Origin of the sequence: Butyricimonas muris (assembly GCF_046365375.1) — a bacterium.
GTDB classification, from domain to species: Bacteria; Bacteroidota; Bacteroidia; order Bacteroidales; family Marinifilaceae; genus Butyricimonas; species Butyricimonas muris.
Genome location: NZ_JBKEIT010000005.1, coordinates 173,015 through 288,357 on the forward strand (window position 1 = coordinate 173,015; position 115,343 = coordinate 288,357).

Genomic DNA, 115,343 nt, shown 5'->3' on the forward strand with positions numbered 1-115,343 from the left:
ACTCATTGGCCAAAAACGACTTCCGATCCCTCCTGCCATAATTACCAAATGGTTATTATCACTTTGCATTAAAGACATATTTGAAATATTTATTAGAACCACACCTGCTTTCATCATCTATATTACAATTAAACACATACTTACCAATAACATCCACCTTCAACGAGATGCAATTGCTTGGGTCTATCTTCTTGATCGGGAGAAACAAAATACGGATTAATGTATTTTCTTGTCATTTCCATCTCTTCATAACGTTTTCCTTTTATCCCGAATAAAAATTGGGTTATTCCACCCATTCCAATTGCTTTTTTACCTAAAGATTTAACGTAAGCAGCCAAAGGAAAAGCATATGCACCACATCCTATTATTGCAATATCAAAGTGTACTTTGTCAATTTCGGATTTCATATATTCAAGAGCTTGGAACCAATCTTCATATTCCACTTTATTGCGTGCAATTGATTGCACAGCTTTTATTGTCTGCAATGATTTAAATTTCGGTAAAACAAGAGGGTTATCAAACAATTTTTCACGATGATCTCTATATTGCCTCTCTATGGTTTGTGCAAAAGGATGGATTACAAGAATATTTTTACCTACTAATGCTTGAGTCCAAGGATTTTCTTTACAATAAAAATCATCTAAAGTTTCTTTACTTATAATTTTCTTGTTCTTAAATTCATTTCTAAAAAAAATTTCCTCAAAACGCCATGAAACTAGTATATCCAATTCTTTCATGGCAGACGTATATACATCATAAAATCTTTTCAGATTTTTATTCGTAACAGGGAAAAAACCAGCATTATCCCTCATATGAGTACAAGTTCGTGATTTAAATAAGATCAATAACGGATTTAATTTTTCATAACATAATGCTTGAAACTCTACAGAGCCTATTCTTGAAATCATACACGGCTTATTTGAATTTAAAACATTCATTATTAAAGAGGTTGCATCTTTTTCATTTAGTGGAGCCGGAGTCCCTATTTTATAAATACTATTAAAAAAACTCCAAATTAATTTATGTGCCATATATACAATTTTAGTTCAAATGAAAAACCATTCTTTATTTAAAAAGTTGAATCAGTTCATTCGCAATAATTCTTGAATTAAACTCCTTCTTTACTTTTCCCAGTGCTCTTTCCCTCTGCCTTCTTCTATATTCATGATCTCCCATATATCTAATTATTTCTTCAGCCGTCATTATCGGGTTCCCTTGCTCAATTAAAGTTCCACTTTCGGAATCAACCAATTCTTTTGTACCACCACAATCTGATGCAATAACAGGAATCCCATTCGCCATAGCCTCCATAATAGACACAGGAATCCCTTCGTATACACCATCCCGACAAATCGAATTTTGAACGTATAGATCAATATCTCCATTTTGATAACTCGAAATAATCGAAGCATTATCGATGCTACCTGCAAAAACTGCATACTTCTCTATATTCAACCTGATTGACATCTCCATTAAACTTTCCTTTAACGGACCATCTCCATAAAAAAACCATTGAAAATGATCCTTTCCTCGATCAATTAGCTCCTTTATTGCTTGTAAAGAAATATCTATTCCTTTCCAAGAGTTTAACCCTCCAACCGTACAAATTCTAAAAATCCCCCGGTTACATTCTATCTGTTTATTACCCAAAGTTTCACAATCCACACCAATATGTACAACCTTCAATTTATCTGAAAAACGATAACTAGTAAAACAATCAAGAGTGTTTTGCACCTCAGTAGAAATAGCCCGAACAAATTTAACAGATGCCAATTGCGTTGAAATCGACTTGTATTTATCATCTATCTTCCACGAACTATGAAAAGTAATACTCCAAGGAACATGAAGCTCTGTAGACAAAATATAAGCAACAACAGACACCGAGGTCGATGAAAATGCATGAATATGGGATATCTCCTTACCTCTTAATCGCCTTGCAACAAAATATGATTTTGGGGTAACGACCAAGGCTTTAACCAACCAAGTAAATGAATCCGCATAACCCACAATCCATTTAAGAGTTTTAAAAACTGATACAGGAGTAGAAAAACATCTACCTAAAAAATAGCATATTGCTTTCGGGTCCAATAAAGAGACAGCTAAAATATCATTTAATATCTTGTGAGCATCCCGATATACAATTTGCTTTCCTTTTAAACTACGAGGTACAACTACCACTTCCACTCCAGCTTCCTTTAACGATATAATTTCTCTTATACCCCACACTTCTCCCTTGCCATAGGGACAAGCGGAAGTAACATATATTACCTTATTTTGCATATTTCTTTACTTTCAAAAAAAACTTAGAATTAGTCGCTAACACCAATAAAAAAATGGCAGGAATTAAAAACATCCACGAAGATTGGATAAATGCACATGACTGTCCTCTAGTAGCACCAATGATCAGTGAAGCAACAAAACTGAGCATGATCCTATTAAAAAATAGATTATTCGAATTATAAAAAAAAGACCATAATAATATTCCAAGATTCAGAATAAAAGCATTATATATAAAACCCAACATTCCCCATGCGTTATATCCTTCAACAAATAAATGGTAAGCCCAACCCACCCCCCTCTCCTGAGTACCATTCACTATAGCAACAATTTTTTCCGTTAGATAAGGATAATTCATTTTAACCAAGGAATTCGCAAAATTAGACTTCATTGTTTCCCAAAAATCAACATACTCATATCTCATCGAAACAAATAAGGTGTGAGAAGGGGCGTAATAATCTTGCATTAATATTTTCTCATAAAAGCTTTGATCATTTTCTTGTTCTCCGGATTTAACAAGAGAAGTTATACTGACTGTTTCTTGTGCACGAATATTTAATAAAGCACTCAAAGCAATAACAAGACAAACACTTAATCCCAAAAACCGTAAAATTTTCTTTTTACGATACTTTAAAGAATAAAAAAACGGAAACAACTCAAAAAACAAAATAGACATAAAGAAAGATACAATTGCACTTCTAACACCGGCTGCAAATGTAACTTGTAGAAAAAATATAAAATCTACGATAAATAGCAATTTAAAAACCAAACTCGTTTTGCTCTTACTTCGAAGTAATGCATATAAAATAAATGTACAGATAGTATGTATTCTAAAGCCTATTACAAACCAAACATTTCCCATTGGAGAAGCACCTCCCCATCCAAACAAACTCCTATTCTGTACAAAATAGACATACAAAATAATTAATAATAATACATTTATACTTAAAAAACTTGCATTTCGATGACATCCTTCCCGAATAACATACGATATTGAAGATAACTTTTTAGGAAGTAAAAAACAATAGACAAAATAAGTACCAACAAAAGATAAAAATATAAATAACCAATACTTATAAAAAAGTTCAATTCCAAAATAAGCTCGCATCAACATCGACAATTCAGGAAAATAAACATACCCTATTTGCGCAAAAATGCTATATAAATAGAGAAAAAAGAAAAAAAATGCTTGTACATCATCTCCCTTTCTAAACATTTTTACAATACAATAGAAGACAAATACCGACAATAGAACGATCAAATAAATAGGCGGAATCATGCAGCAATAATTATTTCGATTTTCTCCTCCATAAAGAACGACAACTATTCTCTATTAATTTTCCTTCATCCAATTCGAATATATATCTTGAAAGAAAATAAACAATAGTAACATACCCTATCCCGGCAAACGATAATAAAGCAAACAACTGTGATTTACTACCCGTTCCCGTAAAAAAACAACATAAAACGCTATATATGAACCCTATTGAAATACAAGACACGAGTATATATTTCATTAAATCAAAATAAAATCTTTTTCCCAAGAAATGAAATTTGATGTCGGATAAAAAATAAATGACTGCTATAAAAAAAATTACAAATGAAACCGCATAAGCAATACCTAATCCAACTAAAGAAAAGTACTCCCGTAACAACAATGCCAGAGAAATAAATAAAACGACAATCCCCCCCCCAATAATTGCGGTTTTCCCATATTCTTTCTTGGCATAAAGGACATTTCGAAGTAAATTTAAGCCAGAAACACAAACTGCCATCACAATAAAAAACGGGAACACTCTGGACATGAATTCAACAGACTCTTTGCCGAACTCCCCCCGTTGCAAAAGAAGTGTTAATAACGGGACTCTCAAAACGATCAAAAACACAGCAATAACAACAGATATATATAAAACCATTTTGAGAGATCCTTCGATTTTCTTTAGAATATCTCTTTTCGCCTCTATGTTTTCACTAATCAATTCAGAAGATACATCAGGAAAAGAAACAACAGCAATTCCCATACTAGTTGCGATGGAAAAAAAACCGGCAAAACTTGCTGAATATCCTAAATATGCAATACTTCCCGCCGCTAAATCTGCAGCGAACGAATAACACAAAGGACCTATAATGGTAAATGGCAACAAAGAAACTAAGACCAAGAATGCTCTAATCAATAAAGGCTTATATTTCTTTACCTCCCTATTTATCACCCACGTCGAAAGAGATATCCATTTAGTTTGCGAAGCAAATAATAACCATTGAAAAAATAAAGCTAACATATACCCTATAGCTATACTTTTTACTCCCGCAATCTGATGAAATAAAACAACCGACAAAATCATAAAAGATTGCGGTAAAACAGCCGTGAACGCAACTAGATAAAACCTTCTTTGAAAATTCAGTATGGCCGCCATATAACTTGAATTAAGCGAACAAAAAGCCCCTCCCCATAATAAACAACAGATAGTCTTTGCATAAGAATTTAATTCCATAGGCAAGTTCGGTATTATTGATTGGATACTTATCAAAGACGAGCTACAACCTAAAACAGAAAATACAACCGAGAAAAACAGTACGAATCTACCTATATCTCTTATATTAAGCATCAATTCATCTGCTCCACGAACAGATGAGAAATAAGGCAAAAAAACAGAAGTGAATATTACCGGTGCAATCCCAATAATTACAGATGGTATGGCAAGCAATAAAAAATAAATATCCATATCAATCCCTGCCCCGAAATAACTGGCATAACTTATTTGTGCCACAAATCCGAGTATACTGCTTAATAATAAAAAAAAAGTAACAACAATAGCTTGTCTTAACATTTAGAAACGATCTTAGATATCCCCGAAAAATGATAAAATTTATTAATCTGAAAAAAAAGAGCCACATAGATATCCATCTTCAGAACCTCCCCCCAAGTAAAAACACCGATAGATTTATCATTAACTTCATATCCGGCTTTCATCAACTTCAATTTTGTTTTAGGGAGCCATTTTCCTTTCACGATACCATGTTCGTACTTTACAATTGTTTTTCTCCCATTGATGGAGTAAAAATCATATCTGGAATTTCTATCATTACCTTCTTTCTCAAACTGCCATGCATTTTCTCCGGGACGCAATAACGAGAGTAATACTTCTCGTTTTATCAAATTCATGAACAATGCATTTCTGTATCTTGTTGTTTGATGTAATTTAATAATACTATCGTTGTAACAAATCCCTTTATCAAATGGGTTTTTCCGTAAAGTAAGTGATACTAAATCCTGTTCGATGGCTATTCTAAATAAATTTTCAAAGGCCGTAACATCCAAATAGGTCAAAAACGAATCATCATATATAAAAAACACTCTTTTTTCTGATAACTTTTCCAAGCCCCGGATCAAAGAATCAGACCATGAAATATCTTCACCGACAAGCAAGTCCGAAACTCGAGGGTCTTCGGACGGTTGTTTGTTATTCAGTAAATAAATCTTATATGGACAATTCTGCCATACATTCATGAAATAATCAACACAGGGTTTCCATGTAACTTTATATTTATCACAAGACAATATAACAATAGCTATTTCATTCATAAATCCCATTATCTTGAATAAAACGATTTTATCGTTTTGGCTACTTTTTCGATCTGTTCATCCGCTAATTGAGCTGCAGAAGGAAGCCAAAGCCCTTTCTTTCCTACCAAATTTGCCACGGGATATTCTCCTTGAGTTTGATAAGCCAATTGTTTATTAACCGGAGGATACATTGTCCTAGTGCCGATATTATTCTCCTTCAAAAATTGAACCAAACGATCTCTATCCTCTGCAAGAACATCAATAAACCAAGGCGTTGTATATTCTAGGTCCTGTTCAAAAAAAGAAACCTGCTCCACATCCGCCAATAAGGTTTTATATTGTTTAAAAATTTCTTTTTTCCTTTCTACTCTCCATGGCAATTTTTTCATTTGCTCATTTCCAATAACAGCCTGCAACTCGGTAAATTTGAAATTATATCCAATAGAGTCATGCACATCATTTCCCCCTCCGCTTCGTCCAAAATCTTTTAATCTTTTAATACGATAAGCCATCTCATCATTATTCGTAATAATCGCACCTCCTTGTCCGGTAGAAATTATTTTAGGTGCAGAAAACGAAAAACTCCCTGCTAAAGCCACTGTTCCTTGATGCCTGCCGTCTGGATAACGAGAACCCAGAGATTGTGCGGCATCTTCCAAGAATACTAGATTATGCTTTTCACATAATAATTTAAACGCCTCTATTCCTTGTTGAGGATATCTACCATTCGCATTTACAAAAAGAATCGCTTTTGTTCTTGATGTGATGGCTTTTTCCGCACATCGAATATCCATACATAGAGTTTCCGGTTCTACATCAACAAAAATAGGAATTGCACCAAACATTTTTACAGAATTCGGAGTAGCAATCATCGTGTAGTTGGGAACAATCACTTCATCCCCGGCTTGAATTCCCGCGGCTAAAGCCATTAATGTTAAACTAACAGTTCCATTATTTACGACAAAACAATACTTTGCACCCGTATAGTCAGCAATTCTTTTTTCAAACTCAGCCGTTCTTTTAAATTCCGTGATCCATCCGCCTTCTTTCATATACAAGTCTAAGGCTTCTCTTTCTTCCATCCCGAACCATGGCTCCATCTGAGGGATAAACACACTTGTTTCCATATTATTGTTCTTCCTTAAATTTTTTATATGCTTGTTCTAATTCCAGAATCTGTGTTTTATTCCTTTGACGTAATAATTTCGCAGGCACGCCACCATACAACCCGTATTCCTCCAGACTTTTGTTAACTAACGACAATGCTCCGACACAAGCACCTTCTGCCAATATAACATTAGGCAGAACTACCGCATTACATGCTATAATACAATGTTTATTCAATATTATTTTACCGACAGTAACGTCACCTTTAAATTGAACAGGCAAAGTTGGCGTACCTATTCCCCCTATATAATCATCCGTCCCTGCAACCAAAACAACACCTTGAGCCAAACCGGAAAAATCTTTCATTTCTACATAAGCAGACTTTCCCCCAATAATTTTACAACCGGCACCAATATGTACATTCGAATGAATCTTTAGCGGAGTTGAAATATAAGTAAAATCATCAATAACCACGTCATCGCCGATTTCAACCAATTCAGGATACCGAATCCTAACTGTCTTTCCAATAATTACATTCTTCCCGCAGGATTTCAACTCATTTAAATCAAAAAATATATTGTCCATCTCCCTAAAATTTAGTTTTATCTGTAGTGACATCCACGAACGGACCATTCTTCGCTTCTATAATCTTCGTGTTGTCTTCTAATATTTCATATCCATGACCACCATAAGCAAAAACAGCCAAATCCCCTTGATTCAACACGAAACTTTGAAGATAATTATGCTCTTCATCATATAGCAAAACTTTCATCGAACCAGACTTTACGTAAGTCATTTCCTGTGTCCGCATAGCAGAACGCTCAAAATCATTATGCACATGAGAAGCCAACTTTTTACCTTTATTATACCACCATGACCCCACTTGAATATACAATTCACTGGGGGTTATGAAATTTAATCCTTCCACCCAATCTTCATCCCGATAAATGATTGATAATAGCTGATCTTTATGTTTTATCGTTTCCATAATATTTTTTATTTATCTCTTTCAGAAAGAATCGGTGAGAAAGAAGGCCATTCAATTCCAATCTCCGCATCATTCCATTTCACGGAAAACTGCTCTTCCGCATCAAAATATTCTCCCGGATAAGCTAATTTATAATGATACACAGCCGCCTCACTATTTACATAGAAAGCATTTCCGATCCCTGGAGGTAGTAAAACCGAAATCTGGTTATCTGCATTGATAACAAATTTCTCCCATTTATTGTAGGTTGGAGAATCGTTTCTTCGGTCTACAACAACTTGTACGATCTCACCATACACACACGTAACCAACTTCCAAGATTTTGTATCACCATGTATACCTCTTAATACATTGTGATAGGAAGTAGAAAATTTATCGTGTTTAAAATACAAATCTCCGGGGATATATTGTTCTATCACATCTTTATAAAAGGTAGTATAAAGCGACCCTCTATTGTCTATATTTTTCGATACTTTAAATAACATAACTCCTTTGATTAAAGAAGACTCCACTATTTCAAAATCTTTTATTTTCTTACTCATCGTGTTATTTATATTAATTCATATCCACCATAATTGTCATACTCCAAATCATATTTAACCATACTCTCGACGAGCTGATCAAACGATATTAAAGGTTGCCATCCTAAAACTTTTCTAGATTTTGAAGGATCCCCCCACAAAAATTCAACCTCGGCAGGTCTGAAATACCTTGGGTCCACTTCAACAAGCACCTTACCTGTCTTTCGATTCATTCCCTTCTCTTGAATACCTTCACCTTCCCAACAAATTTCTATATCAATCATACGAAAGGCCTTCTCAACAAACTCCCGAACTGTATGAGTTTCTCCTGTTGCAATAACGTAATCATCAGGCGTATTTTGTTGAAGAATCAACCACATGGCATGTACATAATCCTTCGCATGTCCCCAATCCCTCTTGGCATCCAAGTTTCCGAGAACGAGTTTTTCCTGTTCTCCTTTAAAGATTTTAGCTACAGCTTTTGTTATTTTCTTTGTAACAAAAGTTTCTCCTCTTCTAGGGGATTCATGATTAAACAAAATACCATTAGATGCAAATAATTTATGCGCTTCCCGATAATTCACACAAACCCAATAAGCATACAATTTGGCTGCCCCATAAGGAGATTTGGGATAAAAAGGTGTTTTTTCACTTTGAGGGGCTGTTTCCGGCAATCCACCAAACAGTTCAGATGTAGATGCCTGATAAAATTTCGTCTTTACATTTACATCTCTTATCGCATCCAGTAATCTTATTGTTCCAATAGCATCTACTTCTCCAGTGTACTCAGGAACTTCAAAAGACACAGCTACATGAGACTGTGCCCCCAAATTATAGACTTCATCCGGTTTTATATGGGAAATAAGCCGATGAAGATTACTTGAATCCGCTAAATCACCGAAATACGTGTGAAAATTTGGATTATGCCATACCTCCTCTTTCAATCTTTGTGATGTAAATACAGAGGACCTTCTGATTATCCCATGGACATCATACCCTTTTTCAAGTAAAAACTCCGCAAGATAAGATCCGTCCTGTCCGGTTATTCCCGTAATGAATGCTGTTTTCATATAAATGTATATAATTATTTAGAACGATGTAATACAATTGCACGTTCTATGAATTCTTTAAAATTCATTTTTAATTTCTTTCCTAATCGTTTAGGTGCTTAGTCTCAAATGAGAAATATATTTAGTACATACTTTATTATTATAATGATACATACTTAACCACAGCTTTTCCATCAATAACTATTATATCATTCACGAAACATTGTGTAGAAAGAATAATAATTGATTTTTCTTGCTTTATATCTATAATTCTGACTTTTGAAGTAACTTCCTCATTATGATATACAGGTTTCAAAAACTTCAATTCCTGACTTAAATATATTGAACCCGGACCAGGTAATTTAGTTGCAATAACAGCACTTATTAAAGAAGACGATAAAAATCCGTGGACAATTAATCCTCGGAATATTCCATTTTTTGCATAATCTATATCCAAATGAATCGGATTTCGATCTAAACTCAATTCTGAAAATTTAACGACCTCTTCAAAAGGAAAAGCTTTTGATATCGTTGCTTCTTGTCCTATATAAAAATCATTAAACCCCATGATTTCTCTTATTTATACACATTCAACTACAAATTCAACATATTTGCCCTGCATACTTTATTAGAGCACATAATATCAAAATAAAATACTTCCAAAGTGAGATCATTTTCATTGAAGGTGTTTTCCTGTATAGATAAGAAAATTTCTTCTTCAAAAATATCCCAATCACACCCTCTCAATCGTCCCTCCCGTGTAATTATATTTTCATAAAACTCCATTGCATAATGCCATTCCCATCTTTCTTGTATATCTCTATCTTTTTCATGTATACCTATTAGTCTCCACTCGTCCATGATTTTATCTGCCCACTCTGCACACCTCTCCTCTCCCATGAAATAATAACAACTACACAGCATCCGACACATCTCCGACGTCCGACAAGTTAAAATAATCTTATCACTCCCTTCTGAAAATAGTATCCCATAAGCCGCATCTAAGGCTATATCCAAAAAATCGATATCGGAATACGTCAAATATGTTTCCATCAAATCCGCAACATGCCCAACCCGTTCCTCCAATATAATGGAAGGATCTTTAACCAAGTCAGCCAATTCCCCCGCGATCTCCCGTATTCGCTCGTGAATCATCCACTGGCTACCATACACTTCTTCCAGCCAAGGATTTACCCTTACCATTGAATAAACCGATAAATACCCGTGCAATAAACCGGACAATGCAGACGAAGGGAATTCCTCGATTGGAATATCCGATAATTTTTTGTACAAATCATTAAGATTCATCGCCACAATCGCTATTTAATTTTTTCTAAGAAAGAACCGGGGATATATGACGTGGCAATAGAAACCACGCCTTCCAGTTTCACGATCACTCGTTTATGTCCTTTAATCCGAATTAATTCGCCCTCAAGACCGCTCAACGGGCCTTTGATTACTCGTACTCGGTCACCACGCTTCAATTCTTTATTGATTACCTCAACTGTACTATCCGAGAAATCGAGCAGAAACATGAAATCCCGCATTTGTTTATCGGGAACAACCAATAAATGACGAGTTGCCAAATCTTTTAAATATACAACATTTATACCTTGCTCGTTCACTAAGGAATAAGCGGTCACTTTATCGGTTTTGATAAAAATCAAATGAGGAATAAGTAGCACTCGCACATGCTTTTTCCCAGAAGGAGTTTCTCGTACTTCGTCCCGCATGGCCAAATAGTTCTCCACTCCCATCCCGTCTAATCGTTTCTTGATTGTCATCTCCTGGTTGATTTTGGTGTACGCCGCAAACCAGTACAACTTTCTTTCTACACTTGACATGCTTAAAGTTTATCGTCTTCGAATATTTCTCGTGATTGGTTACAAAAAGAAAATAGGAAAAACGTCTGGACACACTTCGTGCATTGACCTTTTTACATTAGGAATTTACGTTTTTACCATATGCCCCACTTATCATCCTTAAACAGGTACAACTTGTGAGAACTGTCTTTTCTCGGGGAAACCGATCCTTTCAATTATTTGTCACAAATGAACACACGCCAATTTGTTTCAAAAATTGCAATCAATCCGAAAAACTATCCGATTAATGCGTTGCAAATATACCAAATTTTCGGATTACGCAAATTCAAGAGCAATTATTTTTCTTTTTATAGAATCGCTCTAAAATATATTTCAACTATAAAAAAGGAGCAGTCCAAAAAGTAATCTTTGGGACTGCTCCTTTCTAACGATATCGAAATCTAGTATAATTCTTGGAATAATTCAAAGAATGCCTGCGGATGCAAACAAGCGGGACATACTTTCGGGGCTGTTGGTCCCTCGTGGATATAACCGCATTTGCGACAATACCATCTCACGGTTTGCGGACGTTCGAATACCAAATTTTCTTGCAGATTGGATAACAATTTACGGTATCTTGTCTCGTGATTTTTTTCGGCCTCGATGATCATTCTGTACATCACGGAGATATCCTTGAATCCTTCCTCTTCCGCGACTTTGGCAAATTCGGGATACAAGTGATGCCATTCGTCATATTCTCCCTCGGCAGCTTCAATCAAATTAGAAGCCGTGTCGGCAATAATACCCGCGGGATAAGCCGCCGTAATCTCTAACATACCACCTTCCAAACGACTGAAGAAGCGTTTAGCATGAGTTTCTTCCTGCAATGCCGTCTCGTAGAAAATACCGGCGATCTGTTCGTAACCTTCTTTCTTGGCTACTTCGGAGAAAAACGTGTAACGATTTTTTGCCTGTGACTCCCCGGCAAATGATTTCAATAAATTGGCTTCCGTCATGGAACCTTTAACATTTTTTGCCATAGCTTTTTCCTTTTCTATACGAAAAGAAAAAGTTGCAAGTTACAGGTTGACAGGTTGCAAGTTCAAATATAGTTTGTTTCTAAATAACCCGCAACCCGCCAATTTGCAACATATCACCGGAAAGGTAGTTCCCGGTGGTATAAATACCATTCACATTTACGCATTTTCATCCTTTAGTTCTCGTTCATTAAAATATAATTTTGTAACCATAGAAATTTATGGAGAATAAATTTTCACACAACAATTAGATATGTCTGAGATATTAAACAAATTACGTGAAGATATTCACTTCATCGAGGGGATGAACAGCTGTATGAATTGCGGGGTATGCACCGCCATTTGTCCGGCAGCGGAATTCTATAATTACGATCCCCGGGTGATCGTGGAAACCGTACAAAGAGGAAACGAGGAAGAGATTGAGGAATTACTGAAAGGAGAAACTATCTGGTATTGCGGGGAATGTATGTCATGCAAAACACGTTGTCCTCGTTGTAATACTCCCGGACTGATTATCATGGCGTTGCGTAAGGCTTCGCAGGAACTGGGCTATTTCGTTTACTCTGAAAAAGGACGCCAGCAATACGCTTTAAAGCACGTGATCGGGGAATCCATCCTGGCTAGGGGCTACTGCGTGACACCCGACCTCGTGAAGCCGGAGATGCATCCGGAACAGGGTCCGGTGTGGGAATGGATTTACGAACATCTGGACGACGTGTACGAACGCATGCACTCGAATTATCGCAAACCGGGAGCGGGCGCCCTTCGGGAAGTAGATAATGAAAGCATGGAAGAGTTAAGAAAGATTTTCGACGTTACCGGCGGTACGGACTTTCTGAACAATATAGACCAATGTTCTCAACGCGAGGCAAACAAAGAAAAGGTTGATTTGGAAGAAGCCTATTTCTTGAAAACATACATGGAGAACACGGGAGAACATCAATAATGCAATTGAAAATTGAAAATGCAAAATTGAAAATGAATCCCCAATTTAAAATCTAAAATTTAAAATCTAAAATTGGAAGATGAATTTAGAGGGAAAACAACAGATATGGAATGATTATCAGAAAGAGATCGCGGATGATCATTATTTCTACGCGAGGAGTTGTATCCGGCAGACGTTCTTCCCGGGTTCGGAATGGGCGTATTTGGACATCATGAAGAACAGACTGGGTAAAGATATCATTGACGACCCGCGCCACACGACATGTACCGGGATCGGGTATCATTCCGATATTGTTCCGGCGGAAACAATCATGACCGTTGTGGCACGCCACTTCGCACTGATGACAGAGGCGGGATACGAGAACATGACCCCCTCGTGCATTACCTCTTTCGGGATATATACAGAGATTCTGGAAACGTGGGAACACCATCCGGAAATTGAAGAAAAGATCCGCGAATACTTGTGGAAAGCCACGAAACGGGAATTCAAGAAACCGAAAAATCTGGCACACACCTCGGATATCGTCTACAAATTCAGAAACGAAATTGCCGCACAGTCTAAATATAAACTGGTGGACGTCCACACGGGAAGACCGCTAAGAGGAGTCGACCACATCGGGTGCCACTACTCCAAAATGTTCCCCACGAAAGGGATCGGGGGAGCTGAATTTCCCGCCGTACTTTCCGGGTTAATCTACGCGTGGGGCGGCGACGTGATTGATTACCCGGAAAGAAGACACTGTTGCGGGTTCGGTTTCCGCCAATACCTTGTTATGGCAAACCGGGGATACTCGGTAGCGAACTCGAAAAAGAAATTCGAATCCATGCAACCGTATCAACCCGACTTTATCGTGAACAATTGTCCGGGATGCGCCATGTTTATGGATAAATGGCAATACACTATCAGTGAAATGGAAGGAACCACCTACGGGCAGGACGGGTACGGCATTCCCGTGCTGACCTACGAGGAACTTGCCGCGTTGGTATTGGGTTACGATCCGTGGGAAATCGGCTTGCAGATGCACCAAGTATCCGTGGAACCCTTGTTAGACAAGATGGGAATCCCTTACGATCCGGACGCGAAATACAAAAACGTGCGAGGTGAAAACATAGGCACCCCGAAATGTCCCACGTACTTGAGAGTTGCAAATTTATAATGTTAAACCGCGAAATTGAAAAAAGAACCATGAAGTCATTCATTTTCAATTTTCAATTTTCAATTTTCAATTTTCAATTGAATACATGGCAAAAGTCATCATCATCGGTGGAGGTCCGGCAGGCTGCGAGGCAGCACACCAATTGGCAAATCAAGGTGTCGAAGTAGAGTTGGTCGAGAAAAACAACGAAACAGGTGGCAACTTGAATAATTGGTATCAATTGTTCCCTGACCGCAAATACGCTAAAGATTTAAACACGATACTAAAAGGACACTTGGAACACCCGAATATCCGGCTTCATCTCGGGATGGAACCGACCAATATCGAGAAAGATAAAAACGGGAAATTCAATGTTCCCTTGTCAGACGGAAGCCTCTTGGAAGGTGACTCGCTTTTGGTCGCTACCGGATTCAAGATATTCGATGCCCGGCGGAAAGAAGAGTATGGATACGGGATATACGAGAACGTCATCACTTCCGTGGAATTGGAAAACATGTTCTACAATCACGCCATCACGATGGCTGACGGACACACCCCGAAACGGGTTGGAATCATCCATTGCGTGGGTTCCCGTGACGAAAAGGTATGCAATTACCACTGTTCCAAACTCTGCTGTATCACGGGAGTGAAACAAGCTATCGAAATACGGGAGTTGTTACCTGAAGCAGAAATCCTCTGTTTCTACATGGACATGCGTATGTTCGGTCCGGGATACGAGGAAATGTACCGCGATGCCCAAGAGAAACACAACATCAAGTTTATCCGCGGGCGATTGTCCGAGGCCGCCGAGAATATGCAAAAACAACTGCAAATCAAGGTAGAAGATACACTTGTCGGAAAACCGTTACGGATGGCGTTGGACATGATGATATTGTTGGTCGGCATGGAATCCTCGGAAGGCACCCGTCAGACCGCAGAAAAATTAGGTTTGAATCTAGCTCCAAACGGATTTATCCAGTCACAAGACCCGCACTACCGGAATAACTTCACCAACATGGAAGGCGTGTTCGTGGCAGGATGCGGAAGTGCCCCGATGAACCTGACCGATACGCTGGCAGATGCCCGCTCTGCCGCAAGTTCAATAACACAATACTTAAATAATTTATGATTTAGAATTAAAAACGCAAAAAGCGTCAGCCCGTGCGGTTGGAATCTTAAATCTAAAATCTAAAATCTAAAATTTAAAAAGTATGATAAATTTCTGGGGATATAGCATATCGGAAACGAGGAGTATCAATTACGACAGAAACGACAAGGCGATGACAGAATACATTGCCAAGACCGTCCCGAGCAGCAAACTCTGCATCGGTTGCGGGGGATGTACTGCCGGTTGCACTGCCGGGAATCTCACGGACTTCAACATCCGTAAAGTGCAGATGCTCATGAAACGGGGTGAAACGAAAGACGCCAAAGAGCAACTGCAAAAATGTATGCTGTGCGGGAAGTGTATGCTGGTATGTCCAAGAGGCGTGGAAACCCGAAAAATGATACTGGAAATGCTGAATTTCATAAGAAATAACCATAAACTAGAAGATTGAAGCTATGTACTACGACCATTTTGTCCTACCTTTCACGATTGGGCTTATAACGCTACTGGTCTACTTGTGTATCAAATACTACAAGTGGATCAAGAGTTTCCCCAAGGAGGAACGCAAGAAAATCCGTAAAGGGTTATTCTCCTTGCAAACGATTCGTTCCGGGTGGGAAATATTCCGGGAGAGTTTATTACATCACAATATATTCAAAACCAACCCGATGTTAGGTTACATGCACATGACCTTCGCTTTCGGTTGGTTTCTGCTGATAGTTGTCGGGAAAATCGAGTCCATGATATACCATACCAGTGCATTTAATCCCCCCTATTTTGCTATCTTTTTCCGGTATTTCCACCCGGCTAATGAAACCTTCCCTTACAGCGAAACTTTTGCATTCTTGATGGATTTAATCCTGCTATTCTTGTTAATCGGCATAGGATTAGCTGTTACCAAGCGATTCTATTCCCGCCTTTTCGGGATGAAGAAAACAACCAAACAGAGAGCGTACGACTTATTGATACTGACCGTACTCTGGTTGATTTTCCCGGTACGATTTCTGGCAGAAAGTTTCACGAGCGGTTTGAATGGCGGGGGAAGTTTTCTCACGTATAACGCGGGAAACTTCTTTAGCGGTTTCCTCCCGTTGGAACACCTATCCTATCCGGCATGGTGGGTTTATTCATCCCTTCTCGGGTTATTTTTCTTGTTATTACCCTTTTCGCGTTATATGCACATTCCCACGGAAATGGTATATATTTTCTTGAAGAACTGGGGAGTAAAACAAGGTAGAGAATACAACGGGTTCAGTGAAATACAAGTCAACTCCTGCTCCCGTTGCGGAATCTGTATCAACACGTGTCAATTGAACAGCTCATGTGGTATTAATGACACGCAACCGGTCTATTTCTTACGCCGTATTCGTAATCACGAACCACTCTCTCAACAAGCCGAAGATTGCTTGATGTGCGGTCGTTGCGAAGAATCATGCCCCGTGGGTATCAATTTGAACGCCATTCGGCAAAGCCAACGCCCGGATACCATTCGTGTGACGAAAGACACGTACACTTACGTGCCACAACCGCAAGTACAACCGGCGAAAGTAGCTTACTTTGCCGGTTGTATGAGTCACCTCACTCCCGGAATTATCAAATCCATGCAGCAGATATTCGCGAAAGCTAATGTCGATTACTCGTTTATTGACGAAAAAGCCGGAGTCTGTTGCGGACGTCCGTTAGCTCTTTCTGGAAATTGGCAAGCGGCTCAAGTTGTTATGGACAAAAATCAGGAAATGATTGAGGCGTCAAACGCCGATATACTTGTCACCTCCTGCCCGATATGCTACAAAACCTTCAAAGAGGATTATACCCTGAAGGCAAAAGTGATGCATCACACGGAATACATCGAAATGCTACTTCGGGACGGACAACTAAAGGTCAACAACATGGATCTGAAAACCGTGTTCCACAATCCTTGCGAATTGGGACGAGGAAGCCGGATCGTGAGTGCCCCGGAGAACGTGTTGAATCAAGTAAGTTACAAGATAACAACCGTGTACGACGGCAAAAAATCACTTTGTTGTGGTGGTAGTCTGGCAAACACGGCTATTGATTCCAAACAAAAAACAAAAATCAGCGGGGACACGGTAAAAGCTTACGCCGCTTATCATCCGGACGTAATCGTAACGGCATGCCCGCTATGCAAGAAAACATTAAGCAAAACTTCAACCGAGATTCCGGTTCGAGATATAGCGGAACTGGTCGCAGAAGCATGAAAAAAGCCGCAATTGCGGCTTTTTTTATACTCTAATCATCAAGTTCAACCCTCACTCCTTCAATCTGTTCAACATTCAAATCACTCTCGTTACTATTCGATGAGATATCATAATGCGGAAGAGGATTTTTCTGTAACTCGATATTCTGTTCCCGGTGTACAAACACATCCATTGCCAGATAAAGAGCGTTACGCATTCCTTGCTCATCACCTATATTCTGTCCCACGATATCATAACCGGGCTCCGTCAAGGAGGTAGAACAAATCACGGGAAGTCCGGCTACATAACAAGCGGCACTTTCTTCATCTATTGCCTTAAACGCTGCCACTCCTTGATCGTAATACATCGCGAGAACGGCATCAAACTTCTCGTACATCTTCTCGGAGAAGAACCTATCGGCAGAGAATGGGCCTATTGCCATGATTCCCTCTTGCCGAGCCTGCTCGATAGCCGGCACGATAACATCTACCTCTTCATCACCATTCTGTCCGCAATTCACTTGAGGATTCAAACCCAACACGGCAATTTTAGGTTTTGATATCGTGAAATCAATTCTCAATGTATCATCCAACAACATCAATTTTTTCAAGATATTCTTCCGTGTAATCTGGTGGGGTACATCACGTAATTTTGAATATTCCGTCACGAATCCCATTTTCATCTTCTCGCTCACGAAAAGTGACATGGTCTCGGAAGTATTATAACGTTTTGACAAATATTCTGCCAAAGAATTTGCCTCTTCCTTTAAAAAGCTTTCCGGTCCTTGAGGAGCCAACGTCAACACGTCAATCTCGTTACGCTCCAACTGATCCAGAGCGTATTTTAAAGCAATCATCGAGGCTTGATCTGAATCAGGAGTCTCCTTACCTAAATCCACTTTCACGTTGTCATCCACACAATTGATAATATTAGATCTTTTCCCGTTCGCCTCTCTAGGTTCCCGAATCGTGTTCAAATTAAAATTCTCCACGTTTAATACCTTCCGGTAGTAGGCTGCCACTTTGGGCGACCCGTATAGAATAGGGACACACAACTCACAAATCCGGTTCTCCGCCAACAGTTTTATGATCAATTCATAAGATATTCCGTTTACATCTCCATGCGTGATACCTACATTTAATCTATTTTCCATATTATACAATATTTCATTCGCACAAAGATAAGAAAATAAGTCAAAAGTCCATAAGCACAAACTTTTCTCGTCAAATTAGATGACAACATCCGCAAAAGTTGTTTCTATTAATGTAATTGCTCCTTCTTTCATAAGGGTACAATCAATAATCCATACACACTTCTCCTTCCAAAATTTTTCGCGAAATAGCTCTATTTCCGTCTTATTTTTCATCTTCGCATGCCATTCATTCAAATCGATAACACTTACTTTAGATAAAAATATTTTAGGTAATGTACAAATTACTTGCGTGGGGATAGGTATTATCTTTTCTTTTTGACTATTACTACACATTCTTTCCTCCTTAAAATTAGAATGGTTGAATACGAAATGATAATCATTCACTTCTATGTAATAAGAAATCATGGGAGTGTTCATTTGTATTGTATCGAACCATGCAACACGATAAATTCCCTTTTCTTTTGTTTTAGGGGCTATAAGAAGAAAAATATCATTTACATCTGGAGATTTCACATTATCTCTCGTTTCCTTAACATATTCCCATAAACAAATTGGAATTTGGCACGAATCATTACATATTGAATCTTGCACAGGAGATCCAAAGAAAATCGTAATAAAAGTAAGTAACTTAATCATAGTTTCTATTTCATTATGTTATAATCCTTTTTAATCCATTCTATTAGCTTTTTCTCGCTTTCATGTAATGCTTTATACATATCAGAATCCTCTAATCCTATATAAACAAAGTATTTAGCCAAATATTCATCACATCCAAAAACTTCCTGTATCCATCGATGATACAATGGATCTTCTAGCATTTGTTTATGTTCATCCTCATTTGTACCTTTTTTGGCCAGTACTAAATGATACCATTCATGTAATGCAATTAGACAATATCCATTCCAACTATATTTGCGAATTTCTTCTTTCTTTACAAATATTCTTACCAAAGAGTTTTGTCTATAAACAACTACCGGAAATTCTTGTACCATTAAACTTTCATATATCTTGATCTGAAAAGTTACTTCTAAATTAAATTTTATTTGTATGCCTTCAAATGCCATTTCGAATGAATCTCGAAAATTACCTCCAGCTGGAGCCAATATATTGGCACGCCCTTGTAAGGGAGCCACTTTTTGCTCACTTTCATATTCAATATTATCAGGAATACTTGTACATTTCCAAATTAAATTAATTGATAAAATGAACATCATTATCGGTACACATTGTTTCATAATACCAGTCAATTTACATCTTCCATTTCCGTTATTACTGTCCTCTCACAAAATTAAAGAAAAAATAATATAAATCAAAATCTATTTTCAACTTAGAGTTGAAGGGAATTATATAAAAAACGAAAGGGGCTTAACGCCCCTTTCTATCTATTCTCTATCTCTTCTTTCCGGTCTCGGACCTCTGTCATGGCGAGGACCTCTATCCTGTCTTGGGCCGCGGTCTTGACGATCTCCGCGATCCTGACGATCACCACGGGGACGATCGTTTTGTTGCTCCATCCCTTCGGGTTTCGGAAGCAACACTTTCCGGGAAAGTTTGAACTTACCGGTTTTAGGATCTATATCGATCAATTTCACGCGAACTTTATCACCTTCTTTCAAGGCATCTTCCACTTTTTCAATACGTTTGTGATCGATTTCAGAAACGTGCAGCAATCCGTCTTTACCGGGCATAAATTCAACGAAAGCACCGAATGCAGTGATCGTTTTCACGACACCTTCATAAACTTCCCCGATCTCCGGCTTGCTAGCGATAGCTTTGATACGGGCAACCGCGATCTCGATAGCCTCGGCGTTGCTGGCAGAAATATCCACGATACCTTGATTACCCACTTCTTCGATAACGATAACGGCACCAGATTTCTCTTGAATATCTTGAATAATCTTTCCACCGGGACCAATGATAGCACCGATCTGGTCTTTATCCACCGTGAGAGTCACCATACGCGGAGCATGCGGTTTCAACTCCGGACGAGGCTCAGGTAAGGTTTCTTTGATAATATTCATGATATGCAAACGTCCCTGTTTTGCCTGCTCCAAAGCTTTCTCCAGAATCTCGTAAGGAAGTCCGTCAACCTTGATATCCATCTGGGTAGCGGTGATTCCATCCACGGTTCCGGTTACCTTGAAGTCCATATCCCCCAAGTGATCCTCGTCACCCAAGATATCCGACAACACGGCATATTTTTCATTATCGGTAATCAATCCCATCGCGATACCCGTTACCGGTTTCTTGATTGGAATACCGGCATCCATCAATGCCAATGTCCCGGCACACACGGTAGCCATGGAAGACGAACCGTTAGATTCCAAAATATCCGAAACGATACGCACGGAGTAAGGATAACCATCCGGCAACATACGCTTCAACGCGCGGTGAGCCAAATTTCCATGACCTATTTCACGACGTCCCACACCGCGGGAAGGCTTTGCCTCACCTGTAGAGAACGGCGGGAAATTATAGTGCAACAAGAATTTTTCTTTTCCTTGTTCCGTGGCTTCATCAATAATCTTTTCATCGAGTTTGGTTCCCAGAGTAACGGTAGCCAATGCCTGTGTTTCACCGCGGGTAAAGACAGACGATCCGTGAGGTCCGGGTAGAGGACCTGCCTCACACCAGATAGGGCGAATCTGATCGGTAGTACGACCGTCCAGACGCAAACCCTCGTCCAAAATCATTCTACGTACAGCTTCTTTCTCCACGTCATGATAATAACGACCGACAAGCATCTTCTTCGCCTCTCTCTCCTCTTCCGGAAGAGATTCCAAATACTCATCTTTCACCTGAGTGAACAATCTCTCGCGCAAATGTTTATCCGCGTTGCACTGGCGGGCCATAGCGTAAGCCTTGTCATAGCATTTAGCCCAAATATCTTTACGAAGTTCCTCGTCATTCACTTCATGACTGTAAACCCGCTTCTCTTTACCGACAGCTGCTGCCAATTCCTCTTGCACCCGACAATGATCTTTTATAGCCTCGTGAGCGAAGATAATAGCCTCCAGCATCTCTTTCTCGGACACCTCGTTCATCTCACCCTCCACCATCATGATATTCTCGTAAGTAGCGGCAACCATAATATCCAAATCAGCCGTCGCCAATTGGCTTCTGGTCGGGTTGATCACCAACTCGCCATCCACACGAGCTACACGAACTTCGGAAATCGGTCCGTGGAAAGGAATATCACTCACGGCGATAGCGGCAGATGCAGCCAACCCTGCCAAACAATCCGGCATCGTCTCGGCATCGCCCGAATACAATGTTACCTGCACGAAAGTCTCGGCATGGTAATCATCCGGGAACAAGGGACGCAACGCGCGGTCTATCAAACGGGATACCAGAATCTCGTAATCGGAAGTTCTTCCCTCCCTGCGAGTGAATCCCCCGGGGAAACGTCCCAAAGAAGCGAACTTTTCTTTATAATCCACGGACAAAGGCATAAAGTCCACGTCCGGACCTGCATCCTGTGCAGAAACAACCGTAGCCAGAAGCATCGTATTGCCCATCTTCAACATAACAGCCCCATCGGCTTGTTTGGCGAGCTTTCCGGTCTCTAGCGTAATTACCCTACCATCTTTCAGGGTAATGCTTTTTTCAATTACATTCATAGAAATAATAATACTGTTAAAATATAAAACATTTTAACGGAATTCTTTAAGATAAAAGGAGGAGGAGGGGAGGATTTTAATAAAAAGACGATCCGGGCAATCCGGATCGTCCGGTATGTAATTACTTACGTAAATTCAATGCTTTCACGATAGCACGATATCTCTCGATATCTTTCTTCTTCATGTAATCAAGCAACGCTCTACGTTTTCCAACCAGTTTAATCAAAGATCTTTGAGTAGCGAAATCTTTGTGGTTTTTCTTTAAATGCTCGGTCAAATGAGCGATACGGTAGGAAAATAAAGCTACTTGTGACTCAACAGAGCCGGTATCTTTATTAGACTTCCCGTACTGTGAAAAAAGTTCTTCTTTCTTTTCTGATGTCAAATACATGATGTTCAGTTCTTTAAATTTAAAAATTATTTTAACGCCGCAAAGATATACTTTATTCCGACATCAAACAATCTTTTCCATCCCTTTTTGTATTTTTGTACTCAAAATTACAACGACATGATCAGAAAAGGGAAAACACTAATATACTTCATCATGCTATTCATTCCGGCTCTCGCGTTCGGGCAGAAAGCCAAGATTGCGTTCGAGAAAAACACGATCGATGCGGGTCTGGTACAGGAAACCGGAGGGAAAATCACGTATAACTTCAAATTCGTGAACAAGGGCAAAGCACCGTTACTAATAAAATACGTGGAAACGACTTGTGGATGTACTGTTCCAAAATGGAACCGCCGTCCGATCCTGCCACAGGACAGCGGAACCATCTCCGTGGTCTTCAACCCGAAAGACCGCCCCGGTACCTTCTCCAAGAAAATTATCGTGTACACCAATGGCACCCCGCCCAATCTTGTCTTAAAATTAAACGGAGAAGTCGTGGGCAAACCCGCGGACATAGATAAAGAATATCCCTTCACAGCGGGAGAGTTACGCGTCAACACGGATACCATCTCCATAAACCAATTAAAAACAAAACAACAAATCGTGAATATGATCAATACCGGCAAAAAAAATATATCCATTACATCCATCGTCAAACCCGACTACCTAGAAGTAGATTACACCCCCTTCACCATGGAGAAAGGAATGATCGGCAACCTCATCATCCGCTACACCGGAAACGAGAACACCGCGTTCTCTCCCGCCGATCGACTTGTAATCCAAACCAGTCAAGGCGAGAGCTTCAACTTCTCCCTTGTTTATTAATCATTTTCAATTTTGCATTTTCAATTTTCAATTAGTATGGTTTATCCTGAAAATTTCGAGACAAAAATAAAATTCGACAAAATAAGACAACTTATCAGCAACAACAGCCTGAGTGACATGGGACGTGAGCTGGTAGACAATATCACGTTTTCATCCAACGCGGACTGGATTCGCACCTCACTCTCCGAAACAGCGGAATTTACACGCATCTGTCAGGAAGAAGAGAATTTCCCGGTATCTTATTATCACGATGCCCGTCCTTTTCTCGCTCGCGTAAGAGTCGAAGGGCTATTTCTGGAAGTAAACGAACTGGTAATACTAAAAAACTCGCTGGAATCATTGAACGCCATTACCCGTTTTTTCAACAACAAACAGGAACAATACCCTTCACTGGTCGCTCGTGCCGGGGACATACGTGTATTCCCGTATATATTGCAGCGTCTGGATTCCATCGTTTCCAAATTCGGCACGATAAAAGACTCCGCCTCCCCCGCTCTCGCGAATATCCGGCATAGTATCACCAAAAAACAATCCGGAATATCCCGCCGCATGCAAGCCTTATTGCAGAAAGCACAGGAAGAGGGCTGGGCGGACAAAGACACGAACATATCCATCCGTGACGGCAGAATGGTTATTCCCGTTCCCGCCGCCTACAAACGAAAAATAAACGGTATCGTGCATGACGAATCGACAACCGGAAAAACATCATATATCGAACCCACGGAAATCATCGAAACCAACAACGAGATCCGGGAGTTGCAATTAGAAGAAAAACGGGAAATCACCCGTATCCTCCGCCAGTTCGCGGATGACATACGTCCCTATATCGACGACTTGATCCCGGCATACGATTTCATGGCTTTCGTGGACTTCGTTCGCTCGAAAGCTCTTTTCGCCATTCGGGTAAACGCTATCGTACCCGTCTTCGAGAATCGTCCCGAGATGTTATGGTACAAGGCAAAACATCCCCTGTTATACCTTAGTTTAAAAGCCAACGGCAAGGAAGTCATACCTCTGGATATCGAGATCAACGAGGAACAACGTATCGTCCTAATCTCCGGCCCTAACGCCGGGGGTAAATCCGTTTGCTTGCAAACCGCCGGACTCTTGCAGTACATGTTCCAATGCGGCATTCCCGTACCCGTGGAAGAATCGAGTAAATTCGGGATATTCCGCAAGATACTTATTGACATGGGTGACGAACAATCACTCGAAAACGATTTGAGTACATATAGTTCCCATCTGGTGAACATGAAAAATTTCGTGCGTTACGCGTCAGACGATACATTAATCCTAATCGACGAGTTCGGAACGGGCACGGAACCCATGCTGGGAGGAGCCATTGCAGAAGCAATACTGAACGCTTTGAACCAGAACCAAGTGAAAGGAGTTATCACTACCCACTATACTAACTTGAAGCACTTTGCCTCCTCTGCCCCGGGCATCGTGAACGGTGCCATGTTATACGATTCCCACCGGATGCTTCCCTTGTTCCAATTGGAAATCGGCAAACCGGGTTCCTCTTTCGCGTTCGAGATAGCCAAGAAAATAGGGCTCCCGAAGGAGATTCTCGACGATGCCGCCGGCAAAATCGGGGAAGACAGGGTCAACTTCGACAAGCACTTGAAAGAAATCCTACGGGACAAACGGTACTGGGAAGAAAAACGGAAACGCATTCACGACAACGAAAAACGCCTTGAAGAAGTGCTGGAACGTTACAAGAAAGAACTGGATGATGCTTCCAAATTAAGAAAAGAGATCATCAAGGAAGCGCAGGAAAAAGCAAAGGAAATCATATCCGGTGCAAACAGCACGATAGAGAGAACCATCCGGGAAATCAAGGAAAGCCAAGCAGAAAAAGAGCAAACGAAATTGGCAAAGGCAGCCTTTGAAGAAGAAAAACAACGCCTACTCGCGGAAGAACAAGGCGAAGAAGAACGTCTTCAAAAGAAGATCGAGAAACTGAAGAACCGGGAAAAGAAACGTCAAGAACGGGGAAAACAACCGCAAACCGCCACGCCGGAACAAGAAACCCGAAAAACACTCGCGCTCAATAAAGGAGATCTCGTGCAACTTGACAATAAAGCTATCGGCGAAATTATCGAAATCAATGATAAAAGCGCCGTGATTGCCCTAGGCGGACTGATGACAACCGTGAAAACGGAACGTCTAACAAAAGTATCCAACAGCGTGGCAAAAAAAATAGCACAAAGCAAGCCGCGGCAAAGCACCTCGTCCTATCTGGAAAACATCAGCCAGAAACGCATGGACTTCAAGCCGGAAATTGACGTCCGCGGGTTGCGGGGGGACGAGGCTCTCATGAAAGTAGCCGAATTTATAGACTCGGCTGTCATGCTGAACATGAAAGACTTGCGTATCCTGCACGGGACGGGTACCGGTGCCCTTCGGCAGATTATCAGGGATTACTTGAGAACGAATCCCGTCGTCGGTCATTGCGGGGACGCACATGTGCAAATGGGAGGCTCAGGAATCACGGTTGTCAAACTGGATATCTGAAAAACACGCCAAACTAAAATAGTGGACACGAGAGAACCAAATTTCTCTCGTGTTTAAGTCAAAATAAGTTAAATAATAAATATATTTGACATACGCAACTTATACTTGATTAATACCAACTCCTATTCAATTCCCATTCAACTCCCATTCATCCCCTATTACAAAGGCAAAATAATAGAATTTAAATTGAATTTAAATAAAATTTAATAATAGCAAAATACATGGTATAACTATAGTCTATTCTAGCCCGATAACTGAATTGGACAGAAATTCACCTCGAACAAGGAAGAAAAACTGTAAAAATTTTTTGACAAGAGTTTATCTTGCATTTTTGAAATAAGCATATACCAATATACAGTATTATCATGACCAATAATAATAAAGTTATTGATCATACCGTGAACACGGGAATTCTACATGAAAAATCAACGACTTAAATCTTTCTTTTTTTCAAACATTTTTTGCATGATTCGGTCATATTCCATATCATCCAATTCCACTTCCAACATGACTTTCCGTTTGGAAGAAGTCGTTTGTAACTCATTCACACGGTCTGCACCAATAACTTTATTCTCCTCTCCTAAACACTCCGAAAATACGCGAAACAGATCGACATTCAACACCATGCAAATTTGATACAACAGATGTGTATCAATTGATTGACGCTTGAAAAGATTGTACACAACTGTCCTCTCCTTATTAATCATCCGAGCGAATTGACTGATACTCAAACCACTCTTCTCAAATTCTTGCCTTATTATCTCTCCTATATCTAATTTCATGGAATAAAAATACGAGAATTATACAGACAAAAGAACCGCCATATGTATTATATAATCACAAAAATGTTGCACAATTCTTGCATAAGTAAATTTTATACCATACTTTTGTAAAGTTAATACAACAATTCACTTGTTATTGTATAAATAAACCTATAGAATTATTCAATGTTTAATAAAAAAAGTGTTATGAGAAAAATTGGTTTACTAGTTGTTTTAATAACTATGGTAATGTTCTCTTGCGTGGACGACAAAGAATCTGCAACAGTTGAACAAATGCGTACGGCAAAAACTGCATGGTTGCAAGCTCAAGCCGAAATGATAAAAGCACAAGGCGAAGCCCAAAAGATTTTAGCCGAAACAGAGAAATTAAAAGCGGAAAATGACGCCAAAAACGAGGCTGCACGTATCGAAATAGAGAAATTGAAAGCCCAAGCTGAAGCCGCGAAGACCGAAGCCGAGGCTGAACAAATCCGTGCAGAAATCGAGAGAATCAACCAAGAAGTGGAGCAAGCTCGTTTGGAATTCGAATACCAACAACGGTTGAACGAACTGGAATACCAAGTAGCCGAGGCAAAAGCCGCCTACAAATTACAAGAATTCCAAAACAAATTAAACCAAGCTATCATCGATGGCAAATTAAACTCGGGACTTATTGAAGTGTACAATCAATACACTTCAGCATTAAATAAGTTGCGCGGTGCAGAACTTAAAGTTTCCCAAAAACAACAGGAAATTGCCACGAAAGAGAAAACGATTAACAGCGGTTATGATGGCTACGTGAAAGGGCTGCAAACAGAAATTGCCACAGCACAAAAAAATATCGAGGAGGCTAAAGCAGCACTGGAAACATGGATGGAAAACAACACAGATGTGACTAAAGACGAAGCATCTAAAAAAGTTGAAGAATTAAACGCCCAAAAAGAAGCGTTGGATAAAAAATACAGCGATTTAACCTTAAAATTAATCGACTTACAAGCCGACTAAAGCAAATTGCTTGCAGCGCTAGATGCAGCTAAAAAAAATCAAAGCAACGCTAACAATGCAAAAAACAAAGCTGGAGAAGAGCTAGAAAAGGCAACCCAAGCGTACGAGGATGCTGAAAATGGTCTAAATTCAGCTAAACAAGATATCATCAACGAGTTCCCGGAATTTGAATACGGGGTTACTACCAATATCGAGAAAAAACAAGCAGAGTTAGAAAAAGCAACCGCCGAAACGGCAAAAACATTAGCAGAAGCAAAGGTTGCTTTAGAAAAAGCAAAGACCAGTATTCCGGAATTATTCGCCACCAAAGAAAATGCTGAAAAAGCTGTTGAACCTATTCAAAAGGAAGCAGAAAGATTGACAAAAGAATTAGCTGAAGCAACGGAGGAAAAAGCTGTTTGCGAGGGGAAACAAGCTGCATTGAAAGAAAAAATGGAAACAGAAAAAGGCGTGTATGACAACCATCTCGCCGAAGTAAAACGGCTAACCGAGCTTTTAAAAGACGAGTCATTAAGTGCCGATGAAATCGCCGGATACCAAAGAGAGTTAAAAATCGCAGAGGAACTGGCAGCTGAAACAAAAATAACTTACGATGCCGCTAAAAAAGCGCACGACGACAACGAAGCCGCACTCAAAGAAGCAAAAGATAGCATCGAAGAGTTAAATAAAGAAATCGAGAAAAATGCAAAAACTTTAGCTGAAGCAGTGGTTGCAATGGAAAAAGCCGAAAAGACTTACAACGACACGATGGAAGCCGTGAAAGAGGGCGGTGAATTGCAAAACAAGATCGCAATAGCGGAAAGTAACGCTAATAACGCAGAAGAAGCTGAAGCTAATTTCAAAGAGAGACTAGAGGCTGCCAACAAAACTCTTACCGATTTCTTAGCTGATAAAGAAAAAGCAGAGAAAGCTTTTGCCACTGCCGAAGAAACTTTGGAAGCATCCGTAAAAGCTGTTGAAGATGCAGAAAAAGCAATAGAAGATTCTGAATACTCGGCTATCAAGAAAGAAAGAGAGAACATCGAGAGTGAAAAAGCTGTTTACGATGCCTTAATCACTGAATACGAGGAGTTAATCAATGATGGTTCTCTGACAGAGTACAAGGAAAGTATCGAAGCTAAAATCAAAGAGTGTAACGAAAATATCGCCACATACACTGAAACCATTGAGGAAAATCAAGCCCTAATCAAAGAATTCGAAGCAGCAGAAGAGGCTGAGAAAGACGAAATCGTTAATAATGGTCATGAAACCTTGAGGAATGAAATTGCAATACTTGAACAAGAAATCAAGAACCTGCAAGAAATCATCGTATATAACCAAGCAGAAGTTGACCGTTTGAAAGGAGTTATCGACTCTTTGGAAGAAGCCGAATAAAAATACTGACGAACACATCATCGGGCGTTAATCGCCCGATGAAAACAAACACTATTCTAATATGTTAAAAAGAGTATTGACAATTGCCATCATCATGACGGGTTCGGTTCTGCTGGCGAATGCACAAGAGAAGCAAGAAGATGTCACCCCGAAGAAAGGAGACAAGGCAGTTTCCTTGAACTTGGGCGTGGGTTCTTTTGTCGGCATGGAAGCCCCGGCTCCGAATCTAAGCAGCTACAATATCTCTGCACCTCAAACCAGCTGGTTTGACAAACAGCTATCCTTGAACTTCGAGTTCAAATGGATGTTTGCAGAGAAATGGGCATTGAAAGCGATGGGAGGATTCTCGTTCAAAAACAACCCCGAGTACAAAGCCGTTCCCGGCAGTAGCACCGAGGGAAAATTTGAAGAAGGGGACGTCCCGGATTACAAATTCGTAACCTCGAAAGATAATTTGAAATATTCCGTGGTACTCGGGGCTGAACGTTACGTGAAAACCAAATACAATAAGTTATTTTTCCGCTACGGGGGTGAGTTCGGGTTTTCCTACGGACGCCAAACGGCAAAAGCCGACGACGAATCTTACTTGGGTAAATCCGTCGGGGAAGCATTCGGCTACCGGGTAGCCGGGGTGACCGGCTTCGATTATTTCGTTTCGAAAGCATTTTTCATTTCAATCGAAATACGCCCGTTGGCATACGACTACACGGTGTACAATATTCGCCCGCAAGTCGGATTAAAACTTCTATCTTCAGACAGACACGGTATCGACTTTTTGTCTAACCCAATGTTGAAAATCGGATTCCGATTCTAACAAATTATATTGCAACCAGAACGTACGGGAGTCTTTCCCGGGAGTAGCAGAGGATGTTTTGACACATCCTCGCTCTTTTATATAAAATATAGCTGACAAAAGATTTTTTACCGGGAAAAGAGTAATATTAATCTGACACGATACAGGCGGCAGAGTCACCATTTCGCAAACGAAATTCCCCAAAGCGATTATGTAGAATATTATTTGTATTTCTAAATTAAATGTTATAATTTTGCGTCGTACGAGTGTTTAGCCTAGTTTTGAAAATATCATGTATCGGATTCCTTTCGAAAAGCCAAGTAGAAAGAGGTATTCATACATTTAAAATATTTGAAAATGCAACCAGCTCGGAGAGGCCGGACAACTCTTCGAGATATTGAAAGGGATACCGAGTGTATCCCTTTCTCCTTTTTTCTCCCGCCGTGCATAATTATTTTCAGCTTTTGCATAATTATAGTGGTGATTTATAAGGTTTATCATTCATTATATCGTATTTTTGTCATGTAATCAAAAAAACCAATTTATGTCTAAGATTGTTGAGGTAAATGTTCAATCCGAAATCGGAAAACTGAATGGAGTTATCCTCCATACACCAGGCGAGGAGGTAGAAAACATGACTCCTGAAAACGCTGAGAGAGCGCTCTACAGCGATATTTTAAATCTATCAATTGCACGAAAAGAATACAAACAGCTCAGTGAAGTCTTGGGTAAGATCACGAAAACTTATCAAGTAAGAGACTTGCTGACGAACATTTTAAAGGACGATGCCATCAAGTTGGAAGTGCTCAACCGCATCGAAAAAATAGAACCTTTTATCGCGGAAGAAACACCCAAAGGTTCGATCAAGGATAAATTATTGGATGAAGATGCAGAAGATTTAGCCCGTTTACTCATCGAAGGGGTGGAAATGAAACGGGACACGTTGACCAAATTCCTGAATAAAGATTGGTATGACCTGCGTCCGTTGCATAATTTCTTCTTCACTCGCGATGCATCCATGAGCATGTACAACGAGGTACTCATCGGCCGCATGGCAAATGCAGTACGTGATCGTGAAGCCGTGATTATGCAGTCTATTTTTGATTTCACCCCCGGGTTCAAAACACGCACCCTTAATTTGAACACGACAAACGACCCCACCCGCAAATTAACAATCGAGGGAGGTGACGTTCTGATCGCTCGTGACGATATTTTAGTAATCGGTAACGGGGCACGTACCACCACTCGCGGTATCGATGCACTGATGTATAACTTCATCAACCGGAACGAAGATAAAGTACAACATATTCTGGTACAGGAATTACCCCATTCTCCGGAATCATTCATCCACTTGGATATGGTATTTACCTTCTTGGATAAAGACAAATGTATGGTTTACGAGCCCCTGATTATGAGCCCGGGCAACTACCAGACCGTGCATATCAAGATTCAACACGGCAAATTAATCAGTATCCGCAGGGAGAAAACCTTGTTACATGCGTTGAAAAAACTGGGAATGGACTTGGAGCCCGTGTATTGTGGCGGCGAGGACGAAACTTGGAACATGGAAAGAGAACAATGGCACAGTGGTGCAAACTTCTTCTGCGTGGCACCGGGTAAAGTCATCGGTTACGCTCGTAACAATTATACCGTGGAAGCCATGAGCAACGCCGGGTTCGAGATTATCCGCGCTTGTGACGTGATTAGCAATAAAGTAGATTTAAAGAACTACAACAAATACATGCTTACCATTGAAGGTTCGGAACTTCCCCGCGGAGGAGGAGGTGCCAGATGCATGACCATGCCGATCAACCGGGATGAAGTAGAGTGGTAAAGAAATGAAAAAAGCCTCCGTTCGGAGGCTTTTTTCATTTCTCCCCGATATATAAACTGGCGATTCCGAACGTCAACCGTTGCTGAGAAACATTAGCATAACCGGAACGACGCATGATTTCCAAGAACTTCTCTCCTTGAGGGAAAGCGAATACCGAAGCCGGCAAATACTCGTAAGCCTTCCGGTTACCGGAAATAATCCCTCCCACGAAAGGCAGTATATTTCTGAAATAAAAATTGTATAGCTGTTTCATAGGAAATCTTTCAGGCGTGGAAAATTCTAAAATAACCACCTTTCCCCCGGGACGCAACACCCGGCACATTTCCGTCAACCCCTGCTCCAAGTGCTCGAAGTTACGTACGCCGAAAGCCACTGTCACGGCATCAAAAGTATTATTCCCGAACGAAAGATTCTCACTATCCCCGTACTGGAAATCGAGTTGGTCTACCAGTCCCTTGTTTTTCGCTTTCTCACGGGCAACAACCAACATATTCTCGGATATATCCGCCCCAACCACACGCTTCACGCCATGCTTCAATGCCTCGATAGAAAAATCACCCGTACCGCAAGCGATATCCAACACCAGCTCTTTCCGCCCGGCTCCTACCACTTTCATCGCTTTTCTCCGCCAACGTTTATCAATCCCCATAGATAACAAGTGGTTCAACAAATCATACTTGGGCGCAATCCCGTTGAACATCTCCTGTACCTTTTCTTTCTTTGCCATTATTTTTTCATTTATTTCAACGGCGAAAATAATCAATTTTTAGCTTCTAAAACAATAACCGCCTGTATAACTCAAAACAAAACATGTATAAAGTACACACGAAAAAATCGTGAGAACCCTTTGCAGAGAGTCCTCACGACACGAAATATAAACTCAAATCAAAACCTCCGAAAGTATAGTTATTTGCTCGATGTACCGCTTTCCAGAATACTGACAATCGAGAACAGGGAAAAGCATATCGCTCCCAAACCGATCAGTACACGCGAAGGTACAAAGAAAGCGTTATCCAGTGACGCCTCTTCAAAAAGGAAGGCTCCCAAGAAAAGAGCAAACAAAGCTGTCATGACCGGAATCAAAGGTATCCGGTTCGCCAATTTACATTCTTGACGCCACACCTTTGCCAATAAAAGAACCTTACTGGAAATACTGAAACAAACCAGCCCGAGGCCAATCAAGATAAAACCGGTAGTATTCACGGGAGCCGCTGCAGCCAACAACTCTACAATTCCCCCTACAATACAGATAGTCCCCATGAAAAATACCAGTCTAGGCCAATTTTTTCTATCTTTTTCCCCGTAATCATTCCTGATCTGACGGGAAATACTTGCAACCAAACCAATCAGACTCGTGCATATACAAGCCAAGCCCGCCATGACACTCCCGGCAACCAGATGGTCGCCCTCGGAAGCCCCGGACAACAAAACAATAGCCCATACCCATGCCACCAAAGCCAGCACGATAGTGATTCCAATCAGCGTGGATTCCGTCGTCGCTGAAAAACCTGCCGGGTTAATTTTATCGCTCGTCCCGTGGGAATTTCCCGGAATCAATGTAAATTTAGTCGATGAAGTCGCCGCCGTCGAGATACAACCGGCAATTAATGCCACCCCGCAAATCACGTGCCCCGGCACGAACATATTCTGCGGTTCCGCTATGTTCAACAAAGTGATCCCCAAAATCATAGTACCCAAAGCAAACAAATACCCCATGGCAGGCAACAAATACTTCGCCACAGGATTATACGTGTGGATCAACTGACGAATGATCGTGGCAGCCGTGGCATAAAGGGCTAAACAAAGAACTCCTAATGAAAACACGACCGGCCCTGCCACCCAACGAGCTTCATCATTCCCGTAACCGAAAATATACCCCCCGAAAAAGAAGCAAATCAACGCCATCAATAAGGGAATTAAACGAAACAAAACACTAATACCGTAATTCATAAGCAATTCATTTTAATACCTATGCATATACGGCGATTAACATATTCGGTTAACCCGTTTCTTTGAAAATTATATTAAAAAACCTAATCATTCAGTACCTTCCACAACATATCTTTCAACTCCGTGATGCCGCTTCCCGTGACGGAAGAAATAAAAACGTAAGGAATATCCGGCAAGTCCTGTTCTATTTCCGCCATGAGTTCCCGGTCTATGAAATCGGACTTCGTGATTGCCAGCAATCTTCTTTTATCCAACAATTCCGGATTAAATTGCTTCAACTCGTTCAGCAATATCCGGTACTCCTCGTGAATGTCCTTACTATCACACGGCACCATAAATAATAATACCGAATTTCGCTCGATATGACGCAAGAATCGCAATCCCAATCCTTTACCAAGGTGAGCCCCCTCAATGATACCGGGGATATCCGCCATAACAAAAGAACGATTATCCCGGTAATTCACGATTCCCAAGTTCGGTACCAACGTTGTAAAAGGATAATTGGCAATCTCCGGTTTCGCTGCCGACACCACGGACAACAAGGTCGATTTTCCGGCATTCGGGAATCCCACCAATCCCACGTCGGCAAGTACTTTCAACTCCATAATCACGGTACGCTCCACGCGCGGTTCCCCGGGTTGCGCATAACGAGGTGTCTGATTCGTGGCAGAACGGAAATTCCAGTTTCCAAGACCACCTCGTCCTCCGCGAACGGCAATAGCCGTTTCACCGTCCCGGGTAATCTCACAAACCGTTTCACCCGTGTCCGCATCCCGAGCCACTGTCCCGAGAGGCACGTCCACGATTACATCTTCCCCGTCCGCCCCTGTACACAAATTACCGCTTCCACTCTCCCCGTCGCCCGCGAACACGTGACGTTGGAATTTCAAGTGAATCAATGTCCAATAATTACGATTCCCACGCAAAATCACGTGACCGCCGCGTCCTCCATTTCCCCCGTCAGGCCCGCCTTTAGCGGAACGCTTATCCCGGTGCAAATGCATGGAGCCCGGTCCCCCGGCTCCGCTACGACAGAAAATTTTCACGTAATCGACAAAGTTCGTTGATGCCATCCTTTTTTATTTTAGATTTATGATTTATGATTTTAGATTCCAAATTAAAAATGACATCATTCACTCGTCATTTTCAATTTTCAATTTTCAACTTTCAATTGTATACAAGTCCGGTAGATTCCGTCCCACCCCATCGTAATCCAAGCCTCGCCCGACCACAAAGTCGTTTCCCAAGGCAATGCACGTGTAATCAAGAGTCAAGTCATACCTCAAAGCCCCCGGCTTATAAAACATAGCCGCAATCTTCACTTGTTTCGGGTTCCTCTCCTCCAACATACGCTTTAAGTATACCATAGACTCTCCCGAATCTACCATATCTTCCAAAACCACGACAGTACGTCCGGCAATATCTTCTTTCAAACCTATCAAGTTCTGCACGTTTCCGGAAGAAGCAAGCCCGTCATACGAGGCAATCTTCACGAAACTGATTTCTGTCCCTTCCACCGTGATTTTCTTCAGCAAATCGGACACGAACATAAAAGCCCCGTTCAGAACACCAATAAACAAGGGAGATTCCCCTGCCAAATCCTTATTCATTTGTCGGGCAACCCGGTCTATCGCCTGTTCAATCTCCTCTGCCCCGAGCAATAACCGGAAATCCCGGTCATGCAGCCTGATTGTTTTCATATCACAAATATTTCTCCCGAATGACTGTTTTCCGTCTTCGGACTCGTTTTTTTATTTAACTTTGCGCAAAAGTACAACTTTGAATTTAAAATCCGGTAAAAATATGGATCCAAAAGTAAGTATTATCATGGGTAGCACTTCTGATCTACCCGTTATGGAAAAAGCCGCGAAAGTATTGAATGACTTTTGCATACCTTTCGAAATCAATGCTCTTTCCGCTCACCGCACGCCGGCAGAAGTGGAAGCCTTCGCCAAAGGCGCTCGCGAACGGGGCATCGAAGTTATCATCGCCGGAGCCGGAATGGCAGCACACCTGCCGGGTGTTATCGCCGCCATGACTCCCGTCCCCGTTATCGGAGTACCCATCAATGCCTCCCTCGACGGTATGGACGCCCTCTTGGCTATCGCCCAAATGCCCCCGGGCATCCCTGTCGCCACCACAGCCATCAACGGAGCCATGAACGCCGGAATATTGGCAGCACAGATTCTTGCCGTGGGTGACAATGCATTAAAAGCGAAAATCGTTGATTTCAAAGAATCCTTGAAAAAGAAAATCGTTGACGCCAACAATGAACTGGCAAAAGTAAAATACGATTACAAGACGAATTAAGGAGGTGTGTTTTACACACCTCTAGTCTATAAAAGACGAACCTTCGGTTCATAAATACTCTTGACTTTATGACATGATGGACTTTATAGACCTTACAGACCAGAGGATGTGTTTTGCCACATCCTCTTATTAATCGTACTTGATAAAATTCACATTTTCCCCATTTTTATAAGTTATAACTTATAAATTTCATATCTTTGGATATGCGGCTCCAAAGTCGTCTTTCATACCAATAACCTAAACTTCCAAAGATGTGTAGAGCAGTACTTTTCTGTATATTTCTATTCATGCTCCCTGCCATTCTTCACTCGCAGGAAATCACGGATATAGAGAAATTATTGCAAGACAATGACGTGGAAGCTTCCGAAGCTTATTATGAAGATATCGTGGCAACCCTTTTGAATCTGTCCACAAACCCTATAAATATTAATTCCGCATCTTTCGATAGCCTGAAAATGCTCTTTTTCCTGTCAGATGCACAGATTGACAATTTACTGGAATTTCGGGAAAAGCATGGTGCTTTCATGCACCCGAACGAGATTCTATTGGTTACAGGTATCGGCACTAGAGATTTAGAAAACATCAAACCCTTTATCCGCATCGGGGATTACACTCCCGGTACACCCCGCCTTCCCCGATTGCACCACGAGATACTGGCTCGCGTCAAAACCACACGCCCGAAACAAGCCGGTTACAAGCGATACAGCCGAGATGCATTCATTTATGAAAAAGATTACCTCTCCAAAAAAAGAAACCGTTTCCAAGGTCCGCCCGTAAGCACCTTGTTAAAATACAAAGTTACCGCCGGAAACCGCTGGCAAGGGGGTATCACCCTCGAAAACGACGCGGGAGAGAATTATTTCACGAAAAACCAGAAAACCGGATTCGACTTTCTCTCCGCCCACCTCTGCTACACGCCCGGTAATACCATTCAAAAAATATGCGTCGGAGATTATAAAATACAATGGGGACAAGGATTAATCGCGTGGGGCGGATTCTCTACCGGCAAATCATCCGCTTCGCTGAGTAACGAAAAATCAGGAAACGGCATCATGCCCTACTTCTCCACCGACGAGAATCGCTTTCTCCGGGGTGGCGCCATCAGCTTACAACCTTTTCGGGATATGACAACAGAAATATTCATCTCCTACAAAAAGACCGACGGCAACCTCCTCGACACGGATACATTGACCACGGAAGCCTTACGCACAGCCACACTCTATCAAACAGGTTATCACCGCAACGCACTGGAATCAGAGAAGAAACACACGCTGAAAGAATTTACAACCGGACTCTCCGCCCGCTTGAATCACCGCTACTTTCGAACGGGAATACAAATTCTATATTACAATTTCACCCCCGCTCTCGCCATCGGGCAATCCACTTACCAACAATACAACGACCGGGGACGCCATCGCACCCTCATCAGCATCGACTATAAAACAGGAGCCCGCCACTGCTTTCTATTCGGGGAAATCGCCCGCGGCAACAATGGCTCATGGGCAACCATCAACGGATTGCGTTACACGGGTTTCCGCCCCGCGGCACTAAGCGTCATTTATCGCCGATACGATAAAGACTTCCGCTCCCATTATAACAGCGGATTCGCCGAATACTCGAATACCTCCAACGAAGAAGGCATATACGCGGGACTGGAATGTACACCTTTCCGCGACTTGAAACTTAACGCGTACTACGACCATTTTCGTTTCTTCGCGCCCCGTTATCAAGCAACACTCCCCGGTTCCGGAAACGAGGTCTCGGGTGAAGTCACCTACTCCCGTCCCCGCTGGGAATGTAGCCTGCGTTTCAAACACGAGGGGAAACCGGAAGACTACAAAGCAGAAAAAATCATCTCCGTCACTCGCGTAAAACAAGAATACAGACTCCAATTCTCCTACATCCCCAGTGAATGCCTGAAACTACAAAGCCGTGCCACCTATGTCCGCTACGCGAAACAAGAGAAAAAAGAGTCCGGTTTTCTCGTTTATCAAGACATTGCCTATACTTCCCGCGAAGAAAACGTTAAAGCCCAGTTTCGTTTGGCATACTTTGATACAGACAGCTACAATGCCCGCGTATACGCCTACGAACATAACGTACTTTACGGGTATTCTTTCCCGGCATACCAAGAACGGGGCGTACGTTCCTACTTGAATCTGAATTGGAAACCCGTCCGCCGCATCACGCTATACCTCAAAGCCGGCGTAATCTATTATCCGGACAAAACGATTATCAGCTCCTCTTTGACACAAGTGGACGACAACAAATTATTCGATTTTACTTTCCAAGTTCGAGTCAGAATATAACAAACCGGACTCACACCCCTGTATGTCTTCCCCTCAACACCCGTTCCACATCTTCCAACCCGTACCCCTTGGCAATCAACAACACAATATAGTGATACATTAAATCCGCCGCCTCGTTCAAGAACAATTCTTCGTTATCATCCTTCGCTTCTATCACCAGTTCAACGGCTTCCTCTCCCACTTTTTGAGCGACCTTGTTAATACCCTTGCCTATCAATCTTGCCGTGTACGATACCTCCGGGGAATCATTTTTACGTTTTCGCAAATATTGTTGCAAATAATGCAGAAAATCACTCTCCCGGTTGACCTCGCCCCAACACGTATCGCTCCCCGTGTGACAAGTAGGTCCGGCAGGTATCGCTTTCACCAACAACGAGTCATTATCACAATCAGCGAGTATCTCTTTTACATTCAGGAAATTACCACTTTCCTCCCCCTTCGTCCACAAGCGTTGACGGGAACGACTGAAAAAACACACTTTACCCGAATCCAACGTTTTCGCGACAGACTCCGCGTTCATATACCCTTGCATCAATACCACCCGGGTTTCGGCATCTTGCACGATTGCCGGAATCAACCCGTTCACATCAAATTTCAATTTTTCCAATGCTATCATCTCTCTTTTTATTTTTAACGTACAACAATTCCTTTCTCTTTCAAATAACACTTCAACTCCGGTATCCCGACCTGTCCGAAATGGAATACCCCTGCCGCCAGCACGGCATCCGCCTGTCCGCGAACAAACGCGTCATAAAAATCCTCCATACACCCCGCTCCCCCGGATGCGATAACCGGAACCCGCACCATTTCACCCAGTCGAGCCACGGCATCGCAAGCAAAACCTTGATGTGTCCCGTCATGGTCCATCGACGTGAACAAAATCTCACCCGCACCCCTCTCCTCTGCCTCCCGTGCCCACGAGAAAAGCTCCCGTTCCGTCGCCAAACGACCGCCATGACTATATACCTGCCAACCATTCGCCCCTTGTTTCGCATCAATCGCCACCACCACACACTGTCGCCCGAATGCCTCCGACAACCGATTAATTAAACCGGGCTCAGTCAACACACTCGAATTTACAGACACCTTATCCGCACCTTTCCGCAACAACACCTCGACATCTTTTTCCGATGATATTCCTCCCCCCACCGTAAAAGGAATATTCACCGCACGAGCCACTCGTTCCACCCATTCCGCCATCGTCTTCCTCTTGTCACAACTCGCCGTTATATCCAGAAATACCAACTCATCCGCCCCCTCTTTCGAATAACGCTCAGCCAGTTCCACGATGTCCCCCGCGTCCCGTAAATTCTCGAAATTCACCCCTTTTACTGTCCTCCCGTCTTTTACATCCAGACAGGGAATTATTCTCTTTGCTAAAAACATACCAATTTATGATTTACGATTTAAGATTTATGATTTAAGATTCACGATTTATGATTTTTCCCACGAACTAATAATCGTAAATCGTAATTCATAAATCATAAATTAATTAAATTTTCCCTTCATACAACGCTTTCCCCACTATGACCTCTGTCACTCCCACACCTGCCAACGCCTTCACGTCTTCTTTTGAACTCACTCCCCCGGAAGCAATCACCGTCAATTCCGGGAAACGGGTCACCAACTCTCGGTATAAAGGCAATGCCACACCCGCCAACATCCCGTCCCGCTCTATATCCGTGCACATCAAATATTTCAACATGGGACGGTACCATTCTACCAATTCAAATACCGTTGTTTCCGTTCCGCATTTCCACCCGTTGATATACACCTGCTCCCCGCGGACATCCGCACCTACAATCACCCGCTCCCGCCCGTACCGTTCCAACCACAGCGTAGTTTTCCGTCTATCTTGTTGTGCCATACTCCCCAAGCAAACAAATGAAGCCCCGGCATCAAACACCCGGCAAATATCATCCTCCCCTTTTATCCCACCACTAAAATCCACCCGTAAACGTGTATGCTTACATATTCTTTCCAGCACATCGACATTCACGACACGAGAAGCCGCCGCCCCGTCCAAATCCACGAGATGCAACCTCTCCATTCCCGCCGCTTCAAAACGTCGTACAGCCTCCAACGGGTCATCGTAATAAACCTTACTCCTGTCATAATCTCCCTGCATCAAGCGCACACACTTCCCCCCGATAATATCTATCGCCGGAATAATCGTTATCTCCTTTTCCATATCACTCACCATTTTAAAAAGTTCTCAAGTATTCGTGCCCCCGTTTCAGCAGACTTCTCCGGATGAAATTGACATCCCCAGAAATTATCCTTTCGGATAGCGGCACTAAATTCCCGCTGATAATCACACGCTGCAATCGTATTTTCACACACGGGTACATAATAGGAATGCACGAAATAAACCCTCTCACCCTCGTTCACTCCCGCAAACAACGGACTCCCCAACTCCCGAATCCCGTTCCATCCCATGTGCGGCACCTTGCTCTCGCACCCGAATTTCCGCACCCGTACAGGAAAAATACCCAACCCGTCCGTGTTCCCCTCGTCCGAAGCCTCACACATCAATTGCATCCCCAAACATATCCCCAGCACCGGTACCCGTAATGACGATATTACCGTATCCAGTCCGCTCTCTTTTAACTGGCGCATCGCGGCAGCAGCCTGCCCCACCCCCGGGAATATGACCTTATCCGCCGCCCGTATCACTTCCGCATCGGCACTACACGCCACCTCATATCCCAACCGCCGCACCGCCGTTTCCACCGAGAATAAATTTCCCGCACCGTATTCTATGATAACAACCTTTCCCATTTATGATTTATGATTTAAGATTTACGATTTATGATTAAAATATTAGTTCATGAAAAATTGAGAAATTCCTCAATCAAAAATCTTCAATCATAAATCATCAATTAATCAGTCTATTAAACTCTTCGTCGACGGCAACTCTCCCCCGTCCTTCTGTTCCACCGCCACACGCAAGCAACGCCCGAAAGCCTTAAAAATAGCCTCAATCATGTGATGTGTATTCTCTCCCTTCGCCGTCACATGCAGATTACACTTTGCCGTCTGGCAAAAAGAAGCGAAAAAATGTTTGGTCATCTCTGTCGGGAAATCCCCCACGTACTCCCGGGTAAACACCGCGTTCCATTCCAACCAACCCCGTCCCCCGAAATCAAGCAACACCTCCGCTTTCGCCTCATCCATGGGTAAAGCAAAACCGTACCGCCCAATCCCCTTCTTACTCCCCAACGCCTCGGCAAAACAACTCCCCAGCACGATAGCCGTATCCTCTATCGTGTGATGTTCATCGACCTGCAAATCCCCCTTCACGGCAACAACCAAATCAATTCCCCCGTGGCGTGCAACCTGTTCCAACATATGGTCGAAAAAAGCCAATCCCGTCCGTACATCCCCTTCTCCCGAACCATTCAGGTCAAGCGCAACCTTCACATCCGTTTCCGCGGTCTTTCTTTCTTTTACTGCCCGGCGACTGCCTTTTTTCAAAAAACGGACAATCCTTCCCCAAGAACCAGTACACAAAGCCACGGGTAACCCCTCCGGAACCTCCTCGCCCAAATAAATTCCCCGTATTCCCATGTTTTTCGCCAACTGCATATCCGTCACCCTATCCCCTATCACGTAAGAATACTCTCGCTCCAACCCATCACCCAAATACTTCTCCACCATACCAATTCCCGGTTTTCGACGAGGGGAGCCCTCTTCCGGCATACTCTCGTCAATAAGAATCTCGTCAAACACCACGCCTTCACCCGCCAACGTCCGTAACATAAACTCATGAGGCGGCAAAAAAGCCTCCATCGGGAAACGCTCCGTCCCCAAGCCATCTTGGTTACTCACCATAACCAACCGATAATCCGTATCCCTCGCCAACTCCCGCAAAGCCCCGATAACTCCCGGCACAAATTCCAATTTCGCCATACTATCCACTTGAAAATCACCGGACGGTTCTTTGATAATCGTTCCATCCCTATCTATAAACAAAATCTTCTTCATAAACCACGTCATCTAAAATCCTTTAATACCCGAATCAATAAATCATTCTCCTCCCTCGTCCCTATCGTGACGCGCAAACCACCCTCCAACCGGGGCGGAATATGCCGTACCCGGACAACCAGCCCGTGAGCCAACAAATAATCATACACTTCCCGATAACGAGGCGTACACGCAAGCAAGAAATTCGCCTCCGAATCATACACCCGTTCAAAACACGCCATACCCCGCAATGCCACCAACACACGCTCCCTCTCCCGTTTGATTTCCTCGACTCTCTCACGGAACAAATCCACGTTCTTCAACGCCTCCAACGCCATCCGTTGCGTCACCGAACCGATATTATAAGGCGGCTTTACCTTATTCAAATACTTCACCAATCCCGGTTCCGCCATACATATCCCCACACGCAATCCCGCCAGTCCCCACGCTTTCGACAACGTCTGCAATACCACGACATTCGGACACTCCCCCCGTAAACTTGTTGCCGACGGCACATCCGCGAAGTCGATATACGCCTCATCGACCACGACCAACCCTTCAAACCGCAACGCAACCCGCCGAATCTCATCCAAGGGAATGACATTCCCCACCGGATTATTCGGGGTACAAAAGAAAATAATCTTTGTCCGCTCATCCACCCGCTCAAAGATACGCTCCCATTCCGGCATAAAATCATCGTCCAGCACCAAGTTCCGCACCTCCGTGCCATTCACCCGGGCGCTCACCTCGTACATCGAATACCCCGGAGAAAACACGATTATATTATCCCGCCCCGGTACACAAACCGTCCGTATCAACATGTCAATCAACTCGTCACTCCCGTTCCCCAACACCAAGCGTGACACATCCACCCCCTTCAACCGGGCAACCTGCTGTTTCAGTTCCCGCTGATACGGGTCCGGATAGCGGTTATATCCCGACGCGAACGGATTCTCATTCGCGTCCAACAACACCGCCCCCGCTCCCTCGAACTCCCCGCGGGCACAAGAATACGCCTCCAGTTCCCGTATATTCTCTCTTACCAAATTCTCAAACTCCATTTTCATGTTTGTTTATAAAGTTTATAATGTTCGTAAAGTTTATAAAGTATTCCGGCAGCCTCGCTGCCGAGAACAAAGTCCCCGTACAGCCCATAAACCTCATAAATCTTATGAACTTTATGAACCTTATGAACTTTATAAACCTTACAAACTTTCAACTCGAACCCTTACCGCATTCCCGTGCGCCGTCAAATTCTCGTTATCAGCCATAATCTCTATCGTCTTCCCCAGATAAGCCAATCCCTCCGGGCGAATCTCTTGAAAACTAATCTTCTTCATAAAAGAATCTACCCCGACACCACTATACGCCCGTGCATACCCGTTCGTCGGCAACGTGTGATTCGTCCCCGAAGCATAATCCCCCGCGCTCTCCGTCGAATAATTTCCCAAGAAAACAGAACCGGCATTCCGTATCCGCGGAACCCACGCCATGTAATCCTCCACGCACAACATCAAGTGTTCCGGGGCATAAAGATTCGCCATCTCCACGCACTCCTCCCGACTATTCAACACCACGTACTTCGAACATTTCAACGCCATTTCCGCTATCGATTTGCGAGGCAATCTATCCAATTGCTCCCGCAACTCTCTTTCCACCTCTTCCACCAACCTCTCCACGCAAGTAACAAGCACCACCTGACTATCCGGACCGTGTTCCGCCTGTGATAACAAATCTGCCGCCACAAAACGAGGACAGGCAGTTCCATCCGCCACAATCATCAATTCCGACGGACCAGCCGGCATATCAATCGCCACCCCGTAACGCCCGACCATTTGTTTAGCCGCCGTCACGAAACGATTGCCCGGTCCGAAAATCTTATCTACCCGGGGTATCGTCCCCGTCCCCAACGTCAAAGCGGCAATCGCCTGAATCCCCCCAACTTTATATACCCGACTCACGCCACAAAGTTTCGCCGTCCACAAAATCACCGGATTCACCCGTCCATCCTGTCCCGGAGGCGTACAAATCACAACCTCCCGACATCCGGCAATACGTGCGGGTATAGCCAACATCAACACGGTCGAAAACAACGGCGCACTTCCTCCCGGCACATACAACCCCACGCGTTCAATCGCTCTCGCCTCCTGCCAACAACGGAAACCATTCGCGTTCACGTATTCATTAATACCCGGTAGCTGCACCTCGTGAAACCGTTCTATATTCTCCTTCGCCACACCGATAGCCTCTTTCAAATCCACGGCAACCTCCCGGTCAGCAGCTTCAAACTCTTCGTTCGTTACCTCAAAATCAGCCATCTTCACCCTATCGAAATACCACGTGTACTTCTTCAACGCCTCATCCCCATCACGAGCCACCTCATCAAACACCGCCCGACACACCTTTTCCAAATCCTCTCCCTTATTTACCGGACGTTCCAATACCTTCGCCCAATCTTCTCTTTTCGGATATAATATCTTATTCATAACCTTATTACATTAATTTTACTCAATCATTTTTTCAATCGGCACCACCAGTATCCCCTCTGCTCCCGCAGCACGCAAAGCTCCTATCGACTCCCAAAACCGATTCTCGTTCACTACCGAATGAAGCGAGTACCATCCTTTCATCCTCAACGGCATCACGGTCGGACTTTTCACCCCCGGCAACACCCTGCAAATCTCTTCCAACTTATCCTCCGGAGCGTTCAACAAAATATACTTATTACATTTCGCCGCCAACACCGCTTTAATCCGAAACATCAATTGCTCCAACAACATCCGTTTCTCCTCATCCAAATTCGGGTTCGCCACCAAAACAGCAGTAGACTTGAATAACGTGTAAACCTCCGTCAACCCGTTTTTGAAAAGCGTACTCCCCGAACTCACGATATCACAAATCGCATCCGCCAACCCAATCCCCGGCGCAATCTCTACCGACCCTGTAATCACGTGAGCCTCTGCCTGTATGTTATTCTGCTGTAAAAAATCATTCAATGTATTCGGGTACGATGTCGCAATCTTCTTCCCCTGCAACCACTCCAACCCCGTAAACTCCTCCGACTTCGGAATCGCTATCGACACCCGACACCCGGAAAAGCCCAAATCCAACAACTTCAATACATTCGCCCGTTTCTCTATTATCGTGTTCTCCCCGATAATCGCCACGTCAACCACCCCATCCTCCACGTAATGAGGGATATCCGAATTTCGTAAATAAAGCACCTCCAACGGGAAATTAGAGGCCTGTGCCATTAACTGCTCTTTCCCGTTATTAATGGAAATGCCACACTCTTTCAACAATTCGAGGGAATCCTCGTTCAAACGTCCTGACTTCTGAATCGCGACTTTCAATTTTACCATCTTTATTCGATTTTATCGTCGCACTGAATCTGGAAAGGCTATTTATGATATCGAAAAAAACAAAACGAGCCCGCCTGATTCAGGCGAGCTCGTTTATACTTTCTTTATCTCTAATTACAGCACAACAGCATCATCTCACCTGAAAACAGTGATGGCAATGATGATGCATATGATGTAACGTACTATTCATATTTTTGTCTTTTTCGTGCTGCAAATATAAGAACTAAAAATTATTCCGCAAATTTCTGCATGAATTTTTCAACTGACTGAGGCAATACCATTGCTGCTGGTGCAGGAGCTTCTTCTACATAAGGAACTAGATGCAAACCGATTTCGGTTTCATTGCTATTCTCAATAAGATCTACTATCATTGTCACCATTGAAGTCGCAAGTTCTTTGTATTCTCCTAACTGTTCCCCAAAACTTTCCAATAAAGAAGGTAGCATTTTCACGACAGGTAGCATCATTTCTTTATTTACATATATATCAACACCATCATCTGTCTTTCTCATCAACAAAGGTAATCCCTCATTTGCAGCAGCAGCCAATTGAAGCAAAGGATTCACCGATTCTGCACGCCCAACATTAGATTGCTTAGGAGAAGTTGCATCAGCAATAATTCCATTAATATTTAAAGCAATGTACAATTTATTATCAACAACATTATATAATGCCATTCCTTCAGGCGAATCTCCATAGATAGGAGTTCCACTAGTTAACAATTCATCTATATTTGTCACATATCGAGCAATAATATTACCATCATCCTTTAACGTCAACTGCGGCAACATCACCGGAAGTAACTGTCCTATATTACCAATAAATTCTTTAAAATCGTCTATCGGCATCGGACTTCCTAAAAAATCAACGGACTCTTGATCCGTATCCAAATTAAAAACTAAAGAAGTAACACTCCATTTAGCCGTCATTGAAGATTTCATCTTCGCTATCAAATTCAAACTCAACTTATCTCCGCTAATAGTTCCATCAAGAGTTACTTCTCGATTTGTATTAGTATTATTACCCGTAATCTTATCCCCTGCACGAGTGACTGCAAACACTGTTTCAGCCTCTCCCGGCAATGCTTTTTTCACTGTTAAAACAGAACCATCCAAAACAGCCTCTTTACCCGAAAGAACAAAATCACCAAGAGAAAGAGATAAATTTTCTCCGTTGTAAGTTACTGCTTTCTTATCATCATCGTCATCACTACAAGCAGTAAATAATGCCATCCCTAAAATCAACAACCATAAAAACCGATTTTTCATACTTCATTAAATATTAATTAGACATCTTTTTATAATCAAACGTGCTATCAACAAACCTTCGTTTATTACGCCACGTAGCTATTTACCCAGCAAAAAACGTGCAATTTTAATCAGAAGTTACAAGTGATTTGCAATTTTAACACTTCAAGATTCACAGATGTTTAATTATCACCTCTTTAAAAATTTAAAAATTCAACAAATTATAGCCATATAGTGCCATACTTCTTTTTGATTTTACTTGAAAAATATTTATTCATACGCTATTAATAAACGAAGGTTTATTGATATTACACAAATTTGATTATAAAAAGATGTCTAATTAATATTTAATGAAGTATGAAAAACAAACTTTTAATGCTATTAGCTTTAAGTATCGCATTCTTTTCCGGTTGTAAAGACGATGATGATCCGGTGCCACCCACAATAGATAAAGTTATCGGTCAATATTCCGGGGAAAAACTAAAAGCTACTATTGACGGTGTTGCTGCGACAGAAAATGCCTCTGTACAAATCATTCAAAATGAAAACAATACCACCTCTTTTAAATTAATAAATATAGTTCCCGGTTTCCCCGAATTTGAAATTCCCAATGTTACTTTTGAAGCCCTCAGCCGTTCTTACTACAGTCAGTTATCAGGCTCTATAACAGATAATGTCAGTGGTTACGCGGTTCAAGCACAAGCAAACGTAGAGGATGATATCATGGAAATCAACATCACAATTAAAGAAATTGAAGGAGAACCGACAAGTGCCGAAACTTTCTATAATAAAACATTCAAAGGAGAGATGGCTATCAGTCTAGGCATGGAGCCTATAACCATGACTCAACGCGTATACGTGAGCAAGCCCTCCAAGAATGCCCCAAATTGTCTTAGCTTGAAAATTGAAAATTTCTCTTTCCAAGGCATCAATTTAGGAACAATCCAATTGGATACGATTCCATTTGTTAAAAGAGGAGATGTATACGGTTTCACCGCAAAAGACAGAGAAATTTCTGATCTGGAAATCCCCGGAGTAACAGGAGTAAAACTAACCGCACGCGGAGCCATTATTGAAAACCATCTCATGAAATTGAATCTCGTTGTCGATGCAACACCACTAACTGTCAACGTTACTTTCACGGGTGACACGGTTACTGAAAGTACAGATACGAAAATTCAACTAACTGTTAAAGGAGATGCAGTGGCAAGTCAACCAGATAATTCGAAAACAGCTTCCATTTATATTTTCAAAATCTGGGAAACGGCTACTGCCAGTCAATTAATGTTAACCCCGGAAATCAAACTTCCCAAAGGAGCAACCTTGGATTCCGTGGTTGTCCGCTATTCAGACGGAACAAAAGCAATACTTGGGGAAAAAGACGCTATAGACTTTTCCAAAATCGAAGGAGAAAAATATGACGTAAGATATTATATCACCCCGGAAGATGTACGCTATCCCTCCACCAAAACTCTCCGCTTGGAGAAAATGCCGGAATTCAAGTCAGTTTACAAAATGGAAAACTGGATTACTCCCGAAGAAGCCAAATACCAAGTGCCTGTAAATATGGCAAGTTCTAATGCCGCCGCAGATTTTTTTCCTTTATCGGGAATGTTTATTGGTCAAACTCTAACAGCAGAACCTTACCCCGTAAGTCAAGACGGCGATGCAGCCAAGATCCTGACAAGAGACACTTACGGCGGATACGCTTTAATTGCTGTATTGCCTAAAGTTACAGCAGGCACCTTATTTAACGGTACATTTGAATTAGATGCATTAGCACCCCTAAAAAGTACTCATTTCGGAGAAGCTTATCGAGGTACAAAAACACCCGCAACATTCAAATTCACCTATAAATACACACCGGGACCTAAATTCTTCAACACGATAATCACCGGTGAAGGAGCAAATACAAAAGTCACCGCACAAGAAGTACCCGACAAAACAGACGAATGTTCTCTGATTGCCTATGTGTATGAAGTGGATTCCTATGATGATTATCTGGATGGAACAAACATTAACGATTCCAAGAAAGTCATCTTAAAAGCTGCTTTCAGTAGTGGAGTGCAAAACAGTTTTATTGAAAAAACAATCAATTTTGAACCCACGGGAAACGGTTCATTCGACCCAGCTAACAAAAAATACAAAATAGCCATCGTTTGTACCCCAAGTAAAGAAGGTGATGCTTATAAAGGTGCACCCGAAAGTACTCTATGGATAAAATCGCTGGAAGTAACTTATCAATAAAGTCCACTTTAGTTACAGATATATTTGAAAAAACAAGGTGTATCATTTTAATCAATGATACACCTTGCAATATGTTAGAATCGAATCAAATTATTCTGCCGGTACAAAATTCAAACCGACTTGCATCTCAGTAGTAGCCTCCAATGCTCCCGGCAAATTTTCCATAATAGGTCCGAGTTCTACAGCTACTCCCATATACTCAAACGAAGCATCATCCGGAATCAAACCACTAACTAACGGAATAATAGGCCCCAACTGTTTTAACAACACTTCATCAACATACACTTTCAACGCACCTGTTTCTGTTGTCAACTCGAAATGAACAGGCACTCCCCCATCCAATAGTTGAGCAAGAATATTCTCTAACGAACTACCGCCCGTGGAACGTCCTGCATTATCCTTTTCTACTTGACGCATAATCATCTCCAAGTTCAAGAAGACATAACAGATCCCGTCTTTCACGTAATAATGAGCTAAATTTAACGGGGACAATTGCCAGTCGGCTTCCGGCTCCGGATTATCCTCCGTGGCTGTGGCCGCATTATAAGTTGCAACAATGTTACCATCTTTCTGGAAAGTCACATTTTGTAAATAATTTTTTAACTCCGTTCCCAACATACCGGGAGCCATTGTCGCTATCAACCCTGTCGTGATAGTCATCTCTACCGGACGTCCAAAAATTTGTACAGTTATTGTTGTCAAAGGATAATCATGAGGTTTCCATGTCATACTGACAGACGACATATCCCATTTACCAATCAAATCATTCTCCTCAAATTCGACATTAACACTAAGAGCTAATTTACCCTTTTCAATCGAACCATCCAACGTTACCTTACGGGCATCATTTTTATTCTCTGCAACAAACGTGTAAATAGAATTATCACGATTCAAAACGATATCCGAAAATACCGTTTCTTTTTCCCCCGGAACAACATTGTTCAATTTTAAGGTAGCTTTTACACCATCGGCAGAATTAAAATCTACACTTTTCCCAGCTAACACGGAATTACTATATTTCAAATCTAAAACATTATCCGTGCTTGCCTCTGAATAGGTACCATTAAAGTCCTTGGGGCTTTTTTTGTTATCGTCATCACTACATGCCGAAAATAACACAACTCCCAAAAACAGCACTAAAAATAAAAAATTGTTTCTCATCATAACTTTAAATTACCCGATTATTTATAACACTCTATTTGATAACAGGAATTTTATAAACACTTTCACTTCATGTTCGTCGGAACAAATTCCTAGGTTTTCTTTTACAACAAAGACCAAGCCCGCGTTACAAATTATCGCCTCTATCTCCGCAACAGAACAAGAATTAACATGTCTATTCCCGCAAATATAAAAATTAACACTTTATTTCACTACCTTTGTTTCGGATTAACGGCTAAAAAATAAACATATGAAATCCCATTACCCGGCCCCGCGAAGCAGAAGCTTCGAAGTCAAAGAGGAGAATACTCTCATGCCTTTCTTGTTACAAGCTCTGCACGACCAAAGTAGAACTACCGTGAAATCACTACTCGCTCACAGACTTGTACAAGTGAACAACCGCCCGACCACACAATTTGACACACGTCTGAATCCGGGCGATACGGTCACCGTCGGCATGAACAAAACTGCAGCCCCTTTCCACCACCCGATGTTGACCATCCTGCATGAAGATGATGATTTAATCGTCGCTGAAAAAGCGAGCGGCCTGCTCTCCATGGGAACGGAACGGGACAAGACGAAAACAGCGTATCATATATTGAACGATTACGTGAAAAACAAAAATCCCCGGAACCACGTTTTCATCCTTCACCGTCTGGATAAAGAAACATCCGGAATCATGATGTTCGCGAAGAACGCTAAAGTACAGGAAAAGCTACAAAAAGACTGGAATAACATGATTCTGGAACGAAAATACGTGGCTATCATCGAGGGCTGCCCGCGACAAGAGCACGGGCAAATAAAATCATACATATCAGAAAACCGCGCCTTCGTCGTTCACTCCTCCAAAGACGGTAAACTGGCAATCACGAACTACACCGTATTAAAATCCGACAGGCAGTTCTCGCTCGTCGAATTGGATCTGGAAACCGGTCGCAAGAACCAAATCAGAGTACACATGCAGGAGATAGGACATCCGGTCACCGGGGATAAAAAATACGGTGCCATGAAGAATCCTTTGCGCCGCTTGGCATTGCACGCCTTCAAGCTCCATTTCATTCACCCCGTCACCGGAAAAGAAATGAATTTTGAAACTCCCGTACCCGCCAAGTTCACCGCCTTATTCAAATAAAAGAGCGACACGAGAATTAACAACCCTATTTCAAGGGACGACCTACCTTTTCGGACGGATTTAGAGTGGCTTTTGGGCGGATTGTAGGCGGCATCGCCTACTATTCGCCCACGCACTACCCACACTTCGCCCACGTTTTAACAGATTGTAAACAGACACGCTACTCGCATGCCATTCGCACACCCAAGCAACAAAAAAGCAACCAGAAACCTATTCCCGGCAAATCGGGTATAAAAGGGGTTATTCTGCATGTACTTATCCCTTGAAAACAAAACGGGGAATGCCCGTGAAAAGCATTCCCCGTCGATATCAAAATATTATGACTAAAACAACGATTCTATTAACTGGTCATCAGCGTAGTTCGGCAACGTCACTTTCAGATTCGGATTTGCCTCCATCGCACGTTTGATAGCGAACACGGCACCCTCGTTACGCGCCCAGCTACGACGAGAAATTCCGTTATTCACGTCCCAGAACAACATGCTCTTCAGACGTCTGTCGCTATCGGCAGAACCATCCAACAACATCCCGAAACCGCCGTTAATCACTTCTCCCCAACCGACACCGCCACCATTGTGAATGGATACCCAAGTCGCACCGCGGAAAGAATCCCCGATCACGTTCTGGATTGCCATATCGGCAGTGAAACGAGAACCGTCATATATATTGGACGTTTCGCGATAAGGAGAATCCGTACCGGACACGTCATGATGGTCACGTCCCAAAATCACGGGAGCGGAAATCTCACCGGCAGCAATAGCCTTGTTGAAAGCCTCGGCAATCTTGATACGTCCCTCTGCATCCGCGTACAGGATACGGGCTTGAGAGCCGACAACCAAATGATTTTCCATCGCCGCCTTAATCCAACGGATATTATCCGCCATCTGTTGTTGTATCTCTTTCGGGGAATGAGTCATGATCTCTTCCAACACACGAGCCGCGATCTCGTCGGTCTTAGCCAAATCCTTCGGGTCGCCACTGGAACATACCCAACGGAACGGGCCGAACCCGTAATCGAAACACATCGGTCCCATGATGTCCTGCACGTAAGACGGGTATTTGAAATCACCGTTCGGTTTCAAAATATCCGCACCCGCGCGGGAAGACTCCAACAAGAACGCGTTCCCGTAATCAAAGAAATAAGTATTGAAACGAGCCACGCATTTATTGATAGCCGCCACGTGACGACGCAAAGATTCCTGCACCTTCTGTTTAAACAGTTCGGGTTCTTCCGCCATCATACGATTGGCATCCTCGAAACTAACGCCTGCGGGATAATATCCGCCCGCCCAAGGATTGTGCAAAGAAGTCTGGTCGGAACCTAACTCGACAGGAATATCTCCTTCCGCGAAATGTTCCCAAACATCCACGATATTACCTTGGAAAGCGATAGAAACCACCTCTTTCTTCTCGCGAGCAACTTTCACGCGCTCCACCAACTTATCCAAATCATCAAATACCTCATCCACCCAACCTTGAGAATGGCGAGTATGTGTCGCTTTCGGGTTAATCTCGGCAGTGATACTGATACAACCGGCTATATTTCCGGCTTTCGGCTGTGCCCCGGACATACCGCCCAACCCGGCAGTGATAAACAATTTCCCGGCAAGTCCCTCGCCATGTTTGGAAATCTTGCGACCTGCATTCAAAACCGTGATCGTCGTACCGTGCACGATACCCTGCGGTCCGATATACATGAATGAACCGGCAGTCATCTGCCCGTATTGAGAAACTCCCAGAGCATTGAAACGTTCCCAATCATCCGGTTTGGAATAGTTCGGAATAACCATACCGTTGGTCACAACCACACGGGGAGCATCCTTGTGAGAAGGGTACAGTCCCATCGGATGACCGGAATACAACACCAGCGTCTGCTCGTCCGTCATTTCCGACAGATACTTCATCGCCAGACGATACTGCGCCCAGTTTTGGAACACGGCACCATTCCCCCCGTAAGTAATCAACTCGTGAGGATGTTGCGCCACGGCATAATCCAAATTATTGCTCATCATCAACATAATCCCCGCGGCTTGCAAACTCTTGTGCGGATAATCATTGATATTACGAGCGAACATCTTGTAGTCGGGACGGAAACGATACATATAAATACGCCCGTATTTTTCCAACTCCTCGGCAAATTCCGGGGCTAACACGGCGTGATGTTTCGGGTCAAAATACCGCAAGGCATTACGAATCGCTAATTTTTTCTCTTCTTTCGTGAGAATATCTTTCCGCTTGGGAGCATGGTTGATCTCCGGCTCGTACGTTTTGGGAGCCGGTAACTCCGCCGGGATACCTTCCCGGATTGATTGTTGAAACTCTTGTAATGTCATTATAATTATATTTTACTATCTATTATTTCAATAACCACACGGCATACAAACTAGTACCGCTATCATCCGATTTTCAGCGTATAGCCTACTTATCAGTTCGCTAAATTAATACATTCCAATGGTTTTTTCCATTAATTGGGGCATTTTTTTGCTATACGCTTTCAAATCATTCACTCCAACATCTCGTAATAAAGAGATAAAACACTACTTTTGTAGGACAAAAAAGCACATATCATGAATGTAAGAATAGGAGATATCGTTCGGTTTATATCCGAAAAACTAGAAGGAAAAGTAACGGGCATCATAGATAACAACACGGTAAACGTGTTCTGTGACGAATATGGTTTCGAGATACCCGCCTCGACCAATGACCTTGTCGTGATACACACGGATTCTGCCCCGGTAAACAAAATCAACGCATCACCCGCGGCAAAACAAAAAAACGTGGTGATGCAATCAGCCGATACCGTCTACCTTGCATTCGTACCCGAGAACTTCAATGATCTCACGGGTAGCCGTTTCGACATTTATCTCGTGAACGATACCACGCAGACAAGCTTGTATTCCATTTCGTTCCATGACGGGGAAAAATACACCGGTATCACGGCAGGCAACAGCAACCCCGACACCACTTACCTGATCGGTAATTATTCATTGAAAGAACTGGACAACATCAAAGGAATTCATGTACAAGCCGTCTTTTATCAAAAGGGTGTTCACCAGTTGAGAAACGCCATAGACGCACAAATCAAGATCGTGCCCACCAACCTCTGCAAAACTGGGGCATACAAGCATACCCGCTGGTTCAACACGATCACCTTGCTCCGCCCGCTTGACAAAGAAAGCATTGTTAAAGAAGAAGGTCTGGAAGTTATCCCGGAGCAATTCTTGGAGAAAGCCGCTCCGAAACCGGAAGACAAACAACACGAACGTCCCCATAAACAAATGGTTGGCAACATACTTGAAGTAGACCTCCACATTAGCCAGTTACTGGAAACCACTGTCGGAATGGATAATAAAGATATGTTGGAATACCAAATGGACGTTTTTCACAAAACACTGGAAGAGTATAAACTGCGGCGGGGTATGAAAATCGTGTTCATACACGGAAAAGGCGACGGCGTGTTAAGACAACGCATTCACTGGGAACTGCAAACCAAATACAAACGGTTCAACCATCAGGATGCCTCTTTCAAACAATACGGTTACGGGGCTACAATGGTCACGATCAAGTAAATTATATATTAAAGGAATATCAAAACAATCCCGTATTTCATAAGAAATCAATTGGGGATTAAAAAAAAGCTGTTCGAATATTATTTCAAACAGCTTTTCTATTTTATTAGAAGACGATTCTATTCAATGGTTAGAATATTCACGCATTCAATTCGCCCAAATAACGTTCCACGTCAATAGCGGCACGGCAACCGGTTCCGGCAGCAGCGATACCTTGACGATACGTCGGGTCCATCACGTCACCGGCAGCAAATACCCCGGGAACATTTGTCTTGCAAGACTTACCCTCGGTGATGATATACCCTTGTTCATCCAACTCGATGAATTTCTTGAATACATCCGTGTTCGGGGTATGACCGATAGCCAAGAAGAATCCGTCGATTTTGATTTCTTTGGTTGCCTCTTCCGGGGTACCTTTTTTGTACACAAGACGAGCTCCCTCTACCCCCATATCAGAACCGAGTAACTCCAACGTGTTGTGCTCGAACAATACTTCGATGTTCTTCGTGTTAAACACACGTGCCTGCATAGCTTTTGAAGCTCTCAAGTAATTCTTACGAACGATCAAATATACCTTACGACACAATCCGGCCAAATAAGTAGCCTCCTCGCAAGCAGTGTCACCACCACCTACCACGGCAACATCTTTCCCACGATAGAAGAACCCGTCACAAGTAGCACAAGCGCTCACCCCGGCTCCCCGGAACGCTTCTTCCGACGGCAATCCCAAATATTTAGCGGTAGCACCCGTGGCGATAATCACGGCATCAGCCTCGATTACTTTCTCCCCGTCAACCGTCACTTTATGAGGATGCCCGGAAAAATCCACATCACTCACGATACCGAAACGGATATCCGTACCGAAACGCTCGGCTTGTTTTCTCATATCCTCCATCATCACCGGTCCGGTAACACCTTCCGGGTACCCCGGGAAGTTTTCTACTTCGGTCGTGGTCGTCAACTGTCCACCCATTTGTATTCCCGTGTAAAGCACCGGGTTCAAATTAGCTCTTGAAGCATATATCGCGGCAGTGTATCCGGCAGGTCCTGAACCTATAATCAAACACTTAACTCTTTCTATTGCATTTTCTGTAGACATAAATTATTCCTTTTATTAATTTACAATGTATCTATTCCACGTAACGATTCGCAAAGTTACCAAAAAAAAATTGTACCTCCAATCTTTTCCACCCCACTCTCTTTTTTCTCCCCGCAATTCTCTGAAAGCCTACACCATAAGCGATATTTACATTTTTTTTCGCATCAACGTGCATCATTACAAAAATTCTTACTATATTTGCATCCGAATTCGGGATGTAGCTCAGCCCGGTAGAGTCCACGTCTGGGGGGCGTGTTGTCGCAGGTTCAAATCCTGTCATCCCGACAGAAAGCGGTTTAGTAAATTGAAAAACAATTTATTAAACCGCTTCCCCATTTTACAGCCGGGACAAGAACGGGACAAGATAATATTACATATATTTCTTTGCATACTTACAACTGATGCGAGAGAGCAAAAAAAAATGACAAATAACGAAAAAACACGAATTGACGAGATCGTTTCCTCCCCCCCCCACAACTTTACACGGGGTCAGGCCTGAAGAGTTGGGATTTCCGCCACTGTAGACGCGGATTCGACTTTCGTTATTGGCATAACTAAAAGTTTTAAGAATTAAAAAAAAGAGAGGCAGTCGCTACCAGCAACATCAACCAAAATTGATAAGTCTCGCGGTTTGCACCCGTACGCTGCCTCTATATTATAAGAATACTTCTTTGCATGAATACTTTGATTTAATGTTGTTGGTAGTGCATAGATAAGAAAAGAACCGGAACCTATTGCAATTTGTCTCTAAATTTACTCCATTTTTTACACAAAAATCCCGCCATTCTCATGGCGGGTTTCCCTCTAAAGTTGTAAAAGTTTCAGAGATGCTCTATGACCAGAGCCGTACGTTTAATATTATTACTCAAATCGAGTAACGCATTCAATAATATCTTTTTTTCATCTGCAGTAAACTGCACTTCTTTATTCCTAATCTTCAGACCATTTATACGCTGACTTAACCACGAGCGACTTTTACCAAAATAATGTCGGGCAACATAAGACCATGAAATAGATTCATATATCCCATCCAAATAGGCACGTAACGTGTCGTCATACACTTTCTCTGCCTGCTCACAGGCTTTAGCAGCACCATCAATAAATGCTTTGGCGAGAACCTTACGATCTTCTGTTGACTTCGAAGCAACAAATGCCTCCATCTCTTCACGAAACTCACGTTCCTCTTCCCCGGAAGAAAGAACCATAAACTTCGCTTTCATCTGCTCCAATTCATTGTTCAATTTTTCGTAATTTGCCATATCTTAAACATTTTAAATTGTAAAGTTTCTTTGGGACACCCCAAAAGGGTGTCCTGTTTTTAACCTTTCAACCGAAGTAAAACAATCAAACGATCTAAATGAAAGTCAATCGCTCTCTCCAGTTCTCCTTCTGACATATCTTTCAACAAGATATCCCAGTAAAGAGCATAGAACTTGAGATTTCTCATCTCATGTTCCATTCGAGCCTTTAGCTCTTGGTCTGAAAACATTCAAAGAAACTTTTACACTACAAATGTAGATAAACATTTGTTTATCACAAAACATTTGTCGAATTATTTTTATGAATTTGCTATTTTTTCTATCATAGCCAATAATACCGCACACCTCGAAAGCGTAAGATTATCAATCAATTCATTTCACTCCGCGCACTTTTAATAGCCCTTTTCAACGAAGACCGGACGACGAGTCCGTGAAAAGGACGAATCACAAAGAAATAGACTTTCCCCAACCGGTTATTATACTTCACGAGAGTATTCACGTAAACACTCTTGCTGTCACCTACCCGAACCGAGATATACGCGTCCAGATGCTTATCTTTCATCAACATCACGGTTTCCCGTTCATCCTTTGCCAACATTTCAATAAAATGATACTTTCCGCCATTACGTATACAATGTTTGAACTCTTCAAGACTATCTCCTTCCGCCCCTTTCAACCCGACAAATCTCACGAGGAAATTACGTAACTTGAAAAGAACATTCACCCACCCCGGCATATCCGTCCAAAAATGAACCATCAAATCATCGGGTGCAATTGAAATGTTTTCACTCGATATCACACGGAACGAGTCTTTATAATCCGCCGGAAAATATTTCACGGTAAGACTATCGGCTGGGATTTCACTCTTTTTTACTTTCATCATGTCATAATCATTTTACGAAAATACACATTCCCTCTCACAAAAATCACTCCTTATGAATAAATTCACGACTAAAAAATTGATTTTGTACCATTTTTCTCAAACCTTTACACTATTCAACTAAAAATGGTACCATGAAAAAGATCATATTCCTGATTGTTGTTCTATTCAACATCGAAAAGCTAGAGAAAAACAGCTGACATTGACAGATATCAGCTGTTCTAAATTCATCAACACACCCTTATTCCACCGGGATATAAACCTCTGTCACCAAATCCTCCGGTTTCACGTGATCCGGATGATTCAAATACTTCTCGAAACCGGGAGTATTCCCCAGTTTGTATCCCCTTTCGGGTATCCATTTCAGATAGATAGTGTCATAAACAGCATGAAGATTCGAGTACGGTCCCCGGTAACGGAATATGGCATACTTTCCACCGGCGACCTCTTTCACCCCGACTTCTCCTTTCGGTTTCCCGACACGAGGCAACGCCAAGCATACATCCGTACGTAACTTATCCGGTTCCGTCACTTTCGGATCATCGTGATATATACAAAGATGCCCGACTTCCGGTGCGAAAAGATTCTCCTCCCGCACGTGATTCCACAAACGTTGCCACGCGGCGCTATAATCCAGATTAACATACGCTCCCGCCAGTCGCACGTAAATCACTTGCTGGGGTGCCAGTACTTTTTCCTCTATTTCCAACGGTAAATCCGGTCTTAATTCAATAGGTTTCATAATCGTGTAATTTTTATTTTTACGGTATTGATTCGGTGAAATACCATAAAACAGTCTGAAACTCTTTGATAACGACGAGGGAACGTCATACCCCACCCGGAAAGCAATATCCTGTACGGGTAATTCGGAATAGCGCAATAATCGAGCTGCAGTCTCGACACGCATCCTCGTGATGAAAGCCCCGATCGGTTCACCCAAAAAAGCCCGCACGATCCGGTGGAAATGCCAAGGTGAAAAACCGGACATCTCAGACAAGATTCCCAAGTCGATATTCTCACCCAAATGATTGTTGATATACTCCACGATCACGTTGATCCGTTTCACGTATTCCTCCTTTGTCGATAACTTTTGTTCCATAGTTTTTTGTATTTCAACGCAAAAATAACCACCAAAAACAAGACGGACTTTTCCCGGATTGCTAAATTACAAACGATAGCCGGATTCTTTAGAAATAAATAGGAAAACCCTCACCATTCATACTACAAGCTAAAAGGAACTTTCACTCATACAAGAAGTTGGTTGGGTGATACTTCTATCATACACCCATCACACTTCCATGAAACTCCTATCAGCATAGTAAAGCATTGATTATAAACAGATTTTCCAAAAATTCTATTCTCAATCAAATGTATTTTATACCTTTTATAAATAAAAGGCACCCGTGGGAAATGATGCCTTTTACCTCCTAAACAGTCCAGCTTATCTACAGTTCAGCGTGTTCGAACTTAAAATCAAGCCAATAAGTAGCCCGCTTTGCCGTAAACTTCAACACGCAATAAGTGGGGTCATCCTTTCCGCCGGGGAAATGCTGGATAAACCAATCCTGCCATAACGCGTCTTTCTCCGCCTTGTCGGTAACAACCTCGATATCTCCGGTCAGCACGACACTATTGATTTCCTTCTGGAAACACACTCCCGCTTTCGGGTTCACCTCAAAATGTTTTGTTTTCTCGGAATAGGTTCCCGTCGAGAACCAGATCGTGGTAATTCCCTCGTTTTTCACCTTGGACATGGGTACCGGACGGGGATAACCATTCTCGTCCACGGATGCCAGCACCACGCTATCACACTGTTCCAACAATAATTCCGCCTTACGTTTAAATTCTTCCATTTTCAATACATTTAAAAATTATACTTGCAAATATAAGAGAGGGAACACTCTAATCTCTTGTAAAAAATCGACTTTTACCCGTCTAAATATGTAATCGGAATACCTTTCGGCAAAGAGGCAAACACGGAAGGCGGACTTCCGGACAATCGCTTGAATTCTTTTACCAGATGCGACTGATCATAATAACCACAATCTATCGCCACGGAGAAAAGATTGTCACGAGTTACTTGACGCAACACATCCATGGTGCGGCGAAATCTCACGATACGGGTATATTCTTTCGGGGTATACCCGGTCGCGTGCTTAAAACGACGTTCAAAATGCCGTTGACACAAACAAACTTGCTCCATGAGTTCCCGCACGGGAATTTTTCCATCCGCTTGATGCATCAACCCGACCGCCCGCGCCACCTGCTTATCCACCTCCCCGGAATAACGTAAACAAAACAACAAATATCTCTCGATTATCAGCAAACGTTCCTTCAAGGTGTTCTTCTCCCTCAAAATTGCAGCAAAACCAGCGTTAAACAAAACATCCAAATCCGGTAGAAACACCCGCTGATCGGTAAACTCACTCATGGGAATCTTCGTGAAAACGGTCAACCCACAGGGAGTAAACCTCACCCCGATCAAGTGTATCATCTCGGAACAAACCTGCAATTCGGAATACGCCCGCATGGGACCGACAAAATAAGCCTGCATACCTCCTATCTTCATCCCGTTTTGATCTGCCAAGTTAGCCGACTCATCCAGATTAAATATAAAATCAGTACACCCGTCCGGCAAAATTTTAATGCGCTCCTCCGGCTCTAACGTACCCTCCATCACCCAATACTTATCTATATAGGGTGCCAATATTTCATGAGGCTGATATTCTTTATACATCGGTTGGTCTATATATCGGTTTCTCCAAAAACAAATCTACACAAAAAAATCCGGACTATCCACATGATTCCACGCCAATACTGGGGAGAAATTCCACACGTGAGGCAATTAATTCCCCATATTCCACAATATCACGAATCGACACATTCGCTGTATATCAGTCATTTAAATATAATAAAATACCATGGCATACCAGTTGTTTTATTTAAGACATAGAATAAAACATCAAAAACAAAAAAACTATGAGAACGTTTATCTTTTTAACGATTAGTCTGTTTTCTATCGCTTTTCTGGGCAGTTGCGTGGAAAGTTCACAAAAATATAAATCAGCGTTAGCGAAAATTGATTCACTACAAGCCATCAGCAACACTCAAGGCGATGAAATGGAGAAATTACTGACCGATCTAAATGACATTTCAGCCGGAATGCAATCTATCCGGGAAGCGGAACATATTCTTGCTGTTGAAGCACAAAGCGACAGCAAGAGTAACAAGAGCAAAGCACAAATCACCGCTTTAAAGAACGACGTGCAAGCCTTGGCGGACGCTATTGAAGGTTACAAGACTCAAATAGCCAAGTTGGAAAAATCCAACAAAAGCCAATCGGCACAATTCAAGAAATTGATCGCCGGACTGAACGAAGAATTGGCTATCCGCGACCAAAAACTCAACGAACTCAACCAAGTTCTCGCCGCAAGAGAGAAAGAACTGGGTATCAAAACGAAACAAATTGCAGAATTGAATCAAAACGTGGAGAACCTGCAACAAGAATCAACCTCACAAAAAGAAACGATCTCTCAACAGGATCAAACGATGAACACCGTTCACTACTTGTTAGGTTCCAGAAAAAACCTGAGAGATGCCAACGTGATCACACGGCAAGGAATCTTTTGCCCGCCAATCGTATCCACCCAAGCACAAAACGCTGCATTCGTGGACGGTGATATGCGCGAGTTGACCACGATAGCGTTGAACTCCAAGAAAGCAAAAATCCTTTCCGTTCACCCAAGCGATTCATACGCCGTGGAAGAGGGAAACGACGGTATGCAAACCTTGAAAATCAGCAACCCGAGTGCATTCTGGAAACAAACCAAATACTTGGTAGTGATGATTAACGAGTAACTTCAAATTCACACACTCATATACACACAACACACACAGGCAAGGTGCTCCGGATTCTCCGGGGCATCTTTTTTTTATTTGCATCTTCTCGTATTTTTTCAGAACTTTGTACACGACACGAAAAGAAAAGACTATGAAAATGCTCCTTCTCATCTCATTATGCTTGTTTATGGAAAACGAACCAGATTTCGTGAAGCAACAAAAAAAATATCCCCGCGTGCGGAATGCTTACCAAGAAAAAGAAACTTTGTTAAGACAACGATTACAAGATGCAGGGTTATCGTTTGACAATATACATATCCTTATCACGGCTTATAAACAGGAAGAGAGCTTGACGGTCTACGCTAAAGCACCTAAAGACTCCGTGTACAAGAAAATCACGACCTATCGCATCTGCGCCCGCTCCGGTCGCTTAGGCCCTAAACGCCGCCAAGGTGATCTCCAAGTACCGGAAGGCTTCTATCACATCAGCCATTTCAACCCTGCCAGCAATTACCACCTTTCACTGATGATAAACTACCCGAACCGGTCGGACAGACTGAAGAGCAAAGCATCAAACCTCGGGGGAAGTATTTGCATTCACGGCAATTGTGTCACGATCGGATGTCTCCCGATGACCGATAATCATATTAAAGAGATATACCTGTACGCCGTGCAGGCACGTCAGAACGGGCAAAAGAATATCCCCGTCTATATATTCCCTTTCAAATTCTCGGACAAGAACGTGGTGCGATACAGGGAAACCTACAAAGCGTATCCCGACTTGCTTGACTTCTGGGACAATCTGCGTTCCGGACACGATCTGTTTATCAAAGACTTAAAAGAATTGAATGTTTCCGTCGACCGCCTTGGTAATTATCTATTCGCGAAATAGAATAACCTATCCTTAAAATCACTACCTTAGCGTGCAATTACAAAAAGGAGAAAGCAATATGCTATTTAACAAGAACGAACAAAAACTTTCCCCGGAAATCGAGGAAAAACTGAAATACTATCGTCGTCAGGGACACGTCGTTCCTCCCCGGAAAATCATCAAAAATGCAGAACAGATAGAAGGTATCCGGGAGAGTGCCAAGATCAATACCGCCGTGCTTGACCACGTGGCGGCACATATCCACGAGGGAATGTCCACCGAAGACATCAACACGCTGGTCTACGATTTCACCGTGGCACACGGGGCTATCCCGGCACCGTTGAATTACGAGGGATTTCCCAAAAGCGTGTGCACCTCGATCAACGAGGAAGTTTGCCACGGCATCCCGAGCAAAGACGTAATTCTGCGCGACGGGGATATTATCAACGTCGATGTTTCCACCATCTATAACGATTACTTTTCCGACGCCTCCCGTATGTTCATGATTGGCAACGTTTCGGAAGCCAAACAGCGCCTAGTGCAAGTCACGAAAGAATGTCTTGAAAGAGGAATCGAGGCTACCAAACCATGGGGATTCCTCGGTGACATCGGTGCCATCATCCAAGCCCACGCCGAAAACAACGGTTATACCGTGGTACGGGAATTTTGCGGGCACGGGGTAGGACTGAAATTCCACGAGATACCCGAAGTGGAACACGTGGGACGCAAAGGCACGGGAATGCTCCTCGTACCCGGCATGATTTTTACCATTGAACCCATGATTAACATGGGAAAAGCGGATATATTCATAGACGAGGAGAACGATTGGACAGTCATTACCGAAGACGAACAACCGTCCGCCCAATGGGAAAATACCGTCTTGATCACCGAAACGGGAATAGAAATATTAACATGGTAAGCTCCTACACATGGCTTCCGAACAGATAGACTCCCCGCTCGTCGACTTACTCCGGCAATACAAGTTATTGCAACAGGAATACGAATGCGAGAAGGAGATGTTTTATCAACAAACCCAACGAGCCGGAATACCGAAACGTATCCGGCAAGGCGTGTGTTGGTACCCGGTAGCCCCCAGACGAAGCTACTACAACTCGTTAAACCAGTTGGTCGTTGAGATCAATCGTGACGAGAATGACGAAACGGAACACAATTTCGAATACGGTCGTCCGGTTTGCTTTTTCAAGTTTGACGATGCCGGGCAATTACGCTATTTCAATTTCTCGGCAACTATCAGCTACGTGCACGAGAACACGATGCTGGTCGCGTTGCCTCATCCCGATGCCTTGCTGGACGTACAAAACGCCCGCGAATTGGGCGTTCAATTGTATTTCGACGGTACTTCATACAAGACCATGTTTGCCGCGTTGACCGAAGTCATGGAAGCAAAGAACAACCGTTTGGCACACTTGCGGGAAGTACTTCTCGGCGGCATCACCCCGCAACAACGGGAAATTCTCCCGACACGCCTCATGTGGCTGAACCCTTCGCAGGAAAAAGCGGTCAATCGGGTACTCCGTGCCAAGGAAGTTGCCGTCGTACACGGTCCCCCCGGAACGGGCAAAACGACAACCCTAGTAGAAGCCGTGTACGAAACACTGCGTCGGGAAAACCAAGTACTGGTATGCGCCCAAAGCAACACGGCAGTAGACTGGATAGCCGAGAAGTTAGTAGACCGGGGGGTAAACGTCATGCGAATCGGTAACCCGACACGGGTAAACGACAAAATGCTCGCGTTCACGTACGAACGCCGGTTCGAATCACACCCCTCCTACCCGACGTTACGCTCCGTCCGAAGTGCCATACGGGAAGCAATAGCTCGAGTCAAACGCTTGAAAGGAAACAAAAAAGAATCGGAACGCTCCCGCTTAAATCGCCTGCGTGATCAAGCCATTGAACTGGAAATCAAAATCGACGCCCAACTCTTCGGGGAAGCCCGCGTGATAGCCTGCACTCTGGTAGGTTCCGCAAACAAGATATTGAACGGGAAAACATTTTCCACCCTTTTTATCGACGAGGCGGCACAAGCCCTCGAAGCCGCTTGCTGGATAGCTATCACCAAAGCCAACCGGGTCGTATTTGCCGGAGATCATTACCAACTCCCGCCCACGATCAAATGTATCGAGGCGGCACGAGGCGGATTAGACCGGACTTTGATACAAAAAATTTCCCGACGGAAACCGGAAACTGTTTCCATGCTCGAAATCCAATACCGGATGCACGAGGACATCATGCATTTCCCGTCAAAATGGTTCTACCGGGGACGCCTGCAAGCCGCTCCCGAGGTGAGCCACCGCAATATCCTCGAGTTCGACACCCCCGTCGAGTGGTTCGACACGGCACGACTCGAACTTTCGGAAGACCGTGTAAACGAAACCTTCGGGCGTATCAACAAGCCGGAGGCAGAATTATTGGTACAACAATTACAAGAGTATATCGAGAAAATCGGGATAGAACGAGTTTTAGACGAAAGAATTGACTTCGGACTAATCTCTCCATACCGGGTGCAAGTGCAATACATCCGCCAACTCATCAAGCACAACCGTTTCTTTCATCCCTTGAAAAGCCTTATTACCATTCACACCGTCGACGGTTTCCAAGGTCAAGAACGGGATGTCATTCTCATCAGCCTCGTCCGTGCCAACGAAGACGGCAACATCGGGTTTCTCAATGACCTGCGTCGCATGAATGTCGCTATCACCCGGGCCCGCGTAAAACTTATCATACTCGGCGATGCCCCAACCCTCACCCGCCACGCTTTCTACAAAGCATTGTATGAATATATCGGGGAGAGAGGGAAAATAATCAATCTATAAATTGACACCCCAACTTCAATAATTCCAAACAAAAAGAGGGCCGTGGAAATCAGCCCTCTAATTCAAAAACAACAACTAGACTCAACAAATCACTTGTTTTAAATTACTAACCCAAGTATCTATTCTTTTATCTGTCAACTCGGACTCGTTCGCCTCGTCCAACGGTAATCCCACGAAACGACCGTCCACGCACGCGACAGAATCATCATAACTATACCCGTCAGCATCCACGCTACCGATAAACTCACATCCTGTCCCTTGAAGTTCATTGTAAATAATACCGATTGCATCACAGAAAGAACCACCAAACGACATACCGTCCCCGCAACCGAATATCGCAACCATCTTGCCGGACAAATTCTTACCTTTCAACTTATCGAGAAAAACACCCCAATCATCCTGCAACTCACCGATTCCCCAAGTTGAACTACCCAACAACAAAACATCATATTTATCCACTTCGTCCACTTTCGTGTTACCCACGTTAAACACATTTGTTGTACCCAAGCGAGAAGCAATCGCTTCCGCAACTCCTTCTGTTGCCCCGGTCGTGGAGCCATAAAATATTCCTATCGTTTTCATCTTCATCTTTCTTTTTTGTTCATGACAAAGATACCCCCTTCCACAACCCCGTGAAATCCCTATAAATAGCTAAATTTTACCGGCACTATCCCTACATGGCGGTAGTTGTCCGTTTTAAAGCAAAAGCAACCCGTATTCCCGAAGCACTTGCATTTCCTTACCATACCAAAACGGCAGGAAATCCTCGTGAATAGCCGTTTCGTAATCCAGATAAAAATCTTTCAGCAAATAAGGCTCTCCAACATCCGCGCTTATCCGGGAAAAGATATCATGCAGAAAAACGGCAGTTTCTTTTTTTATCTTCAAATGAATATCCCGCGTAGTATCATGGAGCGTCAACACGATTTTCCCCTTTTTCACGATCTCCGCACCGAACTCGACCTCTCCCCCGATCCAATACAAACGCCGAGGATATAAATTCTCCACAGATTCGCTCGCCTCCATTTGCTGTTCCACGAAACGAGGCGATACACTTGAAACAGGAATTTTAAAATCAAACCATTTCTGCAAGGGTAAATCAAACCCCACGCCTCGCATATAATTATATAAAGAACGACTCAAACCGTCACCCAACCGTTCATGATCACCTCCCTCCAAATCCTCGAAAGCCACATCATTGCGGGCAAACCCACCGAAAGGCGGTTCCGTCACCCGTGTACCGAAAAGCCCCGGTGCCTGTCCGACCGGGCTATGCGCCGTCATGGCAAAACGATGCCAGAAACCGGATTGAATCAACCCACGCTCAAACATCTGCCGCACGACTTCCAGCGAATCGACCGTTTCTCTCGCGGTCTCCGAGGGGAAACCGTACATCAAATAAGTATGCACCATAATTCCGGCTCGTGTAAAATGATCCGTCGTCCGTATCAATTGAGGCAATGTCACACCTTTATTGATCAATGCCAACACCCGTTCGGATGCCACTTCAACCCCGCCCGACACGGCGATACAGCCCGATGCCTTCAATAACCTGCATAAATCCGCCGTGAAAGCCCGCTCGAAACGGATATTCCCCCACCACACGACAGTCAAACGCCGCCTCAATATCTCCAATGCCATTTCCCGCAACAACATAGGAGGTGCCGCCTCGTCCACGAAATGAAAACCGCCCTCCCCCGTCTGTTCCGTCATTCTCTCCATCCTGTCCACGATAGTTTTCACCTCGTTCGGTTCATAGCGTCGGATATAGTCCAACGTACCGTCGCAAAAGCTACACTTTCCCCAGTAACACCCGTGAGCCAATGTCAATTTATTCCATCTCCCGTCACTCCATAACTTATGCATCGGGTTAATTATCTCGATCACGGAAATATACCGATCGAGGAACAACCCCGAATAATCGGGAATCCCGACTTCCCTTTGAGGAATAATCGCCGCCGCAACATCGTCGTGATACACCACACTCCCGTCCTGTAACATAAACGTACGCACCAACCCGCTCTCGTCCAACCCTCCCCGCACGTGTTCAATCAAACGTGAAATCGGCAACTCCCCGTCATCCAACAATAAATAATCGGTATACGCGAAGAAACGGGCATCTGTCAGCGAACGCAATTCCGTGTTGGCAAAACCGCCTCCCATGGCAACCGTCACCCCGGGATAATGCTTTTTAATCCATTCCCCGCATCGCAAAGCACTGTACAAATTCCCCGGAAAAGGAATAGTCACCGCCACGATATCCGGGTGATAAGCCTCCATTTTCTCGGTCAGCAATCCCGTGAGATATCTATCCGTGAAACTCAACGGCTTTGCCAGCTCGGCAGCCAATTCATCAAACGATGAAGCCGAACGTCCCAAATGCTCGGCATAACGGCTGAATCCGAAATTCCCGTCCACGGATTCTTTCAAGAAATCCGACAAGTCTTCCAGATATAGCGTCGCCAGATAGCGGGCTTTATCTTCCATCCCCATCATCCCGAATGCCCATTCCATATCCTCCGTCTGCCCGAATCTCCCCGCTCTCGGCAAAAAACTTTCTTCACATATCGAATAAGCCAACGTGCGGTTCTTCCCTTGTAAAAAAGCAATCACCGCATCAATCGTGCGGGTATACTCTTTCCTCAAAGCATAAATCCGCTTTCCATTGTTTGATAAAGACTGTTCCCCCGCCTTCTCGAAAAGTTCCGTCAATCCCCGGGAAGAAAATATACCCAAAATAACCTCCAGACTCAAATCAACCTGTGCGGTCGGGATTCCCCTCGTGTTCAGGAAACCTTTCAAGTACATCATCGAGGGATATGGCGTGTTCAATTGCGTGAACGGAGGTGTCACTAACAACACCGGGGAAGAATTATTCATAATCATCATTTTATACTTAAACAAATGTACGCTTTTTTTATTCTAAGCCAAAATTTAGGATGTATCACATTTTTTTTATAATTTGGCAAACAATAAAAATAACTAACAATTTTGACTATCATGAGTAAAAAAGAAAAAAGTATCGAACTACTAAACAGGGCGGTAGGCGATGAATTGCTTGCTGTACACCAGTACATGTATTTCCATTTCCGTTGCGATGATATGGGGTATGACTTATTATCCGGTCTTTTCAAACGTACCGCCATTCAAGAAATGATGCACGTGGAGCAACTTGCCGAGCGTATCCTGTTCTTGAAAGGGGAAGTTGAAATGAAAGTTTCCGGCGACGTGAAGAAAATTCACGAACCCAAAGAGATGCTGGAACTCGCTACCGCCATGGAAGTCGGCAGCGTGAACGATTATAACGCTTGGGCAAAAGAATGCGCTGAAAACGCTGATGCCGTATCAAAGAAATTATTTGAAGCTTTGGTAGCCGAGGAAGAAGTTCATCAAGACCAATACGAAACAGAATTGGACAACCTTGAGAAATTCGGGGCTAACTATTTGGCTTTACAATCCGTTGAACGCAGTAAAAGTGTGGCCACTGGGACTGCTCCCAAGGGAGAATAACTTACAAGAAAAAGCGACTCAGAACGGGTCGCTTTTCTTTATTTCCGGTTTTACCAGAATCCTCAAAGACTGATCGTAAGTAACGTAACTCCACATCCAGTTGATCAGAATAAAAAGACGGTTCTTCACCCCGACGATACTCATCAAGTGAACCAACAACCACAACAGCCAAGCGAAGAATCCCCGGAAACGCACCTTGGATAATTCCGCCACGGCATCGTTTCTCCCGATTGTAGCCATAGAACCTTTATTCTTGTATTTAAAAGGACGAAGGGGTTTGCCCTTGATCATACTTCGTAAATTATTTGCCAGTAAACCGGCTTGCTGTATCGAGGGTTGCACCACTTGAGGGTGCCCGTTGGGATAATCCGTGGTAATCATCAATGCCGTATCGCCCAACGCGAACACATCAGCCATTCCCTTTACCCGGTTAAACTCATCCACGAGCAATCGATTTCCCCGCCCGTAAGCTTCTCGCGGCAGTCCCGGCAAACTATTCGCCTTTACCCCGGCTACCCAAAAGACATTATTTGTCACGATCTGCTGCCCGTCAACAAAGGTCAACTTCTCCCCGTCATACTCCTTTACCAACTTTTTCAACAAAATCTCCACGTGCATACTTGACAGACTACGGGCAACCTCCAACGAGGACTTTTCCGAAAAAGCGTTCAACAAACGCTCACCCCCATCTACCAAAAGAATCCTCATCTCATCCCAATCCAATTCCGGGTAGTCTTTCGGGAGCATAAACTTTTTCATCTCCGCCAACGCCCCGGCAAGCTCGATACCGGTAGCCCCACCCCCGACAATAACGAATGTCAACCACCGTTTACGAGTATCATCATCCGCGCTATTCAATGCTTTCTCGAAACTCTCGATCACCCGGTTACGATTGAACAAAGCATCCGACGTTGTTTTCAACTGCATCGTCCGATCCGCCAAAGTAGAGTCACCAAAGAAATTTGTACCTGCACCCGTGGCTATCACCAGATAATCATAAGAAATCTTACCTATTGATGTTTCTATACAATTCTTTTCCGAAACCACTTTCTCTACCGTGCACATCCGAATGTGGAAATCATGACGATACTTGAATATCTTCCGGAAAGGAAAAGAAATCGCACTGGGCTCTATCCCCGAAGTAGCCACTTGGTACAATAAAGGCTGAAAAAGATGATAATTGTTTTTATCCAACAACACTACTTGAAAATCACGATCATTCAATTTACGAGCCAATTTCAACCCACCGAAACCTCCACCCACGATCACAACCCGTTTCTTTGTTCCCTGATCCGAGATATTACTAATTGCATCCATAATTACAACTTATTTTCACAGTTGTACGAATAGATGCGAAGAAACGTTGCGTTATATTTTGGTTTATAAAGTTCATAAGATTTATAAACCTTATGAACTTTATAACTTATTAAAACCGGTAAGCCAATCCAATGGAAGGAGTAAATGCCGTGGATTTATACTTTCCACCAAACGTATCTATTACCCCCGGCGTAACCACATTTTCATAGGAATATTTCGCGTTCTTACTGAAACCTTGTATATACAAAAATGCCAAATCTATTTGCAAATTCTTATATGGTTCAAAAGTCAACCCGGCGGAAAAACCCAATTTATTCATTCCGGGAGTTTCCGGATTGTAAAAGTTTTTACGAATCGGACTTTGGTCATAATAAATTCCTGCTCGAAGATCCAATCGCTCTGTTGCTTTATAGCTCGCTCCAATTCGATAGGTCATTGTCGTTTTGTAATTTTTTTCCGCCTTGATCGGTTTAATTCCTAATTCAGCCTCGTTAAAATAAACATTTAAAGAATCATACGCGTTCCAACCTACCAATTGCAGATCCAACGCTAACTCCCAACGATCCGTGGGACGATAACTTACACCGAGTGTAGTGTTGGAAGGTAAAGGCAATTCCGCATGAAAAGAACCTTGATCATATTTCGGGATCGAAATATTGGGTATATCAACACCCGCTCCTGCCAACATCTCACCATACTTGGAAAGTAACAACTCCATCTGTCCGAACATATTTTCAATATTCCGGTTGGAATAGGTTAATTCAGCATCTCCCTCTTTTACCCGCATCTTAATCTTTGAACGATAAGACAACCCTACCGTCACCTTATCACAAATATCATACATGATACCCACGTTAAAGCCTACCCTCATATGGGCGTTCCCCTCTAAACGAGCATAAGCCGGCGGTACAGTCGTATTTTTCATTAAACCTATCATATTTTGTATAGCCTCCTTTTCTGTTTCGGAAATAGGAAGATGAGGCAAAAGCGAACCTAATTTTTCTTCCATCGTATTCCCCAAGCCTTGAAAATCCTTCACACTCATTAATCCGCGGGAAAGATTCACGTTACCCCAAGCCAATTGCAAACCGACACCGATACTCAACTTATCCGTGATCTTATATGAAAGCGTGGGTTGTATTACATAGGACTTTAAACTAATATCCTGAATCAACGACGCACCTTCCCAATGCTTCGGCCATTTCAAGGAACTCCCGTAAGGAGTCGTCAAACTGATACCCGCTGCCAGATTATCATATATCTTAAATCCCGCGTAAGCGTATAATGGCGTACTCACCGGGTTATCCGTTTTAGCGGAATATCCCGCATTACTATATTTCGCTTTTGCCATCACGGCTGAAATTCCAAGTGAAAAATCCATATTTGTTTTCAAGAACACCAGCCCTGCCGGATTGAAATGCATACTCTCTGCCCCCAACTTCATCCCGACACCCACGTGTCCCATTCCGGTCTGTTTCGTGCTCAACAAATTTACTTGATATCCCTCGGCAAAAACCGACAGGCTCAACATACAAGTCATTACCAATACGACTAATTTCTTCATACAATCTACTTTACATTATTACTCTACTATTCTTCTATAAAATAAAAGATAGTTATTTTTAAAATTAAAGGCACAAAAATAACATTCGCCTCCTCAAGTTGTTTCTACTTTACGGTATGCAATAAAAATTGGTTACCTTTGTACCCAAAATCTATATGCCATGATAACCTTTGAAATAGACACCGAATACATTGAATTAATAAAATTACTGAAAGCCACCCGCATAGCCGAAAGCGGCGCAATGGCAAAGATTCTTGTCGAAAACGGAGAAGTCACTCGCAACGGTGAACTGGAATCCCGTAAACGGGCAAAAATAACGAAAGGCGAAATCATCACCGCCCTCGGACAAAGCATTAAAGTGATATAACAAAGAAGCCGACTGTAAAAACAGTCGACTCCCTCGATATACTCAAAACAATCATTTTTTATGTTTGTACCACTCTTTATTTTCTTCCCCGAACGATGACGCCCATTTCGAAAATTGCGGGTAAGTCACATCAATTCTCTTTCCCTCGTCTTTACTCTTCAAATCTAACGATTCGTTAATAATATGTATCGCGAAAGGGAAATTATTATCCGAAACAAAATAAATTCCTTTCTCCGGATCAGACAAATCATGCCCGTAATGCAACAATTTCGTGTCCATCAAATCGGTCGGTTTGTAATTCGGCAAATGCACTTCGTGCCCCCGTCCCTCGTTCGTGTTCACGATAATAAAAGGATTATAAGGAGGTAACTCCAGTTCATTCGTCTTCGTGGGCACATTCAATGTCATCTTTACCGTGAACGTTCTCTGCTCCTCCGGGGCATTTATCACATCCAAAGCACTGTCAAATAAAATAATCGTGGCATCATTCGGTTGCGCATACTCAAGTCCTTTCGCGTCCTTAGCGAAACGAGATTGCCCCGGGTAAGTGGTTTCAACACTCATACTACCAACTTTATACTTTCTAAACCCGTACTGATACCCGAAACCACTCTGCAATTGTGCCCCGACATTTTTCACTGTCCACGAGTCCTCTACCCGAACCAACAAATTACCTTTATTCAAAAAATGCTTTATATGATATTCAACCACCATATCATTCATATCATAATCGCCTTGATACGGCCAAATATCTTCATAAGCCAAAGTACCCTCGTAAGTCATGGAATATGCCACGCTCCCGTCATTCGGGAATTCATCATCCACATCCGGTACTCCATCCCCGTCAGTATCCGTCATATCCTTACCGTCCGGCATACTTCCGTCATTATATTCCACGTGGTCATCATCCGCGTCAATGGAAAAAATAAAATCACGATACACGGGTGATGAATTAAAATTCTGATCCTCAAGTCCCACGTAACGCACTTTTGTATTGGGATCACGCACGATAATCGTGTGGCTGCGTTGTTCTGTATTCAAACTTGTATTCGAGAACCCGATAGAACGTCCGCGTGCGACATCCACTACCGTATGATTATTAGCGTCGTATCCTCCCGCCAGAATAAACCACCCGATTGTCACTCCCGCCGGGAAAGTTTCCCTCCACTCCTGCTTTACCTCATCCCAATATTTAAGCCGCACGTTATCTCCCAACTGCAAACCACCTTTTTCGGAGAATGTTGCATTCGGGAAAAGGATAATTCTCTGCACTTCTTCCGCTGTCTGTGGCGGATTGTTTGTCGAGTAATAATAATATCCGACCGTATTCGTACGGGTATTCCCGGAATTATTGATAACCACGATATCCACCGTTGCCCCATCCTTTATCACGTTCAAGTTCGCCTCACTATTTTTCACGATATAATCACTCACGTTTGAATCATCCATCTTCAACGTCGCATTCAACATGATTAAACCGTCTGCCGAAATATCTTTTTTTCCGCCCAGATTGGAAGGAACACCTTTATCATTCCAAGTCATACCATCTATCACCTTCATACCTGCCGGATAAGTCGAATGCACGTACCCGTCCTCTCCCGCCCGGGATACCATACTTCTTCCTCTTGAAACCTCCAACGTCTTCACCATAGGCACGGCTATACTCGCCGAATATAAATAAATCTCATTCACGTAAGTCGGTACTTGAACCGTCTCCGAATACTCGCCATTTTCATCCGTGAACCCTCTGAATAACGGTTTCAGATTTTCTTTTTTCACCGTCCTCCCATTTATCGTATCCACGGGATACTCCGCGTAGGCCTCAAAAAACACCTCGTACCCTTTCGGTACATCATACTTCACCTCTGCCGTCAATTTATTTGCCGTACGGAAATCAAAATAATCACCGGAACCTTCAGGAGCCTCTTTTTTCGACAAATCCTTATCAACGCATCCCGCCAATAAAAACAACGAGGCAATAATTCCCAAAACAAACGCCATTCTAAAATTCATAATCAATACTATTTAGTCATATTTCGATACAAATGTACGACATATTTCTCATTTTATATTTATCGCGACAAAGTATTTTTATTCAAACCATTAGACGTACACGATACACAACCACGACCAACACGACAGCAATTACCACGCCACCCCACACGCTCCACACCCAACTCCCAACTCCACTCTTTTTGACCTCATCGACACTTGTATTTTGCTCCAGACCTCTTTTTTCACCGGTAGTCAACTTTACCTTCGTCGTATCCAGATCAGTGATTTTCTCTTTTAGACGGATTCTCGTGTCTATCGTTATTTTCTCGTTCCCAATCGAATCACGTTCCTCCACCCTCCGTATTCTTACATCGAGTAATTTCAATAACTCTGTACTCCGAAACAACTGTGCATCAAGTTGAGAGGAACGCACGACCTCCTCATGCACGACATTTCGAATCCGCATCTTCCGGCTTCCACAAGCCACACACAAAAGAAACACCAAAGAAAAAATCAACCGTTTCATTTTTTAAGTCATTAATAAATTATACCTTTACGCATGCCATGTGGCTCGGCAGTTCATTCGATTGTTCAAAGTTTGACGATTTTCGGACAAGTAAAACGGGAGAATAACTCTCCCGTTTTCTAATACAACCAAACAATCTCCTGCTCATGAATCTCCGAATCATCCGCGTGCACGAAATTTTTCGCGATACCAATCCTTTTGAATCCGGCTTTCAACAACGCCTTCACTATCAAAAAGCGATTCCTTGAAACATCACACCGAATATCAACAGCTCTTCCGAGTGTATGTGCCCCCGTTCCGCTTCTTCCTTTTTCTCTATCCCACTCGCTTGACCGGAAAGCGGATGTCAACACAAAAGGTATTTCAGCAATTTCCCGTGCCGTGTCCAGCTTACTCATCGTCGTTTGCTTCATATTCTGCAACGAACATTCAGGCACACATTGCTGAAACTCTTTTTCTAAAAAATATTTACTTACTACCATAATTCTATTTTTAAAATTCACTTGGAGGCAGCCTATCGGGGCACTTTTGCACGTCACACCTCTTCACCTCTGCCAATTTATTCGCAAGTTCCGAGGAATGCAGCTTATTCAACGTATCAAGGTGTTCCGCCTGCTCTCTCCTCAACTCCCCGTACACGTAATCAACCTTCGCATCCCGTTCTTTCGTCCGGTTATCCGACCGCTCGATCTGCTGCGTCAAATTATTTATAATATTCAAAAGATTCTGTATCTCCATCGAGTCCGCCGAAGCATCCTCCTTCCGTGCATTCGTTTTCCGGTTCACGAAGAACGTAACAATCCACTCTATCGCCTTAAATCCCCCTAATGCCCCCAACAAAGCTAGAAAATCATTCATTTTACACCTCCTCAATAATTAACTTTGACACTCACTTTCATTAATTACCAATCAAATCTTTCCGGATACCATTTTCCATAACTTGATAAATATATCAATGTACAACAACACCCTTCTAAAACCCAATGATTACTCCCCTTTGCCGTATCTTTTAAATTCACCCTATGGTTAGTACTTGTATTCACGATTGTAATTATCTGTCCATCTTGTGCATTTACACTATCAAGATAACAAGGATTATCAGACCCGGTATTTCCCGTCACGTAAACGATTCGTGAGATAACGGGGATTGTACCATTACTGACATATACCCATTTCATAGGAATACTGGAAACTTGTCCATTAAAACGACTATGCCCAGAAACGTACAAAGCAAATATATTCTCTTTAGACAAAGAATTCCACTTCCTAAAAGGAGCAGCTACAAATAAACCGAAATCAGACAAAGCATTAACATCTTTCCATTTATTTGCAGCTTCACTAAAAGTAGTTTCTAACGTAAATACACCTGCAGTTCTGGCACTCGAAATACTTTCTCCCGGATTACTTCCAATATAAATTGTCCTATCATTTGTTTTAAAAAATAGCTGAAGTCCGGATAATCCCATCGTATTGCCAGATTTTAACCAAGAATAATCACTTTCTGTTTGTCCAATAATAAATTTCCCAATTTTACCGGATTCAGCTTCAACATTTCCTTTAAAGTTGGCATTCCCATTTTCATCCACTGAAAACGTTACTTTTCCGTCTTTCAACCCGAACACCCCCGTCTTTTGCACTTCCACGCCATTTTCGACAACAGTCACTACTCCCCGCCCAAAAGCAACTCCGGTAAGTTTACCCGTTTCTGCATTTTTCGTCCCGGAAAACATCTTCGGGGATATAATATACTCCCCTCCAATTTCAGTCCGGTTCTCCGGGCTGTTCCATTCCTTCACCCAAGGTAAAAGATTGGCATCTTGCCCGACAATCTTGAATGGACCGTTCCATGAACCGCTTCCAACTTTCTGTCTTTGGTACAGGTCGCCGTCCTCGAACGTAGAGTGCCATTCTTCTCCATCTACCGAAAATTCAACAATTAATCCCTCTCCTTTCAATTTTTCTTTCGTTTGCTCATCCAAATTATTCCATGTCAATATCACGTTACTTCCCATTTCCACGACATATCGTTGTGTTTCCGGGTCATACCGCCAAGAGATAGCACCTTTACCAATGCTACCGCTTCCGTCGGTATTCCACGCTATCGCTTCTTTCGCCACGAAACCGGAACCGTTCGGACGAAGCATGTACATCACCTCTCCGGTGGTATTTACACTTTTTATCATCCCGTTCTCACAATAAAAACCCTTGTACCCGTCCGCACCCGGAATATCTCCGCCGACACGAATCTTTGTTTTACCGTCAAAACTTTTACCGTCTATCCCGAACAACACATCTATTGCCGGCTCCCCGTTCTCGTCCGCATGCAAGTAAATTGCCGACTGCCGCCTTGGATTCGTCGTGTTACCGAATTGCACGATTTCATCCCCTGTTTCCGGCAAAGAGGAATTTTCAAACTCGCTCTTCGGGATCACGATCTCATCGTTCTCTACACCCGACACGAGCACCCAATAGTTCTTCTGGCTACCGGAGAACTCCATGCATCGAATAATATCGTGTGCCATGAAACTCATCTCGTCCTCTACCTGAATATAGTAGTTATCCGCATCCTCCCGCACGGACTTTATCTTACCCGACGCTTGTGTGATCCCCAAGGCTCCTTTCACCGCCCGGATTTTCGAGATCAACAATTCAAACACGGTCATCGTGTTCCGGACAACAACGTCATCCACTTCAAACTTATACCGGCCATTCATTTTCCAAATTTTCCATCCGGAACCCAATGCCCCGGATATGAAATTCTTACTGGCTAAAAAGCCGTCTATTATTGTACTTAATAACTTTGCCATAGTCTAATTATTATTTTTCTACATATTCACTAATCGGTTTTATTTTACTAGCTTGCTCACTCCAACCTAAAGCTGTTTTATAAGCATTGACTGAATTGTCTGGAACATATATTTTAGCATACATGCTTATACCTGCAAATACACCTGTACCTAAAGCTGGTGGAATCTCTGCTTTAATTAAAAAGGTCTGCAAAGCACTTACCCCCCAAAATGCACCGTTTTGAATTTCTGTAATCGTCGACGGAAGTGTAACATGATGAAGATTTGTACACCTATTAAATATCGAATCAATGACAACAGTACAACCTTCTTCAAAAATAGCAGTTTCTAATTTTACACACCGTGAAAAATTTGATGTTCCATTAAATGTTACACCTCTCTTTATTACTAAATCGATTATACCCGTGCTCGTGAAGCAACCTGCACCCAAGGAACAATTTACAGGTAAATCAAAAGATAAATTTACACAATTCTTAAATGCGTTATTTTCTATCCGAATCGGGTTATCCGGGAACTTTATAAATTCCAAATTTGAACAATTTTCAAATACGGAATATTCCATAATATTACAACTCACGAACTTGTTTCCGAAATCCGAGAGGTCTACTACTCCAACGTTTCCCTCACATACGCCTCTCGGGAATTTCGTTATGGCATTTAGTTGTGCCTGTGTCACGCCAACCCCATCCGTACTCCACTTTGCCACTACCAGCCGTTGGAACTCCGGGTCCTTAAACCTCACGTAGTAATTTCCCTTGATATTCAATACCAATCTGCTAAACGAATTTCTCAAAGCATTGATCGAATCCTCGTACACGTCAGCATAAATATTCAACGTACCATCCAGCACGGGTAGCGGATCCTCCCCGGCAATACCGTCCGAACTCAATCCCTCGTAACTGCCGTCCGCCATCTTGGCAAGCTTATCAAGCATTCCCGAACTATAATACGTTTCTTCAAAACCCACCGCCCTAATCCGTTTCAAAGCATGGTCATTCCCTTGCCCGCTTTGAGCATCCATAATATCTACCAACAATTGCATCGGCTTCAGTAAAGGACAATCCACCACGAAGAAGTCGGTAATGGCACTTTTACACGAATCAATCCCCACTCCTTCCGTCGTGAGTAACGGGTAATTCGACAAAGACAAGTAACGATTGTAAGCGCTGAACTCCACCACCCGCAAACCTCCACCTTTCGGTAAAACGACCTGTGTCAAAGAAGTCCCGTCGGCATACACCTCCTGCAAATGCGTGCAAGACGACAGATTCAGTGTCCCGGCAAGCGTAGCGATCCGTGACAACACGAGTTTTTGCAAACTCACGCAATTCGAAAGTGTCAGCGACCCGATAGAGATCACGATTGGTTCCGTCTTGCTACCCAGCCGTATCGTGCGCAACATCCTTCCTTGAATAATCATAGAACCGGAAACATTTTTGTTATACCAATCCCCTATATCAAGCAAGTACGAGGCTCCCATGATCGCGTTCTGTTGATCTCCCGTACCCGAGAGTTCAATATCCATCGTGCACACCTCTCCCGCCTTCGTCCGGTTTCCCCGGATAATCGAAGTGCCGTTCGCTATCGCCGGGTACATATCCATACCGGGAGTCAATTCATACCGGATAGAATTACCCGCCGCGCGCACGGTGATCGTGTCGGTCCCGTCGGCAGAAAACAACCCGAAATTATACTTTGACATCATGTACAGGATACGTTTCGTCACCCAACGTTGTTCCGCCAGATAATGATCTCCCAACGACTGCGTGATCGGGTCCGTGTCATTCGAGTAGGTCCCGGCGTTATAAGCCAGCTTACCGTTCTCGTAAGCGATCTTCGCGTCGGCATTATAAGCGGCTGCCGGGAAATATTCCTGCGCACTGTCAAAGAAATACTTTTTATAAAAAGCATATATTTTCTCCAAATCATCACCGCGCTTCAATCCCCCTAACGCTTCCATCGCCACCATCATCCGGCGCATATTCGCCACTTTCTCCTCCGGGAAAGCAAGTTCCATCAAGTTAAAGAAATTGTTCGTTTCCCCGTTCCAGATTGCCGCACCCGTCTCGTCCGTGTCATGGGTTTCCACGCTATACGATTTCTCCGGCAATCCCCGGTTCGTCGTGTCAAAACGGGTATCGGCATCGTCCACCCGCCACCTGAACGTCGACGTGTCCAGACAGAACGAGTAAGGGTACGTGTTCTTGGCACGTTCATCCGTTCCCGCGTTAAACTCCACGTTATTCATGAAGAAAAGAGTATCCTGTATATCCCAGTATAGCGAAGCCTCCGCCCGGAATTTCGCCACGCGGGCATGAATGAAGAGCGTGTTCAACGCGGCATCATCCTTCCCGGTCAGATCGGCGGCGGTCAAACCATACCCTTTATCCACCAACTGCGTCACCAGATTTATCGTCCCGCTTCCCGTGTCCGCGGGAATAAACCTTCCTTCCGAAGACTCGTAATAATAAACATCATACCGGTGCTCGTCACCCGCCTTGGCTATCCAGAACTCGTGCGGCTCATTCCTATAATCCGCCAGTCGTGCGTTCAATTCGTCCGGCGTGCCGTTAAAAGGTTGCAGCCGGGGAGAACATTCATAAACGATATTGTACGCCGGGACAAAACGGGAAATACTACCCGTGTCACCTTCCCCGAGATCCCACGAGTTCGCCCCGTTATACTGGAACGCCTCCTCGTCCCCGTTATACAGGATTCGCCCCGAAGCCGGGTTCCACGGCACGCGAAACAACGTGCACAAGGGGGAATTATCCGAACCCTCGATACTGATCATCGCGGGAAACAACCCCGTGTCGAAACCGAAAGTATATTTATCCCCCTTGTCCGGACCGAAAGTGTACAACCCTTTAAACGTGTAAACCGTCTGACCCTCCTCGTTGATCGCTTTCTCGAAACAAACAAACGGCAACTGGTACACGGCAACACGGGCATTAGCGTACTCGTCCGTCCGCATCGCCTCGTTCAACAGTCCCATCTCGCGATACAAATCGTCATACGAGTTCACCGCCCCGATCTTGTGCGACTGCATGGACGAAGCGTAATTCTTCTTCGCCGTGAACTTCTGTCCCGCTATCAATTCCGGGGTCATCTGCCACTTTTTCGTTGTCGTTGTCCCGTCGGCACGAGTGATGACAGACAAGTTCTTGTCAAGCTGGTACCGCGTGTTCCATAAATAATACTTCATGGACGACGTCCCCTGCCCCTTGGCGGTCACACTGGAAATACTCACGTTCCATTCCGGGTGGTCAGCGAAAAAGACCTCCAGCGTCCCTACCCTTTGTGTCTGGTCTGCCATACTCGGGATCGTGTTGTCGAACACGAGGCAATTATACTGGTCCCGCGTATTCTCGAAATCAATCTCCGAACCGTTAGCGTCCAGAATGTCATTCAATTCGGATTCCGACTCTTTCTCCCCGGTAGACACCAGCCAATTGATATAATTACGCGACACCCCCTGCGACGTCAGCGCGGAATCATAAACACGTATCCCGTAAATATCCGTGTCCGCGTACTTGGAACCGATCACTATTCCGCCGTCATGCGCGAAATAGTCGTTATTCTCGTAAGTGAACTCCCGGTTCTTTCTGCCGTTAATATACAAGATACACAAGTTAAAACCCGCGTTCCCGTATGCATCCGGCATGATCGTCAACGTGAGCCGGGTACGTTTTCCCTCGAAAGTATGCAAGTTTTGCACCCTGTCATTGGTCAATGCCCGCGAATGCATGATAATATTATCCGCGTAAATATTCAGACCGACAAAAGAATCTCCCGACGGGGCAGACATCCGGACAACCGGCTCCGAGTAATCCGTCACGTGATCTATCCGGTAGTCTATTTCAATCGTTTTTCCCGTGCGTGCACACTCTTTTTTGAACGGGTAATACTCCAACGCAACCTTTCCGCCCGCCATCAAGCGCAGTGCCTTGTTATTATCCGCGTCCGTGATCCACCCGTCATTTCCCCAGTTCATGTTTTCCCATGCCGCTGCCACGACAGCATCGTTCACCTCGTTAATCATATCCTTATAATTACCCTGCCGGTTGGAACGCTTCTTCGGGTTCATGTAGAACACGGCGCCCGCCACGGCGGAAAATCCTAACGAGTTATTCACCGGGAACGTCATCGGTCCCGTTAATTCCGTCTCCCCGTCCAGCACGCTGACAGATATTTCAAAATCCGTGCTGTCCATGGTCTCCACCTCCATCGGGAACGAGAAAGTATGCCGCGTCGAGGTCGAAATAGCGTCCTCGTCCGAGGCGAACAGCGTCCCCTCGTCCTTCGTCACCACAAACCGTGCCGACGTCGTGATATTATCCCCGTCGTACATCGCGTAATCAAATAACGAATTTTCCGTCCAGTTCGTCGCTTTCTCCTGTATATTATTAACAACGACCAGCTTCACCCGCTCACCGGGCACAGCGCAAATCACGTTGAAAGACATCGTTTTCGTCGTTATCGTTTCGTCCGAATTAGTCACGCGTGCCGAGAGCCTGTACACGCCCGTCCGTCCGGGATGTTCCAGCCGGCAATTGTACGCCGTTTCCGTGTACACGTTCGTCCCGAGCGGAATCCGGTACGACCTGTTATAATCTTCCCCCACCAACGTGACTTGCAAAGTCTTGGACACATTCCCGCCGATATTCAAGGGGATGATAATGTCATTCAAAAACGCCGTCCACCAGCGGAAGTTATCGGCGGCAATCGACAAAGAGGTCAGGTACACGGTGTAAACAAACGCCGGGGTCACCATTTCGGTCACTTCTCCGGTTACTTTAACCATCACTTGGTTCGAACCGGAAGTCAGGAACTCCGCCACGTCAACGGCAAGGGGAACGTTACTTGCCACGTGCATTTCTCTCGCTACCGCGAACTCGTCATTATTCGTGTTTTTTACCGACACTTGGCACAATCCCCTCTCTCCCGTGTTCTCGTAAGGCTCGCTTATACTGTACCGTTCCTGCGAAACAAAGGTGAACTTCAACAAACAAGGCTCTCCTTTCGAGGCGGATACATTTTTGCCATCCAGACCATTGACAACGCGCACGTTACGCTGCACTTCTCCCGGCGTACTCCCGCCCCCGTGCATGGCTATATATTCCAGCAAGTTCTGGAACGTCTTGATCTCCGTCCCGTCCGGGGTCACCCCTGTCGGGATAAACACGTCACTCTTCGGCATCCAGAAACCATCTTCATAAATCAACACGTCGTTCTCCTTTGCCGCATCTGCCGCCACGTCCACGTTCGACAATGCCCCGAGCGAAGACAAGTCCCCGGGTCCCTCTTCCACCAACCGGAGCGACGCCACTTCCGGGTCGTGCCCCTCGTCCTCTTCCGTGAAAGCACGGGCTGTGACACTATTATGCCGCACGTCATCCCCCGTGCGCACTCCTTGATCCAGATAATCATCAAAAGGATGTGTATCCCAAAGCACGGCATCCGGCACTTGCCGGGCGGTTTTGATTTCCCAGCCGTCGGCGTCCCAGACGATAGCCTCACCGTCTTCCATTGTTTCCGCCAAGCGACCGAAGTTACGGGTGGTCCACTCGCGGGTGGCGTTGATATTGTAAAGCATCTCGCTGCGGTCGAGTTCGATGGAACTACGCACGTCCTGTATTTTAGCGTTAAGGGAGTCCTCTAGGCTTTGTTGCAGGTAGTTCGATACCTCGCACGAGAGTTTGCCCGTGCTCAATTGCTTTTTCACGTTCGTCACACGGAGTTTTTGTACTTCCTCCTGACCGGGAACAACGATACCCACCACGTCGCCGGGGGCAAGTTCGATACCTGTCTCGCGGGCGTAACGGTAGTCCACGTCCAAGTTATACTTCACGCGCAAGCTGGAATGTACCCGCATCCATTTTCTAGCTTTTTCCGCCAGCACCGCCTCGGCGTCACGCACGTAAGCATCAGGCAACGTGATCCCCGTGAACGTGAATTTATCTCCCACCCGGGCGTGCCACGCCTTGCTAGGCAGCTTGGGACGGTTGCCGTCGCTATCCGCCGATGCACGTTCATCTTCTTGCGGTATCAAGGTTACGGTGCGGCTCCCGTGATCGTAAGTGAAACTGAAAGCGATCCCCATCAGGTCACCCGTCAGGAAATTCACACGACCTTCCTTACCGACCACCACGTCTTTCAAGTCAAAATCTATCGCGTTACAACGTACCTTCAAGAAGTCGCTCGACACACTATCAGCGCAACCCGTGAACGAGGGTTTCACGTCGTCGAAATACACCTCCCGTTCCACCAGCTTCGGGTACTCAGTCCGGTTCTCGAAACAAGAAATATACACGTCCGTGCCTCTCTCCCGAGGGCACAGGCGGTCGAATTGCCCATCCCGGTAGCCGTGGGGAAGGTTTTCCGTGCTGCCGAAAACGTAGGCTTGCGTCACCGTGTTGTCCGTGTCCACGTTTTGTCGCTGCAAGGTGTACAACCCCTTGCCTTGTCCCTGCTCGAACACCAGATCGCATGCCTCCTCCACCCGCTCGTGGAAAGCGATCGCGCGTCCCTGCACCACGTACTCCACGCCGAACTCGTCCGCCAGTTTCGTCAGCAGGTCGCGGCACGTCGTGTTGTCGAAAGTCAGCGTCTTCACTTCTGTTTCCACGATCTGCACTTCGCCCTTCCCGTTCAACGCTTTCGACCAACCGGGATCAAAATCCGGACGGTTGATGTTCGTCAACAGCAAATCCACGAAGTCCTCCAGCGTGCCCGCCAACGAGAAACGACTTTTACCCGTCAACCCTTGCATGTAAATCTTGTCGAGCAAGTTATACACCGGGCTTTCCAGCACCATGTCGTAACGGTATTCCACCGCCGACGCTTTCACCAGATCCGGTTCCCGGTTGATAGCGTACTCCACGCCTTCTATCCAAGTGTAGTCTCCCACCCGCAGGTCGAGCATCTCGCTCGCCGTCACGTTCAGCGTCACCTCGTCGGCTGCCATGATGCCCCGTTCCAGCGTGGCGTTGTCGTCGGGAAGACTCGTCACGAGCGTTTCCGCACCCTCTATTTTTCTAAATATATCTATCATATTCTTCCAGTTTTAAACTAAATTTCAATAACCCGTCCCCCTCGATGCTCACGCTGAACCCGTCCTTCACGAACACGTTCCGGCTCGTGCCGTCCGCCAGATGCAGCACCCTCGTTCCCGGCTGCCGCCACAAGGCATGAAACTGCCTCATCCTCGCTCCCGCTTCTTTCAGATCCGGGGCATTCATCATACATTCCAGCGTGAACGACGGTTTCTCGCGATAGCGGGTAATCCCGTAAGGCGACGTCGTGCTTACCTCTATCCGTTTCGGGATATTCCGGTCGCTTTTCACGCCCGTCACGCTGATCCCGAAATCCCGTGCCAGATGGAAATCATCCACTCTTATCCCCGTTCCCCCGGAAGCCGTCAACGTCAATACCTCGAACTCCACCCGGTTCTGCCGGAATTTCATGTCGATCTTCAACATTTTCTGTCCCAATCTCTCCACGCTTACCTCGTCCGCCAGCAACACGTCGAAGTCGCCCAACTCCGTCCCCAGCTTCCGGCAAGCAACAGCGGCATCCCTGAACGCGTCCCAGTTCGCCTCGTCCGTCATCACGAGTTTCAAACCGATCACCCGTTCCCCGAACTCCATGTCCGCCTCGTTCAAGTAAGGCTCCACCGTGTCACCCCAGTTCCGCTCGATCTCCCCCTTCCGTTTCGGGAAATCGAAAATGCCGCTCACGGCATACCCCCCGTCGCCCCGCGCAGGCAACACGCTGCATGTGCTAATGTCAATACCGTCAAATCTATAAATCATATGTTTCTTTGTTTTTATGAACAATTCTGGTATGCCCGTCCCCGTCCGAGGTCGCCGTCGCCCGGGCATAAAGATTCACGACCACCTTCGCCTCGTCCTTGCAATGCACGATCACCCCGGCATCATCCAACGCGTCCACCATCACGAAAGCGTTGTCACGCGCCCATATCTCCAACCGGGTGTCATGCTTCGCGTACAAGCGGCTCACCGCGTATCCTTCCGCGTCACACTCCGCCTCGCAATTCCCCAGCAGGATGGCATTCCCGCCCGTCAGTTTTACCCGTTCGTCAACGTGTATCCCTTTCTTGCCCAACACCTCGCCAAAAAACTCCTTCAAGTACTCCTTCGTCGGGAAATTCTTCGCCAGACAAAAATCCACCCGATCGATAAAACACTGCACCATCTCCTCCTTCCCCATCGCCTCCCCCAGTTGGGCCATCCCGTCAGCACACCCTTGTACCGCTCGTGCCCCCTTCAATAATTCCTCTTTTATACTAGTCATAATCCCATATCTTAATTTCAAAAATCACTAAATCACTGAATCGTCAATCATAAATCACCGCATCCCTCACCTTCCCCTTCCGTAATATCCTCTCGTGTTCCGTTCTATCGCGTCCAGTTGCTGTCCCATCCTGCCGAATCCGTCTTGCAATTGGTACACCGTCATTCGCGTGTTCTGCTCTATCCGGTACTGTTGTTCCAGCAATTCACCCAAGTCGAATCCCGGCCGCGGCACGCTCACGTCCGTGCCCGTCAGCAACCAGTCACGGATCACCCGCACGTCCATGGCAGTCGAGTTCCACAACCCCACCAGTTCACTCGCCGTCCCTTCCGTCATGGCTGCCTGCAACTGTCCGCTCACGCCCTCGGGTGCGTCGTTATAGGCATCCTTGAACAACCCGCTGTACGCCTCCATCGCCTTCGTGTAACTCTTGCCGCCTTCCTCCACCATCCGGGTAAACTCTGCCTGTTCGCTTTCCGACAACACCCCGTCTTTCATGTGTTCGCCGAGGTAATTCACCGCCGACTCTATCGACTCGCCGAGGAATTTCTTCTTCAACGCCTCCTTCACCGCATTCGCCATCACCTTCTTCGTCGTGTCGCCCAAGGCTTTCACCCCGTCCTCGCCCTTGGCGTAGGCTTCCGTCAGGGCATCGGCAAAATCATTGATGGCGCTCTGCACGTCCGTCCCCGCCAGCATCTCGATCTGCTTCCTTTTGTTCTCCTCTATTTTCTGGTTAATATCCTCGATCTCGTTCTTCCAACTGTTGATCTTATCCTTGTCCTTCTTCTTTTTCTTGCCTTCCGCCTCTATCTGTTGCTGTATCAACACTTGTTGCTCCTGTAACTTCTCGTTTTGCTCGTCCATCATCCGGTAGACGTCTTCCGTGTAGGTATTGTCTATCGTGGCACCAAGCCGGTCGTAAGCCCGTTCAAGGTTATCGATCTCCCGTTGCAATCCCTTGATCTTCTTCTCCTGCTTCTTGTCCTTGTTGAACATGGACATGATCGCCGTCACCGCCGTCAGGGCGGCACCGATCACCGCCAACACGACCGAACCTTTCTCTACCGAATCTATCGCGGTAGCCATCGTGATGCCCGCCGTGGCAACCCCCTGTATCATCCCCATCGTCTGCTGTCCCGACTCCCCGAGTACATCCGAGAGCACGCTGCAACTCCCTACCGCATCATTAATAAAGTCAAAACATCCTTTTGTCGACGCTCCCAAATTTTTCCATTTATTCCCGATCTCATCCGACGACTCTCCTGCCTCGTTCGAGCCTTTCGAGAACATATCTTTCATCGAGTCCGCCATCGCCCGGAAAGGATTCAACGTTGCGACCTTCTGTCTCGCCTCCTCCAGCTTGCCGGCAAGCGCTTTCATATCCACGGACTTTAACGTCGGCTCATTGCTATCTATCTTCGCTTGGATATTCTCCATCAATTGATCGATCTGCTTGACGGTCAGATCATCCATGTTCGTGAACAGGTTTTCCCAGTCATCCGACGCCATGATCTCCTCCGCCCCGAGGGAACTCAAGGCTTTCTGCTTTTGTTCTTTCAGTTGGACTACCAATTTATCGTTTCCTTGAGCCGTCACAATCTTGTCATCCCATTCCCGGGTAATTTGTGCTTTTCGGGATTCAAAATCATTTAATTCATCCAACAAACGGGCATATTGCTCTTTCTGTTCCGCTTCGTTCACTTTTTGAACGAACGTGTTGTATTCCCCTTCCGGTAAACTTCCCGTCTTCTTCTGTTTTTCCGCCCACGTGCGCTGCTCGTCATAACGTGCTTTTACCGCATCCCTTTTACGCTGTTCTTCAGTCAAGAAGAATTGTGTCAATCCCTCTGTGCGCTGCCTCAACTCCTCCTCGTATTGTTTTTCTATCGTCCTGTCTCGGTCAAATTTATTATTATCATTCTGTTCCAATCTTCTCGTGAAACTCCCTCTCACCTCTTCCGGCATCTCTTGCCCGGCTTGTTCGAACAAGGTCTGTTGTGCCGCTAATTGCTCCTTTATCTCCTTTTCGGTCATTTTATGTTCCAATGCCGATAAAGCCAAGCGTTTGTTCTTTCCGTCTTCCATAAGGGATAACCGACTCTCTTCCAATGTTATCAAGTTATTCAACAATAACGCGCTAATGGCTTCCTGATCCTGAACTCGTTTATTTTTTGCCGGGACTTTTTCTTGTTTTTGGGAAGTTTCAACCTTTTTCCCTCCCAGTTCGTCTTCTAATTTAGCAATATCCGCCTCTTTTTCAGCAATCTCATTTGGAGAAGCACTGGAATTAGGCTGTAACATTCCCTGTAATTCCTTTTTTCTAATATCTATTTTTTCTTTAAGTCCTTTTCTTTGAATTTCCTCTTCTTGCATTATTTTTGCCACATACCCTACAACATATTTCTGTCGATCAACCTCAGTACGCAAAAAATCAGATGCTTCCCTGCGATCCTCTGTTTCCATATCCTTAAAGTCCATGGTTTCCCAACTAAAAAGGGATTCTCGAAATAATTTCGGCAATTCCTGAATGATATCTCCCCGTCCGATACCCGCCTGCACAAACATTTTCACGATCAAAGATCTTTTATTTTCCAAATCTTTTAATGTTTGCTCCGCCGCGACACGTTCCGCCTCACTTAATTCTTCCGTAAAAGAAGTAAAATCGAAACTACTCCATTTCGCGTTAGCTTCCAATTCTTGCTGAAGTATATTAATCTCTTTCGTTTCCCGATGAAATTCACTGACCAAATCGGTTATCTTCATATCCTTGAAACTATCAATCAATTTCTTTTGCTCCGTCACTTCTGCCATCACCTCATCCACGTTCACGTTCGGAATTGCATCTATTCCAAAATTGCCGTCAACCGCTTTAGGAGCGAACTTACTTAGGCTATAAACTAGCTTATGCATCTCCATTTTCTGATCAATTGACTGATTTTCGATAGCAACTAATTCTTGATATCGTTTTAACATAAGCTTCAAAGCTTCCTCTTCCTTATTCAAACTCTCGACCGTAGAATCGAAAGCCCTTTTCGAAAGTTCGTTATAACGAATTAAATCTTTATCATTCAAGTCCAACAATTCCCGTAATTCGAGATACCCTTCTCTTAACAATCCTAACGCTTTCAACCATGTAAAAGCATTTCCAAGACCTTTAGTTATGCCTTCTCCTTGCAATACTTTTGTTGTAGCACCGCCATCCGTTCCGAGGGCTAACTGCATCGCCGATTTTTTATCTATTATTCCCATAGTATTAATTATTTTACATTTTCTACTTATAAAATATAAACTATCCCGTTTTTTCTCTACTTTTGTCAAAAAATAAACGGATCGGTATGTATAAATATGTAGTACTCTTTTGCTTAGTTGCAGTTTCTTTTTCTTGCAAGACATCCAAGAAACAGGAAATAAAAACACAGGAAATTATTAACACTCTAAAAGAAGTTAGAGAAATCGAGAAAGAAGCTGACAAAAAAGCTACTCAACTGTTATTTACAGCGTACGGAGATGCGCAATTCGGCATGACACGAGAAGAAGCCATGAAAACGGAGATTGCAAAGGATGCCCATATTTTATCAACCGGTACTATTTATCTAGACTATAAACAAAGTAAAATCGGCTCAACATCTTATAATATCGAGTTCTTATTCTATGAAAATTATTTATTCCAAGTTAATTTTGAAGGCTCCCCGACAAAAGACAGCGAATACAACACGACATTTAAAAAAAAATTCGAGGAATTAAAAGATATTATCTCCGTCAATTACGGGAAACCAGAATATCTGAAATTCCCAAAGAAAGAAGAACTTGGTTCCGAATCTGTTTGTGCTTGTGCATGGCGTTACACGACAAAGCTAATCTCTATTACAATTAAAAAATCATCATTACAAGGAAATTGTGAAATAGACATGTACATTTCCTATACTCCCGCACTTGATGCCATTGAAAATGGAACAAAACTCAACCGGGAAGATATGCTCAAGGAGAATGCCAAGAAATTCTAATTTCTCATTTGCCTCTAACACTTTGTCAAAAAATAAACGGATCGGTATGTATAAATATGTAGTACTCTTTTGCTTAGTTGCAGTTTCTTTTTCTTGCAAGACATCCAAGAAACAGGAAATAAAAACACAGGAAATTATTAACACTCTAAAAGAAGTTAGAGAAATCGAGAAAGAAGCTGACAAAAAAGCTACTCAACTGTTATTTACAGCGTATGGGGATGCGCAATTCGGCATGACACGAGAAGAAGCCATGAAAACAGAAATTGCAAAGGATGCTCATATTTTATCAGATGGCAGTATTTACCTAGATTATAAACAAAGGAAGATCGGATCAACATCTTATAGCATTATTGAATTTCTATTCTATGAAAATTATTTATTCCAAGTTAATTTTGAAGGTTCCCCGATAAAAGACAGCGAATACAACACGACATTAAAAAAAGAATTCGAGGAATTAAAAGATATTATCTCCGTCAATTACGGGGAACCGGAATATCTGAAATTCCCAAAGAAAGAAGAACTTGGTTCCGAATCTGTTTGTGCCTGTGCATGGCGTTACACAACAAAACTAATCTCTATTACAATTAAAAAATCATCATTACAAGGAAATTGTGAAATAGACATGTACATTTCCTACCTTCCCGCACTTGATGCTATTGAAAAAGGAACAAAAATAAACCGAGAAGATATGCTCAAGGAGAATGCCAAGAAATTCTAGCGAACAATAATCCATCAAAAATAAGTCCTCAATTCCCAAAATCTAATATGAAGAAAATAACTTGTATCATAATAAATACGATATTATCCCTTTATTGCGCAGGACAAATAAAATCTTTTACCGCTGCAACCCCTCTTGACAAAACGAGCAAAACATCTTACGACAGCACCACCAATTTTGTCGGTAGAGACGCGGAGTTACTCATCGGGCAAGAACTATATGTCATTCCCAAACCGGCAGAGTTACAGCAATTCGGGTATCACAATTTTTACAGTAAATACGAAGACACGAATAATCATCTGGCGTCAATCCAAACCTATGAATCATTCGCCGGGAAAACCTTTTGGGTCGAGGAAGTTTTACCACATATCGGGAAAAGCGACTATTACAAAACCAAACTGGTCCTAAAACTAAAAAGCCAAACAAATGACACGACCTACTATTACCTGTACGATTGGGATAATAATAAATTATTTCCATTTATTATCATGGGGTTTTATACCAAAGAAAAAAACAACTGCGTCGGGAAACAAATCGTTCTTAAAAACAAAAACCCGTGGGAAAGCGTTAGCAACGAGCAAAAAGTCCCCATACACGATGTACTTACCGGCCTCCCCATTACTATTGATCCGGAGATCGTATGGAAGGTGAAAGAACTTCTGATAGACCAGAAACACGGCGAACTCGCGTACATGATCACCAATCACCAAGATAAGACATTCACTATTGCCTTGAATGCCATCAATGATTACCAGCGCGGGCAAGGTCCTTGCGCCCTCCTGTATGACGAACAACTAAAGGAAATACACGAACACCGACCTGATTTTTATAAACTAATCATGGAAGCCCGTATTTGTATCAACATGACGAGGGATATGGTACGCATGGCTTGTGGAGCCCCGGAAGAAATCAGGAACACCTCTTCCGGGGAATTATGGATTTACCCCTCGGGTAAATACCTGACATTCAAAAACGGCATATTAAAATCGTTTTATTAAAAAAAACACCATTCGTGCAGGTAACAAGTTTTTCAACAAATCTACGATTTGAAAAACCTGATTCTTCAAGACGCTCCCCTTTTCCTCGATAATCTATCAAGCAAACGCATCAAAACGCTTTTTGCCTTTCCGGCAAACAATACAATCAACATGTCAAAGAACTTCTTATATACAAAGATACATCCCGCTTTACCCTATTCCAACGATATTTCATAAAGAGCCCGCGTGTTTTCACGAACATACCCGTTTAAGACATGAACACGTTCTCAAGCAACCGACATCCCGTACCGGACCCGACATAATCGGTACATACCACCGTGCCACCTTCGGGCCATTCCCGTATCAAAGACACCCCCGAGCGCCTTTGAAACGGGAGTAATTCGAAGGTGATGCGTGTTTGATACGGGAATTCCACGGGTTCTCTTCGAATTCTGTCCGACTTCTGATATACCATATAATTCCACCACCGCTTGTCAATAAACTGAAAAGAAAAATTCTATAATACCGTAACAATCTTACTCCTTGGTAATACTTTGAAATTAACCGGAATACAGCCGCATGGCTATTCATAAATAAGCCAAAATTGAATTAAATATACACAATATCACCTATTCATTTAACCTAAAAAGGAGAAAATAAACCTCATTTTATATTTTATATAAACAAGAGATAAAAAAATAATTACCAAAAAAAACAAATTTATGAATGGGGATGAATTAGTATTGTTCTTTAGTAAGAATTACAAGCACTGGCTGGAATATACCATATATCATTGTAAACGGAAGAGTATGCAACGTAGATGGGAGAGTATGCAAAATGAAGCTAACGACTTACTAAACGAGGTACTTCTTGGAATATGGATAAATAATAATCCCAAATTTCTCGAAGACCTTATGAAAAAAAAAGATAAAAAAGCCACGGAACTCGATTACTTCATACTTCGTGTCATACGCGATAATATTTACTTGAAGACAACACCATATAACCAGAAATATCATAGATATCAATTTCTGGAATACCGGGAGTCATTACCCCCGGAATCCCTTGTATTCAACCCAGAACCAAACGAACAAATCAAGCAAGAACAAATAGATCTTATTATGAACGCACTGAAAATATTGAATATAGCCCCACGCAAGATCGCCATATTCAAATTCTATTATTTCGAGGGAAAACCGCTCAAAGAATGGGATGGACCGGAAGCCTTGAAAACATTATACAAGATAAAAAACGAAGTCCTGCACGAAATCAAAGAATACCTCAAAAAAACAAGTTAAATCCGGAGAAAAAAAGTCCGATCTTATATTTTAAGAGAAAAGAGTCATGACAAATATTCACTTGGTGAACATCGAAACCCGAAAGGATTTCAAAATAAACAAACAATTAAATAACCATTAAAATTTAAACATTATGTCAGAAAGAAGTATTGCAATTGGAGTTAACCTGATCAGTTACGGCGAAGCGAAAAACGGTGTTGTACCCGCGGAATTTACCCCGTTAAGGGACATTTTCAAGGGTTCGGTAGCCTTCAATTTTGCGGATGCCAACCAAGTCAAAATCGAGGTGGAAGGACGCGAGGACCCGCTGGCGATTATCAACCGCAAGGGAGATGCCGACAGCATCGAATTCTCCATCCCGTCACCGACCACGGCGGAACTCGTGGCATTCTGCGGTGGAACGGCAAACGGTGACAAATGGGAAGCCCCGAACGGATTCGAAACGATCAACAAGGCATTCCGCATAGCTACCCAACCTTACGAGGGCAAGTACGTGGAATACACCATCGTGAACGGAGCCGTGTCGGCTAAGTTGAGCCAGGCACCGGGTAGCGAGCAAACCGACTTGTTGCTGGTGAAAGTGACCCGCCAAGCGGCTGCCGCTGCCGACGGGACGGTGAAACCATCGTTCATCCGCGAGGTGAAAACGGTGACTCCCCCGACTCCCGCGGAATAGTGGTACAAAAGAGGGAGAGCTTAGTTACTCACGTTTTCGGTAAGAGTCACCAGCTCTTCCTCTGTTTATAAATAACTTTTGGCATATCCTCCTCCTTTTAGTTTACAAACTTTATAAACCTATCAAATACATGGGGATCAAACATATTATAGCATTGGAAAGTGACACCGTGTCGGAAAGGAGTATCCGTATTCCTTTCGAATTCACGGATACCGGTTCTCTCCCCGGGGGAAAGAAACTGGACGATTATATCACCATTACCCCTCTCACCGTGCGTTCGTGGTTCAGGATAAAACCCTTCCTGCTAGCGATCGAGAAAGATGATCTTGCTAAAATCACGAGGAACGACGGGAACGAATTTCACCCCGAACTCCCGGAAATCATGAGCAAATACGACCAACTTATCATGAATATTATCTGCATCGGGCTTCACAACAAGAAAAGCGACCCCCCGGCATGGTTTCGGGATGTCCTCTCGGACAATTGCACGTGGGAAGACACCCGTATCCTGCTCAACGCCATCCTTTACCGGATAGGATACAACTCTTTCTACAAATCTATCATGACGCTAAAGAACATGAGCCCGATGACCGAGGCGGAGATCATAGCCGCCCGAAAAAACATGGAAAGCTGGATAAACCCGTGAGCAGCTTCATGTTTCTGGTAAACGTGAAAGAAGCCCTCGGCTACACGCACGAGCAAACACTCGACAGCAGCTACGCGCTGATCACCGGAATGTTGCAGGAATACGCCTACATGTGCAATGAACGCAACAAACTCCTGTACGGCGACGAGGAGGATGAAGACGAACCCTTCGAGTGGGTGGAACTCGTCGATTTCACCACGGGTAAGACAAAACGCTACAAGAAATACAAGGACGCGGGAAGCCGCATATAAAAAAAGTGACTGTTAAAAAAACTTGTTTTCAAACAGTCGCTTTTTAACACAAAATTATAGATATTAGTTCCGATTATTTTATTGGTCTATACTCTTCATACATAGTATATCCCCAATTCCCCCACATTTGTCCTCTATAATTTGTCACATCAAGCGAGACTTTAGTACGTTCATCACCAAAAGTCGCACCTAAAGAATAATATTTATTTCGTGCAAAATTCACTTTCTGCAAATCTGTCCAATCCGTCATATCTGGACAGGTATTCCTCGTAGGCGCACCATATCTTTCCGTTAATCTCTTTATTGCAGTTTCCCAATTAAACAAAAGACTTAATACAGTATTATAATTATCGTTAGAAACATTTGTTTGATATGAAAATAATCTATCCCCATATAATAATCCTTCCGCGGAAGAACCAAAATGATAATATCTTGCTTCTTCACCAAACATTCCTCCCCTATAATCCAAAATATCCGTCTGAGAAGATGTATATCCATCTTCAAATCTCTTGATATCTTCCATGGAATCTCCCCAACGTCCGAAATAAAAATCACACGGAACAACATGGATTACTTTTACAAACTTAGTCGAATCCCCTTCATCATTAATAGCTATGAAAGTAAGTTTATTATCCCCGATAACAGAAGGTCTATACTCTCCTTCGTTATCAAAAGCTTTCCAACCGAAATCATCACGTACACATAAAGACGTAAGTTTAACATTATCATCATCCACTGCGGAAAATAAATAACTAACCAATTGATTAACTCCAATCTCTTCTGAAGACAAATTCACATCAAACGTAACAATTTGCACTTTTTCTTTTTTACCATCAGTACATGACAAAATTATCATCATGACTATCAATACACACATACATTTTTTCATTGATCCTCTTTTATTTATATTAATATTCAAACAAATAAATTTACAAATTCATTTATACCTTCTTAAATATCTTAGCTTGTAAAAATATTGCGGCAAATATGAAGAATTTAATCATCAGAACAAACTAATATCTTGAATTTAACCAAACTAAAAAAAAACTTGACAGTTTATCACCATCAAGTGTTTTCATATACCCGGAACAAGGGCTAAACAACACATTATTTAATGTGAACAAAAATACAATTTATATCCTATCTAAAATAAAAGGATGAAGAATAATCCTCACCCTTGTTCATTCTCGCCTCTGATTAAATCAAGGGGTGCTCTAAATACGTCTTATAATTTTTAGTACGGGATCTTTCAAAGTAAAATCATTATCATCCGTAACTAATATTAATGACATTGTTTTACAAAATTCAATATAATAACTATCATTAAAATCAATATCTTCAAAATGAGCAAAAACGTTATTCAAACTAATTGCATTAAAATTATCAGATGAACGTTCTGTTATTTTCAGAATATTTTTTGCAGCTGCAATCACCGCGGAAATCGTACCCTTAGATCTACTCGTTTTTAGATAATCTTTCTTGTATTCTGCTGTATGATTTCTTGTTTCCTCTCTCCACAAATTAAAATCCAACCGTAAGCATGTATTGGCAAACTCAGACATCACCATACTGTTAATAAAAATACTTGCCCTACAAGTTTGAATTTTCTGCAAAAAAATAGAGTAATCCTTTTGTTTCGATAGAGATATGTTACCTATCGGACAATATAAAAAAATCCACACATTGTTATCAAAAAAGAAACAATCTGTGGATGATGGATTATAGTTCTTTATATCTAATATATTATTCACTGCCTAAGATTTCATTCGTTGTTCTCTTAAACGAGTCTGCATTATTAAAATATTCTTTTGCCCGATCTGTCACCTTTTTAAAAAGTGGCAAATCATCATCATTAACGTTCATCAATTTTAAACGCAATGATAATTCTTCACTTGAATAATCTTTATACAACTGACCTATAGCCGCATTCAAAAATGCTGTCGTCAACAACATTATCCCCTGAAAATCTAAAACAAGTACTTCATATTCAGACAAGATACGGACAATCCGATTATAAATCTTATCGCCTTCATCTGATGAAACTGCTATATCAAGAGCCGTTAAATCACTAATTTTTAAAACAATCTGTTCGTTTTTCATGTTGCAAATATATCAAAAAATATCATCAAGAGATAGTTTCGGTTCATCTTTCAATGAATAAAAAGCACTATCATCAAAATTAAATTCAATATTCACTATAGTCCCTGGAAATTTACAATAAAGTTCTTTTTTCTCACTTTTCCCATTCTGGTATTCCCAATATCCACTAGATGAAACTATTTGAATTTTCCCTTTATTCAATTCTATAAACTCTAAAATCAACCCCAGTCCTAATCCCCCTGTTCGATCTTTCTTTGTTGTATTTCCGTATTGTATAGCCCATTCTATTGAATCTGATGCCGTAAAAATACGGTATGGGGAATGGTACTCATTCACATTTTTATGTATTGTCATTCCGACATCGACAACTGTAATATCAAGCCTCGCTGGCTTTTTTTGTGGATAATATTGCCCGCAAGTATGAATCAATGCACATTTCCCATGAGTTCTCGCATTTTCGAAAACTTCAAAAATACTTTCACTAATCTTTTTTCCTAACAAATAACTATGACTTGGAAAATCAGCCTTAGATAGCAATTCTCTTTTTATATATTCATTAAAACTAGTATCTTCATTCGGTTTAAATTGTTGAAATGTAACAATCGTTTCTCTACTAAAATCGGTATATAAATAATTAACTGGAGCAAGAAATCCATTCCGTTTCAAAATTTTTTCTATTGCAAATGTCATTCTATCTAACAAAATACTATATCCATTTTCTTTTGACAATTCGATAATAGCCCCTAATACAGAACACAAATTTGCTTCAAACCAATTAGTATTACGAAAATCAATCACGATTTCTTTCTCCTCACTCGCAACAATTTGATTATATAGATTTATTAAACTTATATAGCCATTGATGCCAGTATTAATACTCCGATCCAATTCTATTACTTTCATTTATTATTTAGTAGTACTGAATATTGCATTTAAAGTTTCAAAATAAATATATTTTTTTGAGTTTTCTATTTTATCAGATAAAATTATAATGATCGACAAATTTTGATGCTTTCAAACTGATAAAAATAAAAAGCGGGGCAGGTAACCATCACGGCCCTGCCCCTAAACAAACTTAATTCTCAAAATTGTCACTCGGAAATAGTAACAATATCTTTAAATACAACGTTTATATCCTAAGGAAAGAGCCTCCGGTTTTTTTATAATCTCGCCTAAAGAAATATAAAAAAGCATCACTGCGTACCGGAGGCTATACCTTCCTACGCAGCAATGCTTTCTTTTTTATTTCTTTAGGCAATACAAATATAGGTATTAATTCTCTCGCGTGTATCAATTTGTTATTATTTATTTCAATTTTATCATAAACTATTGTATTAAAACAATATGCGAAAATCAACAATTAAAATTTACACATGATTTCCCAATTAAACTCACCATAGTCTAATTCTAGTCGCATCCCAATATCATGATAAAAGACTCCACCTCCTACACTAAAAGAATCAAAATTAACACATGCAGCAGAAACAAAAGGTATAAAACCCTCTTCTTCACAATAGCGATTTGTTTCTATACAGAAGTAAAACAGTAGGATAGCTTTTGCAATTCGTTGTACTGCACGGAAAGAGCGATAGATAGTTTGCCGGATTCGTTATCGAAAATTTCAATTTCGCAGATACCAACCAAGTCAAAATCGAGGTAGGAGGATGCGGGAAACCGCTTGGTAATCAGCTCTCCCCCTGTACAAGGGGGAGTTGGAGGGGGGAGTGGTTTTGTAAGAAAGAGACTTGTTAGACACTCTCTTTCAGTATGATTACCTATGCTATTTATAGATTCATTTCAATCATACTCCCAACACGATATTAGCATCTATTTTCAGTTTTCGACTCATTTCTCTAGCAACTTTCAACGTCGGTTCACACTTGCCGGAAAGATACTCACTAACACGTGAAGGACTTACCTCTAGTAATTCGGATAGTTTTGTTTGCGTAAGTCCCATCTCATACATTCGTAACTTAATTACTTCAACCAAAGAAGGAGATTCCACGGCATAGTTTTCCTCTTCATAATCAGCTACTAAATCAGAAATCAAATCCAATTCAAGAAAATTTTTATCATCAACCGGAGTATCATTACCAACCACTTTAAGTAACTCTTCAACTCTCGCGCAAGCCGCCTTATACTGTTTTTCTGTTTTTATCTTTGCCATTACCGGAAATTTAAGCGTTTCTACAATCTTTATTATCATATTCTTTATGGGTACCAATCCAACGGATAAATACTTTCTTTGCAGCAAACAATATCATCGCAACCAGTCTATAATCATTGCCTTTAATATTAAAAACAAATCTATCATTCCCCACGTAGTCTACACCATTAAATGTTTGTCTAATGTCAACCAAACATGACCAATCTGCTTTTTCTGTCTTTTTATACCAATCCCGTAAAGGGATATCGGCATCATTATGTTTCTTGGTATATTCTCTTATAGCCGCAAATGTTATTATTCTCATAACTTATTTTCTTTGATGCAAATATAAGGCTTTTCTTCTATAAAACAAAAATATTTTCTATTATTTAGAATATCAAGTATAGGAAATAACGACTACTCTAGTCGAACAACCATTATTATCCGCAAGTAAATAAAAAAACGCTTGACAGTTTATCACCATCAAGCGTTTTTCTGTACCCAGAACAAGACTCGAACTTGCACAGCCGTACGGCCACTAGTCCCTGAAACTAGCGTGTCTACCGATTCCACCACCTGGGCATTGTATCTAAGAACTTCGGACAAAAAACCTTGCAACTCCCTGCTGCAAGGCTTCTCTTTTTTGTTGTCCCACAAGGATTCGAACCTTGACTGACAGAACCAAAATCTGCTGTGCTACCATTACACAATGGGACAATCGTCATGTCAATTCAACAAGTATTTTGTTTTTTGACGCTGCAAATGTATAGCAATTTTTCATTTCACCAAAACAAAATGCGGAAAAATTAAAAGAAAATTGCTATTTTCGTGCGGTTGAAAAGGAACAAATTTAGGATATCCTTGATTACTAATAAGAAATATAAATTCAAAGAAGGAGAAGCATGTGCAACATTAAAAATCACCCCACGTTAAGTTACAGGTTGATCAATAATGTCACCGGATGGGTGGCGTTCGTGATAGCCAGTATCACTTACATTCTCACGGTAGAACCGACAGCCAGTTTATGGGACTGCGGCGAGTTCATCACAACGTCAGTCGGATTACAGGTAGGACACCCTCCCGGGGCACCTTTCTTTATGATTGTTTCGCGACTGTTCGCCATTTTTGCCCCGTCCCCGGAAACACAGGCTTACATGATTAATATCATGTCGGCGTTATGTTCGGGCTTCACGATACTGTTCCTGTTCTGGACAATCACGCATCTGGCCAAGAAAGTTGTGATTAAAAAAGATGAAGAATGTACCATGGGACAATTGTACGCTATCATGGGTGCGGGTCTGATCGGTGCGCTATGCTACACGTTCTCGGACACGTTCTGGTTCTCCGCCGTGGAAGGCGAGGTATATGCCATGTCGTCCCTGTTCACGGCTGTCGTGTTCTGGGCGATCCTGAAATGGGAGAACGTGGCGTTCCAACCGTACGCCAATCGCTGGCTTGTATTCATCGCTTACATGATCGGGCTTTCCATCGGGGTTCACTTGTTGAACTTGCTGGTAATTCCCGCCATCGTGTTTATCTACTATTTCAAGAAATACGAAACGACTAAATGGGGTGTGATCAAAGCTGCCGCTTTATCCTGCGTGATCCTCGGGACTATCCTGTGGGGTGTGATCCCGTACGTGATCATTATCGGCGGATGGTTCGAACTACTGTTCGTCAACAGCATGGGGCTACCTTTCAACACGGGAGTAGTTGTCTACGCTATCCTTCTAATTAGCGGACTTGCTTACGGTATATATTACACGTTGAAACACAATCACACGATCGTCAACACGATCCTGACCTGTTTCGTGGTCATGTTGATCGGCTACTCCTCCTACGCCATGGTGGTTATCCGGTCGGTCAGCAACCCTCCCATCGACGAGAACAGCCCGGATAACGTGTTCGCGCTCCTTTCTTATATAAGCCGCGACCAGTACGGGCAGGAACCGTTGATCTACGGACCTTATTACAACGCCCCGGTCATTGCCGTGGAAGAAGGCGGTCCGATCTATTACCAGAACGAGAAAACCGGGAAATACGATGTCGTGGGACACAAGACCGAGGTGAAATACGATCCTCATTTTTGTACCATCCTGCCGCGTATGTACAGTACCGCGCGTGACCCGCAGTCTTACATCGAATGGGTGGGATTACCCGCCGGCCCCACGTACTCGGTAGACGGACAAAACCGTCAAAAACCGACTTTCGGGCAAAATTTGAAATTCATGTTCCGTTATCAGCTCGGGCACATGTACCTGAGGTATTTCATGTGGAACTTCTCCGGAAGACAAAATGATATTCAAGGACACGGTGATTTCCGTTACGGGAACTGGATCACGGGCATTCCTTTCGTCGACAATATGCTGGTCGGCGATCAAAGCATGATGCCCGACACGTTGAAGCACGACAAGGCAAACAACAAATATTACATGCTTCCTTTTATCCTCGGGTTACTGGGTATGTTCTACCAATACCAGCGGGGAAAACAGGGAAAGAAAGACTTCTGGGTGGTTATGCTGCTCTTCTTCCTCACGGGTATCGCCATCGTGCTTTACTTGAACCAATATCCTTATCAACCGCGTGAACGGGATTACGCTTACGCCGGCTCATTCTACGCGTTTGCCATCTGGGTAGGATTCGGGGTACTCTACCTTTGGGAACTTCTCCAAAAGAGAATGGATTCCCGCAAAGCTGCCATTGCGGTAACGGCAGTTTGCCTGTTCGCCGTACCGGTGAACATGGCGGCGCAAAACTGGGACGACCATGACCGCAGCGGACGTTACGCGGTGATCGCGCATGCCAAAAACTACTTAAGCACCTGCGCCCCGAACGCCATACTGTTCACTTACGGGGACAATGACACCTTCCCGTTGTGGTACGCCCAAGAGGTGGAAGGCTTCCGCCGGGACGTGCGCATCGTGAATTTGAGTTTGCTTGCCGGGGACTGGTATATCGACCAGATGAAACGAAAAGCCTACGAATCACCGGGGGTACCAATCTCTTTCACGAAAGACCAATATCATTACGGAGTACGCGACTTCGTGGCTATCGAAGAGAGAACCGACAAGCCGTTCAGCATCGCCGAAGTAATGAATTTCGTCGGTCAGGACGGCGCGGAATACAAGACGAACCGCTATCAAGGCGAACCGTTGAATTATATCCCCACCCGGAGCCTGTATCTCCCCGTGGACAAAGAGAAAGTTCTCGCCAACGGAACCGTGCAACCGGAAGATGCAGACGAGATCGTGGACAGGGTGGAAATCAAGCTGACAGGCAACTCACTGAATAAATCCCAACTCATGGTACTCGACATTCTGGCTGCCAATAACTGGGAACGGCCTGTATATTTCGGTATCGGCATGGGACAGGACAGCTACATGGGCTTTGACAAATACTTCCAGCTGGAAGGTGCCGGCTACCGCGTGGTACCGATCAAGACGGAAAACAAGGATGCATATTACGAGTTCGGTCGCATCAACTCGAACGTGTTGTATGACAATTTGATGAATAAGTTTGTCTGGGGAAATATCAATGACCCGAAAATAAATATCGACCATTTCCACGACAATACCATTGCCGTGATGAAATACCGGAATACTTTCTTGCGTCTTGCCCAGAAACTGGTGGAAGAAGCCGTAAACGAAAGTACGGTACTCGGCGACTCCACTATAAGTGAAATCGTAGACTCCTCGAAGATGCAGGAAGCCGTCAAAGTACTGGATAAATCACTGGAAGAAATTCCGCTTTACCAAGTTCCGGCAGATTATTTCTTGATCTATTATATCCCGATCTATTACACAGCGGGAGAAAACGAGAAAGCAAACGATCTGGCATGGGCTTTGGCACTGGATAACGCTCAAACGTTAAGATATATCCAATCTCTATCCGCCAACCGCAGGCAAATGCTTAACCGGGACGAACGGAACAGCATGCAGATACTGCAAATGTTGATCGGATGGGCAAGAAGCAGCGGCGAGGAAGATTTCGCGCAGGAAGTACAAACCATGGTGGAGAACACGCTGACCGGGAAACCGATCACCAGTAACCGGGTGAATAAAAACTTCCCGATAGACAGTAAAATGAATAAACAATAAAAAGGGGAAAATTCCCCTTTTTATCAGTCGAAAGTCTATAAAGTCCATAAGGTCTATAAGGTCACGGGTGTCCTTCGGACTATATCAACGGCAATAAAATTGCCGTTATAGTAAAGCGCCCGCAGGATCCATGGACTTTCGACCTTATGGACTTTATGGACCTTACAGACCTTACGAACTTTATTAACTTTATAAACTAAAAATACAATGATCACGATCGACCATATTAAAGAGCTGGCAGAGAGAGGTGAAGCATTGAGGAGGTATCTTTGACATAGATGGTAAAAAGGTACAACTCGCTGAAGAAGAATTAAGAACGCAAAATCCCTCCTTGTGGGATAACCCGAAAGAGGCGGAAGTCTTGATGAGAAAGGTACGCGAATTAAAATCATGGATAGAAGGATACGAACAAGTAACTTCTGCCGTGGGCGATTTACAGGTACTTTTCGATTTCGCCAAGGAAGGAGAAGCCACCGAAGAAGAAGTAGACGCCCAATACGAGGAAACCGTACGGGTAGTAGAGGATATCGAGATGCGCAACATGCTGCGTAAAGAGGAAGACCATTTCGGTGCTATCATGAAAATCAATTCCGGAGCCGGGGGTACGGAGAGTATGGACTGGGCAAGCATGCTCTACCGGATGTATATCCGTTGGGGTGAACTGAACGGTTACAAGGTAAAACACGTGGATTACCAAGAAGGTGAAGAAGCGGGTATTAAATCCGCCACGCTCGAATTCGAGGGCGATTACGCTTACGGCTACCTGAAGTCGGAAAACGGCGTGCATCGTCTCGTGCGTCTGTCCCCCTACAACGCGTCGAACAAGCGCATGACCTCCTTCGCCTCGGTATTTGTCTATCCCGCCGTGGACGACACCATCGAGGTCACGATCAACCCTGCCGACATCAGTTGGGACACATTCCGAAGCGGAGGTGCCGGGGGACAGAACGTGAACAAAGTGGAAACCGGAGTACGCCTGCGCCATGCCCCGACAGGCATCATGATCGAGAACACGGAATCCCGTTCGCAATTGCAGAACCGGGAGAACGCCATGCGATTGCTGAAAGCCCAGTTGTACGAACTGGAACTTCGGAAACGTCAGGAAGAAATGGACAAGATCGAGGGAACAAAAAAGAAAATCGAATGGGGGTCACAAATCCGCAGCTACGTGTTCGACGACCGACGGGTGAAAGACCACCGCACCAACTACCAGACATCAAACGTACAAGCCGTGATGGACGGTGAAATCAACGATTTTATCAAGGCTTACTTGATGATGTTCGGCGGCGGGGAAGAATAACATACTGATTCTGTGATTTAGCGATTCAATGATTTAGTGATTAAAAATCACAGAATCGAGAATCACGAAATCACAGAATCTATAAATTCTAAATTTTCATTATGGATTTCAGTAATTGCAAAATATTAATCGTCGGGGACGTGATGCTCGACAAATATTATTTCGGGAAAGTGGAACGCATTTCGCCGGAGGCTCCCGTGCCGATCGTGAATATCGTGACGGAAGAATCCCGGTTGGGCGGAGCCTCGAACGTGGCAAACAACATCAGCAGTCTGGGCGGGCAAGCCACCTTGTGCGGAGCCGTGGGATACGACTTTTTCGGGAAGGAGATCGAGCGAATGGCGCACCGCAAGGGAATCCGCACGGAGTTCATCAAAACAGAGCAACCCACGATCACGAAAGCCCGCGTTATCGGCGGACGCCAACAAATCGTGCGCCTTGACTACGAGCAACGACTGGAAGTACCCGAGAAAACAAAAGAAGATTTTAAAGTTCATCTGGAAGAACTCATCCGTGAAAACCCGACTCTCGTGATCTCCGATTACGGGAAGGGCATGATTTCCGATGAAATTTGCACTTTTCTGATCTCGATCGCCAAACAGCACGGGACGCGCGTCATCGTGGACCCCAAGGGACAAAACTGGGCAAAATACGCCGGGGCGGATTTGATCACGCCAAACGTGAAGGAACTCGGGGACATCATCGGGCATCCTATCAGTAACGAGGACACCGGAATCGAGGCTTCGGCAAAGGAAATCATCCGGAAGTACGGGTTGAAAGCCTTGCTCGTGACTCGAAGCGAGAAAGGCATGAGCCTGATCTCCGGACAAGAAACCGTGCATATCCCGACACACTCGCAAGAAGTGTTCGACGTGAGCGGAGCCGGAGATACCGTGGTGGCAGCCTTAGCGTTAGCACTGACCGCGGGTAAAGATATCAAGGAATCTATCCGCATCGCCAATATCGCGGCAGGAATCGTGGTACAGAAGATCGGAACCGCCACGCTGACGGCAGAAGAGTTGAGAAAAGCGATGTAGAAAGAAAAGAGTTATAAAGTTCATAAGGTTTATAAAGTTCATAAAGTAATAAACCTTACGAACTTTATAAACCTTAAAAACTCTATGAACTATTTGATTTTAGAAACAAAGTATTTCAAGAAAGTCACATCATCCGTAAGTTCCGGATGAAAAGAGGTCACCAGCATATTTCTTTCTTCAGCGGCAACCACGTGACCGTCCAGTTCACACAATACTTTCACCCCGTCTTCCACCTTTGTTATATAAGGTGCGCGGATAAACACCAGCTCGATCTCTTTCGAGTCGACGGCGGGGATTACCTGTTTCGTGGAGAAACTATCAATCTGGCTACCGTAAGCATTGCGGCGCACGGAGATATCCATAACTCCCAAGTGAGTCACCGAATCGTTCACCAGATCTTTTGCCAACAAGATCATTCCGGCACAAGTTCCCCACACGGGAAGTCCCCCGACAATCTTCTCCCGCAGGGGGGCCATTAACCCCGTGCGATTGAGAATCTTACCCATGGTGGTACTCTCCCCTCCCGGCAAAATGATAGCGTCAATAACGTCCAATTGTTCCGGGTATTTCACGATCACGGGTTCATGTCCCAATGCTTGAATCTGACGCTCATGCTCGACGACAGCCCCCTGAAACCCTAAAATGCCTATCTTTTTCATTATTTTACCACCCTCTCTCGGCGTATTTATTTTCCAATTTGGATATTTCCAACCCGGACATCGGCTCGCCCAAGTTCTCTGACAATTCGGCCAATTTAACCGGATCGTTGTAATAAGTAGTTGCCAACACGATAGCTCTCGCTCTCTTGGCAGGATCTCCCGACTTGAAGATACCGGAGCCTACGAATACACCCTCGCAGCCCAATTGCATCATCAAAGCGGCATCGGCGGGAGTGGCGATTCCACCAGCAGCAAAGTTTACAACCGGCAATTTACCGTTCTCGTGCACGTATTTCACGAGGTCGAAAGGAGCACCCATTTCTTTAGCGATCGTCATCAAAGCTTCTACCGGGGCAGATTGTACCTGATGAATATCATTGTTTAACTGACGCATATGTCTTACAGCCTCAACCACGTTTCCGGTTCCGGCTTCTCCCTTGGTACGGATCATGGAAGCACCTTCGCCGATGCGTCTTAAAGCCTCGCCCAAGTTGCGGCAACCACAAACAAACGGTACTTGGAATTTAGTCTTGTCCACGTGATACAGATCATCCGCGGGAGTCAATACCTCGCTCTCGTCGATATAATCAATGCCGATGGCTTCCAATATTTGAGCCTCAACAAAGTGACCGATTCTCACTTTAGCCATTACAGGAATAGATACGGCGTTCTTGATCGCCTTAATCATTTGCGGATCTGACATTCTGGCAACACCGCCATCTTTACGAATATCCGACGGCACTCTTTCCAGTGCCATAACAGCACATGCCCCGGCAGCCTCTGCAATCTTCGCCTGTTCAACATTGGTTACGTCCATGATAACCCCACCTTTAAGCATCTGCGCCAAATTTTTGTTCAATTCATATTTTCCCATAAGGTTCTTCTTTAGAATATTAAAACTATAAATAAACAATTGAAAATAAGTTTCTTAACAAAGAAAAGAATGCTTCCGCAAACGTTTTCTCCCGTTTTTAAAACCTTTTCCAAAACGGGGAACAAATATACAATTTTAGATGAAAAGAAAAGTTTTTTGAGGGACTTTTTCGGACAAATACATCTTCAGGATTGTTACAAATTATAATCTAATTAGTTACAATTTACAACAACTCTCGGTTCATAACTTACAACCTAAAATATCCGGTTACAAATAAGTCTTCAACCGCTTCGTGCGATACGTGTTTTTCAACTTTTTGATGGCTTTTGATTTGATCTGACGTACTCTTTCGCTGGTAAGTCCTACCCGATCCCCAATCTCTTCCAAAGACATTGGCAAATAACCTCCCAGCCCGTAATACATACGCAAGATCGTGGCATCCCGCTCATCTAAAGTGGATAAATAACGATCTATCTCCGTCCGCAACGAATCAGCGTTCAACTCTCTCTCCGCCTCCGGTATCGAGTTCTCGCCGGTGATCATCACGTCGTATAAATTAGACGCATCCTCGTCACTCGTCAACGGGGCATCCATTGACAAGGGACGACTGGCAATCCGCATACTGTCTTTCACTTCTTTTTCCGGAACGTCCATCTCCCGGGCAATCTCCTCGGCTGTCGGCTCCCGCTGAAATTCCTGTTCCAGACGGAAGAAAAATTTGTTCACCTTGTTTATGCTACTGATTTTATTCAAGGGTAAACGAACCAAACGCGAGTTCTCGGCAATTGCCTGCAAAATAGACTGGCGAATCCACCACACGGCGTAAGAAATGAATTTGAACCCTTTCGTCTCATCAAAGCACTCTGCCGCTTTGATCAAACCCAGATTCCCTTCGTTGATCAAATCACCCAGACTCATACCGTTGTTCTGGTATTGCTTGGCCACGGAAACCACGAAACGAAGATTACTCTTCACCAGAAGCTCTCGTGCGGCTAGATCTCCGGCTCGTATTTTCTTGGCTAGCGCAACCTCCTCGTCCGGCGACAACACGTCGATCTTCCCAATCTCCTGCAAGTACTTTTCGATTGAAAAGGAATCCCTGCCAGTGATTTGCTTGCTGATTTTTAACTGTCTCATAGGTCTCTTTAGTAAATTGGCTTAAAGTTAATAATCTATTTCAATAAAACAAATATCAGAGCATATTTTTTCATGTCCCTCCTGCAAAAGTATACGACAAGATTCTAACTTTGTTGTGACAAACTTCAAATTAACCGAAGATAATTTTGCAATTTTCTTTGGCACAATCAAAAAAATACCTACTTTTGCAGTCCGAAGTGAGAAAATAATAACATAAGATAATATCACAATGAAACGTACATTTCAACCATCCAACAGAAAGAGAAGAAACAAACATGGTTTCAGAGAAAGAATGTCTACAGCTAACGGTAGAGCAGTTTTAGCTAGAAGAAGAGCTAAAGGAAGAAAAAAATTGAGTGTTTCTGACGAGCGCAGACACAAACAATAATATAAAAAGCTGCTTATCAGCAGCTTTTTTTTATTTTAGCCATCCCCTCTCCAAGGTAACAAGATATATTCCTTACCCTTCCCCTCCACTATGATTACATCCTCTTCACTTGCCTGACGCAGCATATACACACGTGAGCGTTCATGCTTCGAAGATGCTACGTTCATGCTACGTTCATGGTATAGACAAGGGGTAGCCAAGCCATGGCTCAAACAAGGAGAATGTCCGTGAAACAAGGTAGCTATTTCCCGTTCTTTTCCCGCTCTATCGCCGATTTCACCGGGCTATTCCCGAATACATACGTTTTTTTTCTGTTTGTCCGCGAGCCGCAACCGCAGCAATCACCGCATCCCCCGTTCTTACGACCGGAACGGAATAACCGATAAATGCCCCTTCCCACGAAGAAAAGCGCCACGGCAACAATTATATATGTAAGTATGAGCTGCATCACTCCTTTAATTTTAGATTTTAGATTGACTCATTGATTTATATCAACAAGTCCAATACCTGTTTCAACACGAAACAAACAACCCATGCCAGCACGGTCGTGTATCCCATGACGAAGAACGCCCATTTTGCCCCGATCTCTTTCCCTATCGCGATCAATGCCGCGAAACAGGGAGAATAGAGTAACACGAAAACAATAAACACGATAGCGATAACAGGCGTAAAACCATGTTCTTTCAACCGCGTCACCAGTGCCGAACTTGCCGCCTCATCGTCCTCGTCGATATCCTCGCCTTGATAGAGCACAGCCATCGTGCTCACCACGATTTCCTTGGCAGCAACACCCGTCAACAAGCTCACCCCGGCTTTCCACTCGAAACCGAGAGGCGCCCAGATGGGTTCCATCGCCCGACCGATACGACTGATATACGAACTTTCCTGACGTTTGATCACTTCTTCCCGGTGCAAACTTTCCAGTTTGGCTTCCCGCTCCGCCTTCAACATCTCGGCGTTACCGGTTCCCGAGGCTATCTCCACCTCGTACGCTGCCGCAACTTCCGCCTTCTGCTTGTCGTATTCTGCCGCCAATTCCTTGTCCACGGGGAAATAACCGAGAGCCCAAATCACGATGGAAGCAAGCATGATGATACCTCCCATCTTTTTCAGGTATTGCTCGCCTTTACTCCACATGTGGCGAATCGTGGTACGTAATGTAGGCATACGGTAAGGCGGCAACTCCATCACGAAAGGCACTTCCTGTTTGTGGAAAAGTACCCGTTTGAATAATTTCGCCATCACGATTGCCGCTAAAATACCTATCAAATAGATACCGAACAACACCAATGCCGCGTACTCCTTGAAGAATGCCCCGACTAACAGTATATATACCGGAAGACGGGCACTACAAGACATGAAAGGATTGATCAGTATCGTCAATATCCGGTCACTGCGATTCTCCAGCATACGCGTGGACATGATTGCCGGCACGTTACACCCGAATCCCATGATCATCGGGATAAAACTCTTCCCGTGAAGCCCGAGTTTATGCATGATTTTATCCATGATAAACGCCGCACGCGCCATATACCCCGTGTCTTCCATGAACGAGATAAACAGGAACAGGATCAAGATGTTCGGCAAAAACACGATCACACTACCGACACCGCCGATAATCCCGCTTACCAGCAAATCCTTCAACGGTCCCGCGCTCATATTGTTTTCCACGAATGTACTCAAGGCGGCAACTCCCGTTTCGATCCACTCCATGGGATAACTGCCCAGACTGAAAGTGGCAAAAAAGGTCGTGAACAGGAATAACAGGAAGATCGGGAACCCGAATAATTTATGCGTCACGATAGCGTCGATATATTCTGTTTTACGCCGCCGGTTGACGGGACTTTCCCGGTAAGTTTCTTTCAGCGCCCCAGAGATGAAACCGTACTTCGTGTCAGTGACCACCGCTTCCACGCTCTCCCCGAACGTGGATTCGATTTTACACACATTCTCCTGCACGGTATTCATCAGTTTTTCCCGCAGCTTATCCTTCTCCACGAAACGCGTGATTTCCTTATCTCCCTCGAGTAACATCAGTGCCATGAAACGAGGCGACATATTGCAGGTCAATTCTTTCTCATCCGCCAATTCCGAACGAATGGCAACGATACCGTCCTCGATCTCCTGCCCGTAATTGATATGAATATGCCGTACGGTTTCGCTTCTTCCCTCGTACACCTCGATAATCTCTTCCAAGAGTTGCTTGACTCCTTTTCCTTTCGAACCAATCGTCGGCACCATAGGCATCCCGATCATCTTACCCATTTTCCGGTAATCGAATGTCGCACCGGAACGTTCCAGTTCGTCGTACATGTTCAAGGCAATCACGCCTTTCACGTCCATGTCTATCAACTGGGTAGACAGGTACAGGTTGCGTTCCAGATTGGACGCATCCACCACGTTGATGACCACGTCGGGAGCGTGATTCGTGATATATTCCCGCACGTATTTTTCTTCGTTCGAGTAGGCTGAAATGGAGTAAGTACCCGGCAGGTCGACCACGTTAAACTCGTACCCGCTGAAACGGAAAGTCGCTTTCTTCGCGTCCACGGTCACCCCGCCGTAATTCCCGACATGTTCCTGCGATCCGCTCATGTAATTGAACAGGGTGGTTTTCCCGGCGTTCGGGTTGCCGACCAAGGCAACATGAATATGCTTGTCCCGCCCTTCCCAATGCTTGGCAAAGGCCTCCTCCGCATCTCTCGCGGATGCTGAAATCCCGACGATATTGCTGGCTTCTTCCAGTGAAACAATCTCGATAAACGCGGCTTCTTGTCGCCGCAAGGATATCTCGTACCCCATGATCGAGTATTCTATAGGATCATTCAAAGGAGCGTTTTTCACGGCTTTGACTACCTTACCCCGTATAAATCCCATTTCATTCAGACGCTTACGGAAAGCCCCGTATCCTTTCACTTTCGTTATCACGGCGCTCTCGCCGGTCTTCAATTCTGACAATAACATATTTGCATCTTTCTGGTTTCGCGTAGCAAAGGTATTACTTTATTTTTATTTTTTCTAAATAAACACAGAAAAATATCTATCTACAAAAAGGAGCCATGATCACTCACGGCTCCCTCTGCATTGATGTCTATAAAATAATCGTATGAAAATATTATTTTTTCAACAATTCCAAAGCAACCACCATAGATTGGTAGTGTGCACGGTCATCTTTGTGCGCAGTAAGCGCTTTGGATTTCATCAAGTTCAATAATTTCACGTACATCGTCGTGTAATGAGCCAAAGATTCGTCATACAATTTCATGTCAACTACTTTCTGGAATCCATAGCCATAAGTGTCGCCAAATTGGTGCAATCTTAATTCATTCATCACGGTACCGCAACCATTCTCTTGTTCAACAGCTTGCAATTGGTCTTTGAAAGCAGCAAGAATTCCGATCTCATCCAATCCATAGGCGAATACCTCGTCAATAGAAGGCGTGAATGCTGCCACGTTCGTCAATTTTTTAGCACCCGTCAAAGTTTGCATCTGTTTTACAAATGTCTGCAAAACACCACGTTGAACAGCCTTATCCAAACGGTTCAATTTTTTACCACTAATCGTTTTAGCAAAAATAGAGTTGTACAAATCGTTGTAATAATTCGCTTGCGTGTAATCCCCCCCAGCAACGTGCGAGGAAACGAGTACATTCAAGTTTGCCTCCAATAATTTGGCCATCAATCCGGCGTACACTTTGCTGTTCGCCGTGGTAGCAGATAAACCGAATTTAGAAACCACATCTTCATTCTCCAACCACTCGCTATCAAGCAATTGTTTCACAACCCATTTCAAAGAAGCACTCTGGCGCTTCGCATCCACAGCTTGGTAACGTTCTCCCGGAGTACCATCCTTCACTTCCGTCAAGTAAATACCACCCACGTTATACAACACGTTCACCAAATAACGATAATATTGAGTCACAATACCTTCATACAGGAATTGGCGATGAGCGGTAGAAGCGTCATCATCGATCCACTCGTTCAAGTGTTCCATGATATATTTCAAGTTCTTGATACCATACTCGCTGGCCTTCATCGGATCGTCACCCAGATCCTCTTCGATGGCACTCGGATCGTAACGAGAGTAGATTTGTTGTTTCCCGTAACGGTAAAGCGGATCTCCGGCTTTCTCGTCGACCCAAGACTCTACTACTTTAGCCTCACCGAATACATCCAAGTTTCCGGCAATCGGAGAGTACAACCATTTGATAGCAAACTCGTCGTAGCAACCGAGCATAGGAGGAGTCAATTTCAATCCCTTGTCCCCGGGTTGAGCCACATAGTTGAAACGAGCATAATCCATGATAGAAGGAGTCGTTCCGTATTTCCGCGTGAACGACGCACTACGCAATGAATCCACGGGGAAAGCGGCGGAAGCAGACATATTGTGCATCATACCCAACGTGTGACCAATCTCGTGAGCCACCACATATTCCAAAGACTCGTCCATCACCTCTTTCGGCATTTTTTTTGCACGCACGCGAGGATCAATTTGAGCCGTCTGCGTGAAACGCCACATATTATTCAATTTTACCACATCGTTGTAAATCAACACAGAAGCATTCAAAATCTCTCCCGTTTTCGGGTCTACCCAAGATGGTCCCATAGCATTCATAGTTGTCACGGGGGAGTAACGAATACAAGAATATTTCAAGTTATCCGGGTCGAAATCAGGATCTTCGTCCGCTGTCGGGAAATCGCGCACTTGAACGGCATTTTTAAAACCGATCTTTTCGAAAGCTTGGTTCCATCTCAAAATACCCTTGCGGATCGGCTCTTTCCACCCTTCCGGGAAAGTATTGTCAACATACCACACGATAGGTTTCACCGGCTCTACCAGTTCGCCCCGTTCCCACGCACGCATGTCTTTCGGTTCCAAACGCCAGCGATTGGCAAACGTGTATTGTTGTATTCCATCCTCTTCGGTAGAAATACGTTGTTTCCCAGTCAAGAAGATACCTACGCGGGAATCCGAAATTCTCGGTTTCATCCGGTCTTTGTCTTCCGGTAACAATAACACGGTACGAGTCACCTTATTGGATATTTCACCCAAGTTGATTGTAAAAATAAAAAGAGAAGCGCTCACCGAATGAGTCATGTTCGTGGCGATAGAAACATTATCTTCAAAAGCCTTCATCCCGGCCAAAGAAAACAATTCTGCCTTGGGAGAAGAACTGATGGAGATCATTCCGGCAGACATATTCGGAACCGGTGTCAACTCGGGTACATTCACCACAAACAGGGGCGACACGTCGAAAACTATCGCAGAACTATCTGCATTATACGCTTCAAGCGTGTACTTTTGCATATAAGGGTCAATATAATTCTTTTCAACCGCTTCCTTCAAATTCGCTTCCTTTTCATTATATTCCACGATGGCATTCACCTTACGCAAGAAAATAGTACTGTCTTGCAAATCGAATCTCACGTGCATAGGATCAGCAGGTTTATATCCTACCGTGCAGAAATTCGGATTACTCGTTTCAGAAATCGTGGAAGCAATCAGCAATTCGCGTCCCATATATTTCAACGGATACTCGAAATACACTTTATTCCCGATACGGTGCAAAGTGATAAAATCTCCTTTCACAGTTTTCACTCCCGGCTTTTTCAACAACTTGTCGTATTTACTTTCTTTCTTTTCCGGAGCTACTTCCTCCGTTTTGTCCTTGTCTTTCTTTTTCTTCCGTGAAGCGGCATACAAAGTGTCCCCAAGTGGCATGAAAAATAATGCCACCAACAACAATACAATACTTTTTCTCATGATTTTAATTTTTAGTGATTTACATTGTAAGTATAAGCATGACGATATCCATCATGCTTATACTGTTTTTATTGCATTAATGATTAATTCGTAAATAAATATCCCAACTCGACCAATTTGCTCCTCATCATTCGGAATTTTTCCATCACCGACTTATATTCCCCGTACTCCACAGCAAAATCCGCTTCCGTACGAGTCAACACCGCATCTACATAAGAGGATATATCCATGCTTTCCGTTGGAATCGATTCATTCCCGTAATTCGTATCTAGGAATGAAACCATAAATCCTAACTCCTCTTTCTTCGTGAAACTCGTTCCCGCCAAAGCATCTGCAAGTGAAATTGCGCCCCACCCCATATCTGTAGAATATTCAAACCGCTCTTTCAATCCCCTAGTCACTTGCAAGAACGCCTCTTTCCAACTCGCATTAACAGAAGAAGCCAACAATCCGCTAAAATACTTCTCTAACGTCTTACGTGTAAACTTCTCAACTCCCAAGAACGGCAACGAATCTAGATTCACGGCAAACGTGTTATACCCGTAATAAGATTCTATCCTAAAATATTCCTCTCTAACATTAGTAAACCCGATAGAATCTGCGAAGAAAAAAGCGGGCAAACGGGTATTCACCTTGAATCGCGAGAATATCTGATCTCTAAACTCATTCAACACCGGTATTAACGTGGCTTCCCTCTCATCCTCCTCCACGTAATCAATAATATGATTGTCAGAATAATTCGTGGAAGTCGCCCCTCCGGGATAGTAAAAGATCTTCAAGCATTCGTAATACGTGTACATGTTTCCCGACATATCCACCCGTTCCTC

The 115,343-nt window shown here is 43.5% G+C and carries 103 protein-coding genes and 3 tRNA genes (2 of these 106 running past the window's edge); 34 read left to right on the forward strand and 72 right to left on the reverse strand.

Going from position 1 to position 115,343, the window contains the following annotated elements:
* From ACK8P8_RS10025 to rbr, 15 genes are all read right to left on the reverse strand, one after another.
* On the reverse strand, window positions 1-69 hold the start of the coding sequence (locus ACK8P8_RS10025; protein ID WP_369859076.1) for a mannose-1-phosphate guanylyltransferase. Its footprint begins 996 nt before the window's first position; 69 of the gene's 1,065 nt are visible here — the first part of the coding sequence; it begins with the start codon at window positions 67-69; its stop codon lies beyond the left edge, outside the window.
* 71 nt (window positions 70-140) lie between these two features.
* Window positions 141-1,031: a hypothetical protein gene (locus ACK8P8_RS10030; protein WP_369858853.1), complete on the reverse strand. Its 891-nt coding sequence runs from the start codon at window positions 1,029-1,031 to the stop codon at window positions 141-143.
* Between the two features lie 34 nt (window positions 1,032-1,065).
* A complete protein-coding gene (locus ACK8P8_RS10035; RefSeq protein ID WP_369858854.1) occupies window positions 1,066-2,280 on the reverse strand; it encodes a glycosyltransferase family 4 protein in 1,215 nt (404 codons plus the stop codon).
* Window positions 2,270-3,493 (reverse strand): hypothetical protein, encoded by a 1,224-nt coding sequence (locus tag ACK8P8_RS10040; protein ID WP_369858855.1) that lies wholly within the window; start codon window positions 3,491-3,493, stop codon window positions 2,270-2,272. The genes ACK8P8_RS10035 and ACK8P8_RS10040 overlap by 11 nt, the downstream gene beginning before the upstream one ends.
* 73 nt (window positions 3,494-3,566) lie before the next feature.
* Entirely contained in the window at window positions 3,567-5,105 is a 1,539-nt protein-coding gene (locus tag ACK8P8_RS10045; RefSeq protein WP_369858856.1) for a lipid II flippase MurJ, read from the reverse strand.
* Window positions 5,099-5,860: a hypothetical protein gene (locus ACK8P8_RS10050; protein WP_369858857.1), complete on the reverse strand. Its 762-nt coding sequence runs from the start codon at window positions 5,858-5,860 to the stop codon at window positions 5,099-5,101. The genes ACK8P8_RS10045 and ACK8P8_RS10050 overlap by 7 nt, the downstream gene beginning before the upstream one ends.
* A gap of 8 nt (window positions 5,861-5,868) precedes the next feature.
* On the reverse strand, window positions 5,869-6,969 hold the full coding sequence (locus ACK8P8_RS10055) for a DegT/DnrJ/EryC1/StrS family aminotransferase (RefSeq protein ID WP_369858858.1): 1,101 nt from the start codon (window positions 6,967-6,969) through the stop codon (window positions 5,869-5,871).
* A gap of 1 nt (window position 6,970) precedes the next feature.
* Window positions 6,971-7,534, reverse strand: coding sequence for an acyltransferase (locus tag ACK8P8_RS10060; protein ID WP_369858859.1), 564 nt, complete (start codon window positions 7,532-7,534; stop codon window positions 6,971-6,973).
* Window positions 7,535-7,538: 4 nt separating this feature from the next.
* Window positions 7,539-7,937 carry a cupin domain-containing protein gene (locus tag ACK8P8_RS10065; RefSeq protein WP_369858860.1) on the reverse strand — a complete coding sequence of 133 codons (399 nt, stop codon included), beginning with the start codon at window positions 7,935-7,937 and terminating at the stop codon, window positions 7,539-7,541.
* An 8-nt stretch (window positions 7,938-7,945) separates the two neighbouring features.
* Entirely contained in the window at window positions 7,946-8,479 is a 534-nt protein-coding gene (locus ACK8P8_RS10070; protein WP_369858861.1) for a dTDP-4-dehydrorhamnose 3,5-epimerase family protein, read from the reverse strand.
* An 8-nt stretch (window positions 8,480-8,487) separates the two neighbouring features.
* On the reverse strand, window positions 8,488-9,528 hold the full coding sequence (gene gmd / locus ACK8P8_RS10075) for a GDP-mannose 4,6-dehydratase (protein ID WP_369858862.1): 1,041 nt from the start codon (window positions 9,526-9,528) through the stop codon (window positions 8,488-8,490).
* A 139-nt stretch (window positions 9,529-9,667) separates the two neighbouring features.
* The gene (locus tag ACK8P8_RS10080; RefSeq protein ID WP_369858863.1) at window positions 9,668-10,075 is read right to left on the reverse strand and encodes a MaoC family dehydratase; all 408 of its coding nucleotides are present in this window, start codon (window positions 10,073-10,075) and stop codon (window positions 9,668-9,670) included.
* Window positions 10,076-10,101: 26 nt separating this feature from the next.
* Window positions 10,102-10,821, reverse strand: coding sequence for a hypothetical protein (locus ACK8P8_RS10085; RefSeq protein WP_369858864.1), 720 nt, complete (start codon window positions 10,819-10,821; stop codon window positions 10,102-10,104).
* Window positions 10,822-10,826: 5 nt separating this feature from the next.
* Window positions 10,827-11,351 carry a UpxY family transcription antiterminator gene (locus ACK8P8_RS10090; RefSeq protein ID WP_369858865.1) on the reverse strand — a complete coding sequence of 175 codons (525 nt, stop codon included), beginning with the start codon at window positions 11,349-11,351 and terminating at the stop codon, window positions 10,827-10,829.
* A gap of 419 nt (window positions 11,352-11,770) precedes the next feature.
* Complete coding sequence (gene rbr, locus ACK8P8_RS10095; protein ID WP_099293724.1) at window positions 11,771-12,349, reverse strand: rubrerythrin; 579 nt, start codon at window positions 12,347-12,349, stop codon at window positions 11,771-11,773.
* Between the two features lie 250 nt (window positions 12,350-12,599).
* Between rbr and ACK8P8_RS10100 the strand changes: the two genes are divergently transcribed.
* The 5 genes from ACK8P8_RS10100 (at window position 12,600) to ACK8P8_RS10120 (ending at window position 17,754) form a co-directional block, all read left to right on the forward strand.
* On the forward strand, window positions 12,600-13,292 hold the full coding sequence (locus tag ACK8P8_RS10100; protein ID WP_292266176.1) for a 4Fe-4S dicluster domain-containing protein: 693 nt from the start codon (window positions 12,600-12,602) through the stop codon (window positions 13,290-13,292).
* 79 nt (window positions 13,293-13,371) lie between these two features.
* Entirely contained in the window at window positions 13,372-14,448 is a 1,077-nt protein-coding gene (locus ACK8P8_RS10105; RefSeq protein ID WP_099293728.1) for a CoB--CoM heterodisulfide reductase iron-sulfur subunit B family protein, read from the forward strand.
* 85 nt (window positions 14,449-14,533) lie between these two features.
* Window positions 14,534-15,556, forward strand: a complete 1,023-nt coding sequence (locus ACK8P8_RS10110) for an FAD-dependent oxidoreductase (RefSeq protein WP_186976272.1) — start codon at window positions 14,534-14,536, stop codon at window positions 15,554-15,556.
* An 82-nt stretch (window positions 15,557-15,638) separates the two neighbouring features.
* Window positions 15,639-15,986: a 4Fe-4S dicluster domain-containing protein gene (locus ACK8P8_RS10115; RefSeq protein WP_303178726.1), complete on the forward strand. Its 348-nt coding sequence runs from the start codon at window positions 15,639-15,641 to the stop codon at window positions 15,984-15,986.
* A 4-nt stretch (window positions 15,987-15,990) separates the two neighbouring features.
* Complete coding sequence (locus ACK8P8_RS10120) at window positions 15,991-17,754, forward strand: (Fe-S)-binding protein (RefSeq protein ID WP_303178725.1); 1,764 nt, start codon at window positions 15,991-15,993, stop codon at window positions 17,752-17,754.
* 31 nt (window positions 17,755-17,785) lie between these two features.
* Here the strand turns inward: ACK8P8_RS10120 and ACK8P8_RS10125 are convergent, their stop codons facing one another.
* The 5 genes from ACK8P8_RS10125 to rpsO form a co-directional block, all read right to left on the reverse strand.
* Window positions 17,786-18,886, reverse strand: coding sequence for a PdxA family dehydrogenase (locus tag ACK8P8_RS10125; RefSeq protein ID WP_369858866.1), 1,101 nt, complete (start codon window positions 18,884-18,886; stop codon window positions 17,786-17,788).
* 75 nt (window positions 18,887-18,961) lie between these two features.
* The gene (locus tag ACK8P8_RS10130; RefSeq protein ID WP_303178722.1) at window positions 18,962-19,522 is read right to left on the reverse strand and encodes a hypothetical protein; all 561 of its coding nucleotides are present in this window, start codon (window positions 19,520-19,522) and stop codon (window positions 18,962-18,964) included.
* 5 nt (window positions 19,523-19,527) lie between these two features.
* Window positions 19,528-20,121 (reverse strand): hypothetical protein, encoded by a 594-nt coding sequence (locus tag ACK8P8_RS10135; RefSeq protein ID WP_303178721.1) that lies wholly within the window; start codon window positions 20,119-20,121, stop codon window positions 19,528-19,530.
* A 147-nt stretch (window positions 20,122-20,268) separates the two neighbouring features.
* Window positions 20,269-22,506, reverse strand: coding sequence for a polyribonucleotide nucleotidyltransferase (gene pnp / locus ACK8P8_RS10140; protein ID WP_369858867.1), 2,238 nt, complete (start codon window positions 22,504-22,506; stop codon window positions 20,269-20,271).
* 121 nt (window positions 22,507-22,627) lie between these two features.
* A complete protein-coding gene (rpsO, locus tag ACK8P8_RS10145; protein WP_099293740.1) occupies window positions 22,628-22,897 on the reverse strand; it encodes a 30S ribosomal protein S15 in 270 nt (89 codons plus the stop codon).
* Between the two features lie 117 nt (window positions 22,898-23,014).
* Here rpsO and ACK8P8_RS10150 point away from each other — a divergent pair, with 117 nt between their 5' ends.
* Entirely contained in the window at window positions 23,015-23,719 is a 705-nt protein-coding gene (locus ACK8P8_RS10150) for a DUF1573 domain-containing protein (RefSeq protein WP_303178716.1), read from the forward strand.
* Window positions 23,720-23,755: 36 nt separating this feature from the next.
* Window positions 23,756-26,236, forward strand: coding sequence for an endonuclease MutS2 (locus ACK8P8_RS10155; RefSeq protein ID WP_369858868.1), 2,481 nt, complete (start codon window positions 23,756-23,758; stop codon window positions 26,234-26,236).
* 425 nt (window positions 26,237-26,661) lie between these two features.
* Here the strand turns inward: ACK8P8_RS10155 and ACK8P8_RS10160 are convergent, their stop codons facing one another.
* On the reverse strand, window positions 26,662-27,018 hold the full coding sequence (locus tag ACK8P8_RS10160) for a helix-turn-helix domain-containing protein (protein WP_176555135.1): 357 nt from the start codon (window positions 27,016-27,018) through the stop codon (window positions 26,662-26,664).
* 186 nt (window positions 27,019-27,204) lie between these two features.
* Here ACK8P8_RS10160 and ACK8P8_RS10165 point away from each other — a divergent pair, with 186 nt between their 5' ends.
* The 4 genes from ACK8P8_RS10165 (at window position 27,205) to ACK8P8_RS10180 (ending at window position 32,003) form a co-directional block, all read left to right on the forward strand.
* Window positions 27,205-28,002, forward strand: coding sequence for a hypothetical protein (locus ACK8P8_RS10165; RefSeq protein WP_410025827.1), 798 nt, complete (start codon window positions 27,205-27,207; stop codon window positions 28,000-28,002).
* A 6-nt stretch (window positions 28,003-28,008) separates the two neighbouring features.
* Complete coding sequence (locus ACK8P8_RS10170; RefSeq protein WP_410025829.1) at window positions 28,009-29,376, forward strand: coiled-coil domain-containing protein; 1,368 nt, start codon at window positions 28,009-28,011, stop codon at window positions 29,374-29,376.
* Between the two features lie 61 nt (window positions 29,377-29,437).
* Window positions 29,438-30,190, forward strand: a complete 753-nt coding sequence (locus tag ACK8P8_RS10175; protein ID WP_099293748.1) for a BT1926 family outer membrane beta-barrel protein — start codon at window positions 29,438-29,440, stop codon at window positions 30,188-30,190.
* Between the two features lie 523 nt (window positions 30,191-30,713).
* Entirely contained in the window at window positions 30,714-32,003 is a 1,290-nt protein-coding gene (locus ACK8P8_RS10180) for an arginine deiminase (protein ID WP_099293750.1), read from the forward strand.
* Window positions 32,004-32,037: 34 nt separating this feature from the next.
* Here the strand turns inward: ACK8P8_RS10180 and ubiE are convergent, their stop codons facing one another.
* The 4 genes from ubiE to ACK8P8_RS10200 form a co-directional block, all read right to left on the reverse strand.
* On the reverse strand, window positions 32,038-32,730 hold the full coding sequence (gene ubiE, locus ACK8P8_RS10185; RefSeq protein WP_369858870.1) for a bifunctional demethylmenaquinone methyltransferase/2-methoxy-6-polyprenyl-1,4-benzoquinol methylase UbiE: 693 nt from the start codon (window positions 32,728-32,730) through the stop codon (window positions 32,038-32,040).
* Between the two features lie 179 nt (window positions 32,731-32,909).
* Complete coding sequence (locus ACK8P8_RS10190; protein ID WP_369858871.1) at window positions 32,910-33,953, reverse strand: DUF2776 family protein; 1,044 nt, start codon at window positions 33,951-33,953, stop codon at window positions 32,910-32,912.
* Window positions 33,954-34,036: 83 nt separating this feature from the next.
* Window positions 34,037-35,026 (reverse strand): GTPase ObgE, encoded by a 990-nt coding sequence (gene obgE, locus ACK8P8_RS10195; RefSeq protein ID WP_099293756.1) that lies wholly within the window; start codon window positions 35,024-35,026, stop codon window positions 34,037-34,039.
* 87 nt (window positions 35,027-35,113) lie between these two features.
* Window positions 35,114-35,653: a phosphoribosyltransferase gene (locus ACK8P8_RS10200; protein ID WP_369858872.1), complete on the reverse strand. Its 540-nt coding sequence runs from the start codon at window positions 35,651-35,653 to the stop codon at window positions 35,114-35,116.
* A 103-nt stretch (window positions 35,654-35,756) separates the two neighbouring features.
* On the opposite strand from ACK8P8_RS10200, the gene purE reads away from it, so the two are divergent.
* Window positions 35,757-36,263: a 5-(carboxyamino)imidazole ribonucleotide mutase gene (gene purE / locus ACK8P8_RS10205; protein WP_099293760.1), complete on the forward strand. Its 507-nt coding sequence runs from the start codon at window positions 35,757-35,759 to the stop codon at window positions 36,261-36,263.
* A gap of 251 nt (window positions 36,264-36,514) precedes the next feature.
* A complete protein-coding gene (locus tag ACK8P8_RS10210; RefSeq protein WP_369858873.1) occupies window positions 36,515-38,572 on the forward strand; it encodes a helix-hairpin-helix domain-containing protein in 2,058 nt (685 codons plus the stop codon).
* A 10-nt stretch (window positions 38,573-38,582) separates the two neighbouring features.
* Here the strand turns inward: ACK8P8_RS10210 and hisIE are convergent, their stop codons facing one another.
* The 9 genes from hisIE to ACK8P8_RS10255 form a co-directional block, all read right to left on the reverse strand.
* The gene (gene hisIE, locus ACK8P8_RS10215) at window positions 38,583-39,188 is read right to left on the reverse strand and encodes a bifunctional phosphoribosyl-AMP cyclohydrolase/phosphoribosyl-ATP diphosphatase HisIE (RefSeq protein WP_369858874.1); all 606 of its coding nucleotides are present in this window, start codon (window positions 39,186-39,188) and stop codon (window positions 38,583-38,585) included.
* Window positions 39,189-39,202: 14 nt separating this feature from the next.
* Entirely contained in the window at window positions 39,203-39,958 is a 756-nt protein-coding gene (gene hisF, locus ACK8P8_RS10220) for an imidazole glycerol phosphate synthase subunit HisF (protein ID WP_369858875.1), read from the reverse strand.
* 106 nt (window positions 39,959-40,064) lie between these two features.
* Window positions 40,065-40,763: a 1-(5-phosphoribosyl)-5-[(5-phosphoribosylamino)methylideneamino]imidazole-4-carboxamide isomerase gene (gene hisA / locus ACK8P8_RS10225; RefSeq protein WP_369858877.1), complete on the reverse strand. Its 699-nt coding sequence runs from the start codon at window positions 40,761-40,763 to the stop codon at window positions 40,065-40,067.
* 5 nt (window positions 40,764-40,768) lie between these two features.
* On the reverse strand, window positions 40,769-41,353 hold the full coding sequence (gene hisH, locus ACK8P8_RS10230; protein ID WP_369858878.1) for an imidazole glycerol phosphate synthase subunit HisH: 585 nt from the start codon (window positions 41,351-41,353) through the stop codon (window positions 40,769-40,771).
* 105 nt (window positions 41,354-41,458) lie between these two features.
* Window positions 41,459-42,559 carry a bifunctional histidinol-phosphatase/imidazoleglycerol-phosphate dehydratase HisB gene (gene hisB, locus ACK8P8_RS10235; protein WP_369858879.1) on the reverse strand — a complete coding sequence of 367 codons (1,101 nt, stop codon included), beginning with the start codon at window positions 42,557-42,559 and terminating at the stop codon, window positions 41,459-41,461.
* An 8-nt stretch (window positions 42,560-42,567) separates the two neighbouring features.
* A complete protein-coding gene (gene hisC, locus ACK8P8_RS10240) occupies window positions 42,568-43,599 on the reverse strand; it encodes a histidinol-phosphate transaminase (RefSeq protein WP_369858880.1) in 1,032 nt (343 codons plus the stop codon).
* A gap of 144 nt (window positions 43,600-43,743) precedes the next feature.
* Window positions 43,744-45,024 carry a histidinol dehydrogenase gene (gene hisD, locus ACK8P8_RS10245; protein WP_369858881.1) on the reverse strand — a complete coding sequence of 427 codons (1,281 nt, stop codon included), beginning with the start codon at window positions 45,022-45,024 and terminating at the stop codon, window positions 43,744-43,746.
* Between the two features lie 18 nt (window positions 45,025-45,042).
* Window positions 45,043-45,900 carry an ATP phosphoribosyltransferase gene (hisG, locus tag ACK8P8_RS10250; protein ID WP_186976253.1) on the reverse strand — a complete coding sequence of 286 codons (858 nt, stop codon included), beginning with the start codon at window positions 45,898-45,900 and terminating at the stop codon, window positions 45,043-45,045.
* Between the two features lie 230 nt (window positions 45,901-46,130).
* On the reverse strand, window positions 46,131-47,168 hold the full coding sequence (locus ACK8P8_RS10255) for a hypothetical protein (RefSeq protein WP_369858882.1): 1,038 nt from the start codon (window positions 47,166-47,168) through the stop codon (window positions 46,131-46,133).
* A 336-nt stretch (window positions 47,169-47,504) separates the two neighbouring features.
* On the opposite strand from ACK8P8_RS10255, the gene ACK8P8_RS10260 reads away from it, so the two are divergent.
* Window positions 47,505-49,394, forward strand: coding sequence for a PCMD domain-containing protein (locus ACK8P8_RS10260; protein WP_369858883.1), 1,890 nt, complete (start codon window positions 47,505-47,507; stop codon window positions 49,392-49,394).
* Between the two features lie 90 nt (window positions 49,395-49,484).
* Here the strand turns inward: ACK8P8_RS10260 and ACK8P8_RS10265 are convergent, their stop codons facing one another.
* Entirely contained in the window at window positions 49,485-50,558 is a 1,074-nt protein-coding gene (locus ACK8P8_RS10265; RefSeq protein ID WP_369858884.1) for a DUF4925 domain-containing protein, read from the reverse strand.
* A gap of 247 nt (window positions 50,559-50,805) precedes the next feature.
* Between ACK8P8_RS10265 and ACK8P8_RS10270 the strand changes: the two genes are divergently transcribed.
* Window positions 50,806-51,687: an RluA family pseudouridine synthase gene (locus tag ACK8P8_RS10270; RefSeq protein ID WP_186976250.1), complete on the forward strand. Its 882-nt coding sequence runs from the start codon at window positions 50,806-50,808 to the stop codon at window positions 51,685-51,687.
* Between the two features lie 323 nt (window positions 51,688-52,010).
* Here the strand turns inward: ACK8P8_RS10270 and hutU are convergent, their stop codons facing one another.
* Entirely contained in the window at window positions 52,011-54,020 is a 2,010-nt protein-coding gene (gene hutU, locus ACK8P8_RS10275; RefSeq protein WP_099293778.1) for a urocanate hydratase, read from the reverse strand.
* Window positions 54,021-54,254: 234 nt separating this feature from the next.
* Between hutU and ACK8P8_RS10280 the strand changes: the two genes are divergently transcribed.
* Window positions 54,255-55,256: a DUF2027 domain-containing protein gene (locus tag ACK8P8_RS10280; RefSeq protein WP_369858885.1), complete on the forward strand. Its 1,002-nt coding sequence runs from the start codon at window positions 54,255-54,257 to the stop codon at window positions 55,254-55,256.
* Between the two features lie 139 nt (window positions 55,257-55,395).
* Here ACK8P8_RS10280 and trxB read toward each other — a convergent pair whose 3' ends face one another.
* Entirely contained in the window at window positions 55,396-56,355 is a 960-nt protein-coding gene (trxB, locus tag ACK8P8_RS10285; protein ID WP_099293780.1) for a thioredoxin-disulfide reductase, read from the reverse strand.
* A gap of 211 nt (window positions 56,356-56,566) precedes the next feature.
* Here trxB and ACK8P8_RS10290 point away from each other — a divergent pair.
* Window positions 56,567-56,640 (forward strand) — tRNA-Pro (locus ACK8P8_RS10290).
* Window positions 56,641-57,176: 536 nt separating this feature from the next.
* On the opposite strand, the gene ACK8P8_RS10295 is transcribed toward ACK8P8_RS10290, so the two are convergent.
* The 6 genes from ACK8P8_RS10295 to ACK8P8_RS10320 all read right to left on the reverse strand — a co-directional run bounded on the left by ACK8P8_RS10295 (window position 57,177) and on the right by ACK8P8_RS10320 (window position 61,231).
* Window positions 57,177-57,614, reverse strand: coding sequence for a DUF5053 domain-containing protein (locus ACK8P8_RS10295; protein ID WP_186978391.1), 438 nt, complete (start codon window positions 57,612-57,614; stop codon window positions 57,177-57,179).
* Window positions 57,615-57,673: 59 nt separating this feature from the next.
* Window positions 57,674-57,844, reverse strand: a complete 171-nt coding sequence (locus tag ACK8P8_RS10300) for a diguanylate cyclase (protein ID WP_369858886.1) — start codon at window positions 57,842-57,844, stop codon at window positions 57,674-57,676.
* A gap of 137 nt (window positions 57,845-57,981) precedes the next feature.
* The gene (locus ACK8P8_RS10305) at window positions 57,982-58,497 is read right to left on the reverse strand and encodes a DUF2867 domain-containing protein (RefSeq protein WP_369858887.1); all 516 of its coding nucleotides are present in this window, start codon (window positions 58,495-58,497) and stop codon (window positions 57,982-57,984) included.
* Between the two features lie 238 nt (window positions 58,498-58,735).
* Window positions 58,736-59,593 carry an AraC family transcriptional regulator gene (locus ACK8P8_RS10310; protein WP_186978393.1) on the reverse strand — a complete coding sequence of 286 codons (858 nt, stop codon included), beginning with the start codon at window positions 59,591-59,593 and terminating at the stop codon, window positions 58,736-58,738.
* A 346-nt stretch (window positions 59,594-59,939) separates the two neighbouring features.
* On the reverse strand, window positions 59,940-60,347 hold the full coding sequence (locus ACK8P8_RS10315) for a pyridoxamine 5'-phosphate oxidase family protein (RefSeq protein WP_186978394.1): 408 nt from the start codon (window positions 60,345-60,347) through the stop codon (window positions 59,940-59,942).
* Window positions 60,348-60,421: 74 nt separating this feature from the next.
* Window positions 60,422-61,231 (reverse strand): AraC family transcriptional regulator, encoded by an 810-nt coding sequence (locus ACK8P8_RS10320; protein WP_186978395.1) that lies wholly within the window; start codon window positions 61,229-61,231, stop codon window positions 60,422-60,424.
* A 242-nt stretch (window positions 61,232-61,473) separates the two neighbouring features.
* Here ACK8P8_RS10320 and ACK8P8_RS10325 point away from each other — a divergent pair, with 242 nt between their 5' ends.
* The 4 genes from ACK8P8_RS10325 to ACK8P8_RS10340 all read left to right on the forward strand — a co-directional run bounded on the left by ACK8P8_RS10325 (window position 61,474) and on the right by ACK8P8_RS10340 (window position 66,039).
* Entirely contained in the window at window positions 61,474-62,352 is an 879-nt protein-coding gene (locus ACK8P8_RS10325) for a Cbp1 family collagen-binding glycoprotein adhesin (protein WP_099293794.1), read from the forward strand.
* A 169-nt stretch (window positions 62,353-62,521) separates the two neighbouring features.
* Window positions 62,522-63,226, forward strand: a complete 705-nt coding sequence (locus ACK8P8_RS10330) for a L,D-transpeptidase family protein (RefSeq protein ID WP_218014309.1) — start codon at window positions 62,522-62,524, stop codon at window positions 63,224-63,226.
* 58 nt (window positions 63,227-63,284) lie between these two features.
* Complete coding sequence (gene map / locus ACK8P8_RS10335; RefSeq protein WP_369858888.1) at window positions 63,285-64,124, forward strand: type I methionyl aminopeptidase; 840 nt, start codon at window positions 63,285-63,287, stop codon at window positions 64,122-64,124.
* Window positions 64,125-64,134: 10 nt separating this feature from the next.
* A complete protein-coding gene (locus ACK8P8_RS10340; protein WP_186978398.1) occupies window positions 64,135-66,039 on the forward strand; it encodes an AAA domain-containing protein in 1,905 nt (634 codons plus the stop codon).
* Between the two features lie 81 nt (window positions 66,040-66,120).
* Here the strand turns inward: ACK8P8_RS10340 and fldA are convergent, their stop codons facing one another.
* Together fldA and ACK8P8_RS10350 are read right to left on the reverse strand one after the other, a co-directional pair.
* Window positions 66,121-66,621 carry a flavodoxin FldA gene (gene fldA, locus ACK8P8_RS10345; protein WP_099294709.1) on the reverse strand — a complete coding sequence of 167 codons (501 nt, stop codon included), beginning with the start codon at window positions 66,619-66,621 and terminating at the stop codon, window positions 66,121-66,123.
* A 114-nt stretch (window positions 66,622-66,735) separates the two neighbouring features.
* Window positions 66,736-68,919: a B12-binding domain-containing radical SAM protein gene (locus ACK8P8_RS10350; protein WP_410025831.1), complete on the reverse strand. Its 2,184-nt coding sequence runs from the start codon at window positions 68,917-68,919 to the stop codon at window positions 66,736-66,738.
* Between the two features lie 120 nt (window positions 68,920-69,039).
* On the opposite strand from ACK8P8_RS10350, the gene ACK8P8_RS10355 reads away from it, so the two are divergent.
* Entirely contained in the window at window positions 69,040-69,549 is a 510-nt protein-coding gene (locus ACK8P8_RS10355) for a bacterioferritin (RefSeq protein WP_099293800.1), read from the forward strand.
* A gap of 18 nt (window positions 69,550-69,567) precedes the next feature.
* Here the strand turns inward: ACK8P8_RS10355 and ACK8P8_RS10360 are convergent, their stop codons facing one another.
* On the reverse strand, window positions 69,568-70,866 hold the full coding sequence (locus ACK8P8_RS10360; RefSeq protein ID WP_410025832.1) for an NAD(P)/FAD-dependent oxidoreductase: 1,299 nt from the start codon (window positions 70,864-70,866) through the stop codon (window positions 69,568-69,570).
* A gap of 109 nt (window positions 70,867-70,975) precedes the next feature.
* Complete coding sequence (locus ACK8P8_RS10365) at window positions 70,976-72,430, reverse strand: OmpP1/FadL family transporter (protein WP_410025833.1); 1,455 nt, start codon at window positions 72,428-72,430, stop codon at window positions 70,976-70,978.
* 160 nt (window positions 72,431-72,590) lie between these two features.
* Between ACK8P8_RS10365 and ACK8P8_RS10370 the strand changes: the two genes are divergently transcribed.
* Window positions 72,591-72,797, forward strand: coding sequence for an RNA-binding S4 domain-containing protein (locus tag ACK8P8_RS10370; RefSeq protein WP_410025834.1), 207 nt, complete (start codon window positions 72,591-72,593; stop codon window positions 72,795-72,797).
* A 51-nt stretch (window positions 72,798-72,848) separates the two neighbouring features.
* Here ACK8P8_RS10370 and ACK8P8_RS10375 read toward each other — a convergent pair whose 3' ends face one another.
* From ACK8P8_RS10375 to ACK8P8_RS10415, 9 genes are all read right to left on the reverse strand, one after another.
* Window positions 72,849-74,810, reverse strand: a complete 1,962-nt coding sequence (locus tag ACK8P8_RS10375) for an LruC domain-containing protein (RefSeq protein ID WP_410025835.1) — start codon at window positions 74,808-74,810, stop codon at window positions 72,849-72,851.
* A gap of 82 nt (window positions 74,811-74,892) precedes the next feature.
* Entirely contained in the window at window positions 74,893-75,318 is a 426-nt protein-coding gene (locus ACK8P8_RS10380; protein ID WP_410025836.1) for a hypothetical protein, read from the reverse strand.
* A 119-nt stretch (window positions 75,319-75,437) separates the two neighbouring features.
* A complete protein-coding gene (locus ACK8P8_RS10385) occupies window positions 75,438-75,800 on the reverse strand; it encodes a D-Ala-D-Ala carboxypeptidase family metallohydrolase (protein WP_410025838.1) in 363 nt (120 codons plus the stop codon).
* A gap of 10 nt (window positions 75,801-75,810) precedes the next feature.
* Window positions 75,811-76,176, reverse strand: coding sequence for a hypothetical protein (locus tag ACK8P8_RS10390; RefSeq protein ID WP_410025840.1), 366 nt, complete (start codon window positions 76,174-76,176; stop codon window positions 75,811-75,813).
* 44 nt (window positions 76,177-76,220) lie between these two features.
* On the reverse strand, window positions 76,221-78,125 hold the full coding sequence (locus ACK8P8_RS10395; protein WP_410025841.1) for a hypothetical protein: 1,905 nt from the start codon (window positions 78,123-78,125) through the stop codon (window positions 76,221-76,223).
* A 10-nt stretch (window positions 78,126-78,135) separates the two neighbouring features.
* Window positions 78,136-85,179 carry a leucine-rich repeat domain-containing protein gene (locus tag ACK8P8_RS10400; RefSeq protein ID WP_410025842.1) on the reverse strand — a complete coding sequence of 2,348 codons (7,044 nt, stop codon included), beginning with the start codon at window positions 85,177-85,179 and terminating at the stop codon, window positions 78,136-78,138.
* Window positions 85,163-85,939 (reverse strand): hypothetical protein, encoded by a 777-nt coding sequence (locus tag ACK8P8_RS10405; RefSeq protein WP_410025843.1) that lies wholly within the window; start codon window positions 85,937-85,939, stop codon window positions 85,163-85,165. Before ACK8P8_RS10405 ends, ACK8P8_RS10400 begins: the two co-directional genes overlap by 17 nt.
* The gene (locus tag ACK8P8_RS10410; protein ID WP_410025844.1) at window positions 85,929-86,441 is read right to left on the reverse strand and encodes a hypothetical protein; all 513 of its coding nucleotides are present in this window, start codon (window positions 86,439-86,441) and stop codon (window positions 85,929-85,931) included. The genes ACK8P8_RS10405 and ACK8P8_RS10410 overlap by 11 nt, the downstream gene beginning before the upstream one ends.
* Window positions 86,442-86,507: 66 nt before the next feature.
* Window positions 86,508-89,693: a hypothetical protein gene (locus ACK8P8_RS10415; RefSeq protein ID WP_410025846.1), complete on the reverse strand. Its 3,186-nt coding sequence runs from the start codon at window positions 89,691-89,693 to the stop codon at window positions 86,508-86,510.
* 86 nt (window positions 89,694-89,779) lie between these two features.
* Here ACK8P8_RS10415 and ACK8P8_RS10420 point away from each other — a divergent pair, with 86 nt between their 5' ends.
* From ACK8P8_RS10420 to ACK8P8_RS10450, 7 genes are all read left to right on the forward strand, one after another.
* Window positions 89,780-90,448 carry a hypothetical protein gene (locus ACK8P8_RS10420; protein WP_410025847.1) on the forward strand — a complete coding sequence of 223 codons (669 nt, stop codon included), beginning with the start codon at window positions 89,780-89,782 and terminating at the stop codon, window positions 90,446-90,448.
* Between the two features lie 46 nt (window positions 90,449-90,494).
* Entirely contained in the window at window positions 90,495-91,166 is a 672-nt protein-coding gene (locus ACK8P8_RS10425) for a hypothetical protein (RefSeq protein ID WP_410025848.1), read from the forward strand.
* 47 nt (window positions 91,167-91,213) lie between these two features.
* On the forward strand, window positions 91,214-92,164 hold the full coding sequence (locus tag ACK8P8_RS10430) for a hypothetical protein (protein WP_410025849.1): 951 nt from the start codon (window positions 91,214-91,216) through the stop codon (window positions 92,162-92,164).
* A gap of 701 nt (window positions 92,165-92,865) precedes the next feature.
* A complete protein-coding gene (locus ACK8P8_RS10435; protein ID WP_410025850.1) occupies window positions 92,866-93,441 on the forward strand; it encodes a hypothetical protein in 576 nt (191 codons plus the stop codon).
* A 133-nt stretch (window positions 93,442-93,574) separates the two neighbouring features.
* Complete coding sequence (locus ACK8P8_RS10440; protein ID WP_410025851.1) at window positions 93,575-94,117, forward strand: hypothetical protein; 543 nt, start codon at window positions 93,575-93,577, stop codon at window positions 94,115-94,117.
* A gap of 130 nt (window positions 94,118-94,247) precedes the next feature.
* Window positions 94,248-94,763: a hypothetical protein gene (locus ACK8P8_RS10445; RefSeq protein ID WP_410025852.1), complete on the forward strand. Its 516-nt coding sequence runs from the start codon at window positions 94,248-94,250 to the stop codon at window positions 94,761-94,763.
* Window positions 94,764-94,771: 8 nt separating this feature from the next.
* Window positions 94,772-95,014, forward strand: coding sequence for a hypothetical protein (locus tag ACK8P8_RS10450; protein WP_186978500.1), 243 nt, complete (start codon window positions 94,772-94,774; stop codon window positions 95,012-95,014).
* Between the two features lie 73 nt (window positions 95,015-95,087).
* Here ACK8P8_RS10450 and ACK8P8_RS10455 read toward each other — a convergent pair whose 3' ends face one another.
* From ACK8P8_RS10455 to ACK8P8_RS10490, 8 genes are all read right to left on the reverse strand, one after another.
* Window positions 95,088-95,933 (reverse strand): hypothetical protein, encoded by an 846-nt coding sequence (locus ACK8P8_RS10455; protein WP_410025854.1) that lies wholly within the window; start codon window positions 95,931-95,933, stop codon window positions 95,088-95,090.
* Window positions 95,934-96,228: 295 nt separating this feature from the next.
* Entirely contained in the window at window positions 96,229-96,765 is a 537-nt protein-coding gene (locus ACK8P8_RS10460) for a hypothetical protein (RefSeq protein WP_410025856.1), read from the reverse strand.
* Window positions 96,758-97,114: an STAS-like domain-containing protein gene (locus ACK8P8_RS10465; protein ID WP_410025857.1), complete on the reverse strand. Its 357-nt coding sequence runs from the start codon at window positions 97,112-97,114 to the stop codon at window positions 96,758-96,760. The genes ACK8P8_RS10460 and ACK8P8_RS10465 overlap by 8 nt, the downstream gene beginning before the upstream one ends.
* A 12-nt stretch (window positions 97,115-97,126) precedes the next feature.
* Entirely contained in the window at window positions 97,127-98,017 is an 891-nt protein-coding gene (locus tag ACK8P8_RS10470) for a hypothetical protein (protein WP_410025858.1), read from the reverse strand.
* An 898-nt stretch (window positions 98,018-98,915) separates the two neighbouring features.
* The gene (locus ACK8P8_RS10475; protein WP_410025859.1) at window positions 98,916-99,281 is read right to left on the reverse strand and encodes a helix-turn-helix domain-containing protein; all 366 of its coding nucleotides are present in this window, start codon (window positions 99,279-99,281) and stop codon (window positions 98,916-98,918) included.
* Window positions 99,282-99,291: 10 nt separating this feature from the next.
* On the reverse strand, window positions 99,292-99,585 hold the full coding sequence (locus tag ACK8P8_RS10480) for a type II toxin-antitoxin system HigB family toxin (RefSeq protein WP_410025860.1): 294 nt from the start codon (window positions 99,583-99,585) through the stop codon (window positions 99,292-99,294).
* A gap of 173 nt (window positions 99,586-99,758) precedes the next feature.
* Window positions 99,759-99,842, reverse strand: a tRNA-Leu gene (locus ACK8P8_RS10485).
* A 64-nt stretch (window positions 99,843-99,906) separates the two neighbouring features.
* Window positions 99,907-99,977 (reverse strand) — tRNA-Gln (locus tag ACK8P8_RS10490).
* A gap of 185 nt (window positions 99,978-100,162) precedes the next feature.
* Here ACK8P8_RS10490 and ACK8P8_RS10495 point away from each other — a divergent pair.
* From ACK8P8_RS10495 to rfaE1, 3 genes are all read left to right on the forward strand, one after another.
* Window positions 100,163-103,357, forward strand: a complete 3,195-nt coding sequence (locus ACK8P8_RS10495; RefSeq protein WP_410025861.1) for a glycosyltransferase family 117 protein — start codon at window positions 100,163-100,165, stop codon at window positions 103,355-103,357.
* A 207-nt stretch (window positions 103,358-103,564) separates the two neighbouring features.
* Window positions 103,565-104,657 (forward strand): peptide chain release factor 2 gene (prfB, locus tag ACK8P8_RS10500; protein WP_227216055.1). Its coding sequence is split into 2 segments (ribosomal slippage): window positions 103,565-103,627 and window positions 103,629-104,657, totalling 1,092 coding nucleotides; the frame shifts between segments, so codons are not numbered across the junction.
* Window positions 104,658-104,758: 101 nt separating this feature from the next.
* Window positions 104,759-105,694, forward strand: a complete 936-nt coding sequence (gene rfaE1 / locus ACK8P8_RS10505; protein WP_186978408.1) for a D-glycero-beta-D-manno-heptose-7-phosphate kinase — start codon at window positions 104,759-104,761, stop codon at window positions 105,692-105,694.
* An 89-nt stretch (window positions 105,695-105,783) separates the two neighbouring features.
* On the opposite strand, the gene pdxT is transcribed toward rfaE1, so the two are convergent.
* The 3 genes from pdxT to ACK8P8_RS10520 all read right to left on the reverse strand — a co-directional run bounded on the left by pdxT (window position 105,784) and on the right by ACK8P8_RS10520 (window position 108,364).
* A complete protein-coding gene (gene pdxT, locus ACK8P8_RS10510) occupies window positions 105,784-106,353 on the reverse strand; it encodes a pyridoxal 5'-phosphate synthase glutaminase subunit PdxT (RefSeq protein ID WP_099293816.1) in 570 nt (189 codons plus the stop codon).
* A 4-nt stretch (window positions 106,354-106,357) separates the two neighbouring features.
* Window positions 106,358-107,227 (reverse strand): pyridoxal 5'-phosphate synthase lyase subunit PdxS, encoded by an 870-nt coding sequence (pdxS, locus tag ACK8P8_RS10515; RefSeq protein ID WP_303178665.1) that lies wholly within the window; start codon window positions 107,225-107,227, stop codon window positions 106,358-106,360.
* Between the two features lie 267 nt (window positions 107,228-107,494).
* Window positions 107,495-108,364, reverse strand: a complete 870-nt coding sequence (locus ACK8P8_RS10520; RefSeq protein ID WP_099293819.1) for a sigma-70 family RNA polymerase sigma factor — start codon at window positions 108,362-108,364, stop codon at window positions 107,495-107,497.
* A gap of 229 nt (window positions 108,365-108,593) precedes the next feature.
* On the opposite strand from ACK8P8_RS10520, the gene rpmH reads away from it, so the two are divergent.
* On the forward strand, window positions 108,594-108,752 hold the full coding sequence (rpmH, locus tag ACK8P8_RS10525) for a 50S ribosomal protein L34 (RefSeq protein ID WP_099293820.1): 159 nt from the start codon (window positions 108,594-108,596) through the stop codon (window positions 108,750-108,752).
* Between the two features lie 35 nt (window positions 108,753-108,787).
* On the opposite strand, the gene ACK8P8_RS10530 is transcribed toward rpmH, so the two are convergent.
* The 5 genes from ACK8P8_RS10530 to ACK8P8_RS10550 form a co-directional block, all read right to left on the reverse strand.
* Window positions 108,788-108,919 (reverse strand): hypothetical protein, encoded by a 132-nt coding sequence (locus tag ACK8P8_RS10530; RefSeq protein ID WP_255302085.1) that lies wholly within the window; start codon window positions 108,917-108,919, stop codon window positions 108,788-108,790.
* A gap of 74 nt (window positions 108,920-108,993) precedes the next feature.
* Complete coding sequence (locus ACK8P8_RS10535; protein ID WP_099293821.1) at window positions 108,994-109,200, reverse strand: FeoB-associated Cys-rich membrane protein; 207 nt, start codon at window positions 109,198-109,200, stop codon at window positions 108,994-108,996.
* A gap of 38 nt (window positions 109,201-109,238) precedes the next feature.
* Complete coding sequence (feoB, locus tag ACK8P8_RS10540; RefSeq protein ID WP_410025862.1) at window positions 109,239-111,716, reverse strand: ferrous iron transport protein B; 2,478 nt, start codon at window positions 111,714-111,716, stop codon at window positions 109,239-109,241.
* 151 nt (window positions 111,717-111,867) lie between these two features.
* A complete protein-coding gene (locus ACK8P8_RS10545) occupies window positions 111,868-114,516 on the reverse strand; it encodes a zinc-dependent metalloprotease (protein ID WP_410025864.1) in 2,649 nt (882 codons plus the stop codon).
* 83 nt (window positions 114,517-114,599) lie between these two features.
* Window positions 114,600-115,343, reverse strand: the 3' portion of a protein-coding gene (locus ACK8P8_RS10550; protein WP_410025865.1) for a hypothetical protein. Its footprint extends 201 nt past the window's final position; the window shows 744 of its 945 coding nt (coding positions 202-945); its start codon lies off the right edge, out of view; its stop codon occupies window positions 114,600-114,602.

Excerpts from the sequence above, each read along its gene's own strand:
- ACK8P8_RS10030 (WP_369858853.1), bottom strand. The coding sequence starts at position 1,031 with ATGGCACATAAATTAATTTGGAGTTTTTTTAATAGTATTTATAAAATA.
- ACK8P8_RS10035 (WP_369858854.1), bottom strand. The coding sequence starts at position 2,280 with ATGCAAAATAAGGTAATATATGTTACTTCCGCTTGTCCCTATGGCAAG.
- ACK8P8_RS10040 (WP_369858855.1), bottom strand. The coding sequence starts at position 3,493 with ATGTTTAGAAAGGGAGATGATGTACAAGCATTTTTTTTCTTTTTTCTC.
- ACK8P8_RS10045 (WP_369858856.1), bottom strand. The coding sequence starts at position 5,105 with ATGTTAAGACAAGCTATTGTTGTTACTTTTTTTTTATTATTAAGCAGT.
- ACK8P8_RS10050 (WP_369858857.1), bottom strand. The coding sequence starts at position 5,860 with ATGAATGAAATAGCTATTGTTATATTGTCTTGTGATAAATATAAAGTT.
- ACK8P8_RS10055 (WP_369858858.1), bottom strand. The coding sequence starts at position 6,969 with ATGGAAACAAGTGTGTTTATCCCTCAGATGGAGCCATGGTTCGGGATG.
- ACK8P8_RS10060 (WP_369858859.1), bottom strand. The coding sequence starts at position 7,534 with ATGGACAATATATTTTTTGATTTAAATGAGTTGAAATCCTGCGGGAAG.
- ACK8P8_RS10065 (WP_369858860.1), bottom strand. The coding sequence starts at position 7,937 with ATGGAAACGATAAAACATAAAGATCAGCTATTATCAATCATTTATCGG.
- ACK8P8_RS10070 (WP_369858861.1), bottom strand. The coding sequence starts at position 8,479 with ATGAGTAAGAAAATAAAAGATTTTGAAATAGTGGAGTCTTCTTTAATC.
- gmd (WP_369858862.1), bottom strand. The coding sequence starts at position 9,528 with ATGAAAACAGCATTCATTACGGGAATAACCGGACAGGACGGATCTTAT.
- ACK8P8_RS10080 (WP_369858863.1), bottom strand. The coding sequence starts at position 10,075 with ATGGGGTTTAATGATTTTTATATAGGACAAGAAGCAACGATATCAAAA.
- ACK8P8_RS10090 (WP_369858865.1), bottom strand. The coding sequence starts at position 11,351 with ATGTCAAGTGTAGAAAGAAAGTTGTACTGGTTTGCGGCGTACACCAAA.
- rbr (WP_099293724.1), bottom strand. The coding sequence starts at position 12,349 with ATGGCAAAAAATGTTAAAGGTTCCATGACGGAAGCCAATTTATTGAAA.
- ACK8P8_RS10100 (WP_292266176.1), top strand. The coding sequence starts at position 12,600 with ATGTCTGAGATATTAAACAAATTACGTGAAGATATTCACTTCATCGAG.
- ACK8P8_RS10105 (WP_099293728.1), top strand. The coding sequence starts at position 13,372 with ATGAATTTAGAGGGAAAACAACAGATATGGAATGATTATCAGAAAGAG.
- ACK8P8_RS10110 (WP_186976272.1), top strand. The coding sequence starts at position 14,534 with ATGGCAAAAGTCATCATCATCGGTGGAGGTCCGGCAGGCTGCGAGGCA.
- ACK8P8_RS10115 (WP_303178726.1), top strand. The coding sequence starts at position 15,639 with ATGATAAATTTCTGGGGATATAGCATATCGGAAACGAGGAGTATCAAT.
- ACK8P8_RS10120 (WP_303178725.1), top strand. The coding sequence starts at position 15,991 with ATGTACTACGACCATTTTGTCCTACCTTTCACGATTGGGCTTATAACG.
- ACK8P8_RS10125 (WP_369858866.1), bottom strand. The coding sequence starts at position 18,886 with ATGGAAAATAGATTAAATGTAGGTATCACGCATGGAGATGTAAACGGA.
- ACK8P8_RS10130 (WP_303178722.1), bottom strand. The coding sequence starts at position 19,522 with ATGATTAAGTTACTTACTTTTATTACGATTTTCTTTGGATCTCCTGTG.
- ACK8P8_RS10135 (WP_303178721.1), bottom strand. The coding sequence starts at position 20,121 with ATGAAACAATGTGTACCGATAATGATGTTCATTTTATCAATTAATTTA.
- pnp (WP_369858867.1), bottom strand. The coding sequence starts at position 22,506 with ATGAATGTAATTGAAAAAAGCATTACCCTGAAAGATGGTAGGGTAATT.
- rpsO (WP_099293740.1), bottom strand. The coding sequence starts at position 22,897 with ATGTATTTGACATCAGAAAAGAAAGAAGAACTTTTTTCACAGTACGGG.
- ACK8P8_RS10150 (WP_303178716.1), top strand. The coding sequence starts at position 23,015 with ATGATCAGAAAAGGGAAAACACTAATATACTTCATCATGCTATTCATT.
- ACK8P8_RS10155 (WP_369858868.1), top strand. The coding sequence starts at position 23,756 with ATGGTTTATCCTGAAAATTTCGAGACAAAAATAAAATTCGACAAAATA.
- ACK8P8_RS10160 (WP_176555135.1), bottom strand. The coding sequence starts at position 27,018 with ATGAAATTAGATATAGGAGAGATAATAAGGCAAGAATTTGAGAAGAGT.
- ACK8P8_RS10165 (WP_410025827.1), top strand. The coding sequence starts at position 27,205 with ATGAGAAAAATTGGTTTACTAGTTGTTTTAATAACTATGGTAATGTTC.
- ACK8P8_RS10175 (WP_099293748.1), top strand. The coding sequence starts at position 29,438 with ATGTTAAAAAGAGTATTGACAATTGCCATCATCATGACGGGTTCGGTT.
- ACK8P8_RS10180 (WP_099293750.1), top strand. The coding sequence starts at position 30,714 with ATGTCTAAGATTGTTGAGGTAAATGTTCAATCCGAAATCGGAAAACTG.
- ubiE (WP_369858870.1), bottom strand. The coding sequence starts at position 32,730 with ATGGCAAAGAAAGAAAAGGTACAGGAGATGTTCAACGGGATTGCGCCC.
- ACK8P8_RS10190 (WP_369858871.1), bottom strand. The coding sequence starts at position 33,953 with ATGAATTACGGTATTAGTGTTTTGTTTCGTTTAATTCCCTTATTGATG.
- obgE (WP_099293756.1), bottom strand. The coding sequence starts at position 35,026 with ATGGCATCAACGAACTTTGTCGATTACGTGAAAATTTTCTGTCGTAGC.
- ACK8P8_RS10200 (WP_369858872.1), bottom strand. The coding sequence starts at position 35,653 with ATGAAAACAATCAGGCTGCATGACCGGGATTTCCGGTTATTGCTCGGG.
- purE (WP_099293760.1), top strand. The coding sequence starts at position 35,757 with ATGGATCCAAAAGTAAGTATTATCATGGGTAGCACTTCTGATCTACCC.
- ACK8P8_RS10210 (WP_369858873.1), top strand. The coding sequence starts at position 36,515 with ATGTGTAGAGCAGTACTTTTCTGTATATTTCTATTCATGCTCCCTGCC.
- hisIE (WP_369858874.1), bottom strand. The coding sequence starts at position 39,188 with ATGATAGCATTGGAAAAATTGAAATTTGATGTGAACGGGTTGATTCCG.
- hisF (WP_369858875.1), bottom strand. The coding sequence starts at position 39,958 with ATGTTTTTAGCAAAGAGAATAATTCCCTGTCTGGATGTAAAAGACGGG.
- hisA (WP_369858877.1), bottom strand. The coding sequence starts at position 40,763 with ATGGAAAAGGAGATAACGATTATTCCGGCGATAGATATTATCGGGGGG.
- hisH (WP_369858878.1), bottom strand. The coding sequence starts at position 41,353 with ATGGGAAAGGTTGTTATCATAGAATACGGTGCGGGAAATTTATTCTCG.
- hisB (WP_369858879.1), bottom strand. The coding sequence starts at position 42,559 with ATGAAGAAGATTTTGTTTATAGATAGGGATGGAACGATTATCAAAGAA.
- hisC (WP_369858880.1), bottom strand. The coding sequence starts at position 43,599 with ATGGAGTTTGAGAATTTGGTAAGAGAGAATATACGGGAACTGGAGGCG.
- hisD (WP_369858881.1), bottom strand. The coding sequence starts at position 45,024 with ATGAATAAGATATTATATCCGAAAAGAGAAGATTGGGCGAAGGTATTG.
- hisG (WP_186976253.1), bottom strand. The coding sequence starts at position 45,900 with ATGGTAAAATTGAAAGTCGCGATTCAGAAGTCAGGACGTTTGAACGAG.
- ACK8P8_RS10255 (WP_369858882.1), bottom strand. The coding sequence starts at position 47,168 with ATGAAAAATCGGTTTTTATGGTTGTTGATTTTAGGGATGGCATTATTT.
- ACK8P8_RS10260 (WP_369858883.1), top strand. The coding sequence starts at position 47,505 with ATGAAAAACAAACTTTTAATGCTATTAGCTTTAAGTATCGCATTCTTT.
- ACK8P8_RS10265 (WP_369858884.1), bottom strand. The coding sequence starts at position 50,558 with ATGATGAGAAACAATTTTTTATTTTTAGTGCTGTTTTTGGGAGTTGTG.
- ACK8P8_RS10270 (WP_186976250.1), top strand. The coding sequence starts at position 50,806 with ATGAAATCCCATTACCCGGCCCCGCGAAGCAGAAGCTTCGAAGTCAAA.
- hutU (WP_099293778.1), bottom strand. The coding sequence starts at position 54,020 with ATGACATTACAAGAGTTTCAACAATCAATCCGGGAAGGTATCCCGGCG.
- ACK8P8_RS10280 (WP_369858885.1), top strand. The coding sequence starts at position 54,255 with ATGAATGTAAGAATAGGAGATATCGTTCGGTTTATATCCGAAAAACTA.
- trxB (WP_099293780.1), bottom strand. The coding sequence starts at position 56,355 with ATGTCTACAGAAAATGCAATAGAAAGAGTTAAGTGTTTGATTATAGGT.
- ACK8P8_RS10295 (WP_186978391.1), bottom strand. The coding sequence starts at position 57,614 with ATGGCAAATTACGAAAAATTGAACAATGAATTGGAGCAGATGAAAGCG.
- ACK8P8_RS10300 (WP_369858886.1), bottom strand. The coding sequence starts at position 57,844 with ATGTTTTCAGACCAAGAGCTAAAGGCTCGAATGGAACATGAGATGAGA.
- ACK8P8_RS10305 (WP_369858887.1), bottom strand. The coding sequence starts at position 58,497 with ATGATGAAAGTAAAAAAGAGTGAAATCCCAGCCGATAGTCTTACCGTG.
- ACK8P8_RS10310 (WP_186978393.1), bottom strand. The coding sequence starts at position 59,593 with ATGGAACAAAAGTTATCGACAAAGGAGGAATACGTGAAACGGATCAAC.
- ACK8P8_RS10315 (WP_186978394.1), bottom strand. The coding sequence starts at position 60,347 with ATGGAAGAATTTAAACGTAAGGCGGAATTATTGTTGGAACAGTGTGAT.
- ACK8P8_RS10320 (WP_186978395.1), bottom strand. The coding sequence starts at position 61,231 with ATGTATAAAGAATATCAGCCTCATGAAATATTGGCACCCTATATAGAT.
- ACK8P8_RS10325 (WP_099293794.1), top strand. The coding sequence starts at position 61,474 with ATGAGAACGTTTATCTTTTTAACGATTAGTCTGTTTTCTATCGCTTTT.
- ACK8P8_RS10330 (WP_218014309.1), top strand. The coding sequence starts at position 62,522 with ATGGAAAACGAACCAGATTTCGTGAAGCAACAAAAAAAATATCCCCGC.
- map (WP_369858888.1), top strand. The coding sequence starts at position 63,285 with ATGCTATTTAACAAGAACGAACAAAAACTTTCCCCGGAAATCGAGGAA.
- ACK8P8_RS10340 (WP_186978398.1), top strand. The coding sequence starts at position 64,135 with ATGGCTTCCGAACAGATAGACTCCCCGCTCGTCGACTTACTCCGGCAA.
- fldA (WP_099294709.1), bottom strand. The coding sequence starts at position 66,621 with ATGAAAACGATAGGAATATTTTATGGCTCCACGACCGGGGCAACAGAA.
- ACK8P8_RS10350 (WP_410025831.1), bottom strand. The coding sequence starts at position 68,919 with ATGAATAATTCTTCCCCGGTGTTGTTAGTGACACCTCCGTTCACGCAA.
- ACK8P8_RS10355 (WP_099293800.1), top strand. The coding sequence starts at position 69,040 with ATGAGTAAAAAAGAAAAAAGTATCGAACTACTAAACAGGGCGGTAGGC.
- ACK8P8_RS10360 (WP_410025832.1), bottom strand. The coding sequence starts at position 70,866 with ATGGATGCAATTAGTAATATCTCGGATCAGGGAACAAAGAAACGGGTT.
- ACK8P8_RS10365 (WP_410025833.1), bottom strand. The coding sequence starts at position 72,430 with ATGAAGAAATTAGTCGTATTGGTAATGACTTGTATGTTGAGCCTGTCG.
- ACK8P8_RS10370 (WP_410025834.1), top strand. The coding sequence starts at position 72,591 with ATGATAACCTTTGAAATAGACACCGAATACATTGAATTAATAAAATTA.
- ACK8P8_RS10375 (WP_410025835.1), bottom strand. The coding sequence starts at position 74,810 with ATGAATTTTAGAATGGCGTTTGTTTTGGGAATTATTGCCTCGTTGTTT.
- ACK8P8_RS10380 (WP_410025836.1), bottom strand. The coding sequence starts at position 75,318 with ATGAAACGGTTGATTTTTTCTTTGGTGTTTCTTTTGTGTGTGGCTTGT.
- ACK8P8_RS10385 (WP_410025838.1), bottom strand. The coding sequence starts at position 75,800 with ATGGTAGTAAGTAAATATTTTTTAGAAAAAGAGTTTCAGCAATGTGTG.
- ACK8P8_RS10390 (WP_410025840.1), bottom strand. The coding sequence starts at position 76,176 with ATGAATGATTTTCTAGCTTTGTTGGGGGCATTAGGGGGATTTAAGGCG.
- ACK8P8_RS10395 (WP_410025841.1), bottom strand. The coding sequence starts at position 78,125 with ATGGCAAAGTTATTAAGTACAATAATAGACGGCTTTTTAGCCAGTAAG.
- ACK8P8_RS10400 (WP_410025842.1), bottom strand. The coding sequence starts at position 85,179 with ATGATAGATATATTTAGAAAAATAGAGGGTGCGGAAACGCTCGTGACG.
- ACK8P8_RS10405 (WP_410025843.1), bottom strand. The coding sequence starts at position 85,939 with ATGATTTATAGATTTGACGGTATTGACATTAGCACATGCAGCGTGTTG.
- ACK8P8_RS10410 (WP_410025844.1), bottom strand. The coding sequence starts at position 86,441 with ATGACTAGTATAAAAGAGGAATTATTGAAGGGGGCACGAGCGGTACAA.
- ACK8P8_RS10415 (WP_410025846.1), bottom strand. The coding sequence starts at position 89,693 with ATGGGAATAATAGATAAAAAATCGGCGATGCAGTTAGCCCTCGGAACG.
- ACK8P8_RS10420 (WP_410025847.1), top strand. The coding sequence starts at position 89,780 with ATGTATAAATATGTAGTACTCTTTTGCTTAGTTGCAGTTTCTTTTTCT.
- ACK8P8_RS10425 (WP_410025848.1), top strand. The coding sequence starts at position 90,495 with ATGTATAAATATGTAGTACTCTTTTGCTTAGTTGCAGTTTCTTTTTCT.
- ACK8P8_RS10430 (WP_410025849.1), top strand. The coding sequence starts at position 91,214 with ATGAAGAAAATAACTTGTATCATAATAAATACGATATTATCCCTTTAT.
- ACK8P8_RS10435 (WP_410025850.1), top strand. The coding sequence starts at position 92,866 with ATGAATGGGGATGAATTAGTATTGTTCTTTAGTAAGAATTACAAGCAC.
- ACK8P8_RS10440 (WP_410025851.1), top strand. The coding sequence starts at position 93,575 with ATGTCAGAAAGAAGTATTGCAATTGGAGTTAACCTGATCAGTTACGGC.
- ACK8P8_RS10445 (WP_410025852.1), top strand. The coding sequence starts at position 94,248 with ATGGGGATCAAACATATTATAGCATTGGAAAGTGACACCGTGTCGGAA.
- ACK8P8_RS10450 (WP_186978500.1), top strand. The coding sequence starts at position 94,772 with ATGTTTCTGGTAAACGTGAAAGAAGCCCTCGGCTACACGCACGAGCAA.
- ACK8P8_RS10465 (WP_410025857.1), bottom strand. The coding sequence starts at position 97,114 with ATGAAAAACGAACAGATTGTTTTAAAAATTAGTGATTTAACGGCTCTT.
- ACK8P8_RS10470 (WP_410025858.1), bottom strand. The coding sequence starts at position 98,017 with ATGAAAGTAATAGAATTGGATCGGAGTATTAATACTGGCATCAATGGC.
- ACK8P8_RS10475 (WP_410025859.1), bottom strand. The coding sequence starts at position 99,281 with ATGGCAAAGATAAAAACAGAAAAACAGTATAAGGCGGCTTGCGCGAGA.
- ACK8P8_RS10480 (WP_410025860.1), bottom strand. The coding sequence starts at position 99,585 with ATGAGAATAATAACATTTGCGGCTATAAGAGAATATACCAAGAAACAT.
- ACK8P8_RS10495 (WP_410025861.1), top strand. The coding sequence starts at position 100,163 with ATGTGCAACATTAAAAATCACCCCACGTTAAGTTACAGGTTGATCAAT.
- rfaE1 (WP_186978408.1), top strand. The coding sequence starts at position 104,759 with ATGGATTTCAGTAATTGCAAAATATTAATCGTCGGGGACGTGATGCTC.
- pdxT (WP_099293816.1), bottom strand. The coding sequence starts at position 106,353 with ATGAAAAAGATAGGCATTTTAGGGTTTCAGGGGGCTGTCGTCGAGCAT.
- pdxS (WP_303178665.1), bottom strand. The coding sequence starts at position 107,227 with ATGGGAAAATATGAATTGAACAAAAATTTGGCGCAGATGCTTAAAGGT.
- ACK8P8_RS10520 (WP_099293819.1), bottom strand. The coding sequence starts at position 108,364 with ATGAGACAGTTAAAAATCAGCAAGCAAATCACTGGCAGGGATTCCTTT.
- rpmH (WP_099293820.1), top strand. The coding sequence starts at position 108,594 with ATGAAACGTACATTTCAACCATCCAACAGAAAGAGAAGAAACAAACAT.
- ACK8P8_RS10530 (WP_255302085.1), bottom strand. The coding sequence starts at position 108,919 with ATGAACGTAGCATCTTCGAAGCATGAACGCTCACGTGTGTATATGCTG.
- ACK8P8_RS10535 (WP_099293821.1), bottom strand. The coding sequence starts at position 109,200 with ATGCAGCTCATACTTACATATATAATTGTTGCCGTGGCGCTTTTCTTC.
- feoB (WP_410025862.1), bottom strand. The coding sequence starts at position 111,716 with ATGTTATTGTCAGAATTGAAGACCGGCGAGAGCGCCGTGATAACGAAA.
- ACK8P8_RS10545 (WP_410025864.1), bottom strand. The coding sequence starts at position 114,516 with ATGAGAAAAAGTATTGTATTGTTGTTGGTGGCATTATTTTTCATGCCA.